Here is a 93,755-nt window from a genome sequence, read left to right as displayed (position 1 = left end):
GCCCCGCACCGCCCACGCCTCCGCGCGACACCGCCCACCCCTCCGCGCGCGCCCGCTTTGTGCCGTTGGCCCCGGATCGCCCCCACCCCACGGCCCGGAATCACAACTTCCGCACATCCGGGGACCGTTGGACGACTTGATGTGACGTGCCCATGTCGGCAACCTGTCACCTGGCGCCCACCCGTGCGACATCCGGCGCCGCAACCATGGCCGCGCCCCGCCGGGGTCGCACGGCCACCACCCCCCGCATCCAGGGAGCCCCTCATGGCCCTCATACCCTCCGTCTACGCGCGTCGAATTGGCGTGCTCGCGTCAGCCTCCGCGCTCGCCGCCCTGACCACCCTCGTCAGCGCCCCGACCGCCCAGGCTTCACCGCCCACCCCGATCAGCGCCGCGGCCGCCCGTTCGTACCTGGCCACGGTCACGCCCGCGGCGGAAGGTTCCCTCAGCGGCTACAGCCGTGACCTGTTCCCGCACTGGAGCACCGTCTCCGGTACCTGCAACACCCGCGAGACGGTCCTCAAGCGCGACGGGGTGAACGTCGTACAGGACTCCGCCTGCGCCGCCGTCAGCGGCAGTTGGTACTCCGAGTACGACGGCGCCACCTGGACAGCGGCGTCCGACATCGACATCGACCACATGGTCCCGCTCGCCGAGGCCTGGCGTTCGGGCGCCTCCTCCTGGACCACGGCCAAGCGCCAGCAGTTCGCCAACGACCTCACCCGCCCGCAGCTCATCGCGGTCACCGACAACGTCAACCAGGCCAAGGGCGACCAGGACCCCGGCAAGTGGCTGCCCTCGCGCACCGCCTACCGCTGTACGTACGCCCGGATGTGGGTCCAGGTGAAGCAGTACTGGGGCCTGAAGATGGACTCCGGCGAGAAGACCGCCCTGTCGAGCGTGCTCAACGGCTGCTGACGGCTACTACCGACGCCTGCCGACAGCAGCTGCCAACGCCTGCCGCCGACTGCCACTGACGCCCGCTCACTACTGCTGACGGTTGCTGACGGCAGCCCGGCCGGCCACCGACCCGACCCGCCCCGCCTCCCCCTGGCGTAGGCCGATCTTTCTCCCCCGCCAGGGGGAGGCCAGGCTCCCCCTCCACCCCTTACCGTGATCCAAGGGGACATGAAGGAGGGGGAGTCTCATGGCCGGACTGCGTCTGGGGCCGCTGCTGCGTTACGTCGACTGGGACACGGGCGGCGCCGCCACCATATGGGTCGAGGCGGACCGCCCGTGCATGGCCGAGGTGCGGTGCGCGGACGGGGCGGGCGGCCGTGCGCACACCTTCCAGATAGAGGGCCACCACTATGCGTTGGTCCCGGTCACAGGGCTGACCCCCGGCACCACCACCGAGTACGAGGTCCGGCTCGCCGGGGACCCGGTGTGGCCGCTGCCCGACAGCGGTTTCCCGCCCAGCACCATCACCGCGCCCGCCGTCGCGGGGCCCGGACGGCCGGCTCCCGGGCTTCGGGTGACGTTCGGATCGTGTCGGCAGGCCGCGCCGCCCGCCGACCGTCGCGGGCCGCACGGCGCGGACGCGCTGGACACCCTCGCGGCGCGGCTGGCGGCCGATCCGGAAGCGGTCAGACCGGACGTCCTGCTGTTGCTCGGCGACCAGGTGTACGCCGACCACCTGTCGCGGGCGACCAAGCGGTGGCTGGCGGCCCGCCGGGACCTGCGCGAGGCGCCGGGCGCGCAGGTCGCGAACTACGAGGAGTACACCCGGCTGTACTACGAATCCTGGCTGGACCCGGAGATCCGCTGGTTGCTGTCGACGGTGTCGAGCCTGCACGTCTTCGACGACCACGATGTCATCGACGACTGGAACACCAGCGCGGCCTGGCTGGCGGAGATGCGGGCGACGCCCTGGTGGTCGGAGCGGGTACTGAGCGGGTTGATGTCGTACTGGGTGCATCAACACCTCGGGAACCTCTCACCCGCCGAGTTGGAGGCCGACCCGCTGTACGAAGCGGTACGGGCAACCCCCGACGGGACGGACGCCCTGCGTGCCTTCGCCGCCGTGGCCGACGCCGATCCGGGCTCGGCCCGCTGGAGTTACCGGCGGGACTTCGGCCGCTCGCGGTTGCTGATGGTGGACACGCGGGCCGCGCGGGTGCTGGCCGAGGACCGGCGGGCGATGCTCGACCCCGCCGAGCAGGAGTGGCTTCGGGACAACGCCCTGGACGGGCACGGCGGCTATGACCATCTGCTGATCGGGTCCTCGCTGCCGTGGCTGATGCCGCCGTTGATCCATGACGCGGAAGTGTGGAACGCCGCCCTGTGCCGCGGGGAGCGGGGGCCCCGGTGGGCGCGGATCGGGGAGGATCTGCGGCGGCGCAGCGATCTGGAGCACTGGGCGGCTTTCCCCGAGTCCTTCGTGGCGTTGAGCGATCTGATCGAGGAGGTGGGGACGGGGCCGCGGGCGCCGGCGACGGTGTGCGTACTCTCCGGCGACGTCCATCACGCGTATGTGGCCGAGCCCCGAATACCGAGTACGGCGCGGGTGTTCCAGTTGACGTGCTCGCCCGTGCACAACTCCATCCACACGGCCGTGAAGTGGGGTTTCCGGCTGGGTTGGTCGCGGGTGGGGCGGTGGTTGGGGCGCGGTTTCTCCCGGCATGGGCGGACGGGTCGGCCGCCGCTGAGTTGGCGGCGTACGGGTGGTCCCTGGTTCGGGAATCAGCTGATGACGCTGGAGTTGGCGGGTCGCACGGCCCGGCTCCGCCTGGACCAGGCGCGGACGGGGTGGGGGCGCGGGTCGAAGGCCCGGCTGACGGCCGTGTTGGATCGCGAGCTCACCGAACCGCGATGAGCTGAGCGCTGACGTGGGCGTCCGAGCTGAACGCCGACGTGCGCGTCCGGATGAAGCGACAAGCCGTATCCACGTACCCCGGGAAGTCGTCGTATCGTCACCCCGGGGATCCGGGAGGTCACTCCCGGGCGTACGCTGTCTGGCTGTCAAGCCGCCCCTGCCGCTCCCCGCGACGACGCGGCGCTTCGGACTGGGGAGTACCACTTGCTTGAGACTCTGGGGTCGCTGACCACAAGCCCCTGGATTTACGCCGTGGTGGCGGTGTCCGTGGTGCTCGACGTGTTCCTGCCGGTGTTGCCGAGCGGAGTATTGGTGATCACCGCGGCGGCCGCCGCGGCCGCGGCAGGAGCCGCGGGTTCGTCGACGCCGGTTCCCGAGCAGGTGCCGGACATCATGGCACTGCTGGTGATCGCGACGTCGGCTTCGGTGCTGGGTGACATGGCCGCGTTCCGGTTGGCGCGGCGCGGGGGTGCCCGGTTGGACCGGGCCATCGCCCGTTCCCGTCGGCTGAGCCGGGCTCACGAGCGGCTGGGCGTGGCGTTGGCGCGTGGCGGCGGCGCCCTGGTGGTGATCGCCAGGTTCGCCCCGGCCGGCCGGTCGGTGGTCTCGTTGGGGGCGGGCAAGACCCAGCGCAAGGTCAAGGAGTTCCTGCCCTGGTCGGTCCTGGCGGGCATGACCTGGGCGGGGTACAGCGTGGCCTTGGGCTATTTCGGTACGCAGTGGCTCGGTACGGCGTGGCTGGGTACCGCGGTGTCCTTGATCGCGCTGTTCGCCGCGGGTTCGCTGGCGGCGTTGCTGCTGCGCCGCCCGGGACCGGGTCCCGCCGCGGCGACCTGAGCCCCGCCCGGCCAGGGCACCCGTGGCCCCGGGGGCATCCGTGGGCGCGGGGGGCATCCGTGGGTGCGGGTCGCCCGTACGGTGGCCCGCTAGCCCGGGTGGGGGTGGTGCGTCACCCGTTCACCCGACAGCGATAGCCGCCTCCGGTCGGGGCTTCTAGCGTCCACAGCACGGTGCGCGACCGAATCCGCGTCACACCCGTGCCCTGGCCGCGCCGTTTCGAGGAGCCCGAGGAGTTCTCTCCATGCCCGCCACCCGCATCCGGCACCACCTGATGAGAGGCGCGGCCGCGACGCTCGTCGTCGCCGCCGTCACACCCGTCACCCTGGCCTACGCCCGCCCCACCGCCACCCTGTCCCCGTACACGGTCGCTCCCGGCGGTCGGGTCAGCCTGAACGTCCAGGGCTGCGGCACCAAGACCGGCCGGGCCACCTCTCCCGCGTTCCCCGACGTCCAGCTGACACCGGGCAACCTGGAGGCCACCAACCTGTTCGGCAGCGCCACCGTCTACCGCAACGCCCGCATCGGATCGCACCCCGTCACCTACGAGTGCGGCGGCAGCGGCGGCGAGCGGGTCACCGTCACCCTGAACGTGGCCACGGGCGCCGCCCGCGGCGGCCTGGGAGGCAGCATCGACACGATGAGCCCGGGCCAGATCGCCCTCGGCGGGGTACTCGCCGCGGGCGCCCTCGGCGCCGGCGCGTGGGTGATCCGCCGCCGTACGGAGCGGACCGCCTGACCGGCGGGAGTGGCCGCAGGCCCCGCCCACCGCGGGACCCGCACCACTCCCGGCACAGGTCCGCCCCGCATCGGGCCCGCCCAGCTCAGGAAGCGGCGTGGGCTCCCCTGACCTGAAGTCCGTCCAGCAGGTCCCGGGTAGCGTCGGCGACCGCGTCGACGGCCGCGGCGAACACCTCCTGATTGTGTGCGGCGGGCGCCCGGAAGCCGGACACCTTGCGCACGTACTGGAGCGCTGCCGCGCGGATCTCCTCCTCGGTGGCCTTCTCGGGGAGAACGGGCGGGCGCAGGGTCTTAATGGAACGGCACATGTCTCCACTATCGCGCTACCGAGGCAGCTCGGCCCCGGAAAGCTTCATGATCAACCCGGCTTGCAGCCGCCCCCTCAGCTCGGGGTCGGCGACCTCCTCCAGCAGCCCGACGGCCCGGGCCATCGACTCCGCTGCCCGCCTGTCGTCCCGTAGCGAGGCGGTCTGGTCGGCCATGTGCCGGAGCGCGATGTCGGCCCGCCGGTGGAACAACTGCCCGACGAGGGTGACGACCAGCCCGACCGAACTGGTCACCACGCCGAGGTACAGATCCCCGCTGCTCTCCGCCTTCCACACGGCCAGCGCCACCCCCAGCAGCAGGATGGTCGCGCCCACGCCGGCAAACCGCTGGCTGGTCACGAAGCTGCTCCGCGCCTGCGTCAGCCCGTAGGCGTAGTACTCGACGAGAAGGGGGGTGAAGTCATCGTGCCGATCCCCCGACAGCGCGGGCCCGACCGTCCGCGGCGCGAGCCGGCCGGTGTCCCCGTACCCGGTGTCCCCGTACTTGGGATCGCGCGCCTCCGGCTCAACCGCCGCCTCCCCCCGCGTCTGCGCGAGCAACCGCGCCCGCTCCGCGTCCCGCCGCCGCTCGAACGCCGCACCCGCGGCCCGCTCCGCCACGACGTACACCGCGCCGGCGACCAACACCGCGACCCCCGCAACGACCCACTCCCCCATCCCCCGACCATCCCACGCCCCCAACCCCCCGCCAAGACGGCGAACCCGCCCTTCCCACAGCGCCGGCAATCAAGACCCGAACACGAAGACCCCAACCACAACCGAAGACGGCAGCACCCAAGACCAGCACCACCCAAGCCCCTTGGCCCGCTGCGGGAACTGATCGAAGCAACCACCAAGCGGCGCACATGGAGCCGCGCATACCCTCGGCGCCATGGATGCCTTGTGGACGGCGGTGATCGCGGCCGGCTCCGCCGTCGTGGCCAGCGCGACGACGGGCTGGTTCACCACGGTCGCCGCGCGGACACAGGCCCGCCTGAATCGCGAGATGCAGGTGGCCCAGCTTCGTCATACGCAAGTCGAGCACAGGTACCAGCAACGCCGTGAGGCGTACGCCGAGTACGCGAAGGCCGCCGGCATCCTGCACAGCCGGATCGGCGACATGGTCGCGGTCGCCGGAGACCCGGATGCGTTCTCGCTGCTGCTGGACGAGGCGCGGGCAGACCGGGCCGTGCTCTTGAGCACGATGCACATCGCCTTCCTGGAAGGCCCCCAGGCGGTCGGCGTCGCCGTGCGGGAGCTCTACGAAGCGGTGAACGGCTTCTGGAGCGCGGCCCGCCGACTGAACGACGCCGTACACGCCGGCATTCCCGCCCACGTCGCAGAGCACCGCGTGTTGACGGACCAGCGCCGATTACAGGCGCGGTCAAGCCGCGACGCCTTCATGGAGGCGGCCCGCCAAGCCCTGACCCCCTCACCCGACACACCCGCGTAGAGAACGCCCAGACTCCCCCGGATCCCGCGCCGCGCGAAGACGAGCTCAACACCCGGACCCACACTCAGAGCCGACTACCCCTGCGGACCGAGCTACCGCCAGCTCGGCCATGTGGTGACCTCGACGTGGCATGTGAAAAGACCCCCAACCGCGATCGGTTGAGGGCCTTCGCCCAGGTGGGCGCGGACGGTCTCGAACCGCCGACATCTGCTTTGTAAGCTCGCCCAGGCCCCCCGACCTGCCCGCTTGCCCCCGGCCTCGGTCCACGTGCAGAACTGCCCACAGCTGTGTGAGTCCATCCTCGTTGATGTCACCCGTGGATGTCAGATACCGGGCCATGCGCGGTCTGTGCTCCTGTGCCCTCTTGCGCGCCTGGCCTGCTGCCCACACCTTGGTGAGCGTGCAGCTCGGCGTTCTGACCACGCAGGGGGAGGGCGACACATAGTGAGTTCAGCGACACCTTGGGCCACCAAGACGTTCGGCGCCGTAGCCAGCCAGCTGGCCGAGACCATCCCTGCCTGCCTCATGGAAGCCCACGACAGGGCCCGTCACGGGCACGAAGGGGTCCACACCCAAACCCTCGAAGCCTACGGCCACGGGCTCCACGCAGCGCAGTACGAGGCACTCGCGGCCGGCCTGACACCGTTCGAAGGCACAACCTCGCGTCGACTACAGGGTCGCACCGTGATGCTCATCGGCAGCAACGCGATCTATCCGATCCGCTACGCGAAGAAGGACGTCCCGGTTACTGAGGCACGGCTCCGGAAGGCTGTCGGCTTCCGAGCCGACCTGATCCGCCGCCACGGCCCAGAACCGATGCAGCAAGCCTTCGACCTCGGTCTGGACGAGCTGAACGAAGAACACCTGCATCCGGACGTGGCCCTGCTGCCACCCGACCTCCGCCTGATCATCGTCGCGTATGCCTGCTCGATGGAGCGGGGCGTGATGCGGATCGAGTGGGGCGCCGCCGAGCTACGGCGCGAGGACCGCTATCTCATCTGGCACACCCATGAGTCCCTGCTGCCACCAGCCGCTCCTCGCGCCGCCTAGTCTCAGCGCCTAGATCAGTCACAACTGACACCTCACATTCCTGACCTGCGGTCGTCAAAGTGGGTCAACGAGCGTCCTCGCACGACCCCGATTCGGCCCCACATGATCGGTAGGTCCTCGCCCGATCTGACCACACCTGCCGCCCTTGCCTAGTCCGGGCACCCGTTTGTGACGACCGGTGCTACCGCGACCGCGCCGCTGATGTCAGGCAACATCCCGCACTGCCCACGATTCCGCATTTACCTCACGCGAGCACGGTCTCGACGATACGATGCGCCGCATGAGGGATATCGAAGGACAATTCTCGGGCACTCCATACTTGGTTTCCTCCGAAGCCGCTTCACTTGCGAGGTTCTCAACTGTCCAAGAGAAGGCCGAGCGATCTCGCGAAAAGTCAATATCCGTGCAAGGGCGGATCGCGACAGAAAGTCAGGAGCTATTCGAGCCCTACGTGCGGGCCATCAGGAGTCGACTGGTGGCAGAGAGCAACCGGATCGAAGGCTATGAATGGTCTTACTCGCAGGTCGCGGAAGTCTCGTTGACGTACAAGGAGCTCCTTGAGGCGCCCATCGGCTCGCTGATGCAGGCAGTGCGCCAAGACCCCAGAGTCTACGAAGCGCTCGGCCTCTACAAGGCTCACCAGATCGCCGACGATTGGGCCCGGGCGTCAAGCCGCCCTCACGAATACGAGATTCGTTCCCTGCACGCCTTGATCACCAGTGGCGAATCACACGCCGGAAGGTATAAGGCGCAGGGAAATGAAATCGGAGGAACCAGCCTGCGCACGGCCGACCCCTGGGACGTTTCCCTAAAGATGAGGGAGTTGTCGGACTGGTGGCAAGGGTGCTCGGTTAACCCTGCGCTAGAGGCAGCAGTTGTTCACGCCTGGTTGACGCACATTCACCCATTCGAAGATGGAAACGGTCGAATGGCCCGGATCCTCGCCAACATGGCCCTCGCGCGCAACGGCTTCCCGCCCCTCCTAATTCAGTCCGGGGTTGATCGAGGTCAGTACTACGACGCACTCGCGGAGAGTGACGAAGGGGATCTTCTCCCGCTATACGATCTGTTCGTTAAGATCCTGAACAGGACCGTACGGTTGATGGCTAAGCCTGACTACGTCCGCGACATCATCAAAGATAGACTCCTTACGACATCGCGCAATCGATTCAACCTCTGGAAGCCGATTCCCGAGATATTCTTTAATTCACTCTCCGGTGAACTAAAGCGGCAAGGTTGGTCCATCCTTCTTCAAGGGTATCCAGATCTGAATTCGTTCGCCCTACTGGAAGAAGGGGATGCGGCAGGGAATTCATGGTTTGCGAAGGTTCTTGATCGAGACAGGGCCCCAAAATGGCTGCTCTGGTATGGATTCACAAGCGACAGGATGCGGGACCTGATGGGTGACATGCCACGCTATCCATCGATCTTCACGTCCATTCGAGACGAAGATCCAAGTAGCGTTCACCCATACAGGCCATTTCAGCCGGGGGGAGACTTCCCCGACGAGATTGTGCTTCGACCAATGGAAAGGAAGCCCGTTCTCTTCAGATCCGGGTACGAGGTCGACGAGCTCGACATGGCAACGGCTGCACGGTACATGGCGGATGCGCTTGCTTCGTAGGCCGCGAGATTCCGACTTCTAGCGTAAACGTCACCGAATCCACTAGCCGCAGCACCTGCTGTCATCCCGTCTGCCGTCGTCCCGCACGTAGTGGTAGCGGGGCAGTCGTCAGGGGCCCAGGTGGAGCGCCCTGCTGGACGAACGACCTGGGCCCCTGGCGGCTGGTCTGCTACGGCTTGCCCTGGGACGACGGCAGGCGGGATGACAGCCCCCACCCCGAACCACAATGCAGCCGCAGTCGCACGACTGGCCCCCGCATCCCAGGGTCAGAGCGCCCCCGCCGGAGGCATCGTCTTGACAGGCTGCTTACCGATCAGGCCGGGCTCATCCAATCCATCAAGTCCTTAGCCATTGGCGCGCGGCCGGTGTCCCGGGCTGGAGCGGGGCGCAGACAGGAGCGCAGGCCCGGGGCGACGGGCGCGCGACGCCACCTTGGCGGCGGAAGCGCCCTTGATGAAGTAGGGAAACTCTTACCGCGCCATGGCCCCTGCGGCTGCGAGGGCAACTCGGTTGGCATCGATACACGCCGCCGGTTCGCTCAGTGGGCCTTCGATGAGAGCGCCAGCGATCGGGGGGAAGTCGGTTGCTTCAGCGCCCGTGAGGCGGTAGCCGGAAGGGGCAAAGCTGCATCCTTCGTTCAGGCGCCACCCACGGCTTCCGAAGGCCGGACCGCGAAGACCTCGGACATCTGCTTGAACACCTGCCCGGGGGTCAGCCAGGCATCCCGGTCGACTCCCCCAACGTGCGCTCGATCCCAGCGGAGGGCTTGCTCGGGAACCAGGGCGACCATGCCCCTGGTGTACTTGCATACCTGGGTCAACTCGTGCGCCATCACTACCACTACGACTCCTCCCAACGATGCCGGCGGGTGATTCGGCTGCACGACGCGCGTCATGGGACACGGCGTTGTTGACCGCCGCCGGCGCGCTGCTCCGGGTCGTGGTGGAGATCCTCGGGCACTCGCAGATCGCCCTCACCATGGACGTGTACGCCCACGTCGTGCAGGACACGCAGCGCGAGGCCATCGGGCACATGGACCGGCTGTTGAGGCAGCGCCCCGGCCGTCCCTGACCGCTCCCGTTGATGTCAGATGTGGATGCAAAAGGCCCCCCGCCGTGATCGGCGGGGGGTCTTTTCGCTGGTGGGCGCGGACGGTTTCGAACCGCCGACATCTGCTTTGTAAGAGCAGCGCTCTACCCCTGAGCTACGCACCCGTGGATGAGTGGACAGCCTACATGCCGGGCGCACCCCCCACGCAAACCCGTTCCCGTGGGGGAGAATGGAGCGGGGCATGGCGGACGCGGTACGGGAGAGGGATTGTGACGACGGCATCCCGGCGGTGGTTCGGCGGGCGGGACGAGAGCAGGCGGGCGGACGCGCAGGCGGCGAAGGATGCCGCCGCGGCGGCCTTCTACGACCTGGACACGGCGCAGCGGGATCTTCGAATCTCGATCGAGACGATCGCGGCGGCGGACGGTTCGCCGGACGCGTTGCGGGTGACGGAGGGGTTCGCCGCGCTCGGGCGGCGGATCGACGAGGTCAGCCATGTGTACATCGAGGCGGTGGACGCTCACGACCTGGACCGGGTCGAGCTGGAGGCCTCGGTCGCGGCGAGGGCGACGCAGGAGCTGACGCGGGCTCGGGACGAGTTGATCCGGGTCAAGGGTGAGCTGGAGCGGTTCGAGCAGGGGTTGCGGCCGCTGTTGGACAAGGCGGAGACGCAGTTGGCGCGGGTGGCGCCGGCGCGGGAGCGGGCGCGGGCCGCGCTGCTGGCGGCGAGCAACGCGTTGGACGAGGTGCGCGGCAAGGGGATGCGGGCGGACGATCTGGCGGCGCGGTTGGCGGCGCTGGGTCCGGAGCTGACCAAGTTGAACCAGGGCGCCGCCCTGCACGGGGTGCAGGAGACGGTGCGGCGGGCGGACCGGATCCTTCGGGACGCGGAGGGGATACGGGCCGAGGCGGCGCGGTTGCCGGAGCGGGCGGCCGAGATCGATCGGCGGCTGGTGAGTCTGCGGACCCGGGCGCAGGCGTTGCGCAATCGGGCGGACCGGGTGGATCCGGTGCTCAGCGAGTTGCGGCGGCGGTTTTCGGCGGCGTGTTGGCAGGACCTCCAGCATGTGCCCGACGAGGCGGTTCGGGAGGTCGCGCGGGCGGAGGAGCGGCTGGTCGAGGCGGGCCGGGCGCGCGATGAGCAGCGGTGGTCTGACGTGGCCGGGTTGATCGAGGCGGTGCGTGGTTCGTTGGACGTGACCGACGAGGCGGTGTCGGCGGCGCAGGACCGGCTGACGCGGCTGGAGGCGGTGGCTCGGGATCCGCAGGAGGAGGTGCGGCGGACTCGGTTCGCGATCCGGGACGCGCAGCGGCTGGCGATGGAGGGCCGCAGCGTGCCCGATCCGCGGCACGCGGGTCCGTTGGACGAGTCGGTGGCGCGGATGGATCGGGCACTCGCGGGGTTGGAGGGGCGTCATCCGGACTACTGGCATTTCCTTCAGGAGATGGAGGGGGTGCGTGCGTCCGTGAACCGGGTGGTCGCCGACATCCGGGAACAGCGCGGCCACGGATGAGCCGCCGCCCCTGAGTGTCCGCACCTGATCACCCGCCCCTGAGTGTCCGCCCTTGATCGTCCGCCCCTGATCACCGGCCCCTGATCACCCGCCCCTGACCCGTCTCGCCACGTGCGCCGCGCGCATGCGACACCGCCGAGGTTGTCCGGGGCGGCCGGGCGGCGGATGCTGGGGGTGGGGGGAGTACCTGCGGCTGCCGCCTCCGGGCGCGCGGACCGAGGCATCCGAGGCAGAGGAGGCCGGATCATGGCCACCACCCATACGGGGCCGCGCGTGCGTCGGCCGGTCCGTACCCGGCTGGACGAGCACCTTCCCGTGGATCACCGTTTGAGCAGGGTGTACCGGGTGGGCGCGGGTCTGACCGGGGTGTTGTTGATCGTCTTCGGGATCCTGGGGTTGATCGACCGGATCGGTTTCTTCGACACGGGCGGCGACACGGTTCTCACACTGAACACGAACGGGGCGTTGAGCGTCCTGTCGATCCTCGTCGGCCTGCTGCTGATCTGCGGGATGGTGGTGGGTGGGAACTTCGCCTCGACGCTGAACATCGTGTTGGGTGTGCTGTTCATCGCGAGCGGGTTCGTGAATCTCGCACTGCTGGACACCGGGATGAACTTCCTCGCCTTCCACATCCCGAACGTGCTGTTCAGCTTCGTGGTCGGCGTGATGCTGATGTGGTTCGGGATGTACGGGCGGGTGGGCAGCGCCCTGCCGCACGACAATCCGTACTGGCGTGCGCGCCACCCCGAGGAGGCGGCCCGCGAGCAGCGGGCGCGGTCCAGGAGCGGTTTCCGCGGATAGCCCCCCTGGTCGTAGATACCCCCCTTATCGCGGATGGCCCCTGGTCGCGGATGGCCCCCTGGTGCGGAAACCGGCGGCGCGTACGCCTGTGGTGGGATACCGGACGGCCTGCGCACTGCGTAGCCTGTCCGCATGCCTCGTTACGAATACCGCTGCCGGACCTGCGACGACACCTTCGAGGTGAGTCGTCCGATGGCCGAGTCGTCCGCTCCCGCCGACTGCCCCGCCGGGCACGCCGACACCGTGAAGCTGCTCTCCGCCGTCGCGGTCGGCGGGTCCTCGGGCGGCGCGCCCGCCTCCGCCCCCATGGGTGGGGGCGGAGGCGGCTGCTGCGGCGGGGGCGGCTGCGGCTGATACCGCCGCCCCGCGTCATTCAGGCCGGCCCCTGCGCGACAGCGTCAACGTCACCCAAGCGCCGTCACGCCTTGCCCGACAGCGTCAGGCCTCCGCCGGCGCCGTCACGCCTTGCGCGACAGCGTCAGTCCGTCCGAGATGGCCAGCAGCACGGATTCCATGCGGGTGTCCGCCCGTACGTGTTCGTTGAACGCGCGGACGCCCGCCGCCGAGCCCGTGGCGGATTCGTCGAGCACGGCCCCGTGGAACAGCGTGTTGTCGGTGACGATCAGCCCGCCGGGCCGCAGCCTCGGCACGAGTTCCTCCCAGTAGGCGATCTGGCTCTCCTTGTCGGCGTCCACGTAGGCCATGTCGATGTGCGGTTCCCTCGGCATGGCCGACAGGGTGTCCAGTGCCTTGCCGATCCGCAGTTCGACCCGGTCGGCGACGCCCGCGGCCTCCCAGGCCGCGCGCCCGTACGCCGTCCACTCCTCCGAGACGTCGCAGGCGATCAGCTTGCCGTCCGCCGGCAGCGCCTGTGCCATCGACAGGGAGGAGAAGCCGGTGAAGGTACCGACCTCGACGATGTGGCGGGCGCCGGTCAGTCGGACCAGGAAGGCCAGCAGTGGCCCCTGTTCCTCGGCCGACTGCATCCCCGCGCTGTCCGGGAACTTCTCGTAGGTGGTCGCGACGAGCCCCCGCTGGACGTCGTTCAGCGGGGGGTTGTGCGCGAGCACATAGCGGTACAGCTCATCGGTGATCTTGGTGCTGTTGCCCTTGGTCATGGGTACCAGTCTGCCGAGTCAGCGGCCCGCCGTACCGGTCGCTCGCCCGAAAGCCCGGACGATTTCCTCGCCGGCGAGGACGCCCGCCACGGTCAGGGCGGTGACCGACGGCGCGTTCCAGCCGGCGTCGGCGAGTTCGCCGTGTCCCGGTCGCCACCCGCGGTCGGCGGCCAGCAGCAGGTCGGCGTCCAGCAGCGAGTCGCCGGCGGCCAGGGTCGTGGTCGCGCCCGTGCGCCGGGCCACTTCCCGCATGGCAGCGCTCTTGGTCAGCGGGCGCGGAACCGCGTAGATCTTGCGGCCTTGGAGGGACACCGTCCAGCCGCGGGCCTCGGCCCACTCCGCCAGCGCCTTGAGCCACTCCGGCGGTACCAGGTCCCGCTCGACGACCAGGTACGCGAACAGGTCCTCCGCGATGCGTGCCTTGCGCAGCCACGCCGGGTCCGCGGTGGCCAGCAGGTGGGCGTGGACCTCCTCCAGGGGGGCGCATTCCTCGGCCAGTCGCGTCGCGACGTCCCGGCGCCAGTCCCGGTCCGGGATCCCGTCGACGAGCAGTTGTCCGCCGTTGGCGCAGATCGCGTACTTCGCCGGCCGGCCGGGGAAGCGGATGCGCTGGTACTGCTTGCGCGTGCGCGTCGTGGTCGGCACGAAGACGACGCCCGGGTCCGCGGACAGCTCCGTCAGCAGCCCCGCCGCCGTCTCCGTCATGTACGACAGCGGCTTGTGCTCGTGCACTTCCACGCACAGCAGCCGGGGGGCCACCGGGTCGGGCATGGTCAGCGCGAGGGCGGCCGTGGAGTAGATGAGCGTACGGTCGAGGTCACTGGCTACGAGGACGGTCACTTGGCGGACACAGCCTTTCCGTCGGCGCCGGTGGCGCCGCGCGTGAAACGAGGGTGGATGAGGCCCACGCACGTGTAGGGCAGCCCGTCCACTTCCTCGACCGGCACCCCCCGCTGCTCCGCGAGCAGGCGTACGTGGTCGAGGTCTGCCCCGGCGCCGCGCTGGGCCAGGATCTTCCACGGGACCCGGCGCAGGAGCACCCGCGTCGTCTCGCCCACGCCGGGCTTGACCAGGTTCACGTCGTGGATGCCGTACTCCTCGCTGATGCGTTCCACGGCCGCCCAGCCCACCCAGGTGGGGGTCCGGTCGGCGGCGAGCAGTTCCTTGACCTCGTCGGCGACGGAGTCGGCCACCGCGTCGAAGTGCGCGGCGACGGTGTCGACGAAGTCGACGGAGACGTCGGCTCCGGCGAGTTCGCGGTAGAACTTCGCGCCGTGGAAGTCGGTGGGGCCGACCAGGTCGGAACGGAGGACCGTGCGGGAGATGAGGCCGGAGACGGTGGAGTTGAGGCAGGCGGAGGGTATGAGGAAGTCCTCGCGGGTGCCGTACGTGGGCACGCAGGAGCCGGGGTCGGCGAGGACCACGATCTCCGGGTTGAAGCCGTCGAACTCCGCCAGGGCGGCGGCGAGCTCGCGGGTGATGGCGCCCTTGCCCGTCCAGCCGTCGACGAAGACGATGTCGGCGGGGTCGTGGTGGGCGGCCAGCCAGCGCAGCGCGTTGGCGTCGATGCCGCGGCCGCGGACGATGGACACGGCGTAGTGCGGCAGGTCGAGGCCGTGCCTGGCCTGCGCCCAGCGGCGCATCAGTACGCCGACGGGGGTGCCCGCGCGGGCCAGGGAGACCAGGACCGGGGACGGGGAGCGTTCCGCGAGGACGGTTTCGGTGACGGTGCCGACGGCGCGGGCGATGCGGGCCGCGGAGGCGGTCAGCGCGCTCTGGTACAGCTCCTGGTACGCGGGGGACGGCTGGTACTCCACGGGCAGGGACTCGGCGTAGTGCGCGCCGCCCGCCTGGATGGCCTCCTCGCGTTCCTCGGTCGGGGCCTCCAGTTCCACGTCGGAGAAGTCCTGGAGCAGCCAGCCGACGTCCTCGGCGGCGTAGGAGGAGAAGGCGGGCCCGCGCAGGGGCTCGGTCATGATCGGCTCCTGCCGCTCGGACGAGGTGGGGGTGTACGACGGTACGACGGCCAGCAGGACCCGCCCGGTGTGCGGGGCGAGCCGGGCCAGGAGCCCGTCGGGGGCGTGCAGGGCGGCGGTGTCGCCGTGGGAGTCGACGACGGCGACGACGGCGTCGAAGCCGCCCGCCGCGGTGTCCTGGACGTTGTAGGCGTAGCGGTCGCCGGGCCCGTCGGCCGGGGCGTCGTGCGCCGGGAAGACCAGGCGGCTGCGGATGGCGTAGCCGGGATCGTCGACGGCGAGCACGGGCGAGCGGGTGGTCGTGGAGAAGCGGACCTCGCGGGCCGCCCCGGAACCGGGCGCGGGTCGGGCGGCCCAGGACTCCTCCAGGGCCAGCGCGAGCCGCAGCGGCGCGTACATCAGCTCCTCGTTGCCGAGGACGAGGACCCGTACGGGTGCCGAGCGCGGCCCCGTCCCCGAGCCCGGGCCCGAGACCGCACCCGCGTCGTCCAGGGCTTCGTCCAGGGCTTCGTCCAGGGCCTCCGCGAGCCGCTCGGCGAGGCCGGGCAGGGCGGCCTCCAGCCGGGCCCGGTGCGCGGGGGTGAACCCGTGCCGGCCGCCGTCGGGCACCCCGGCGGGCCAGTCCAGTGCGACCCGCCGGACCGGGGCGGTGGAGGTGGACCCACTGACGCCCGAAGCCGCGGTGTCCTCGGCCGTCTCGTACTCCTCGACCAGCGCCTGCCCCTTGGCCAGCACCCCGTCGGGAAGTCGCACGGTCCCGGAGGCCAGGGCGACGAGGTCGACGCGGGCGCCCAGCTCGGCGGCGAACGCGTCGAGCCGGCCGCGGTCGGCCTCGGAGCGCATGTCCACCAGAGCGACCACGACGTAGTGCGCGCGCGGGTGGCGGGCGTGCAGGTCGCGGATGGTGTTCAGGACCGTGTTGCCGGTGGAGAACTCGTCGTCGACGAGGACCAGCGGACCGCTGCCGGCCAGCAGCCGCGGGTCCTCGGGCAGCAGCAGGTGCGAGGTGGCGTGCGAGTGGGCCTCCTCGAAGCCGCCGGCCTGCGCCACGCCCGCCACGGGGCGGCGGGTGGAGTGCAGGTACGGGGCGAGCCCGAGGCCGTCGGCGACGCTGTGGCCGAGCCCGGTGGCGGTCTCGGCGTACCCGAGGACGACCGCGTCGGCGGCGGCGTCACCGAGGAGCTCCCGCACCCGTTGCCCGAGGCCGAACCCGGCGCCGTGGACGACCGCCGGGGACCGCGGGACGTGCTTGCCCAGGACCCGGGAGACCAGCAGGTGGGCCCGCTTGGGGTTGCGCCGCAGCGCGAGCCCGAGCAGCTCCTCCAGCGGCGGCTCCCCGGACGCGCCCGCGGAGCCCGCCGCCGCGCCGTCCTCGCCCTGCTCCAGGCTGACGCCCAGCCGGTCCGCGACCCAGGTTCCCGACCACACCTCTTCGATCGTCTTTCCTCTCTCGTCTTGAACATCTTGGACGTCCTGAACATCCTGAACGTCCTGTTGAGCACCTTGAACGTCTTGAACGTCTTGAGAATTGTCGGCGGTCACGGGCGGTCTCACACCTGGAGCCCGGCCGTGAGCAGGTCGACGAAGCCGACCTCTTCGCGCGCCACACCGAAGACCTCCGCGCGCAGCATGGTGCGCTCGGCCCAGGCCCGGTGGGGCTTCACCTCGTTCATCTTGTTCGTGTAGGCGGAACGCATCACGCCGCCGCCGCCGCGCTCGGGGCGCAGGATGTCCTGGGCGTCGCTGAATTCCTCGTGGGAGACGACCGACAGGGCGTGGACGGGCGTGACGTGCGCGGGGTGGATGCAGGTCTTGCCCATCAGCCCGTTGGCCCGGTCGAGCTCGATCTCGCGCAGCAGACCGTCCAGGTCGTGTTCGATCAGGGCGGTGCGCAGTTCCTCGACGCCCTCCTCCAGGAAGGGGCTGCGCCGCAGCTGCGGCTTGAAGAGGCGCTGCTGGCTGCGGAAGTACTCCCAGACGGGTCCGGTGACGGTGAAGCCGGTGCCGTCGGCCCTGCTGAGCACGTTGACCACGTCGGCGATGACGCCCGCGACGATCTGCACGTCGTAGGCGGTCATGTCCGGGGTGCGGCGCAGTCCGTACGCGGAGCAGAAGTCGGTGACTCCCAGGCGCAGGGCCAGGACGTGCTCGCGGTGGCGGTTGACCGTGCGGGAGATGCCGGCGAGGGCCTCGACGCGGGTTTCCAGGTGCAGCAGGTCGGGGGTTTCGAGGACGGGCATGGCATACAGGCGGGACAGCCCGTGGCGGCTCTCGGCTTCGGCCACGGCGTCGAGGAAGGCGGTACCTCGGGATTCGGTGAACTTCGGGAGTACGAATCCGGCCAGGTGTCGGGCCGTACCGCCGAGCCGGCGCACCAGGTCGGGTATCTGCTCGGGCGTGCGGACGCGGATGAAGAGCAGGGGGAGCTCGTCGTCCTGCTCGTCGAGTGCCTCGAACTGACGGATCAGGTTCGTCTCGCCGGACCCGACCTCGGCGTCGCTGATGGAATCCTCCAGGCAGAGGACCATGGAGAGGACTCCGCGGGCGGCCTGTTTGCGGATGTCGGCGGCGAGGTGGGGCCGGGTGGCGGGACTGTAGAGGGTGGCGCCGAGTGCGGCCGCGAGCAGGCGGGAGGGGGAGGCGGCGGTGAACTCGACCGGCTCCTGGTGGAAGAGGTCCTTGCGGACCGTGGGCGATATGTGCCCGAAGTGACGCATGTGCTTCCCCCGTACTGCTTCGGCGGCCCAACTGACGTGGCCGGTAATAGTACGTACGAACTTGAGTCAAGAGTTCCTCAAGCACATGAAGTTCAGGTAACCCTCTTGCACCATGCCCAGCTCTTGCGTTCGGTACAAGGGCCAACGGGGGGCCGCATTGTCCAGGTCATGTCCGGGAGGGCAGGATGACGGGCATGACGCACGCGATGCAGAAGGGCTCGAACATCCCGGTGGCCGCCGTGGCGGTCCGGGCGGTGTTGCGGTGGACCACCGGGCCCGAGGTGCCCGACGTGGACGCCTCCGCGCTGCTCGTGGGGGCGGACGGGCGCGTGCGCTCGGACGAGGACTTCGTGTTCTACAACCAGCCCCGGCACCCCTCGGGGGCCGTGTGGCGACTGGGCAAGAAGCAGATCGGCGACGCGATCACGGACGCCGTGCAGGCCGATCTGCGCGCCGTGACCCCGGCCGTGGACCGGATCCTGGTGGTGGCCTCCGCCGAGGACGTTCCCTTCCAGCGGGTCCGGGACCTGCGGATCCTGCTGTACGACGCCACCCCGAGCGGCGGCGCCGAACCGCTGGCCTACTTCGAGGTGCACCCCGAGACGGGCGCCGAGACGGCCCTCATCTGCGGTGAGCTGTACCGCCGCGGGGACGGGTGGAAGTTCCGCGCCCTCGGCGAGGGCTACTCGGACGGCCTGGTCGGGCTGGCCACCGATCACGGGATCTCGGTCGACGAGAACGCCGAGGCCGCCGCGAGCCCCGCCGCCGGCCCGAGCGAGGACCGTACGGCCGCCATGCGGCCCCCGACCCCGCCGCCCGCTCCGCCGACCCAGGCCCCGCCCGCCGTCGAGCCCGCGTACGGGTACCCGCAGCCGGTGTCGCCGGCCCCGGTGCCGGGCCCGGGCGGCGATCCCACGTTCCGGCTGCCGGTGCAGGGCCCGCAGTTCATCCGCCGCTGATCCGGCTCGGGGCCGTCCCCGGGGCCGTCCCCGAGAACCATCCCGGGGACGGCCCGGGAGCGGCCCCGCGGGTCGCGGTCAGGCCTTGGTGCTCTTGTATCCCCGCCCCCACTGGAGTCCCCACCCGTACAGGCGGTCCAGTTCGGCCTGGAAGCCGTACACGAACTTCACCTCGCGGCGGACGATCAGTTCCCCCTTGACGTTCTCCAGCGAGACCACCGCGCAGGAGCGGGCCTGCGGGTGGCGCTCCTCCAAAGGGATCTCGATCCGCGGCCCGGTGATCGGGTAGAGGGTGACCAGGGCGTGCGTCCGGTCGAAGGCCGGGGTCTGGTCGTAGATGTAGACGAAGACGAGCAGCCGCTTGATCGCCTCGGCGTGGTCGAGGTTGACGAAGATGGTCTCGCCGGACGGCGCCCCGAACCGGTCGTCGCCGCTGAGCTTCACGAACGGCGGGCTGTTGATGTCGCCGTGCAGGTTCCCCAGCGGCTGGACCACGCCCCGGGTGCCGTCGGCGAGTTCGTAGAGGCAACCGATGTCGAGGTCGACGTTGACCATGCCCTGGGTGTGCGCCTGCACCATGTCCGGCTTGAACAGCTTGAAGGGGTGCCGGAAGAGCCGGCCGCTCTGCCCGGACCGGCCTCCGATGTCGGAGGTGCGCATCCGCCAGGACAGGTTCACCCGCAGATTGCCGTGCACCGCCTGCTGTTTGGTGAGCGACACCGTCGGATGTCGTTTGGTCAGCTCGATCGCGTTGGACGAGGCCTGCCCCGAGTCGAACCTCATGGCCCGTGCGCCCCTGATGCCGTCGAAGAACCCCTCGAAGAAACTCATCTTCCCCCCTTGCCCCTGTGTCCCCGGTATCCCCTGTACGTACGGAAGCGGGGCGGCCCGCCGGGTCCGTGGCCCCCCGGACGTCGTCCGGGAGGGACCCTTGGGCCGCCCCGCAAATGGAGCGTTCCGCATTAACGCCGCGGTCATGCCTCGGCGGGTGATTCCTCCAGCTCCAGGCGCTTGTTGCGGCGCACGGAAGACCAGAAGGACCAGGCGATCAGGACGACGCCGACGAGGCCGGTGATGACCTCGTGGATCTCGTACTGGATCGTGACGAGCAGGATCACGGCGAGCGCGCCGATCGCGTAGTGCGCGCCGTGCTCCAGGTACACGTAGTCGTCGAGGGTGCCCTGGCGGACCAGGTAGACCGTCAGCGACCGGACGTACATGGCACCGATGCCGAGGCCGAGGGCCATGAGCACGATGTCGTTGGTGATGGCGAAGGCGCCGATGACCCCGTCGAAGGAGAAGGAGGCGTCGAGGACTTCGAGGTAGAGGAACATGAAGAAGGCGGCCTTGCCGGACATGACGACCGCGGAGACGGGCTTGCCGGTCTTCTTGGCCTCCTCCTCGGCCTCGTGCTCGGCTTCCTCCTCCTCTTCGAGCTTGTTCTCGAAGTAGCCGGAGAGGCCGCCGACGACCATGTAGGTGATCAGACCGGCGATACCGGAGATCAGGACGGTCTGCGCCTTGTCGACGTGCGCCCCGCCGTGCTGGTGGGCGTTGGCGGCGAAGGTCATCGAGGTGATGAGCAGGACGATCAGCGCGATGCACGCGGACAGCATGTCGACCTTGCCGAGCTTGGCCAGCGGGCGCTCCAGCCACGCGAGCCACTTGATGTCCCGGTCCTCGAAAATGAAGTCAAGGAAGATCATCAGCAGGAACATGCCACCGAAGGCGGCGATGGACGGGTGAGCGTCCGTCACCAGCTGCTGGTACATGTCCTTGTCATTGAGGGCGAGATCGACGGCCTCGATAGGACCGATCTTGGCACTGATCGCGACGATCACGACGGGGAAGACCAGTCGCATGCCGAAGACCGCGATGAGCACGCCGATCGTGAGGAAGATCTTCTGCCAGAAGGCACTCATCTTCTTCAGGATTCCGGCGTTGACCACCGCGTTGTCGAAGGACAGCGAGATCTCGAGGATCGAAAGGATCGCCACGATTCCAAAAGCGGTCCACCCCCCGTAGAACACCGCTGCGACCAGACCGAGCGCAGTGACTGCGAACGACCAGCCGAAGGTTTTGAGAACCACTGGCACCCCATCGTGTTGTACGGCTTTACGAAACGTTGACCCCGAAGTCTAGAGCGATGCCCCGGAGCCCCGACGCGTACCCCTGCCCCACGGCCCTGAACTTCCATTCGCCGCCGTACCGGTAGACCTCGCCGAAGATCATCGCGGTTTCGCTGGAGGCGTCCTCGGTGAGGTCGTAGCGGGCCAGTTCCTGGCCGTCGGCCTGGTTGACCACGCGGATGAAAGCATTGCTGACCTGGCCGAAGCTCTGCCGGCGGGCCTCCGCCTCATGGATCGAGACCGGGAAGACGATCTTGTCGACCTGGGCGGGCACCTTGCTCAGGTCGATGATGATCGACTCGTCGTCACCATCACCCTCGCCGGTGAGATTGTCCCCCGTGTGTTCGACGGAGCCGTCGGGGCTCGTCAGGTTGTTGTAGAAGACGAAGTAATCGTCCCCGAGCACCCGGCCGCTGTTGCACAGGAGCGCGCTGGCATCGAGGTCGAAGTCCGCCCCGGTGGTCGAGCGCGCGTCCCAGCCGAGTCCGATCAGAACCCGGGTGAGGTTCGGTGCGGCCTTGGACAGGGAGACATTGCCCCCCTTGGCGAGTGTGACGCCCATGTTGTGGTCCTCCCCGGACGACGTGGTGATGGTGGTGCCGGTGGTACAAGCCGGTCCGGCGCCGTACACACAGTGCACGGCGCCGGACGGGGTGCGGCCGCGGGAGCGGCCGTGGAGCTTGAGGCTCAGACGTTGACGCCGAAGTCCTGCGCGATGCCGCGCAGGCCCGAGGCGTAGCCCTGGCCGATGGCGCGGAACTTCCACTCCGCCCCGTTGCGGTACAGCTCGCCGAAGACCATGGCGGTCTCGGTCGAGGCGTCCTCGGAGAGGTCGTAGCGGGCGAGCTCGGTGTTGTCGGCCTGGTTCACGACGCGGATGTACGCGTTGCGGACCTGTCCGAAGCTCTGCTGGCGGCTCTCGGCCTCGTAGATCGAGACGGGGAAGACGATCTTGGACACGTCGGCCGGGACACCGGCGAGGTTGACCTTGATCGCCTCGTCGTCGCCTTCGCCCTCACCGGTGGTGTTGTCGCCGGTGTGCTCGACCGAGCCGTCCGGGCTCTTCAGGTTGTTGAAGAACACGAAGTTCGAGTCGTTGGCGACCTTGCCCTGGTCGTTGGTCAGGATCGCGCTGGCGTCGAGGTCGAAGTCGACACCGGTGGTGGTGCGAGCGTCCCAGCCGAGACCGACGATGACCGCCGTCAGGTTAGGCGCGGCCTTGGTCAGCGAGACGTTGCCGCCCTTGCTGAGGCTGACTCCCACGGGTCCTCCATAAGGTTTTGTGTGGGGCGGGGCCCCGTCGTGCGGTTGCTACCGGGATCAACGTTCCGATCCTAGTGACGGGTTCCCGCCTGTAACTGAATTCTCGTGCGGAACAATGCCCGGAAACAATGCCCGCGAGCGCGTCTCGTGGGCCTTCCGGGTCCCTCAGAGGCTGTCGAGGGCCTTGATGTACTCGTTCAGGTCACGCGCGTCGGGCAGGCCGTTGACGACGGTCCAGCGCACGATGCCGTCCTTGTCGATGATGAAGGTGCCGCGGACCGCACAGCCCTTCTCCTCGTCGAGGACGCCGTAGGCGCGGGAGGTCTCGCCGTGCGGCCAGAAGTCCGACAGCAGCGGGTAGTCCAGGTTCTCCTGCTCGCCGAAGACCCGCAGGGTCGGCACGGAGTCGTTGGAGACCGCCAGCAGCTGCACGTCGTCGTTCTGGAACCGGGGCAGCCGGTCGCGCAGCTCGCACAGCTCGCCGGTGCAGACGCCGGTGAAGGCGAACGGGTAGAAGAGCAGCACCACGGCCTTCTCCCCCCGGAAGTCGGAGAGCCGCACGGTGGCACCGTGGTTGTCCTTGAGTTCGAAGTCCGGGGCCTTGTCGCCGACCTCGATCGCCATCTGTCGCATCCCTTCGTTCCCGCATGCGTGCGTTGAGCTGTTCGGGTGAGTGCAGCCTAGGCCCTGTGGTCACGGCGGCGTCGGGCGCCGCTTCGACGACGGGGCCGGGGAGCGCAACGAACGCACCCCGCCGACCGGGGTCGATTCCGGTCGGCGGGGTGCGTTGTCCGCTTGACTGCGGGGCGCGGCTCAGCGCTTGGACTTGGCTGCGGTCTTGGGGGTCACCAACTTGGTGGCGGCCCACTCCTTGCCGACGCTGACGCTCCTGGTCTGCGACAGGCCGGCCGTTTCGGCGGCCTCGCTGATGTCACTGGCCTCGACGTAGCCGGGACGACCGGTCTTGGGGGTCAGCAGCAGGATCAGTGCGCCGTCCTCCACCAAGTTGATGGAATCGACCAGCGTGTCCGTCAGGTCGCCGTCTTCGTCCCGGAACCAGAGCAGCACCGCATCGGCGACGTCGTCGTACTCCTCGTCGACGAGATCATTGCCGATGTGACTCTCGACGGCGTCACGGAATTCCTGATCGACGTCGTCGTCGTAGCCGATCTCCTGGACCACCTGTTCGGACTCGAAACCCAGCCTGGAAACCAGACTGGTCTCCGCGTGGTCCGCGGTCGCGCTCACGGGGTGCCTCCTGCTCATGTTCGGTGAATGTCTTTCGGCGGCGCGCGTACGCGCAGCATTGGGCGTAGTCCACACGGGCGCGGCGGATCGCGCAAGTACCCGGCCGCCGAGACCGTCGAAACGGTGACGATTGCGGCCGTCTCGCCGCAACTTTCAGCCTTCCCTCCCGTGCCCCGGGTGATTCATCCCACACCATTGCGGCTCATTCGACGCCGCCAGAGGACTTTCCCGCCTGTTTGAGGGGCGAACGGCCTTACGAACCGGCTGATCGTCTTGGGCGTAAGGTTGCGATTTGGCCGTACCCGCTCGCCAACCGCTTGCCGCCCCTCCTCCCCGCTCCACCCGCGATGCCCGGAGTTTCCAGGGGTTACCCAGTGGTAGAGGTGAAGATTTCGGCCGAGCGTAAGACCATGGGAGGCGGCGACCCCAAGGCACGACTCCCCCGACAGCGAAGGAACAGCGTGGCTTCCGCATCCGATCGCAATCCGATCATCATTGGCGGCCTGCCGAGTCAGGTCCCGGACTTCGATCCGGAGGAGACGCAGGAGTGGCTCGACTCTCTGGACGCCGCCGTCGACGAGCGGGGCCGTGAACGCGCCCGCTACCTGATGCTGCGGTTGATCGAGCGGGCCCGCGAGAAGCGCGTGGCCGTGCCCGAGATGCGCAGCACGGACTACGTCAACACGATCGCCACCAAGGACGAGCCCTTCTTCCCCGGCAACGAGGAGATCGAGCGCAAGGTCCTGAACGCGACCCGGTGGAACGCGGCCGTCATGGTCTCGCGCGCCCAGCGTCCCGGGATCGGCGTCGGCGGTCACATCGCGACCTTCGCCTCCTCCGCCTCCCTCTACGACGTGGGCTTCAACCACTTCTTCCGGGGCAAGGACGAGGGCGACGGCGGCGACCAGATCTTCTTCCAGGGTCACGCCTCCCCCGGCATCTACGCCCGCGCCTACCTCCTCGACCGGCTCTCCGAGCAGCAGCTCGACGCGTTCCGGCAGGAGAAGTCGAAGGCTCCGTACGGTCTGTCCAGCTATCCGCACCCGCGGCTGATGCCGGACTTCTGGGAGTTCCCGACCGTCTCGATGGGTCTCGGTCCGCTCGGCGCCATCTACCAGGCGCGGATGAACCGGTACATGGAGGCGCGTGGGATCGCGGACACCTCCAAGTCCCACGTCTGGGCGTACCTCGGCGACGGCGAGATGGACGAGCCGGAGTCGCTCGGGCAGTTGTCCATCGCCGCCCGCGAGGGCCTGGACAACCTGACGTTCGTCGTCAACTGCAACCTCCAGCGGCTCGACGGCCCGGTGCGCGGCAACGGCAAGATCATCCAGGAGTTGGAGTCGCAGTTCCGCGGCGCCGGCTGGAACGTCATCAAGCTGATCTGGGACCGTTCCTGGGACCCGCTGTTGGCCCAGGACCGTGACGGCATCCTGGTCAACAAGATGAACTCGACGCCGGACGGGCAGTTCCAGACGTACGCCACCGAGTCCGGCGCGTACATCCGCGAGCACTTCTTCGGCGGCGACCAGCGGCTGCGCGCGATGGTCGAGAACATGACCGACTACCAGATCCAGCACCTGGGTCGCGGCGGTCACGACCACAAGAAGGTCTACGCGGCGTACGCGGCGGCCAAGGCCCACAAGGGTCAGCCGACGGTGATCCTGGCGCAGACGGTCAAGGGCTGGACGCTGGGCCCGAACTTCGAGGGCCGCAACGCGACGCACCAGATGAAGAAGCTCACGGTCGACGACCTCAAGCGCTTCCGCGACCGCCTGCACATCCCGATCACGGACGCCCAGTTGGAGGGCGGCGCGCCGCCGTACTACCACCCGGGCCGCAACTCCCCCGAGATCCAGTACATGCACGACCAGCGCAGCGCCCACGGCGGTTACGTGCCGACCCGTGTGGTGCGCGCGAAGCCGCTCCAGCTGCCGGACGAGAAGACCTACGCGGCGGCCAAGAAGGGTTCGGGCCAGCAGTCGATCGCCACGACGATGGCTTTCGTCCGCATCCTGAAGGACCTCATGCGGGACAAGGAGATCGGCAGGCGGTTCGTGCTGATCGCGCCCGACGAGTACCGCACCTTCGGCATGGACGCGTTCTTCCCGAGCGCCAAGATCTACAACCCGCTGGGTCAGCAGTACGAGGCGGTCGACCGCGAGCTGCTGCTCGCGTACAAGGAGTCGCCGACGGGCCAGATGCTGCACGACGGCATCTCGGAGGCGGGTTGCACGGCTTCGCTGATCGCGGCGGGTTCCGCGTACGCGACGCACGGCGAGCCGCTGATCCCGGTCTACGTCTTCTACTCGATGTTCGGTTTCCAGCGCACCGGTGACCAGTTCTGGCAGATGGCCGACCAGTTGGCGCGCGGTTTCGTCCTCGGTGCGACGGCGGGTCGAACCACCCTCACGGGTGAGGGCCTCCAGCACGCCGACGGTCACTCCCAGTTGCTGGCGTCGACCAACCCGGGCTGTGTGGCGTACGACCCGGCGTACGGGTACGAGATCGCGCACATCGTCAAGGACGGTCTGCGGCGGATGTACGGGCCCGACGCGGAGGACGTCTTCTACTACCTGACGGTCTACAACGAGCCGATCCGGCACCCCGCCGAGCCGGCGGACGTGGACGTGGACGGCATCCTCCAGGGCATCCACCGGGTGTCGGCCGGTACGGCGGGCACCATCGGGGCGCAGATCATGGCCTCCGGCGTGGCCGTGCCGTGGGCGTTGGAGGCCCAGCGCGTCCTGGCCGAGGACTGGGACGTCAAGGCCGACGTCTGGTCGGCGACCTCCTGGAACGAGCTGCGCCGCGAGGCCGTCTCGGTGGAGGAGCACAACCTGCTCCACCCGGAGGAGGAGCAGCGCGTCCCGTACGTGACCCGGAAGCTGTCGGGTGCCGAGGGGCCGTTCGTGGCGGTCTCGGACTGGATGCGGTCGGTGCCGGACCAGATCTCGCGGTGGGTTCCGGGTGCGTACACCTCGCTGGGTGCGGACGGCTTCGGCTTCGCGGACACGCGGGGCGCGGCGCGCCGGTTCTTCCACATCGACGCGCAGTCGGTGGTGCTGGCGGTGCTGACCGAGCTGGCGAAGGCGGGGAAGGTCGACCGTTCGCTGCTGAAGCAGGCGATCGACCGGTACCAGCTGCTGGACGTCACCGCGGCCGACCCGGGCGCGGCGGGCGGCGACGCCTGACGCCCGTGACGGGCTGATCGTCGGGAGCGGGGTCGGGGCGGATGCCCCGGCCCCGCTCCCTTCTGCGTTCTCACGGGGTTTACGCAGTCCTTACGATGCTGGGCATGAAGGAAGCCTCCCGGCAGTCGCGGTGGGAGCGGCGGACGCAGACTCCGCTGCTCGTGCTCGCCCTGACGTTCGCCGTCGCCTATGCCGTGCCGATCGTCGCGCCCGACGCGGGCCCGGTCGTGCACCGGGCCTGCACCCATGCGGAGTGGGTGGTGTGGGGGGCCTTCGCCGCCGACTACCTGGTGCGGTTGTTCCTGTCGCCGGCCCGCGGGGCCTTCGTGCGAACCCACTGGCTGGACCTGGCGGCGGTGCTGCTGCCGATGATCCAGCCGTTGCGGCTGCTGCGGCTGGTGTCGACGCTGATGCTGGTCGGGCGGCGGGCCCGGATGGCGCCGCAGATCCGGTTGACGACGTACGTGGCGGGCTCGGTGGTCGGGCTGCTGATGTTCGGCTCGCTCGCGGTGCTGAGCGTGGAGCGGGACGCCCCCGACGGCAACATCAAGAACCTCGGGGACGCCCTGTGGTGGTCGGTGACCACCATGACGACGGTCGGGTACGGGGACCACTCCCCGACGACCGGGCTTGGCCGGCTGCTGGCGGTCGGGCTGATGCTGTCCGGGATCGCCCTGCTCGGTGTGGTGACGGCGAACATCGCCGCCTGGTTCATCTCCCGCTTCGAGCGCGACGACCAGGTGGAGCGGGCCCAGACCGCGGCGATCACCGAGCTGACCGCCGAGGTCCGGGCCCTGCGCGCCGAGGTCGCCCGGCTCGGTGGCGGCGCGGGGGCCGGCCCGCTCGGGGACCTCGGGGACCACGGGGCCGCCGGGCCCGTGGCCGCCGCCGCGGCCGGTCGGCCGGGGTCCCCGGCACCGCTCGGGGCTACCGCTCCCACACCTTGAAGGCCCTGACCTGGTAGGGCGAGGAGGGCAGCCAGACCCCGTCACCCGGGTAGGTCTGGAACTCCCCCGTCTCCGCGCATTCGGCCGACTGGTACGTGGTCACCGGACGGCCGACCCGGTTGGCGAGCGACTGGGCGCTGGTCCCGGGGGGCAGGGCGGTGCAGCTGTTGATGCTGACGGTGCTCAGCTCGTGGGTCTGCTTGGCGCCCTTGAAGTCCGGCTTCGCCCACAGGCACAGCTGACCGGGGGCGCAGGCCGGGAGGGGCGGTGGCCCGGCGGCGTGCGCTCCGGTGGCCGTGCCGGGGATCAGGGCGGTGGCGGCGAGGACGGCGGCGGCCAGGAAGGTGCTGGGGCGGGTGGGGAAACTCGTACGCATGACGGGTCAACTCCTTGTGGACACGGGGTCCCGGACCGTTTCCGGGTTTCCGATGGCACCACGCTGACCTGCGACGACCGTCGGGCGGAAGGGGACGCGGGCGGGTCCACCCGGATTGGCGACAGCCCCGCCGGAACCGTCCGGCGGGGCTGTCGGGCGTACGGGGTTGACGCCGTCGCGGGGGTTTCGGGCCGGCTCAGATGTGGGCCGCGCCCGCCCCCTCGGCGGCGTTGTCGCCGCGCTTGGTGAAGCAGGCCACGACCGCGGCGAGGACCGCGACGACGCCGGCGACGGTGAAGGCGGTGCTCATGCCGGACACGAACGTGTCGTGGGCGACCGTGGTGATCGCCTGGGCCACCTCGGCGGGGACGCCCTCGGGGACGGGCGCGATGCCGACCTGGACGCCCTTCTCGGCGAGGTCGAGCTGTTCGGGGGTGAGCGGCGGGAGCTGCGCCTTGATCCAGTTGTCCCCGAACGAGTCACTGACGGTGCCCGCCATGACCGCGCCGAGCACGGCGGTGCCGAGGCTGCCGCCGACCTGCATGGCGGCCTGCTGGAGCCCGCCGGCGACGCCGGACAGTTCCAGCGGGGCGTTGCCGACGATGACTTCGGTGGCGCCGACCATGACGGGTGCGAGGCCGAGGCCGAGGAGGGCGAACCAGATCGACATGGTGAGGGTGGCGGTGTCCGGGGTGAGCCGGGCCATCCCGAAGCAGGCGACGGCGGTGGCGACCATGCCGGCCACGAGCGGGACGCGCGGGCCGACCTTGGTGATGGCGGCGCCGGCCAGCGGCGATCCGATGATCATCATGCCGGTGAGCGGCAGCAGGTGCAGGCCGCTGTCGACCGGGCTCATGCCGTGCACGTTCTGCAGGTAGAAGGTGACGAAGAACAGGCCCCCCATGAAGGCGAAGGCCATCAGCACCATGAGGACGGTGCCGGCGGACAGGGGCACGGAGCGGAACATGCCGAGCGGGATCAGCGGCTCGGAGACCTTGGTCTCCCAGACGGCGAACAGCACGAACAGGATCACGGACGCGGCGAGGAAGAACAGGGTCTTCCAGTCCCCCCAGCCCCATTCGGCGGCCTTGATGAGGGCCCAGATCAACGAGAACATCGCGCCGGACAGGAGCAGGATGCCCGGGACGTCGAAGGAGCGCGGGGCGTTCTCGGCCCGGTGGTCGAGCAGGATGAACAGGCCGAAGGCGAGCGCGATGATGCCGACGGGCACGTTGATGAAGAAGACGGACTGCCAGTTGACGTGCTCGACGAGCAGGCCGCCGACGATGGGGCCGGCGGCGGTCGAGGCGCCGATGACCATGCCCCAGATGCCGATGGCCATGTTGAGCTTCTCGGCGGGGAAGGTGGCGCGCAGCAGGCCGAGCGCGGCGGGCATCAGCAGGGCGCCGAAGAGGCCTTGGGCCACGCGGAAGCCGATGACGAGTTCCACGCCGGTGGACAGGCCGATGGCGGCCGAGGAGACCGCGAAGCCGGCGATGCCGATGAGGAAGGTCTGCCGGTGTCCGAAGCGGTCGCCGAGCTTGCCGGCGGTGATCAGGGAGACCGCGAGGGCGAGCAGGTAGCCGTTGGTGATCCACTGCACGTCGGCGAGCGAGGCGCCGAGGTCCTTCTGGATCGCGGGGTTGGCGACGGCGACGATCGTGCCGTCGAGGGTGACCATCATGACGCCGATCGCCACGGCGAAGAGGGTCAACCAGGGGTGACCGCGCAGTCCGGTGCGGGCCGATGCCGGGCCTTGTCCACCGGCGGGTCCCCGGTCCTTGACGGTGATCTGACTAGTCATGCGAACAGGCTAGTGACAGCGACTGACACTTCACAAACGGCTTAACGAGACAGCAACTGTCAGGTCGGTCACAGGTACCCTGACCGCTCACTGAGCGTCAGAAAGGGAACCCACGGTGATGACCGACCTGCGGCCCGCCCCGGATTCCCCGGCGGCCGGACTGCGCGAACGCAAGAAGCGGCGCACCCGCGACGCGCTGCTGCGCGCCGCCCTCCTGCTCTTCATCGCGCAGGGCTACGAGCAGACGACCGTCGACGAGATCACCGACGCGGTGGACGTCTCCCAGCGCACCTTCTTCCGCTACTTCGCGAACAAGGAGGAGGTCGCCTTCACCGTCCAGGACATCGTCGAGTCCCACTTCCTCGCCGAACTCCGGTCCCGTCCGGCCTTCGAGGGTCCGATGGAGGCCATGCGCAACGCGGTGCTCGCCGGCTGGGACACCGTCGAGGAGGCCATCTCCGAGGTGGTCCCGGTCGACCTGTACATGCGCGGCTACCAGCTCATCGAGTCCACTCCGGCCCTGCTCGCCGTCCACCTGCGGCGCTCCACGGAGCTGGAGGAGGAGATCTCCCGGCTGATCGCCGCCCGCGAGGGCCTGGACCTGGACGTCGACCCGCGCCCCCGGGTGGTCGTCGCCGCGTTCTCCGGTGTGATGCGGGTCACCGGCCGCCTGTGGGGGCAGGGCCAGGACGCCAGCGTGGCCGCGATCCGGCGGATGACCGAGGCGTACCTCGACCAGATCGGTCCGGCGCTGGCCGCGCACTGGCGGCGGCCCGCGTAGGAGGCCGTGTACACGGCGAGGTGCGGGGCGAGCCGGCGGGCGGCGTACGACGCGCCGGCGCGCGGGATGGATCACGCGGGTGTGACACGGTCGGCGGTGACGCCCGTCACCTGGCGCGCCACTGGCTCGAACGGTCTCCTAGGCTGGCTCCAGTGAACCTGCCCGGCCCCGTCCACCACCTCGCCGGCGCCTCCGAGCGCCCCGCCGCCCTGCGCACCCTGTTCGTGCTGGCGGTCGTCCTCGTCATGATGGTGACGACGGGCTGGACCGCCGTCCACCGCCCCGAGTCGGGCGTCTCGCCGCGTGCCGTGGCGCTCTCGGCGTGGGCCGTGGCCCGCATCGACGGCCGCCCGCTGCCGCCGGCCGACGCGCCCGCCCGCACGGTGGCCCGTTTCTTCGGCAGCCTCGACGGCGCCCAGCGCGCCCGGCTCGCGGACGGCTACCCGCTCGTCGTCGGAAACCTCGACGGCGTCCCGGCCACCATCCGCTACCGGGCCAACCTGCGCGGCCTGGAGCAGGCGCGACGCGTCGAGGAGGCCCGCAGCCGGGACGTCGGCGTGACCCCGACCGACCGGGCCGAGGCCACCCGCCGCGTGCACCGCTTCGAGTCCCTCGCGGATCCCGACCGGCAGATCCTCACCTTCGATCCCACCGGCGACGGGCTCGTCGCCGAGGTCTTCGGCGACCTCGACCGGGCCCGCCGCGTGTCGGTGATCGTGCCCGGCGTCGACACCGACGTGGTCACCTTCGAGCGCAGCCGGCGCCGGCTCACCTCGCCCGTCGGCATGGCGCAGTCCCTGTACGAGGCCGAGCGCGCGGCCGCGCCCGACGGTCGGACCGCCGTCATCGCCTGGGCCGGGTACACCGCGCCGATAGGCGTGGGCGTGGACGCCGCGACGGGCCGGCTGGCGGCGGACGGAGCGGCCCGGCTGGAGTCGCTCGCCACGGCCCTGCCCGGGAACGCGAGCGTGGCCCTGTTCTGCCACAGCTACGGGTCGGTGGTGTGCGGGGTCGCCGCGCACCACCTGCCGGCGCGGGTGACCGACGTGGTGGTGGCGGGCAGCCCGGGCATGCGCGCGTCGAGCGCCGCCGACCTGCACACCCGCGCACGGGTGTGGGCGACGCGGGACCCCGGCGACTGGATCGCCGACGTGCCGCACCTGGAGGTCGGCGGGGTGGGCCACGGGGCGGATCCGGTCTCCCGGGCCTTCGGCGCGCGGCGGCTGTCCTCGGCCGGGGCCGGGAGCCACAACGGCTACTTCGAGCCAGGCACGGCCTCGTTGGACAACTTCGCCAAGATCGGAACCGGCACCTTCGCTTCCGTCGTGTGCGCGAGCGGCGCCGACGGCTGCGGCAACGGAATTTCGCCGCAGACCGGCTGACCAGGGCTGACGAGGGCAAACGGGCACTCCCGGGCATGGAGGGCGGGAAAACCGTTCCTGCGGCCAGGGGACGCGCGGGGGCCCGTCCCTCTACGATGAGCCGCATGGGGGATGTATTGGCCGGAAACCATGCCGTCTGGGAACTCGACTCGGACGCGGTGATCATCCGCTTCACGAGGGGGCTGCGCACACCGAGGCTCTGGCACGCCCTGGGGGAACGACACATCCCCCTGGAGGCGCTGTCCGAGGTGACCGTGACCGGGGGGAAACGGGACACGGCGGTGCTGCGCGCCGTCCCGCGCCCGGGAGCGGATCCGCTGATGGAGGTCGCCGCGGGGCAGCTGAAGGAAGCCTGCGACCCGTACCGCCTGGTCCTGCCCGGCGATCGGGCACCCCGGGCGGCTTCGCTGGTCGACGCCCTGCGGGGACGGCTGGGACCCGCCGCACCGGCCGAACGATTCCTGGTCCGCGCCCCGGAACCGCCGATCCACCTGAAGGCGTACGACGCACGGGTGGGCTTCGACGGTTCGGCGGTCACCTTCCAGTGGTCGCGCACGGGCGCCAGCGGCACGAAGTGGAAAGCGGGCGACCAGCGGTACCCGCTGGCCGAGATCGGCGGGGTCGAGTGGCGCTCCCCCGACGGCCCGGACGGCCATCTGCGGCTCCTGCCCCGCGACGGCGTCGCCGCCGGTGACGCGCGGCCCGACCACGACCTGGCGGCCGCGGTGTTCGGGATCGGATACGGGGCGGTGCACGAGTCGCTGCCGTTCGCCGCGTCCGTCCTCGCCGCCGTCGGCGGAAGGGCCGGTTCCGATCCGCACCCGCAGGTCGACGAGCGGCTCCGGCACCTGAGCGAGCTGCACGGCGCGGGCCTGCTCACCGACGCCGAGTACACGGCCCTGCGCGACCGCTTCGCGGCCGACGCCTGAGCGCGGCGGCGGGGGGACGGCCTCCCAACGGGGGACGGCCTCCCCCACCACCGCGCCGGATCCGAAGACGACGGCCTAGCCCTCCCGCGCCGCCGACGTGGAGCTCATGTCGGGGTAGCGGTCGCCCGCCACCCGGGAGGCGATCGGTTCGAGCAGCGCGAGTTCGGCGGCCGTCAGGGTGATGCGGGTGGCGGCCGCGTTCTCGGCGAGTCGGCCCGGCTTGCGGGTGCCCGGGATCGGGACCACCGGCAGGCCGTGCACCTTCGCCCGCTGCTGCACCCACGCCAGGGCGATCTGCGCCGGCGTCGCCCCGTGGGCGGCGGCGATCTCCCGGACGGGGGCCAGCAGCGCCGCGTTGGTCCTGGCGTTGTCGCCGGTGAACCGCGGCTGGTACCTGCGGAAGTCGTCCGTCGACAGGTCCGTGCCCGCGTCCGCGAACGCCCCGGTGAGGAAGCCGCGCCCGAGCGGGGAGTAGGGCACGAAGGCCACGCCCAGCTCCGCCGCCGCGCCGACCGCGCTGTGCTCCACGTCCCGGCTGAACAGCGACCACTCCGACTGGAGCGCCGTGATCGGGTGCACCGCGTGCGCCTCGCGCAGTTCGGCCCCGGTGACCTCGCTCAGCCCCAGGTAACGCACCTTCCCCTCCCGGACCAGCTCCGCCATGGCGCCCACCGACTCGGCGAACGGCACGGCCGGGTCGCGCCGGTGCATGTAGTAGAGGTCGATGACGTCGGTACCGAGCCGGCGCAGGCTGCCCTCGACGGCCTGCCGGACGTAGGCGGGGTCGTTGCGGATGCCCCGGTAGTGCGGGTCGTCGTTGCGTTCGATGGCGAACTTCGTGGCCAGGGTGATCTCGTCCCGGTGGGCGGCCACGAACGGCGCGATGAACTCCTCGTTGCGGCCGCGCCCGTAGACGTCCGCGGTGTCGATGAGGGTGACCCCCGCCGTCAGCGCCGCCTCCAGGGTCTCCCGCGCGACCGCCTCGTCGGTGTCCCCGTAGAACTCGCTCATGCCCATGCAGCCCAGGCCCTGGACGCCCACCAACGGGCCGCCCTTGCCCAGCTCGACCCGCTCGATGACCTTGTCGTGCTCCGTCATGGCCGTGCCTTCCCCGTCGTCGTGCCCATCGAGTACATCCCGATCTTGTAGTCCAGTACGGCGAGCGCGTCGGTCAGCTCCGTGATCCGCGACCGCACCTCGCGGCGCGTCCGCTCCAGCAGCTCGCGCCGCTGGTCGACGGTGTGCGCGCCCTCGCGGACCAGTTCCGCGTACCGGACCATGTCCGCCACCGACATCCCGGTGGCGCGCAGCTTGCCCACGAAGGCCAGCCAGTCGAGGTCCTTGTCGGTGAACCGCCGCTGTCCCGAGTGGGAGCGGTCCACGTGCGGCATCAGGCCGATCCGCTCGTACCAGCGCAGTGTGTGCTGGGTCAGACCGGTGCGGGCCTCGACCTCGCTGATCGTGTACCGCGTCTGCGTCAGGCTCATGACTCCACGCTAAAACCTTGGAGCGCACTCCAGGCAAGTAGGCTCGGCCGCATGGAGAACAGCCTGGAGAGTCTGCGGATCATCGAGAACTGGCCGGTGACGACGGCCGCCGCCGCCGTGGTCCGCGCCGACGGGAGCACGGCCGGTTCCCACGGCCCCGTCGACCACCCGTTCCGCCTGGCCTCGGTGACCAAGCCGCTCGCCGCGTACGCCGCCCTCGTCGCGTACGAGGAGGGGGCGATCGAACTGGACGAACCGGCCGGACCGGAGGGTTCCACGGTCCGTCACCTGCTCGCGCACACCAGCGGGCTGGCCTTCGACGAGCACCGTGTGACGGGGGCTCCCGGGCAGCGCCGGCTGTACTCCAACGCCGGTTTCGAGGTGCTAGGCGACCACATCGCGAAGGCCACCGGCATCCCCTTCGCCGAGTACCTGCACCAGGCCGTCTTCGAACCGCTGGGCATGGCGTCGAGCGTGCTGCACGGCTCCCCCGCGAAGGACGGCGTGTCCACCGTGTCCGACCTGACGCGGTTCGCCGCCGAGCTCCAGGCGCCCCGGCTGCTCGACGTCCGCACCGTCGCCGAGGCCACCGCCGTCGTGCACCCGGGCCTCAAGGGCGTCCTGCCGGGCTACGGGCACCAGTCCCCCAACGACTGGGGGCTCGGCCTGGAGATCCGCGACGGCAAGTCCCCGCACTGGACGGGTCACACGTCCTCGCCCCGGACCTTCGGGCACTTCGGCCAGTCGGGCACCTTCCTGTGGGTGGACCCGGAGGCGCGCGCCGCGTGCGTGGCGCTGACCGACCGCGCCTTCGGCCCGTGGGCCGTGGAGGCCTGGACCCCGTTCACGGACGCGGTCCTCGCCGAACTGCGTTCCTGATCCGCCGGATCCGCGGGGCAGCCGCTACGGCAGCTCCCAGATCAGCAGTTCCCCCGGGGAGCCCGCGGTGATCTCCAACCCGCTCTCGCGGGTGATCCGCGCCGAGTCGCCGGGGCCCAGTTCCTCCCCGTCGAGCCGCAGGTCCCCCCGGACGACGTGCAGGTAGATCCGCTCGGCGACCGGCACGGCGACCCGCTCGCCCGCGCCGGGCCGCCGCACGCGCAGTACGGCACCGGCCGCGGGGATCTCGTACGCGGCGCCGTCGGCGAGGTCCCGAACGAGCGTGTACGAGGGCTCGCCGCCCGCCACGAGCGGGGCGAGCCAGGTCTGTACGAACCGCAGCCGCTCCGGGCCGTCGTTGCGCTCGACGTGCCGCGCCCCGGATCCGGTGCCGAAGTGCTGCACGTCGCCGGGGCGCACCTGCCCGCTGTGCCCGCCGGCGCTGTCCTTGTGGGTGAGTTCGCCCTCGACCACCCAGGTGACGATCTCGGTGTGGCTGTGCGCGTGCTCCTCGAAGCCGGAGCCGGGCCGCAGGGTCTCCTCGTTGCAGGCCAGCACCGGGCCGAAACGGATGTTGTCCGGGTCGTAGAAGGACCCGAAGGAGAAGGCGTGCCGGGTCGTGATCCCGGCGGCCGGGTCCCCGCCCTCGTACCGGTCGGCGGCGCGGCGTACATCAATCATGAAGGCCACCGTAGACCCCGCCGGCCGCGGCGCGACTCGGGGCGCGGGCCCTGCGCCGCGAGACCGGAGTCCGCGCCGGGGCGCCGATAGGGCAGTCTTGTCCCGTGCCCCAACCCGAACGTGAGCCTTCTCCCGAGACCAGCCCCGCGCACCCGGCGCATGCCGCGCACCCCGCCCATCCGCACACCGCGACGCTGCGCAGGCTGGAGAAATCCTCCGGTCGGCTCGCCGCCAACGCCATCGCGCGCATGGACGAGACCCTGCCGTGGTACCGGGCGATGCCGCCGGAGAACCGGTCCTGGATCGGCCTGGTCGCCCAGGCGGGCATCGCCGCGTTCACGGAGTGGTTCCGGCACCCGGAGACCCCGCAGGCGATCTCGACCGACGTGTTCGGGACGGCTCCGCGCGAACTGACCCGGGCGATCACGCTGCGGCAGACCGTGGAGATGGTCCGCACGACGATCGAGGTGATGGAGACCGCGATCGACGAGGTCGCGGCCCCCGGCGACGAGTCGATCCTGCGGGAGGCGCTGCTGGTGTACGCCCGGGAGATCGCCTTCGCGACGGCCCAGGTGTACGCCCAGGCGGCCGAGGCGCGCGGGGCGTGGGACGCCCGGCTGGAGTCCCTGGTCGTCAACGCGGTGCTGTCGGGCGAGGCCGACGAGGGCGCCCTGTCCCGGGCCGCGGCGCTGGGCTGGAACTCGCCGGAGCACGTGTGCGTCATCCTGGGCACCGCCCCGGACGGGGACAGCGAACTGACGGTCGAGGCGATCCGGCGCGCGGCCCGGCACCACAAGCTCCAGGTCCTCACGGGTGTGCTGGGCGACCGGCTGGTGGTCATCGCGGGCGGCAGCGACAACCCGATGCAGGTGGCGAAGTCCCTGATCGGACCGTTCGCGGCGGGTCCCGTGGTGGCGGGTCCGGTGGTCCCGGACCTGCTGAACGCGACGAAGTCGGCGCAGGCCGCCGCGGCCGGACTGAAGGCCTGTACGGCGTGGCAGGACGCGCCGCGCCCCGTTCTGGCGGATGATCTCCTGCCCGAGCGCGCCATCGCCTCCGATCCCTCGGCGAGGGAGCAGTTGGTGGAGGAGATCTACAGACCACTGGAGGAGGCGGGGTCGGCACTCCTGGAGACGCTGAGCGTCTACCTGGAGCAGGCGAGCAGTCTGGAAGGGGCCGCGCGGATGCTGTTCGTCCACCCGAACACGGTGCGCTACCGGCTCCGACGTGTGACCGACGTCACCGGCTGGTCACCCTCCGATGTCCGTTCGGCGTTCACGTTGCGGATCGCCCTGATCCTGGGGCGCCTGGCCGACGGCGATCCCCAGTCCTAGACTTTTGTCGGACATCAACAATTACCCCGTCGGTTCTTCGTCCCTGTCCCCACGGGCGGCGCGGGCCACATACAAGAGAGAGTGTGAGGGTGCTCGTACTCGTCGCTCCAGGCCAAGGCGCTCAGACGCCCGGCTTCCTGACTCCCTGGCTCGAACTCCCCGGCGCCGCCGAGCGCGTCGCGGGGTGGTCCGACGCCATCGGGCTCGACCTTGCCCACTACGGCACGAAGGCCGACGCGGACGAGATCCGCGACACGGCGGTGGCCCAGCCGCTGCTGGTCGCCGCGGGTCTGCTGTCCGCCTCCGCGCTCGGCACCACGACCGCCTTCGGCGCGGTCGCCGGTCACAGCGTCGGTGAGATCACCGCGGCCGCGTACGCCGGTGTGCTGAGCGAGGACGACGCGCTGTCGTTCGTACGCACCCGGGGGCTCGGCATGGCCGAGGCCGCCGCCGTCACCGAGACCGGCATGGCCGCGGTGCTGGGCGGTGACCGTGACGTGGTCGTCGCGCACCTGGAGAAGCTGGGGCTGACCCCGGCGAACATCAACGGTGCGGGCCAGATCGTGGCCGCCGGCACCGCGGAGCAGATCGCCGCCCTCGTGGCCGACAAGCCCGAAGGCTCCATGAAGGTCGTCGCCCTCAAGGTCGCGGGCGCGTTCCACACCCACCACATGGCGCCCGCGGTCGCCACGCTGGAGAAGGCCGTCGAGGCCCTCGACCCGGCGGACCCGGCGCTGAAGTACGTGTCGAACAAGGACGGTCGGGTCGTGACCACGGGCGCCGATGTCGTCGCCCGGCTGGTCGGCCAGGTGGCCAACCCGGTCCGTTGGGACCTGTGCATGGAGACGTTCGCCGAACTGGGCGTCACCGGGATCGTCGAGCTCTGCCCGGGCGGCACCCTTCAGGGTCTGGCCAAGCGTGCGCTCAAGGGCGTACCGGCCGTCGCCCTGAAGACGCCGGACGATCTCGACAAGGCCGCCGCGCTCCTCGCCGAGCACGCGGTCTGAGAGAAGGAGCCCACACAGCATGTCGAAGATCAAGCCGGCCAAGGGCTCCCCGTACGCCCGCATCCTCGGGGTGGGCGGCTACCGCCCGGTCCGTGTGGTGCCCAACGAGGTCATCCTGGAGACGATCGACTCGTCCGACGAGTGGATCCGTTCGCGTTCCGGCATCGCGACCCGGCACTGGGCCTCGCCCGAGGAGACGGTCGCCGCGATGTCGGTGGAGGCCTCGGGCAAGGCGCTGGCCGACGCCGGGGTCGCCCCCGAGCAGATCGGCGCCGTGATCGTCTCCACGGTGTCGCACTTCAAGCAGACCCCGGCCGTCGCGACCGAGATCGCGCACCGGATCGGGGCGGTCAAGCCCGCCGCTTTCGACATCTCCGCGGGTTGTGCCGGGTTCGGCTACGGCCTGACCCTGGCCAAGGGCCTGGTGGTGGAGGGGTCGGCGCAGTACGTCCTCGTCATCGGTGTCGAGCGGCTGTCGGACCTCACCGACCTGGAGGACCGCGCGACGGCCTTCCTGTTCGGCGACGGCGCCGGCGCCGTGGTCGTCGGCCCTTCGGACGAGCCGGCCATCGGCCCCACGGTGTGGGGTTCGGAGGGCGACAAGTCCGAGACGATCAAGCAGACCGTGCCGTGGGACGAGTACCTCGGCAAGGGCGGCGGGGAGAAGTTCCCGGCCATCACCCAGGAGGGTCAGGCGGTCTTCCGCTGGGCCGTCTTCGAGATGGCCAAGGTGGCCCAGCAGGCGCTCGACGCGGCCGGGATCACCGCGGACGACCTGGACGTCTTCATTCCGCACCAGGCAAACATGCGGATCATCGACTCGATGGTGAAGACTCTGAAGCTGCCGGAGCACGTCACGGTCGCCCGTGACGTCGAGACCACCGGCAACACCTCGGCCGCCTCGATTCCGCTCGCTATGGAGCGGCTCCTGGCGACCGGTGCGGCGAAGAGCGGCGACACCGCGCTCGTCATCGGCTTCGGGGCGGGACTCGTCTACGCCGCGACGGTCGTTACCCTCCCCTAGGGTCGGGATCCCTTTCCCTCCCTGAACATCCAGTCAGCTAAAGAAGGAGCGCCACATGGCCGCCACGCAGGAAGAGATCCTCGAAGGTCTCGCGGAGATCGTCAACGAGATCGCCGGCATCCCGCAGGAGGACGTCCAGCTCGACAAGTCCTTCACCGACGACCTGGACGTCGACTCGCTGTCCATGGTCGAGGTCGTCGTCGCCGCCGAAGAGCGCTTCGAGGTCAAGATCCCGGACGAGGACGTCAAGAACCTCAAGACGGTCGGCGACGCCGCCGACTACATCCTGAAGAACCAGGCCTGAGCCTGACGAGCGTTTGTCGCCACCTGGCGGTGGCGCCGTGACAATTCAGCACCCCCTGAGACGTGGAGAAAGAATTCCTGTGAGCCCGACCAATCGCACCGTGGTCGTCACCGGTATCGGCGCAACCACTCCGCTGGGTGGCGACAGCGCTTCGACCTGGGAAGGTCTGCTTGCCGGCCGTTCCGGCGTATCGCCCCTGGAGGGCGAGCGTTTCGCCGAACTGCCGGTCCGTATCGCCGCGCAGGCCGCCGTGGACCCGAGCGAGGTACTGCCCCGTCCGCTGGCCCGCAAGTTGGACCGCTCGGCGCAGTTCGCCGTCATCGCGGCCCGCGAGGCCTGGGCCGACGCGGGGTACACCGCCCCGGCCGGCGAGGACGAGTCCATCGCGCCCGAGCGTCTGGGTACCGTGATCGCCTCCGGAATCGGTGGCGTGACGACCCTGCTCGACCAGTACGACGTACTGAAGGAGAAGGGTGTGCGCCGGGTCTCCCCGCACACCGTCCCCATGCTCATGCCGAACGGCCCCTCGGCCAACGTCGGCCTGGAGGTCAACGCCCGCGCGGGCGTTCACACCCCGGTCAGCGCGTGCGCCTCGGGTGCCGAGGCCATCGGCTACGCCGTGGAGATGATCCGTACCGGCCGTGCCGACGTGGTCGTCGCCGGCGGTACCGAGGCTGCGATCCACCCGCTGCCGATCGCCGCGTTCGCCAACATGATGGCGATGTCCAAGAACAACGATCACCCCGAGCAGGCCTCGCGCCCGTACGACAAGGCCCGTGACGGCTTCGTCCTCGGCGAGGGCGCCGGCGTGGTCATCCTGGAGTCCGCCGAGCACGCCGCCGCGCGCGGTGCGCGGGTGTACTGCGAGGTCCTGGGTCAGGGTCTGTCCGCGGACAGCCACCACATCGCGCAGCCGGAGCCCACGGGCCGCGGCGTCGCCGCCGCGCTGCGGAACCTGCTCGACAACACGGGTCTGGACCCGGCCGAGCTGGTGCACCTGAACGCGCACGCCACGTCCACCCCGCAGGGGGACACGGCCGAGCTGAAGGCGCTGCGCAAGGTGCTGGGCGACGACCTCGACCACATCGCGATCTCCGCGACCAAGTCGATGACCGGTCACCTGCTGGGTGGTGCCGGCGGCATCGAGACGGTGGCGACCGTGCTGGCGCTGTACAACCGGATCGCCCCGCCGACGATCAACATCGACGACCTGGACGACGACATCGACGCGGACATCGTTCGCGGCGAGCCGCGCAAGCTGCCCGTCGACGGTCCGATCTCCGCGATCAACAACTCCTTCGGTTTCGGCGGGCACAACGTCTCGCTGGCGTTCCGCTCCGTCTGAGTCGCGCGCACCGAGTGAGAGGGGCCCCACCCGGCGGTTGCCGGGTGGGGCCCCTCTCGCGTGTCGTCCGTGTGTCGCGGGGTCAGACCACCTGGTGGAGCCAGCGCACGGGGGCGCCTTCGCCGGCGTGGCGGAACGGCTCCAACTCGTCGTCCCAGGGCTTGCCGAGCAGTTTGGCGATCTCGGCTTCCAGGTCGGTCTCGCCGTGCGCGGATCGGACGAGGGCGGCGCGCAGTCGGTCCTCGGGGACGAGGATGTCTCCGTGCATTCCGGTGACGGCGTGGAAGATGCCGAGTTCCGGGGTGGAGCTGTATCGCTCGCCCTCGGAGGTCGAGCAGGGTTCGGCCGTCACCTCGAAGCGCAACAGGTGCCAGCCGCGCAGGGCGGATGCGAGTTTCGACGCGGTGCCCGCTTCGGCCTGCCAGGAGAATTCGGCTCTCCAGGTGCCGGGGGAGGCGGGCTGTCTGATCCAGTCGAGGTTCACCCGCACCCCGAGTACGCCCGCAACAGCCCATTCCACGTGCGGGCAGAGCGCACGCGGCGCGGAATGCACGTACAGAACTCCACGTGTCGTCACCGGGACCTCCAGTGTGGGACGAGGTCGGGAATAAACTCCAGAAAACGGACAGTATGTGACGTGATGTAATTTACCGGAAATGATCTGACATTGCGTCGTGGGACGTGCGGCCGAAACGCCACGGGAAAAAGCTACCGTGCGCGGGGGGTCCCGGTGTGACGTACGGTCGCTCCAAACCCCGTGAACGCAGAGCATTCACTCAGCAGGACGCCCCGGAAGGACGGGGCGACGAGGGAGGGACCACCCGATGGGCACCACCGCTCCACGCCGTCGCGCGCGCAGGAGGCTGACGGGCGCGCTCGCGGCGGTCGCCGTGCTGGCCGGGGTGGTCACGGGGTGTGACGGTGGCGAGCCGGCGTCCGAGGGCGAGCGGGGGGCGCAGGCGGGTCCCCGTTGGAACACCGCGCCGACCTCGATCGCCGCCGTCGGCGACTCCATCACGCGCGGCTTCGACGCCTGTTCGGTGTTGGCGGACTGCCCGGAGGTCTCCTGGGCGACCGGCGACGACCCCGCGGTCGACTCCCTCGCCACCCGCCTCATCGGGGCCGCCCAGGCGCCCGCGCGCAGTTGGAACCACGCGGTGACCGGCTCGCGCATGGCGGACCTGCCGGGGCAGCTGGCTTCGGCCGCCGCGCACAAGCCCGACCTGGTCACGGTCATGGTGGGCTCCAACGACGCCTGCCGGCCGCTGGCTTCGTCGATGACCTCGGTGGCCGACTTCCGGGCCGGTTTCGAGAAGGCGCTGGCCGGCCTGCGGGCGGCGTCCCCGACCTCGCAGGTGTACGTCTCCTCGGTGCCGGACCTCCAGCGGCTGTGGGAACAGGGCAAGGACCTGCCGATGGTGCGCCAGATCTGGAAGCTGGGGATCTGCCAGTCGATGCTGGCCGATCCGCTCTCCCTGGCGACGGGCGCGACCTCGCGACGGGAGGAGGTGCGGGCGCGGGTGGTCGAGTACAACGAGGTACTGCGCGAGGTCTGCGCGAAGGACCCGCTCTGCCGTTACGACGGGGGTGCGGTGTTCCAGTACCCCTTCTCGGCCGAGCAGTTGAGCCGCTGGGACTTCTTCCATCCGGGGAAGGACGGACAGGCCCGGCTGGCGGAACTCGCGCACCGACAGGTGACGGCGGCGAAGCCGCCGCGTTGACGGTTGGTACGGACCGGGGGCGGGGGTCAGGACCCGTCCCCGGTCCGTTTCATGGGTGGTTTCCGGCCATGCGGCAGGTCAGTGGACGTCGAGGGTGGCCCTGAGGCGGGTGTCGCCGTGCGCGTGGCTCGCGCGGACCTCGTACCGGCCGTCGATCCGCCGCCGGCCGCGCGTGTCCTCGTCCCAGATCTCGAAGGCCCGGGCGGGCAGCTCGATCTCCGTCTCGACGCTCTCGCCGGGGCCCGCCTCGACGGAGGCGAAGGCCGCCAGCCGGCTCGCGGGGCGCTCGACCGTGTCGGCGATCGGGGCGAGGTAGACCTGGACGACCTCGCGGCCGGTCCGGACGCCGGTGTTGGTGAGGCGGACGCGGGCGGTGGTGCCGGTGACCTCCAGGGAGTCGTAGCTCCAGTCCGTGTAGCCGAGGCCGTGGCCGAACGGGTAGGCGGGGACCACGCCCCGGTCCTCGTACGCCTGGTAGCCGACGAGGAGCCCCTCGCGGTACTCCAGTCTGCCGTCGGTCGGCGTGACCTCGGTGACGGGCGCGTCGGCGAGCGCGGCGGGCCAGGTGGTGGGCAGTCGTCCGCCGGGCTCCGCGTCCCCGAGGAGCACGTCGGCCAAGGCGGCGCCGCCCTCCTGCCCGGGGAACCAGGTCAGGAGCACGGCGGCCACGTCCGCGCGCCAGGGCAGTTCCACGGGGGAACCGGCGTTGACCACGACCACGGTGTTCGGGTTGGCGGCGGCGACGGCCGCGACCAGGTCGTTCTGCCGGCCGGGCAGGGTCAGGTCCGTGCGGTCGAAGCCCTCGGACTCCACGCGTTCGGTGGTGGCGACGACCACCACGGCGGTGTCGGCGGCCCGCGCCGCGGCCACGGCCTCGGCGATGAGCGCGTCCGGGTCGCGCCGGGGGCCGAGGTGGAGCAGGGAGAACATGATCGCCTTGAGGGGCAGCCCGGTGACGTCGGGGACCTGGAAGGTCAGCGAGACCTCGACGGGTTCGCCCTCGGTCAACGCGATCCGGGCGCGCTCGCTGGGCGCCCCGAAGAAGGCCTCGAAGGGGTCTGCCTCGTCACCCATCTCCTGGACGCCCTCCCAGAGGGTGTGACCGTCGACGACCAGGGCGAAGGCGCCGAGGCCGCGGGTGCCGAAAGCGTGCTCGCCGCTCTCGCGCGGCAGGAACGTGCCGGTGACCTCGATGCTCGCCATCGTCTCGTACGTGGCGCCCTCGGGCAGGTCGTCGCCGATCCACTGGACCTGACCGGTGGGCAGACCGCCCTCTCCCAGGACGGCTCCGGAGGCGTCGCGGCAGACGGCGCGCAGCGCGAAGCCCTTGTCGGCGGGGACGGGTTCCTCGCTGGGGTCGGCGCCGACGCGGAAGGTGAGCGCCCCGTCGGGGAGGGCGGCGGTGAGGCCGTCGAGCGGGGAGACGATCCGCTCGGGGAAGACGGTGGCGGAGCCCCCGCCGAGGACGCGGGCGTCGCGGGCGGCGGCGCCGAGGAGGGCCACCGTGCGGCCGGGGCGGGTGTCGAGGGGCAGCGCGCGCCGCTCGCCGGAGACGGGCTCGTTGCGTACGAGGACGGTGCCGCGGACGGCGATCTCGCGGGCCAGGGCCTGCCCGTCGATCGCGGCCGGGTGGTCGGTGACGACGGCGGGGGCGCCTTCAAGGAGGCCGACGCGGGCGGCGAGCCGCAGGACGTTGCGCACGGCGTCGTCGACGGCTGACTCGGGGACCTCGCCGGCGCGGACGGCCTCGGCGAGGGCGGGTCCGTAGACGGTCTGCGGGCCGGGCATGGCCACGTCGAGGCCGCCGAGGATGTCGCCGGTGGTGGAGCGGGCGGCCATCCAGTCGGAGACGTTGACGCCGTCGAAGCCCCACTCGGCGCGCAGGACCTCGTTGACCAGGTACGCGTTCTCGGTCATCGACGTGCCGTTGACCCGGTTGTAGGCGGTCATGATGCCCCAGGGGCGGGCGTTGGTGACGATGGCCTCGAAGGGCGCCAGGTACAGCTCGCGCAGCGGGCGGGGCGCGATGACGCAGTCGACGGTGAAGCGCTCGGTCTCGGCGTCGTTGCCGACGAAGTGCTTGACGGTGGTGCCGACGCCGCCGTCCTGGACTCCGTTGACGTAGCCGGTGCCGATGGCGCCGGTGAGGTACGGGTCCTCGGAGTAGCACTCGAAGTGCCGGCCGCCGAGCGGGGAACGGTGCAGGTTGACGGTGGGGGCGAGCAGGACGTGGACGCCCTTGCGGCGGGCCTCCTGGGCCAGGAGGCGGCCGGCGCGGCGGGCGAGGGCGGGGTCCCAGGCGGCGGCGAGCGCCGTCGGGGACGGCAGGGCGATGGAGGGGTCGTCGGCGGTCCAGCGCACGCCGCGCACCCCGATGGGGCCGTCGGACATGACCAGGGAGCCCAGGCCGATCTCCGGGAGGGCGGGCAGCGACCACATGTCCTGGCCGGCCAGGAGCCGGGTCTTGGTGTCGAGGTCGAGCTTGTCGAGTGCGGCTTCCGCGGTGTCGTGGCGGACCTGTTCGGCATCGGTCACGGCCGAGCCTCCTCATCGGATGCGGTGTGCGGCGTGGTGCGGTGCGGGTGCGGCGTGCGGCGTGGTGCGGTGGCCCCATCGTGGACCTGCCACCTGGTGAACGGTAAGGTTCGTTATGTTCTTGTGATCTCGGCTTGTCGGGCGCGGATCGCGTACGGTCCTGCGGGCAGGGGTGTGACGCGGAGGGAGTGCCGGCGATGGTCAGGGCGAGGAGCGAGGAACGACGCGGCGACATCGTTCGCGCGGCGGTCGAGGTGATCGCCGAACGCGGCTACCGGGGAGCGTCCCTGGGCGCCGTCGCGGAACGGGTGGGCCTGACCCAACAGGGCCTGCTGCACTACTTCCCGACCAAGGAGGCGCTGCTGGTCGCGGTGCTGGAGGAGCGCGACCGCTGGGACACCGGCGGCGGCTCCCGCGCCTCCGCGGACACCTGGCGGCTGGACCTGCTGGCCTCGCTGGTGGACTACAACGCGATGCGCCCGGGCATCGTGCAGACCTTCTCGGCGCTGCTGGGCGAGAGCGTCACCGTCGGGCACCCCGCCCGGGAGTTCTTCACCGAGCGGTACGCGCAGGTCCGGGGCGAGATGGCAGCGGTGCTGCGGGCCGAGTTCGGGGACCGGCTGCCCTCGGGCCTCACCCCCGAGCAGGCGGCGCCCCTGCTCACGGCGGTGATGGACGGGCTCCAGTACCAGTGGCTGCTCTCCCCCGAGTCGGTGGACATGCCGGGCGCGTTCCGCTCGTTCCTGACACTGCTCCGGGGCGCACCCGAGTCTCCGTAGCGCCCCGCACGGCCCTGCCGGACGGGGCGAGGACCGGGCCGGCATGCTGGGCGCATGAGGATAGCCGCAGCCCAGATGACCTGCGTCCCGGCCGATGTCGACGCCAACTCCGCGCGGGCCGCCGCCCTCGCGGTCGCGGCCCGCGACCAGGGCGCCGAACTCGTCGTCCTGCCCGAACTGGCCCTGACCGGCTACGAGATCGAAGCCCTGACCGCCGACCCCGGGCTGTGGTTGACGGGCCCCGACGATCCGCGACTGGACCCCTTGCGCTCCGCCGGGATCGCCACCGCGGTCAACGCCGCGCTGCGCACCGACGGCCCGCTGCCGGCCATCGCGACCCTGGTCCACGACGCGGAGGGCGCGCACGTGACGACGTACGCCAAGCAGCACCTCTTCGAGCACGAGGGGGACGCCTTCGCGCCGGGCGCCGTCGACGGCCGCTTCGAACTCGGCGGGATCCGCTTCTGCCTGGGCATCTGCTTCGACAACCACTTCCCCGATCTGCCCGGCCGGGGCGCGGCCGACGGATGCGCGGTCCATCTGGCGAGCTCCCTCTACGGAACGGGCGCCGGGGTCGCGGAGCGGACCACCGTGTATCCCGGGATCGCCAAGGAGCACGGCCTGTACGTGGTCCTCGCCAACCACGTCGGACCCGCCGGCCCCTGGACCGGCTGCGGCGGGGCGGCCGTCTGGGCCCCGGACGGTTCGACGGTGGTCGAGGCCGACGACCACACGCAGGGCGTGGTGACGGCGGAGGTGCCGGCATGAGCCCCGTCCCGCCCGACCCGTCGGTGCCGCATCCCGTGGCGGGGCAGCCGCGGGTGGTGCTGCTCCGGCCGCTGGTGACGTCCCCGCTGATCGAGGTGGGCGACTACTCGTACTACGACGACCCGGACGACGCGACGGCTTTCGAGACGCGCAACGTGCTCTACCACTACGGGCCGGAGCGGCTCGTCATCGGAAGGTTCTGTGCGCTGGGCACCGGTGTGCGCTTCATCATGAACGGCGCCAACCACCGGATGGACGGGCCCTCGACGTTCCCGTTCCCGATCATGGGAGGCGACTGGGCCGACCACTTCGACCTGCTCACCGACCTGCCGGGGCGCGGGGACACCGTGGTGGGCAACGACGTCTGGTTCGGGCACGGCGCCATGGTGATGCCGGGGGTGCGGATCGGCCACGGAGCGGTGATCGCGTCCGGCGCCGTCGTGGTGGACGACGTCCCGGACTACGGCATCGTCGGCGGCAATCCGGCCCGCTTGATCCGCACCCGGTACGAGCCGGCGGACATCGCCCGGCTCCTCGCCGTCGCCTGGTGGGACTGGCCGGTCGAGCACCTCACCCGGCACGTGCGGACCGTCATGTCGGGCAGTGTGGACGCACTGGAGGAGGCCGCCCCACCCACCCGCTAGTTAGGTTACCCTTACCTTCTTTCGGGGGGTCGGTGTCGTGGCGCACCGCCCACAATGGGGGGCCACGGCACAGTGGCGGCGGACCGGTTGGAGGAGCTGACGGTGGACGAGGACTTCATCGCGGCGGGCGGACACCCGCCCCACGTCCACGCGTTCCACCAGTTCCTGTACGTGCCGATCGGGCGGATCGTCGTGACCGCGCGCGAGCGGGAGCACGAGCTGACCCCGTCCGTGGCCCTGTGGATACCGGCCGGGGTGTGGCACAGTGCCCGCTTCGACAGCGACTCCCTCATCGCGGTCGAGGACTTCGACGCCGGCCTGCACGCGTTGCCGTACACCGAGGCGACCACCGTCAACGCGACCGCCGAGCAGCGCCGGTTGCTACTGGCCCGGATGCGCAGTTCCGAGGTGTCCGAGGACGACCCGGCGGTCTTCGCGGCCCTCTGCGCGGCCCACCGCGACTGTCTCCCGCTGCCCCAGCCGACCAGCCGGGCCGCCTCGACCGTCGCCCGGGAGCTGGCCCGCACCCCCGCCGACCCGCGCACCGCGACCGAGTGGGCCGAGGACCTGTACACCAGCTCGACCAGCCTGCGGCGGGCCTTCCGCACGGAGACGGGCCTGGCCTTCTCGGAGTGGCGGACCCGGCTGCGGCTGAACCACTCGCTGGAACTGCTGGGGCAGGGCCACCTGGTGGGCGTGGTCGCCGCCCGGGTCGGATTCGTCAGCACCAACGGCTACATCCTGGCCTTCCGCCGCCACTTCGGGCAGACGCCCGGCGCCTACACCAAGCGCTCGGTCGACTCGTACGCCGCGGTGGGCTGACCGGCCGGTCACGCCGGCGCGGGGGCGGGGAGCAGGTGTCTGCCGCCCCATGCGCCCAGCGGGGCCAGGGCCGCGTTCAGTTCCCTGCCGAGCGGGGTCAGCGAGTACTCCACCCGGGGCGGCACCTCCTCGTAGACCTCGCGGTGCACGATCCCGTCCGTCTCCAACTCCCGCAGTTGCGCGGAGAGCACCTTCTCCGAGACCCCCGGGACCAGCCGGCGCAGTTCACCGAAACGGCGCGGGCGCTGCTCCAACTCCCACAGCAGGGAGACCTTCCACTTGCCGTCGATCACGGACATCGCCGCGGCGATCCCGCAGTGATCCGCCCCGGGCCTTCGTGTCAACGCCATCGCGCACCCCTCCCACCTGTTCGCTCACCTCGGGGTAACCACCCACTCCGAAGTGCGTACTTGAGCGTCTCACGGCCTGCGACCAGGCTGAACGTCATGACCGACAACCTCGTGAAGACACCGCTCACCCTCCTCGGACTCGGCGACATGGGAACCGCCCTCGCCCGTACCTGGCTGGCCGCCGGGCATCCCCTGACCGTCTGGAACCGCACCGCCGCCAAGGCTGAGGCCCTGGCCGCCGAAGGTGCTCGCGTCGCCGCGACCCCCGCCGAGGCGGTCGCCGCGAACGAACTGGTCGTCCTGTGTCTGTTGGACGACGCCTCCGTCGGCTCGGCCCTCGACGGGGTCGACCTCACGGGCCGGGACCTGGTCGACCTCACCACCGGGACCCCCGCCCAGGGTCGCTCCCGCGCCGCCCGGGCCGAGGGGCGCGGGGCCCGGTTCGTCGACGGCGGCATCATGGCCACCCCGTCGATGATCGGCGTCCCGGAGGCCGGCGGTTACGTCTTCTACAGCGGCTCCCGGCCCCTCTTCGACCGCCATCGGGCGACGCTGGAGGTACCGGGCGGGGCCCGCTTCGTCGGCGAGGACCCGGGGCACGCGGCCCTGCACGACGTGGCGCTGCTCAGCGCGATGTACGGGTTGTTCGCGGGGATCTCGCACGCCTACGCCCTGATCGAAGGCGAGGACATCGCCCCCGAGGACCTGGCGCCGCTGCTGTCGGAGTGGCTGGGCGCGATGGGCTTCTTCGTGGGCAACGCCGCCGACCGGTTGACCTCGGGGGACTTCACGACCGGGGTGGTGTCGAACCTGTCCATGCAGGTCGCCGCGAGCGGGACCCTGCTGCGCACGGCCGCGGAGCAGGGCGTCGACGCCGGGCTGATCACCCCGTACCTGGACCTGATGCGGGAGCGGTTGGAGGCCGACCCGGCGGCGCACGCGCGCGAGGACACGAGCGGGGCGATCACCCTGCTGCGCCGCCGGCCCTGACGCGGGGCCCGGGCGGAAGGGGCTCTCTAGGAGTAGGCGGGCGGCGGCGGGCCGAAGCCGGTGGCCTGCGGCGCCGGGGGGCCCGGGACGGGTTCGTCGGGGTCGGCTCCCCCGTCGGGGCCCTCGGGGTCGGTGTCCGCGCCCACGAGGTCGCGGGCCATCAGGGTCGCCCCGGCCACGGCGCCCGGCATCAGGAACACGGCGACCAGCGGGACGAGGAACGCCAGCACCAGCGGGACGCCGAAGCCGAGCGCCATCGCGCGCCGGGCCCGCAGCAGGACCAGTTGCTCGTCGAGGTCGACGCGGCGGCGCTGGAGGGCGACCGAGGTCAGCTCCTGGGTGAGGAAGTAGCCGGAGACGCAGAACCCGATCGCCGGGACCACGGTCTGCCCGAGCACCGGGATGAACCCGAGGGCGAACAGCAGGATCCCGTACAGCACCACCCGGCCCAGCAGGCGGACGCTGTCGCGGGCGGAGATCCACAGGTCCATCCACAGGCTCCGGCCGGACTCGGGGACCTCGCCGCCCTCGGTCCGGTCGACCTGCTCGGACAGGGACTCGTAGAAGGGCTGGCCGACCAGCAGGGTCACGGCGGTGAAGGTGATCACCGCGAGGAAGAGTCCGAGACTGAAGACCAGCGCGGTCAGGAAGCCGCGGAACAGGCTGAGCCAGGGCGAGCCCCAGTCGTCGGCGAAGGGCGTCAGCCAACCGACGAGGTCGTCGGCGCCGTATCCCAGTCCGATGAGGGCGCCCGCGTACAGCACGAGCGCGACCAGTCCCGGCAGCAGGCCGACGCCGAACCACCGTCCGTGGCCGAAGACCCACCGCTGTCCGGCGAGCAAGTACCGGAATCCCCCCGCGAAAGCACTCATGCGCGCAGTTTACGGCGAAGGCCGCGCCCCCCGAGGGGCGCGGCCTTCGCGATGAGCGGGGTGCGGGATCAGACGGCCAGCTCGACCGTGATGTTGCCGCGGGTCGCCTTGGAGTACGGGCAGACCTGGTGGGCCTTCTCGATGAGGTCCTTGGCGGTGGCGGCGTCCACGTTCGGGATCGACGCCGAGATCTTGACGATCAGGCCGAAGCCGTCGTCGTTCTTGCCGATGCCGACCTCTGCGGTGACGGTCGAGCCGGAGATGTCGGCGTTCTCGTTCTTGGCGACGACACCCAGGGCGCCCTGGAAGCAGGCGCTGTAGCCGGCGGCGAACAGCTGCTCCGGGTTGGTGCCGGCGCCGCTGCCACCGAGTTCCTTCGGCGGGTTCACCACGACGTCGAGCTTGCCGTCGTTGGTGGCGACGCGGCCGTCACGGCCGTTCTCGGCGGTGGCGACAGCGGTGTACGCGACATCGGACTGCTGGATGGACATGTAAGAAGATCCTCCTGGTAATCGCCGTGACTCGCGCCCACGATCACGACGGTGTGCAGTGAGCCTAACCGGTGAAAGAAACGATCATCTTTCCGGTGTTCTCGCCGCGCAGCATCCCGAGGAAGGCCTCGGTCGCGTTCTCCACGCCCTCGTGGACGGTCTCGTCGTAGCGCAGCTCGCCGGAGCGCAGCCAGCCGGCGACGTCCTGGACGAACTGCTGCTGGATGTCGGCGTGGTCGCCGACCAGCACGCCCTGCAGGCGCAGGCGCTTGCCGATGACCTGCACGAGGTTGCGCGGGCCGGGGGCGGGCTCGGTGTCGTTGTACTGGGCGATGGCCCCGCAGAGGGTGGCGCGGCCGTGCACCTTGAGGGAGGAGATCGCGGCTTCCAGGTGGTCGCCGCCGACGTTGTCGAAGTAGACGTCGATGCCCTCGGGGGCGGCTTCCTTCAGCTGCTCGCCGACGGGGCCGTTCTTGTAGTTGAAGGCGGCGTCGAAGCCGTACTTCTCCGTGAGCAGGGTCACCTTCTCGTCCGAGCCGGCCGAGCCGATCACCCGGGACGCGCCCTTGATCTTGGCGAACTGGCCCACCAGGCTGCCGACCGCGCCGGCCGCGCCGGAGACGAACACGGCGTCGCCCTCCTTGAAGGAGGCGACCTCGAAGAGGCCCGCGTAGGCGGTCAGGCCCGGCATGCCGAGCACGCCGAGGTAGGTGGAGAGCGGGGCGAGCGAGCCGTCGACCTTGGTGGCGTGCTTGGCGTCCAGCTCGGCGTACTCGCGCCAGCCCAGGCCGTGCAGGACGTGGTCGCCGACCGCGAAGCGCTCGTCGGCGGAGGCGACGACCTCGCCGACCGCGCCGCCGTCCATCGGCTTGTCGAGCTGGAAGGGCGGTACGTAGGACTTCACGTCGTTCATCCGGCCGCGCATGTACGGGTCGACGGACATGTGGAGGTTGCGCACCAGGATCCGGCCGGGCGCGGGCTCCGCGTTCACGGGGACCTCGCGCAGGGCGAAGTCCTCGGCGACGGGCCAGCCCTGCGGGCGGCGGACGAGGTGCCACTCACGGCTCACGGCGGGGATCTGGGACATGGTGCGCTCCTGACGCTGGGGGGTGAAGGGCGGAAGAAAATGCTTCACAACGTGAAACAACCATGCTCCTGGATATTTCATGTTGTCAAGTAAATGGGTACGCTGGATCCATGCCCAGTCGTCGCGCAGACCCACTGACCCTTGAGGTCGTCGAGCTCATCGGCGACGTCGTGGCCCGCTACCACCAGGAGTACGAGCACGCGGCAGCCAGTCACCAGCTCACCGGAGCCCAGGCCAGGGTGCTGAACCTGCTCTCCCTGGAACCGACGGCCATGCGCAAGATCGCGCAGAAGCTGAAGTGCGAGCCGTCGAACGTCACCGGCATCGTGGACCGGCTGGAGAGCCGCGGCCTGGTCGAACGGCGCCCGGACCCGGCCGACCGCCGCGTGAAGCTGGCCGCCGCCACCGAGGAGGGGCTCCAGACCGCGGACCGACTGCGCGAGTCGCTGGACTTCGCGCGCGAACCGCTGGCCGGCCTGTCCACGGCCGAGCGGACGGCGCTGAGGGACCTGCTCAGGCGGATGCTGGGCTGATCGCCCCGCCCCTCAGCAGAGGAACCAGATCCAGCACTCGCTCTTGGTCGGCGTCGGTGTGGGGGTGGCCGTCGGGGTCGCCGTGGGCTTCGGCTTCGCGGTCCCGGACGAAGCGCTCGGCGACGGCCGGCCCGAGGTCGAGGGCTTCGCGGACGGACCCGGTCCCGGGCCGGCGGTCCGGGAGGACGACGGCGACGACGACTCCTCTTCCGGCGTGGAGGCGCTCCCCTCGGGCCCCGGCTCCGCGGAACCGCTCGGCGCCCCGGTGGGCCCGGTCGTCCGCGTGGCGATCACGGAGGCCTTCGCACTCCCACCGCCCTTCGACGGCGCCGAGGGTGCGGCCGTACTCGGGAGGGCGGGCGCGGGGACCGGCTGCTGCGGCCCCGCGTCGTCGGTCAGCACGACCTCGGTCGCCCGGTCCGTGCGCTCCTCGTCGGTCACCATCCGGGCCAGCGCCACGGACCCGCCCGTGGCCAGCGCCAGCCCGAGCCCGACGGCGAGTACGGTCCGGCTCCTGCGGTTCGCGGTGCGGCGCCGTGCGCCGGACCGGCCTTCGGCCGGGCCCGACAGCGTGACGAGCGACTCGACGTACGCGTCGGACGCCTCGGGCCGCTCCCGGTCGGGCTCGGGATACCCGGGCTCGACGTACCCGGGTGCCGCGTGGTCGACGTACCCGGGCGCCGCGTACTCGGAGGCGACGTACCCGGGCGCCGCGTACTCGGACGCGACGTACCCGGACCCCGGATGGCCGGGCTCGGCGTACCCCGGCTCCGCGTACTGCGGCTCCGCGTACTGCGGCTCCGCGTACTGGGGCCCCGCCTGTTCCGGTCGCGCGTACGGCGAGGCGTGTCCCGGCTCCGGGTACCCGGGCTCGGTGTACCCGGCCGGGGCGGCGGGGGCGGTCGGCGCCGCGGGGGTCAGGTATTCGGCCGGGGTTCCGCACCCGGCGCACGCCAGTGCGCCATTGAGGTGTCTCCGGCAGGCGTGGCAGAAGTTCATGGCGCCCGCAGGCTATGCGGCGACGGAGCACATCCGGGTCCCGGGAACGTAAGGATTCTGTGTGGAATCGTGGACTCCATGACGCTGAACCACGGCCCGACCACCCCGGGCCCCTTCGGCCCGGCCGGTTTCCAACTGGTGCTGTTGCGCAGAATGGCCGACTTCCGGCCGGACCTCGCCGAGGCGGCCCGGCTGCGCCTCGGCGCCTCGCTCGCGGAGCAGCGGGAGGCGAACAAGCGGTGGCAGGCCATGGTCCGGTCGCCGCGCTCGCGCGGGGCGTTGGCCCGCTACCGGTCGGTGCTGGGTCCGGCGGAGTCCACCGCGCGACGCAGGATCGGCGACCTGGAGTGCGAGGCCCTGCTGTGGCCGGTGCCGCTCTGGCCCGACCTGCGCTTCGAGGTGCTGGCCGCGCCCGACGGGGCGGTGTGGAACGAGTGGCTGGTACGGGCCCCGGGCGCGCCCGCGCCCGTCCTGGAGACGGTCGCGGACCTGGTGCCCTGGTCCGCGACGGTGGACGAGGTGGCGGGGGCCTTCGCCCCGGTTCGGCCGATGGAGGGAACCGCCCCGACCCGGTGGCGGCTGGCGTTCGCCGTGTCGGGGGCGCCGTACGTCGCGGATTTCACCTACGGGCTGCTCCAGGAGGTCCGGCCCGGCGTCGGCTGACCGGGCCGGGTGCGGGCGCGCGGGTCAGGAGCGCAGGAAGGCCCGGACGCCCGCCGAGGTGGCGTCGTCGCCGAGCAGGTCGTTGTGTCCCAGGCAGCCGACGGGGGTGTTGGTCGCCCCGGTCAGCGGGACGCTGTCGTCGGGGTTGACGACCTCGTCGCAGTTCGACCAGAAGGTGGCGTACCCGACCGCGCCCGGCGTCTCGTCGCCGGCGGCCAGGTTCTTGACGACGTACGAACCGGGCGTCATGTCCCGGCAGGCCTGGTCCCACAGGGCGCAGCCCCAGGCGATGGAGGTGCCGTGGTTGGGGCCGGCCAGCGAGACCAGGTGGTCCACCGTCGCGCCGCCGCCCCCGTAGGTGACGTACCAACGGCTGACGAGGGATCCGAAGGAGTGCGCCACGATGTCCACACGGGCGGCGCCGGTCTCCCGACGGACCTGCTCGACGTACGCGCCGAGCCTGCCGGCGAGGACCTCGTTGACGGACCGGTGGGTGTCGTACCCCCAGGAGTACAGCTCCGCGTCGGCGTACCCGTCGGCGCGCAGATCCTCCCGCAGCGCCCCCCAGACGCCGGGGTCGGCGTTGTAACCGTGCACCAGGACCACCGGATTTCGGGCGGGGGCCTGCCGGGGAGCGGTCCGGTCGGCGGCCTGGGCCGGGAAGGACGCGAGCAGGGCCAGGCAGAGCGTCAGGAGCGCCAGGAATCTCTGGCGGGGCGTCAGCATCGTGTCCCCTTTACCTTGTTACGCGCGAGTAGCGCGGACGGTGCGCGCATCGTGTTGCCTGTCGGTACAGAAATCCACCCCCGTGCAGCACCTCTCGGCCCATCAGGCACACCCCACCCGGAGCATTCCAACGGGCGCCATACCCCATTTACCCGAGAAGATATGAATTGCGACCGGCAGCCGTCGGTCTCCTTGCGTCAGCGCACTCGGGAGGATCCGCCGTGACCGTCAGCCTTGACCAGTTGCGCCGCTGCCACGTCGCCGTCGACCTGGGGGCGGCCAGGACCCGCGTGTACGTGAAGGGCGCCGGCCTCGTCGTCGACGAACCCAGCGTCGCCGCGGTGAACACCCGGACCGGGGCACTCATCGCCGTGGGCACCTTCGCCGAACGGATGACCGGCCGCACACCCGACTACATCCGGGTCGTGCGCCCCGTCTCCGGCGGCACCGTCGTCGACATCGAGATGGCCCAGCGGATGCTGCGTCACCTCCTCGGCGAGAAGCTGCGGCGCGCCCTGCGCCGCAAGCCCCGGCTGCGGGCCGCGGCCTGCACCCCGCACGACGCCGACCCCCTGGCCCAGCGGGCCACCGTGGAGACGCTGGTCGGACTCGGCGCCCGGCGCGTCGAACTCGTCGACACCCTGATCGCGGCGGCCGTCGGCTGCGGCCTGCCCGTGGAGCAGCCGACCGCGACCATGATCATGGTGTGCGGGGCGGCTGCCACGCAGGTGGCGGTCCTCTCCCTCGGTTCGATCGTCACGGCCGAGCGGATCCCCGTCGGCGGCGAGGCCATCGACCACGCGATCGTCCAGCACCTGCGGCACGCGCACGAACTGATGCTGCCCAGCCAGGCCGTCCGGCCGCTCCAGCTGGCCCTGCACGGCAACGGCATCACCCCCGACGGGCCGGCCTCCACCCTCATCCACGGCCGCGACGTGGCCACCGGGCTCGCCCGCTCGGTACAGGTGGACACCGCCGCGGTCCGCGACGCGATCTTCACCCCGCTGACCGCCGTCCTCGACGGGATCGGCAAGGTGCTGCGGGACTGCCCGCCGGACCTGGTCGCGGACCTGACGGACCGAGGGATCATGATGGTGGGAGGCAGCGCCCTGCTGCCGGGCCTGGACCAGATGCTGCGGGACGCCACCGGGATGCCCGTCGCCATCGCGGAACGTCCCGACGTGTGCGCCGTACTGGGTCTCGGCGCGATGCTCGAAGGAAAGATCACCCCCATGGTTCTCAACCCGCTGGCCGGATGACGCTGGACCCGAAGGAGACCGCGGCCGAACGGTCCGCCCTGCCCGCCCTGCTGGAGGCGGTCCTCTCGGTCGGCTCCGAACTGGAGCTGCGCACCACCCTCCAGCACATCGTGGAGTCGGCCGCCGCACTGTGCGGCGCCCGCTACGGCGCGCTCGGGGTCGTCGACCCCGAGCGCGCCCGGCTGACCGAGCTGTTCACCGCCGGACTGACCGAGGCCGAACGGGCCGCGATCCCCCGGCTCCCCGACGGCCGGTCCGGGGTGCTCGGAGCGCTGATCGCGGACGCCCGGCCGCTGATGCTGGACGACCTCGCGCGGGACCCCCGCTCGGTGGGCTTCCCGCCCGGCCACCCACCCATGCGCACCTTCCTCGGAGTGCCGATCCGGGTGCACACGGAGGTCTTCGGCAACCTGTACCTCACCGAGAAGCAGGGCGGCGGCGCGTTCACCGACGAGGACCTCGCGCTGCTGCGCGTCCTGGCCTCGCAGGCGGGCATAGCGATCGGCAACGCCCGGCTGTACGAGACCGCGCGCCGCCGGGAGCGCTGGATCGAGGGCGCCGCCGCCGTGACCACGGCCCTGCTGGCGGGCCGCCCGGCCGCGGACGCGCTGAAGTGCGTGGCCGAACGGGCCCGGCTGCTCGCGGACGCGGCGGCCGGCGTGGTGCTCCAGCCGACACCCGAGGGCGGCATGGAGATCGTCGCGGCCTCCACGCACGGCGACCCCGGCGACATGGTCGGCACCGCCATCGCCCCCGGCTCGGCGGTCCTGGAGCAACTGCTCGGCGGCGAGCCGGTCTTCATAGAGGACTCGGCGACGGATCCGCGGATGACCACGCACGTGCGGGTGCGGTTCGGCCCCAGCATGATGCTCCCCTTGCAGAGCGGCGGTCAGCTCATCGGCACACTGGCCCTGCCCCGCGAGCGCGGCGGTCGGCCGTACGACGCGGTGGACCGGCTGCTGGCCTCGCAGTTCGCCTCCCAGGCGGCGCTGGCGCTCGTCCTCGCGGACGCGCAGCACGACCGGGAGCAGTTGGCCGTGTACGAGGACCGCGACCGGATCGCGCGGGACCTGCACGACCTCGTGGTCCAGCGACTGTTCGCGACGGAGATGATGCTGGAGAGCACCAAGAAGCGCTCGGCGGCCGCCCCCGCCGGGGACACCGTCGGCGACGAACTCGGCCGGGCGGTCGACGAACTGGACTCCACGATCCAGGAGGTCCGCACGGCCATCTTCGCTCTCCAGCAGCCGCCCACCGACGCCCCGACCACCTTCCGCGGCCGGGTGCTGCGCGAGACGGGCGGCGCGGCGGTGCTGCTGGGCTTCCAACCGTCCGTGCACTTCGAGGGCGCCGTGGACACCCTGCTCACGGAACCGGTCGCCGGCGACCTGCTGTCCACCCTGCGCGGGGCGCTGGCCGCGGCCCACCGCCGGGCCGAGGTCACCTCCATCCGGGTCGGGGTGAACGCCACTCCGACCCGGGTCAGGCTGACGGTCTCCGACGACGGCCGCACCGAGACGGGCGCCCGGGGCACGACGCTGACCTGGGAGTCGCCGCTCCAGGGCAACGGCCTGACCTAGGAAGTGTTCGCGGCGCGCAGGGCGAGGCGGGTGCTGGACTGGGCGACCCCGGTCTCCCGCTTGAGGCGGCGCAACAGCGCGTCGAGGGCCGTCGCGTCGGCGACCCGGGCCCGTACGAGGTAGTCGTACTCCCCGGTGACGTGCACGACCTCGGTGATCCCGGGCAGCCTGGCGACCCGCTGCTCGAACTCCTCGTTGGTGACGTCCTGGCGCAGCGTGAGGTCGATGAAGACGACGAGGCCGCCCCGGGTGTCGGCGGCCGGGTCGACCACGACGGTGAATCCGAGGATCACCCCGTCCCGGCGCATCCGGCGCACGCGGTCGGCGGTGGCGTTGGCACTGAGGCCGACGCGGACGCCGAGGTCACGGTACGAGATCCGCGCATCCTGCTGCAGGATGCCGAGGATCTCCCTGTCGAGACGGTCCATGCCGCGATTGTCGCAGCGGGGGCCGATATCCGCCGCCATGCGCCGGGGCGCACGACGCATCCTCACGGGCATGAGCGAACTGACGGGTCCGGCGGTGTCGGGGGCGGTGGCGGGCCTGGGCGTGGCAATGCCGATGGGTGCCATGAGCGTGCTGTTGCTCCAGGAGGCGATGCGGCACCGCGGGGCGGCCGTGGCCGCGGCGACGGGCATCGCGGCGGTGGACCTCGGCTACGCGGCGCTCGCGACGATGGCGGGGCCCTGGGTCGCTTCCCACGTCGCGCCCGTCGAGGCCTGGGTCCGACTGGCATCCGCCCTGGTCCTGCTGGTCATCGCGGCGCGGGGACTGCGCTCCGCGACGGCCGTGCCCGCGCGGTGCGCGGCGCCCGCGACAACGGCCGCATCCGGCCCCCCGGCGGTCGGTACGGAGGCCTCCCGGCCGGGCAGGGCCTTCGGCCGCTTTGTCGCCCTCACCGCCGTGAACCCCACCACCGCGCTGTACTTCGTCGCGCTCACCACCGCCCAGGGCGGCGGTCTGGGCAGCGGCCCGACCGGAGCCGCCTTCCTCGCGGGCGTCGCCGTCGCCTCCCTGCTGTGGCAGCAGTTCCTCGTCGTCCTCGGCTCCTTCGCGGGGGCGAGGGTCTCCCCCGCCGTCCGCGTCCGGACGTTCCGCCTCGGTCACGGTCTCGTCGCCGGCTACGCCCTGAAGATCGCCTTCCCCCTCCCCTGGACCTGACCCGGGCCGTGCGCGGGCGTGTGAGTCGGACGGACGGGCCGGGCGGACGGGCAGACCGGGACGGGCACAGGATGTCGGGTGGGGCGGGACGCGCCCGTCCTAGCGTGGGACCTCGAAAAGGGAAGGATTCCGGGAATGCTGGAGCGCCTGAACCAGGCCATGGAACACATCGAGTCGCACCTCGACCAGCCGATCGACGCGGCCGAACTGGCGCGCGTGGCGCTGACGTCGGAGTACCACTTCCGGCGCATGTTCTCCGCGCTGGCCGGCATGCCGCTCTCGGAGTACGTCCGTCGCCGGCGGCTGACCCTGGCGGGCGCCGAGGTACTGGCCGGCGAACGGACCCTGCTGGACGTGGCGACGCGCCACGGCTACGGGTCGGGCGAGGCCTTCGCGCGGGCGTTCCGCGCCGTGCACGGCGTGGGCCCGGGCGAAGCCCGCCGGACGGGCGCGACGCTGAGTTCCCAGCCCCGGATGTCCTTCCGCCTCATCGTCGAAGGGAGCAGCAGCATGCGGTACAGGATCACGGAGAAGGCGGAGTTCCGGGTGGCCGGCCTGAGGGCACGCGTCCCCCTCGTCCACGAGGGGGCGAACCCGGCCATCGCCGCGTTCATCCGCGGCATCGACCCGCAGGTCCTGCGACGGGTCGCGGAACTGTCCGACCAGGAGCCTGCGGGGATCGTCGCGGTGAGCGACCAGCTCGATCCGAGCCGGGCCGAGGGCACCGAACTCGACTACTACCACGGGGTCGTGACCGGCGGCGAGGTGCCGCCGGACCTGGACTCCCTGGTCGTGGCGGCGGGCACGTGGGCCGTCTTCGAGAACTCGGGCCCGTTCCCGCAGTCGCTCCAGCACCTGTGGCGGGACGTGTTCACGCAGTGGTTCCCCTCGAACCCGTACCTGAGCAGGTCGGGGCCGGAGATCCTGCGCGTGCGGCTGTCGCCGGACGGGGAGCGGGCGGACGCGGAACTGTGGATCCCGGTGGAACGCTCGACCCCCTGACCGGACCACCGGGGCCGGACCACCGGACCGCGGTCCCCGCCGGACCGCGGGGACCACCGACCCGGCGGGGATCTTCCTCACCCTCTAGGGTGAGCCCGTGACCCGCCTCTCGGCCCGCGCGGCCATCGCCTCCCTCGCCGACCCCGGCAGTTTCGTCGAACTCCCCGTACCACCACGGGAGTCGCCGGCCGACGGCCCCCTCGCGTGGAGCGGGTACGACGAGTCCCGGGCCCGCGCCGAGCTGCGGACCGGCGAGCGGGAGTCCGTCGTCACCGGGACCGTTCGCATCGGCGGTCACGAGGCGACCCTGATCTCCTTCGAGTTCGGCTTCCTCGGGGGTTCCCTGGGCGAGCGCACCGGAGACCGGCTCGAAGCCGCGTACAGCCACGCTCGCGCGCACCGGCTCCCCCTGGTGTCGCTGATCGCCACCGGTGGTTCCCGGATGCAGGAGGGGATGCTCGCCCTCACCCAACTCCAGCGGGTGGCCCGGCAGTCCGTGCTGACCCGCGCCGCCGGGCTCCCGCAGATCGCGGTCCTGCGGGACCCGACCACGGGCGGCGGTTGGGCGACCCTCGGGGCGGGCGCGGACGTGGTGCTCGCGCTCCCCGGGGCGCAGGTCGGCTTCGCCGGGTCACGGGTGCGGCCGGCCGACGCGGACCCCGCGGCCTACACCGCCGAGGGGCAGTACGCGTCCGGGCACGTGGACGCCGTGGTGCCCGCCGCGTCGCTGCCGGGCACCGTGACGGACTGGCTGCGCCTGCTGGCCGCGCCCCGGTCGACGGAGCCGGTCGAACCCCCGGCCGCGCTGGTGGACGCGACGCCGCCCGCGACGGGTTGGGAAGCCGTCGGTCAGGCCCGGCACCCCGACCGGCCGCGCGCCCGGGCCTACCTGGACGCGTACTTCACGCTGCGCCTGCCCCTGTCGGGGGACCGGGCGGGCGGCACGGATCCCGGGATGCTGTGCGGGTTCGGGCTGCGGGAGGGGCGGGCCGTCGCGTACGCCGCCCAGTGCGGCACCGCCACCCGCCCGGCGGGCTACCGGACGGCCGCCCGTGTCATCCGCCTCGCGGACCGGCTCGGGATCCCCGTGCTGACCCTGGTGGACACCCCGGGCGCGGCCAACGACGCCGCAGCCGAACACGCGGGCGCGGGCGCGGCCATCGCGGACACGTTCGCGGCGGTGGCCGGGGCCTCGGTGCCGGTGACCACCCTGCTGATCGGCGAGGGCGGTTCGGGCGGAGCCCTGGCCCTGGCCGCGCCGGGGAACACCTGGGTCACCCCGGACAGCTACTTCTCGGTGATCGCGCCGGAGTTGGCGGCGGCCATCCTCAAGCGCCCCGCCGACCAGGCCCCGGCCACCGCGGACCAGCTCCGCGTCCGCCCGCAGGACCTGGTGGCCCTGGGGGTGGCGCGCGGGGTGGTCGCGGCGAGACGCTGAGGACCGTCGTCGCCGACCAGCGGCGGGCGCAGCCGCCCGACCCCGCCACCGGGCCCGCGTTCAGGCCCGCTTTCAGGCCTGCGGCGACCTGGCGTCGTACCGCGCGAACCCGCGCCACCACGCGGCCAGCAGCCCCACCACCAGGACGCAGGCCAGCCCCCCGCCCGTGATCGCCACGGCGGGGGAGGTCAGGTCGGCCACGGTTCCGGCGAGGAAGTCCCCGAGCCGGGGTCCACCCGCGACGACCACGATGAAGACGCCCTGGAGCCGGCCCCGCATCTCGTCGGGGCTGGCGGCCTGCATCATCGTGGAGCGGAACACCATGGAGATGGTGTCGGAGCAGCCGGCGAGGGCGAGGAAGAACAGTCCGAGCCACAGGTTCCGGGTCAGTCCGAAGACGGCGATGGCCAGCCCCCAGGCGGCGACGGACAGGAGGATGGCCAGGCCGTGCCGCCGGATCCGCCCCAGCCAGCCGGAGAACACCCCGCCCAGCAGCGCCCCGACGGCCGGAGCCGCCACCAGCAGGCCGACCGTCTTGGCGTCGCCGCCGTACCAGAGCCCGGCGATGGCCGGGAACAGCGCGCGGGGGTGCGCCAGCACCATGGCCGCCATGTCCGAGAAGAAGGTCATCCGAATGTTGGGCCTGGTCCCGAGGAACCGCAGCCCGTCCAGCACGGAGGCCCGGCCCCGGACCCCTTCGGCCCGGTCGGGCTTCATCGAGGGCAACCGCCACATCGCGTAGAGGGCGGCGCAGAAGGTGACGGCGTCGACCAGGTAGGCGGCCTGGTACCCCCACCAGCCGACGATGAGCCCGCCCAGGACGGGGCCGATCATCGTGCCGGAGGTCATCGTGACGGAGCCCAGCGCGTTGGCCGCCGGGAGCTGCTCGGGCGGCAGCAGCCTCGGGATCATCGCCGACCGGGCCGGCCCGTTGAGCGCCCCGCAGACCGCCTGGAGCGCGACGATCGTGTAGAGCAGCCAGACCCGGTGGTAGTCGAGGAGCGCGGCGGCGGCCAGCGCGACGGACAGGACCGCCAGCCCCGTGGAGCTGTGGAGGCCGAGCTTGCGCCGGTCCACGGTGTCCGCGATGGCGCCGCCGTAGAGACCGAAGACCACGAGCGGCACGAGGGAGAAGAGGCCGACGAGCCCGACGGAGAAGCTGGACCCGGTGATCTCGTAGACCTGGAGGGAGATGGCCAGGGCGGTCATCGCCTGGCCCATCCAGGAGATGGTCCCGCCGACCCACAGCCGCCGGTAGTCCGGGGAGGTGCGCAGCGGGGTCAGGTCGGCGAATATGCGCCGCCGGGGTCGGGGAGGGGACGTCGTACCGGTCACATCGGATGATAACCAGCGGCCCGCGCGCGGCTCTCGTCCTTTTCCCGCCCGTTCACGCCCGCGCAACAGCCGCCCCACCGGAACCGGGCACCCCACCCCGAGTCTGCCCTTGCCGCTAACTCGCCATTATCACCGGACATTTGACCGAATCGGCGTACCCTCCCCGCCTCCCGCTCGGCTCATGATGAAAAGACTCGTATGTCCAGGGAGGCGTAGTGATCGAACCTGGCAACAGCACGACGAGCACCAGTCACACCGGCATCCGCGCCGCGGGCAACGGCGGGCCGCACCTCATCGGCGGCGACACGGCCCCCCTCACGCTCGGGGTCGAGGAGGAGTTCCTCCTCGTGGACGCCCGCACCCTGCGCGTGGTCCCGGCCGCCCCCCTCGTCCTCGCCACCGCCGCGGGGCTGCCGCACGAACTGCACCCCGAGGGAACCCGCTACCAAGTGGAGATCGCCACCCCGATCGCGGACTCGGCGGCCACCCTGCGGGCGGAGCTCGCCGCCCTGCGGCGCTCCCTCGGCGCGGCGGCCCGCGCCCACGGCTGCCGGCTGTTGGCGGCGCCCTCGCCGATCCTGGCCATGGAGGGGCCGCTGCACCTGACCGACGACGAACCCCGCCAGCGCGAACAGCACCGCCGGTTCGGCGCCCTGACCGACACCCTGGTCAGCTGCGGACGCCACATCCACATCGGCACCCTCGACGTGGACACCGCGGTGGCGGTGTCCAACCGGGTCAGACCCTGGCTGCCCACGCTGATCGCGCTGGCGGCCAACTCGCCCTTCTGGGGAGGCCGTGACACCGGCCACTCCAGCTGGCGCGCGATGGCCTGGGCGGGCTGGCCCTCGGCGGGCCTGCCCCCGCACTACACGTCCACGGCCCACTTCCGACGCTCGGTACAGACCCTGCTCGGCTCCGGGGCGGCCCTGGACACCAAGATGGTCTACTGGGACCTTCGCCCGTCCGGGCACTGGCCGACGCTCGAGATCCGGGCGCCCGACATGTCCTCGGACATCGACTCGGCCATCCTCCAGGCGGAACTGGCCCGCGCCCTGGTGGCCACGGCCCTGCGCGAGATCGCGGAACACGTCCCCGACCCACCGGTGCGGGACGACGTACTGCGCCTGGCCCGCTGGCGGGCGGCCCACGACGGTCTGGAGGGCTTCGGCCTGGATCCGTACTCCGGCACCGAACTCCCCGCGGCCGACCTGGCGGAAGCCCTGTTCGACCGGGTCGCCCCGGAACTGGCGGCGGCCGGCGACCTCGACCACGCGGCCAAGACCCTGGCGGGCCTGCTGCGCGACGGCTCGGGCGCCCACCGCCAACGTGTGGCGTACGCGCGCCGCCAGGACCTGATGGACGTACTGCGCCTCGTGGCGGACGACACGGAGGACGTCTAGGAACGGCCCGACCCGCCGACCCGACCCGCCGACCCGGGCGCCGGGTCGGCGGCCGGCGGGCCTCGCCCGCACCTCGCGCGCGGCGAAGGTCCGCACGGGGAAGCCCGCACGGGGAAGGCCGCCTCCGTCCGGTTGACCGCCTGGCGCGCCATCCCTCCCGGCCCCCGGGCGGCTGGAACCATGCGGAAATGGCTTCCCCCAGCACGGCCGAGGGTTCGGCGAAGGCGCGACTCGTCCTGCTGACGCTCGCGTCCGGTCAATTCCTGATGGCGCTCGACAGTTCCGTCATGAACGTCTCCATCGCCACGGTGGCCGAGGACGTGGGCACGACCGTGACGGGCATCCAGGGCGCGATCACCGCCTACACCCTCGTGATGGCCATGTTCATGATCCCCGGCGGCAAGGTCGGGGCGCTGATCGGCCGCAGACGCGCGTTCATGATCGGCTGCTGTATCTACGGGGTGGGGTCCTTCATCACGGCGATTGCGCCGAACCTTCCCGTGCTGCTGCTGGGCTGGGCGTTCCTGGAGGGGATCGGGGCATCGCTGATCCTGCCGGCGATCGTGGCGCTGGTGGCCGGCAACTTCGCCGTCGAACGCCGTCCCGCCGCCTACGGGCTCGTCGTCGCGGCGGGGGCCGTGGCCATCGCGGTCGGACCGCTCATCGGCGGCGTCGCGACGACGTACTTCTCCTGGCGGTGGGTCTTCGCCGGCGAGGTCGTGGTGGTGCTCGCCATCCTCGTCCTCGCGCGCCGCATCGCGGACGCCCCGCCCGGTGAACGCCGGAGCGTCGACTACGTGGGCGCCGTCCTCTCCGCGCTCGGGCTGGGGATCTTCGTCTACGGCGTGCTCCGGTCGGACGAATGGGGCTGGTTCCAGCCGAAGCCCGACGCGCCGTCGTGGATCGGGGTGTCCCTGACGACGTGGCTGATGCTGGCGGGTCTGCTGCTGGTCCGGCTGTTCCTGCATTGGGAGGGGAGGGTCGTCGAGAAGGGCGGGGATCCCCTCGTCGATCCCGGCATGCTGCGGAACAAGCAGCTCACCGGCGGCCTGACGATGTTCTTCTTCCAGTACCTCGTACAGATGGGCGTCTTCTTCGTCGTCCCGCTCTACCTGTCCGTCGCCCTGGGCCTGTCCGCGCTGGAGACCGGCGCCCGTCTCCTGCCGCTCTCGGTGAGCCTGCTGGCGGCCGCGACCCTGATCCCGCGCTTCCTCCCGGACATCTCGCCGCGGCGAGTGGTGCGGCTCGGAACCCTCGCGCTGCTCGCGGGAGCGGTGGTGCTGATGGCCGCGCTCGACGCGGGCGCCGGGGCCGAGATCGTCACGCTCCCGCTCCTGCTGATCGGGCTGGGCATGGGCGCGCTGGCGTCCCAGCTCGGGTCGGTCACCGTGTCCGCGGTACCGCAGGCGCAGAGCGCGGAAGTCGGCGGCGTACAGAACGCCATCACCAACCTCGGCGCCTCGATCGGCACGGCACTCGCCGGATCGATCATGATCGGCGCGCTGACGGCCTCCTTCCTGACCAACGTCGAGGCGAATCCGGCGGTCCCGGACAGCGTCAAGAACCAGGCGACCGTCCAGCTCCAGAGCGGTGCGCCGTTCCTGTCCGACGTCCAGCTGAAAACCGCCCTGGACGAAGCCGGCACGAGCCCGGAGGTGGCCGAGGCGGCCATGTCCGCCAATGCCGACGCCAGGCTCGACGGCTTGCGCGCGGCCCTCGCCATCCTGGCCTTCGCCGCGCTCATCGCCCTGTTCTTCACCCAACGGATCCCCTCGACCCAGCCCCGCTCGACGGAGCCGTAGCCGCCGCCCGCGGGAGGCCGGGCGGGACGTACGAGCGTGCCGCCCGCCCCGCGCGTGCGGAGCCCGGGGTGGGCGCGCAGCATGGAGGGGCAGGGCGGACCCTCCCCGGGGCACGCCCTCGGACGCCTGGAGCCCCCGCATGTCCCCTTTTCCGCGCCCCGGCCGAGCCCGGCCCGCCTCCGCGGTCGCCGCGGCGTTCTTGGCGGCCGCCCTGGCCGCCGTGCCGAGCGGGCCCGCCCACGCCTTCACCGGAGACAACCACGAGGACATCACCCGGGCCGCCCTGCCCTGGGAGCCGGTGACCCTGACCGCGATGGCCGACGCGCGGAGCGGGGCGATCAACGCCAACGACCACCTCCCCTACTTCGACGTCGGCCCCCTGCACTGCGACAACGCCGACTACCTCGAACCCCGCCACGCCCGGGACTACCCCCGTACCCGGGACGAGGCCACCACCGAGCTCCTCGCCTGCGTCCGTACCTCCGTCGCCCGCTTCCGCACCGCGGTCCGGGCCGCGGACGGCCTCGTCGACTCCGACGGGAAGGTGCGCGCGGACCAGGGCGACCTGTCCTCCCCCTGCGTGTGGGACGGGAAGCCCGGGCGGGCCAAGTGCGCCGTCCTCGAACAGCTCGGCCGCGGCTGGCACCAGATCGAGGACTTCTACTCGCACTCCAACTGGGTCGACCGGCCGGCCCCCGGCCCGGTCGGCCTGGACAACCCGCCCGGACTGGGGCGCACGGACGTCGCCCCGTTCCTCGACATCCGCCGCTACAGCGCCATGACGGACGCCGAGTGGACCCGGGAGGCGCGCGAGCGGATCCCCCGGGACCTCACCACCGGCTGCTACCCCGACATGGACTCCACCGGGGTCAAGCCCCCCGACTGCGCCGGCCGCGTCGCCCACAACCGCGCCCTGAACAAGGACACCGCCGCGTCCGCCCGTTCGAGGACGGGAGACAACTTCCGGCATGCCACGACCGGGGCCACCGCCGAGATCACCCGCCAGTGGAACGATTTCAAGGCCGAACTGCTCACGGCCTACCCCGACCACCGACGCGGCGCACAGATGGTCTGCGCCCTCACCCACGACGACCCGGCCGCGGCCTGCCCGGCCGGTTGAGAACCGGTCACCACCCCACGGAGCGGCGGACGCACTCCGTCCGCGGGTTCGCGATCACGGTGTGAGCCTCGTCGACAGCGGAGCGAGCGGGGTCACGTTCTTCGGGTGGGTCGGGTTGAGGAACCACTTGCGCGCGGAGACCAGCCACCAGATGCCGGCGAACGCCAGTACCACGCCGACGGCCAGGGGCGCGTAGTTGAAGGTCTCAAGGGTGACCGGGGCGGCTTGAGGCAGCATGAACAGCACGGTGATCAACGCGACCCAGGCGACCGCGAGCACGCCGACGGGCTTGGACCAGCGGCCCAGGTGCCACGGGCCCCGGTGGAAGGCGGCGCCCTGGCGCAGCCGCAGCAGCGTCGGGATGACATAGGCGATGTACAGGCCGATCGTCGCGATCGACGTGACAGCCGCGTACGCGGTCGTGTTGAACAGGTAGGGCAGACCGAGGACGAAGGCGCCGCCGGCGGACAACCAGACCGCGTTGGTCGGCGTACGGGTGCCCGGATGCAGCTTGTGCCACGTCTTGGAGAAGGGCAGGGCTCCGTCACGGGAGAAGGCGTAGATCATGCGGGAGTTGGCGGTCACGCTGGCCATGCCGCAGAAGAGTTGGGCACCGATGACGATGAGCAGCATCATCTTGCCGGTGCTCTCGCCGAGGGCGTCCAGGAAGATCTGCGCGGGCGGAACCCCGGTCTCGGAGGCGAGGGAGCCGCTGTAGGACTGGATGGCGAAGGTGAGTCCGAAGAGGAGGACGAACCCGGCGGCCCAGGAGACCAGGATGGAGCGGATGATTCCGCGGGGCCCCTCGACGGACGCGTTCTTGGTTTCCTCGGTCATGTGGGCGGAGGCGTCGTAACCGGTGAAGGTGTACTGCGCCATCAGCAGACCGATGAGCGCGACGTACACGGCGGAGCCCCAGCCGGTGTTGTTGACGAACTCGCCGAAGACGAACGAAGGCGACTGGTGCCTGTCCGGGACGACCAACAGGGCACCGACGATCACCACGACGCCGATCAGGTGCCACCACACCGACACGGTGTTGAAGAAACCGACGATGCGCACCCTGAAGGTGTTCACCAGGCCGTGCAGCAGCAGGATGATCCCGAACAAGGTGATGGTGTGGCCCGGGGTGGCGGCGTAGCCGAACTCCAGGTTCAGGTAGGCGTTGAGGAAACTGGCGGCCCCGAAGTCGATGCCGGCGGTCACGGCCACCTGCCCGAGCGTGTTGAACCAACCGGTGAACCACGCCCAGGCGGGCGCGGACTCGCGCGGGGCCAGCTTGTGCGCCCAGAAGTAGAGGCCGGCCGACGTCGGATAGGAGGAGCAGACCTCGGCCATGGCCAGGCCGACGAACAGGGTCATCAGGCCGACGAGCACCCAGCCCCACATGATGACCGCGGGGCCGCCCGTGTTCATGCCGAACGCGTACATGGTCAAGCAGCCGCTCAGCACGCTGATGATCGTGAAGCTGACCGCGAAGTTCTGCCGGCCGCTCATGCTGCGGTCGAGCGTCTGGGTGATGCCCAGCTCGGCGAGGCGCTCCTCTTCCGACTGCATGGTGCTGGGGATCTCTAATGGCATGGAGGTGCTTCCTTCATCGTGAGTGCGTCCATCGTGAGTGCGTCTGACACGGGGGGCGGTTCGGTGAGTCAGGGCCGGGGACCTCGGCCCTGCCCCGAGGGCTCGGCCACCTTCATCGCCCAGCCGCGGTGGCGGCGGAACAGCTTCGCGGCGTCGCCGCAGTAGCCCCACGGCACATCGGTCGCGTACGGGCCGATGGCGTCGAAGGCATCTGCGGCTTCCAGGTGTCGGCCCCCGAACGACAAGGCGTGCGCGAGGTAGTTGGCGTCCTCGTGGAAGGCGGCGTGCGGCCGCCTGGGCGCACGGCAGTCCCACCAGTTCTCCCACGCCTGCCAGGTCGACGGGTTGTCCACCCACGGGTGAATCGTCAGTCCGTAGCGGTCTCCGTCCACCTCCATGCGCATGCGGTGGGATTCGGCGAGGGCGACCAGCGGCAGCACGTGGAGCGGGAGTCCGCGCGGCGCGTGGACGCACTGCTCCTGCGCCCAGTGGAAGACCTCGCCCCCCGTGCCGTGCCAGGAGGGGAAGAGATAGGTGAGCAGTTCGTGGTGCGCTTCCCGATTCCATGGATCGCACTCGATCAGCCGTTTCCACACCTGCTCCACCGTCGCGCGCCATTCGCGGTCTCGGGGAGGCGAATGAAAACGCGTCAACGCGAGCATGACCAGGTACGGGGAGGGGTCGCTCGGCAAGGCCTCGGCGGCGGCATCGCAGGTGCTCCACGCCTCTTGCATCGCCTCGTTGAGCCCACGCCCCCGGCCGCCGGCCATCGACCGCAAGGCCAACACATTGGCCAGCAGGGCCAAGGCGTGCGGAGAGCGCGGCTCCGCCTGCGCCCACGTGTCGGCGAACGTCAACCGGACTCCGCCACGGGCGAGGACCTGGAGGCGGAAGATCCGCCTGTCCCAGTCGGCACCCGTCGAGGACAGCAGCTCGCGAGCGCCTTCCCAGCGCCCCATCGCGGCGTCCTCGATCACCGTACGAAGGGCCGCGTCGTCCCGGGCCGGATGCCGGTCGAGGTCGAATGCCCGGCTAGCCATGCCCCTGCGGCCTTCCGCGCTCCGCGGATGCGGCGAGCCGCCGACTCCCGCCCCGCGAGACTTCCCGTCGTACCCGAAGGCCGCTCCGGCCGTTCGCCGCGGCCGGCGGAAGGCGTCGGGACAGCAGCGACACGGCAGTGGTGGCCGGGCTCATCGTCAGGCGCTCAGGCACCTCTGGTATCGGCATGCTCGAAAGTCCTCGGGTCACGTCCGGCAGTGGAAAGACCGCCGGGGCACGGGGGCGGTGGGAGAGGAGCCAATGTCCTCATCCGCGCCCCGACGGTCGGCTTGGAAGTCGATCTTCGCGATCGGTTCGATCGCACCCCGCACTCTCCTTGGACTCCGGCGCCGAGATCAGGGGCGGCACCCCGCAGCGCGAGGAGCGGACACACGCTCGAAGGACCCGTTCCCGGGCGGTTCGTCGGCGCCGTGCCCTGCGGGCGACCTCAGAGTGGTGGGAGCGCGCGCGGTGCGCACATCACCCGGGTGATATCGCCGGAGTGCCTCCGCCTTCGCCCGAGACGGTCGGGGCAGTGCGCCGCGCCGGAGGCCACTCGCGGAGACGGGACGGCTCGCACGGCCGCCACGACGAGTCGACGGCGAGGTGGCGGAGGCGGGTCCGTGGACGGGCTCGCGTGCCATGGGTGCTCCCTTCGGGCCGCGCGCCGTGGCTTGGCGGCCCGAAGGGAGCGGCGGATCAGGTGGTGCTCGTGGTGTCGTCGTCGAGTTCGCGGGCGAGCTTGCGCAGGATGGGCCCGTACTCGGGGTGGGCCAGGGCGGTGGCCATCTGGGCGACGAGGTAGTCGGCGGGGTTGCCGGTGTCGTACCAGCGCCCGGAGATGACCTGTCCGTACACCGCCCGGTTCCGCGCGTACGCGTTGATGGCGTCGGTCAGGTAGACCTCGCCCTGGCGGTGCTCGTACCAGCGGCGGGTCTGCTCGCGGAGTTCGTCGATGACGGCGGGGGTGACGACATAGCCGCCGATCGCCGCGTACGAGGACGGGGCGTCGGCCGGCCTGGGCTTTTCGACCAGGCCGGTGATGCGCATCAGGCCGTCGCCGAGGTCTTCGTTGACGACGGGCACGCCGTAGCGGTGGGAGTCGGCCGGCTCCATCGGCATCAGGGCCAGGACCGGGCAGTTGGTGCTCTCGTAGGCGTGGATGAGCTGCTGGGCGCGGGGCACCTGGGCGACGAAGACGTCATCGGGCCAGAGCACGAGGACGGGTTCGTCCCCGAAGGCGCGGGCGGCGTTGAGTACGGGGGTGCCGTTGCCGTAGGGGCCGTACTGGTCGAGGTAGGTGATGTGGCCCTGGCGGGCCAGCTCGCCGACCTCTTCCACAGCGTCGGCGTACGCGTCCTTGCCGTCGGCGCGCAGCTGCTCGACCAGGGAGGGGTTGGGGCGAAAGTGATCCTGGATAAGGGACTTGCCGCCGGAGACGACGATGGTGATGTCCGTGATACCGGACGCCACGAGCTCGCGGACGGTGTGCTCGATGACCGGCTTGTCGCCGACCGGCAGCATCTCCTTCGGCGTGGCCTTGGTCAGCGGCAGCAGACGGGAACCGAGTCCGGCGGCGGGGATCACAGCCCTGCGGATCGTCGGGGTCGGGGGCATCAGGGACGCTCTTTCGGTCGGGGCGCGTGCCGCACCGGCCGGCGGGGCACGCGCCGACGCTACCAATGCCCCCGTCCTCCCCGGTGGCTGTCTGCCGGGCGGCGCACCGGGACGTTCACGGGCAGAGGAACGAGCCCGTGTACTTCGTCACGGCGAAGTGGCCGTGGGCGTCGATCACCTGGAATGACGGCCAAGAAGGAGTCTGATCGACCGCACATCGGCAAGTGGCCGCGACGAGCCGGTGAGCGGCTTCCTGGCAGGCATCCGAAGGGCTTCCGTCGGCACCGGGTGACGACTCTCCCCGCGTCCGCGCCCCCGCTGCGTCCCCGCCGCGCCCATGGAACGCGAAAAGCGGCCCCGGAGGGCCGCCAGGATCACCGAAGTGACTCACGCTGCCAGCCGAGATGCTGGTCAGATCGTTTCTGCACATCCAGCGCGTGGTGGGGCGGGTGGGACTCGAACCCACGGCCGACGGATTATGAGTCCGCTGCTCTAACCGGCTGAGCTACCGCCCCTTTACGGCGTGGCGCGTACATGTGTGCGCGCCGTCTGCCGCAGCATAGCCGCTCATACGATCTCCTGCCTCGGATGCCTCGCATGATCGGCTTCGCTGTCCAGAGAGACCGCGCCGAGCGCTGCCCGGTTCCGGAATCAGGGCAAAAAAAGGAGGACCCTTGCGGGCCCTCCTCTTCTTTGCTCCCCCGACTGGACTCGAACCAGTAACCTGCCGATTAACAGTCGGCTGCTCTGCCAATTGAGCTACAGGGGACCGCGCTCCCCCGACTGGACTCGAACCAGTAACCTGCCGATTAACAGTCGGCTGCTCTGCCAATTGAGCTACAGGGGATTGCTGCGTTGCACCGAACAGCCCACCTCCGGCGTTTGCCGGGGGGCGAGCGCCCGTTGCGAGTCATAGATTAGCGCAAGCAGGGGGGTGCTCCGCCAATCGGTATCGGCAGCAGGCCGGACACCACACGACGAAGGGTGACAGGCATGCGGTACAAGGTCACGTTCGCGGTCGGACTGGCCGTCGGGTACGTGCTCGGGACCCGGGCCGGGCGCGAGCGGTACGAGCAGCTGAAGAAGTCGGCCCGCGAGATCGCGCAGAACCCGGCGGTCCGCAATGCCGCGGAGACGGCTGGTCACAGCGGTCGCCAGTACGCGGGCAAGGCATTCGCCGCGGTGAGCGACAAGGTCGGCGACGCGGTGCCGGAGGCGTTCGCCGAGCGGGTCCGGAACCTGCGCGGTCGGGGCACCGGCGCCGGTGGCGAGGACGACTGGGGCACCAGCAACACCTGAGGCCGGCCGGAGGCCTCCGCGGCCCGTGGCCGGGAGGCCTCCTCGACGGCGGAGTCCGCCGGTCCGTGCGGCAGAATTCTCCGCATGGGGATAGTCGCCGGGCTGGACAGCTCTTCCACCTTCACTCGCATCGTCGTCTGTGACGCCGACACGGGTGCCGTGTTGCGCCAGGGCTACGCGCCCCACCCGCAGCCGACGGGCGAACCGGGGGGCACGAACCCCCACGAGACGGACCCCCAGGCGTGGCTGCTCTCGCTCGGCGAGGCGGCCGGCGGCGGTCTCCTCGAAGGGGTCCAGGCCATAGGGGTCTCCGCGCAGCAGCACGGCCTGCTCCCCCTGGACACGCAGGGCGCCCTCGTGCGTCCGGCACTGATCGGAAACGACAAGCGCGGGCAGGTCGCCGCGGCCGACCTGATCGAGGTGCTCGGCGGTCGTCGGGGCTGGGCCGAGGCCGTGGGCTGCGTCCCGCACTCCGCGCAGCCGATCTCGAAGCTGGCCTGGCTGGCACGTACCGAGCCCGAGGCGGCGCGCCGGGTGGCCGTGTTGATGTCCCCGCACGACTGGCTCGTGTGGCAGTTGCTGGGCCGGCCCGCCCGCCGCACCACCGACCGGGGCGGCGCGTCCGGCACCGGCTACTGGTCGACGGCCACCGGCACCTACCGCCCCGACCTGGTCGAACTGGCCCTGGGGCATCAGGCACTGCTGCCCGAGGTGCTGGGCCCGGCCGACGCCGCCGGCACCACTCCCGAGGGGCTGCTGATATCCGCCGGGACCGGCGAGACCATGGCCGCCGCCCTCGGGCTGGGCCTCGGTCTGGGCGACGCGGTCGTGTCGCTGGGCGCCTCCGGCTCGGTGATGGCCGTGCACCACCAGGCGCTGCCCGACCCGGGCGGCCTGATCACCTCGCTCGCCGACGCGGGCGGCATGCACCTGCCGGTGGTGAACGTCTCCAACGCCGTACGGACCCTGCGCGGCACCGCCGAGATGCTCGGCACCGACCTGGAGGGGTTGAGCGCGCTGGCGCTGAAGTCGACTCCGGGTGCGCACGGCCTCGTGCTGCTGCCGTACCTGGAGGGCGAGCGGACGCCGAACCTGCCGCAGGCCGCCGGCACCCTGTCCGGGCTTCGGCGGGACTCCATGAAGCCGGAGCACCTGGCGCGGGCCGCCTTCGAGGGCATGCTGTGCGGTCTGGCCGACGCCCTCGACATCCTGCGGCACCGCGGGGTGGAGATCCGTCGGGTGTTCCTGCTGGGCGCGGCGGCCGAGCTGCCCGCCGTGCAGGCGGCGGCGCCGGGCCTGTTCGGGACGCAGATCGTGGTCCCGGCGCCGGCCGACTACGCGGCACTGGGCGCCGCCCGCCAGGCGGCGTGGGCCCTCGGTGTGGCGCGGGGCACCCTCGCGCCGCACACCCCGCCGCTCTGGCCGGGTCCGGCGGCGCAGGTCTTCGAGCCGGGCGAGGACTACCCGGCCTGGCAGGCGGTGCGCCGCCAGTACGTCGCGACGCGCGAGCAGATCCACCCCGGGGCGTTCTAGGCCTCGGCCCGGGGCGGGCGGGCGCCCGGTCGGCGGTCGCGAGGGGGCCGAGACGGTCTGGTCCTTTTGACCTGCCTTTGCGAAAACGGGTGGGGATCGGGCACCCGATTGGCCGAAGATGGAGCGAACCCCCTCGATCTTGCCGACCGGAGCCTGCGCGTGCTCATACGACTTCTGCGGACCCACCTGGGTCCGTACCGGAAACCCATCGCCCTGCTGGTGCTGCTGCAACTGCTGCAGACCAGTGCGAGCCTCTACCTGCCCACGCTCAACGCCGACATCATCGACAACGGTGTCGTCAACGGTGACACCGGCTACATCCTGCGCTTCGGCGCTCTGATGCTCGGTGTCTCGCTCGTCCAGCTCGCCTGCAACATCGGGGCCGTCTACTACGGCGCCCGCACCGCCGCGGCGCTCGGCCGGGACGTCCGGGCCGCCGTCTTCGACCGCGTGCAGAGCTTCTCCGCGCGTGAGCTCGGCCAGTTCGGCGCCCCGTCTCTGATCACCCGTACGACGAACGACGTCCAGCAGGTCCAGATGCTGGCGTTGATGACCTTCACGCTGATGGTCTCGGCGCCGATCATGTGCGTCGGCGGCATCGCGATGGCGCTGTCGCTCGACGTGAAGCTGTCCGGGGTCCTGCTCGCCGTCGTCCCGATCCTCGGCCTGTCGGTCGGCGCGATCGTCTTCAGGACGCGTCCGCTGTTCCGGAAGATGCAGACCCGCCTGGACATCGTGAACCGGGTGCTGCGCGAGCAGATCACCGGCAACCGCGTGATCCGCGCCTTCGTTCGCGACGCGTACGAGAAGGAGCGCTTCCGGGAGGCGAACGCCGAGCTCACCGGAGTCTCGCTGGCCTCGGGGAAGCTGCTCGCGCTGATGTTCCCCGTCGTCATCGTCGTGGTGAACATCTCCAGCGTCGCCGTCATCTGGTTCGGCGCGATGCGCGTGGACAGCGGCGGCATGGAGATCGGCCAGTTGACGGCCTTCCTCGCCTACCTGATGCAGATCGTCATGTCCGTGATGATGGCCACCTTCATGTTCATGATGGTGCCGCGCGCCGAGGTCTGCGCCGAGCGCATCCAGGAGGTCCTGGACACCGAGTCCAGCGTGGTCCCGCCCACCGACCCGGTGCGCGAGCTGCGGCGGCACGGGCAGTTGGAGCTGCGCGGCGCCGACTTCCGCTACCCCGGCGCCGAGGCCTCGGTGTTGCGCGGCGTCGACCTGGTGGCCCGTCCCGGCGAGACGACGGCGGTGATCGGCTCCACGGGCAGCGGCAAGTCCACGCTGCTGGGGCTGGTCCCCCGGCTGTTCGACGCGACCGGCGGCGAGGTGCTGGTCGACGGGGAGGACGTGCGCCGGCTGGATCCGGAGCTGCTGGCCAGGACGGTCGGCATGGTGCCCCAGAAGCCGTACCTGTTCTCCGGCACCGTGGCCTCCAACCTGCGCTACGGGCGCCCGGACGCCACGGACGAGGAGCTGTGGCAGGCGCTGGAGGTGGCCCAGGCCAAGGACTTCGTGTCCGCGCTGGAGGGGGGCCTCGAAGCGCCCGTCTCCCAGGGCGGCACCAATGTCTCCGGCGGTCAGCGGCAGCGGTTGGCGATTGCCCGCACGCTCGTGCAGCGTCCGGAGATCTACCTGTTCGACGACTCCTTCTCGGCGCTGGACTACGCGACGGACGCGGCGCTGCGCGCGGCCCTGTCCCGTGAGACGGAGAACGCGACCGTGGTCATCGTCGCCCAGCGGGTGTCCACGATCCGTGACGCCGATCGGATCATCGTCCTCGACGAGGGCCGGGTGGTGGGCGAGGGACGCCATCACGAGTTGATGGCCGGCAATGAGACCTACCGGGAGATCGTGCTCTCCCAGCTGACGGAGGCGGAGGCGGCGTGAGCGGGCCCGGAGGACGAATGATGATGGGGCCGACCCAGCGGTCCATGGACTTCAAGGGGTCGGGCAAGCGGCTGCTGGGGCAGCTCGCGCAGGACCGGGTCAAGCTGTGGGGCATGGTCGTCGCCGTCATAGGCAGCGTCGCGTTCACGGTGGTCGGCCCGAAGATCCTGGGTCATGCCACCGACCTGGTGTTCGCGGGGATCGTCGGCCGGCAGATGCCCGCCGGGATCACGAAGCAGCAGGCGCTGGACGACCTGCGCGCCAAGGGCCAGGACGGCATGGCGGACATGCTGTCCGGGACCGCCTTCACGCCGGGGCAGGGCATCGACTTCGGTGCCGTCGGGGTCGTGGCGATCTGGGCGCTGGTGGTGTTCACCCTCGCGGGTCTGCTGATGCTGGTGGCGACGCGGCTGTCGAACCACGTCATGAACGGCACCGTGTACCGGATGCGCGAGGAGCTCCAGGCGAAGCTGTCGCGGCTGCCGCTGTCGTACTTCGACCAGCAGAAGCGCGGCGAGGTGCTCAGCCGGGCGACGAACGACATCGACAACATCGGGCAGACCCTCCAGCAGACGATGGGGCAGTTGCTGAACTCGCTGCTGACGATCGTCGGCGTGCTGGCGATGATGTTCTGGATCTCGCCGCTGCTGGCGCTGGTCGCGCTGGTGACGGTGCCGATCTCGATCTTCGTCGCGGCGAAGATCGGCAAGAAGTCGCAGCCGCAGTTCGTGGCGCAGTGGAAGACCACGGGCACGCTCAACGCGCACATCGAGGAGATGTACTCGGGGCACAACCTGGTCAAGGTCTTCGGGCGGCAGAAGGAGTCCGCGGCGGTCTTCGCCGCGGAGAACGAGGAGCTGTACAAGGCCTCGTTCAAGGCGCAGTTGGTCAGCGGCATCATGCAGCCGGTGATGTTCTTCATCTCGAACGTCAACTACGTGCTGATCGCGGTCGTCGGCGGTCTGCGGGTGGCCTCGGGCACCCTGTCGATCGGTGACGTGCAGGCCTTCATCCAGTACTCGCGCCAGTTCTCGATGCCGCTGACGCAGGTCGCCTCCATGGCGAACCTGGTGCAGTCCGGCGTGGCCTCGGCGGAGCGGGTGTACGAGCTGCTCGACGCCGAGGAGCAGGAGCCGGACGCGGAGGTCCCGGAGCGTCCGGAGTCGCTGCGCGGCCAGGTCACCCTGGACAAGGTCGCCTTCCGCTACGAGCCGGACAAGCCGCTGATCGAGAACCTCTCGCTGACGGTCGAGCCGGGGCACACGGTCGCGATCGTCGGCCCGACGGGCGCCGGGAAGACCACGCTGGTCAACCTGCTGATGCGGTTCTACGAGGTCACGGGCGGCGAGATCGCCCTGGACGGGGTGGACATCGCGAAGATGACCCGCGAGGAGCTGCGGAGCGGGATCGGCATGGTGCTCCAGGACACCTGGTTGTTCGGCGGCACCATCGCGGAGAACATCGCCTACGGTGCTTCGCGCGAGGTGACCCGCGAGGAGATCGAGGAGGCCGCGCGGGCGGCGCACGCGGACCGGTTCATCCGCACCCTGCCGGACGGCTACGACACGGTGCTGGACGACGAGGGCGCGGGGGTCAGCGCGGGCGAGAAGCAGCTGATCACCATCGCGCGGGCGTTCCTGTCGGATCCGGTGATCCTGGTGCTCGACGAGGCGACCAGTTCGGTGGACACCCGTACCGAGGTGCTGATCCAGAAGGCCATGGCGCGTCTCGCGCACGGCCGTACGTCCTTCGTCATCGCGCACCGGCTGTCCACGATCCGCGACGCGGACGTGATCCTGGTGATGGAGAGCGGGTCGATCGTGGAGCAGGGCACCCACGAGGAGCTGTTGGCTGCGGACGGCGCCTACGCGCGGCTGTACGCGGCGCAGTTCGCGCAGGCGGTGGCCGAGGTCGACTGACCGGGCGGGCTCGTCGCGGTGGCGTCAGGGGTGCCCTCGTCGAGGGGGCACCCCTTCGGCGTGTCCGGGCTCGTCCGTCCGGGTCGCGTGCGGTCCGGACGGACGGGCGCGTCAGTCCAGGTAGCCGCGGAGCTGGTCGGCGAAGGCGTGGTCGCGCAGCTTGTTGAGGGTCTTGGACTCGATCTGGCGGATCCGTTCGCGGGTCACGCCGAAGATCCGGCCGATCTCCTCAAGGGTGCGCGGCCGGCCGTCGGCCAGGCCGTAGCGCAGTTGGACGACCTTGCGTTCGCGCTCGCCGAGGGTCGAGAGCACGGCTTCCAGGTGCTCGCGGAGCAGGAAGAAGGCGGCCGACTCCATGGGCGAGGTGGCGTCCCCGTCCTCGATGAGGTCCCCGAGGGCCACGTCGTCCTCCTCGCCCACCGGGGCGTGCAGGGAGACCGGCTCCTGCGCGAGACGGAGTACCTCCAGGACCCGCTCGGGGGTCAGTTCGAGGTGGACGGCGACCTCTTCGGCGGTGGGCTCGTATCCGCGTTCCTGGAGCATGCGGCGCTGGACGCGTACGACGCGGTTGATCAGTTCCACGACGTGGACGGGGACGCGGATGGTCCGGGCCTGGTCGGCGAGGGCCCGGGACATCGCCTGCCGGATCCACCAGGTGGCGTAGGTGGAGAACTTGTAGCCGCGGGCGTAGTCGAACTTCTCGACGGCCCGGATCAGGCCGAGGTTCCCCTCCTGGACCAGGTCGAGCATGGTGAGCCCGCGGCCCACGTAGCGTTTGGCCACGGAGACGACGAGGCGCAGGTTGGACTCGATGAGGCGGCGTTTGGCCATCCGTCCCATGACGACGAGCTTGTCCAGGTCGAGGGTGAGTTGGAGGTCGAGGCCGGGGGTGTTGCCCAGCTTCTCCTCGGCGAACAGTCCGGCCTCGACGCGTCGCGCCAGGTCCACTTCCTCCGCCGCGGTGAGCAGCGGGATCCTGCCTATCTCGCGCAGGTACTGTCGGAAGAGGTCGGCGGAGGGTCCCGCCCCGCTCCCGCTGTCCGCGCTGCGCCTGCGCTGCTCGGGCACCGGTTCGATCAGCTCCAAGACCTCGGGCTCGTCGTCGACGGCTTCGGCTTGCGCCTCGACGGGTTCGTCGGCCCGAGCGGGGTGACTCACGTTCACGGTCAGGGTCCGGGTCTGCACGGGGGCGACCTCCAGGGCTCCGAGGACGGGGGCACCGCACCTCAGTGTGGGGTACGACACATCGCCGCCACGAGGGGCGTGCGAGCACTTTCTGAGTCCGGTGCGTGACCGATGGTTACCCCCTGGCGGGAACCCCGATGCGGATCGGACGGATGTCCGAGACGGGTGGTCGGCGGCTGCGGCGCCGACCTGCGCGGAGCGCGGCGCGTGACGTGGCGGGAGGCCGGCCGGCGGGGTGGGGCGTTCCGCCCGGTGCCCCGCCGGGCGGGGGTCACCGGCCCGTCAGGTACTTCACGGTGAGGCCGGCCGTCCAGCCGCCGTCCACGGCGAGTTCGGCGCCCGTCATGTATCCGGCGGAGTCGGAGAGCAGGAAGGCGACGGCGGCGGCGATCTCCTCGGGGGCGCCGACGCGGCCCATCGGGGTGCCGGGGTAGTTGCCGTCGCCGGCCTCGATGCCGACCGGGGCGGTCATCGGGGTGAGCGTCATGCCGGGGTGCACGGAGTTGACGCGGATCCGTGCCTCGGCGAGTTCGACCGCGCCGATCTTCGACAGGCCGCGCACGCCCCACTTGGAGGCCCCGTAGCCGGCGGTCAGGGCCAGGCCGGTGAGGCCGGCGGCGGAGGAGATGTTGACGATGGAGCCGCCGCCGTTCGCGCGCAGCAGCGGGATCGCGGTCTTGATGCCGATGAAGGTGCCGACCAGGTTGATGTCGACGACCCGGCGGAAGTGCTCGACGCTCTCGTGTTCCAGGAGCCGGCCGGTGGCCACGCCGGCGTTGTTGACCAGTCCGTCGACGCGGCCGAACTCGGCGAGCGCGTGGTCGAGCGCCGCCGTCCAGTCGGCCTCGCTGGTCACGTCGTGCCTCCGGAAGCGGGCCGCGTCGCCCAGTTGGGCGGCGGTCTCGGCGCCCTCCGTCTCCAGCACGTCGGTGATCAGCACCTTGCCGCCGCCGTCGACGACGGCCCGCGCGGTGGCCGCGCCCAACCCTCGGGCTCCGCCGGTGACGACGACGACCTTGCCGGTCAGATCCACAACAGCCACGGTTCCTCACCCCTGACGCACACGACGGATCGGCATATGACTAATCGGCATACCCCGACGGTCGCGTCAGTCTGCCAGAGCGGCCAGGGCCCGCGACACCCCCTCCTCCTTCGGTCCCAGGAAGCGCGGTTCGGGCCGCAGGGTCGCGTCCAGCGCCGCCTTGCCGGCCGCGAAGACCTCGCGGGTGCTGCCGTAGTACCAGGTGGAATCGTGTACGTCGGCGACCCCGACCCCGTACGAGTCCACGCCCGCGGCCTGACACAGGGCGACGGCCCGCCGGATGTGGAAGCCCTGGCTGATCAGCACCGCCCGGTGCACCCCGAAGATCTCCTTGGCGCGGACACAGGAGTCCCAGGTGTCGAAGCCGGCGTAATCGCTGACGACCCGGTCGTCCGGCACCCCGTGCCCGGTGAGGTAGGTGCGCATCGCGTCGGGCTCGTCGTACTCCTCGCGACTGTTGTCGCCCGTGACCAGGACGACCTTGACCTTGCCGGCGCGGTACAACTCGGCGGCCGCGTCGAGCCGGTCGGCCAGGTAGGGGGTCGGTCTGCCGTTCCACAGTCCGGCCCCGAACACCACGGCCACGTCGGCCGCCGGCGCGTCGGCCGTGGTCCGCAGTCGCGGCGCGGCGGCGGCGTGCGTCCAGGCCGAGGGGAGCAACGCGAGCACGCAGCCGACCATGACGGCCTGCACGGCCCGCCGCCGCGCCGTGACGGTGCGCAGCGGCAGCCTCGGCCTCTTCCCGATCCCACGCATGACTGTCCCCCCGGTGGTGCCCTCGGATGTGTCCCTGATCAGGACGCCGGGAGGGGGCGCGCGGTTTCGGCGACCGCCCCGGGCGCGCGCCACCCACCCGGGTGTGCGCCACCCACCGGCGCGCGTCTCCCACCGGCGCCGCGCGGAAAGCACAGCGCCCGACCGGTACCGGTGAGCAGCCGGTAAAGACCCGTCACCCCGGCGCAACGCCCCGGCAACCTCGGCCCCGCAGGATCGGTTCATGACGGAGTCGGCGCACCCTCCCGAGTACCAGTCCCTCCCCCTCCCTCCCGCCACCGCCGCGGAGCTGCTGACGCGGATCACCGCGCAGCTCGGCACGCAGCTCAGCGGATTGCGCCCCCGGCACGGCCCGGGGGCCCGGCACCACGGAGTCCACGCATGCAGCCCACCCTCGTCGCCGTGGCTCACGGCAGCCGCGACCCTCGTGCCCTGCCCACCGTCGAGGCCCTGCTCGAACGGGTCCGTGAGCTCCGCCCCCGGCTCGATGTCCGGCTGGGGCACGTCGAGCTGAACCGGCCCCTGCTCGACGACACCCTCGACCGCGCCACCGGCGAGGCCGTCCTGGTGCCGCTGCTGCTCAGCCGGGGGCACCACGTCAAGCGGGACCTGCCCGCGGCCGCCGCCCGGGCCGGCCACCTGCGGACCCGGGTCGCCGAGCCGCTCGGCCCGCATCCCCTGCTGGTCGAGGCCCTGTACGAGCGGCTGCTGGAGGCGGGCTGGAGCCCCGGCACGCCCGTCGTGCTGGCCTCGGCCGGTTCTCGCGACCCCGACGCCGCCGCCGACGTCAGCCTCGGCGCGGCCCTGCTCTCCGAGCGCCTCGGCGGGGTCGCCGTGGTCCCGGGCCACGCCTCGGCCGCCGCGCCGAGCGTGCCCGAAGCCGTGCGGGCGCTGTCGCTCCGGACCGGGCGCCGGGTCGCCGTCGCCTCGTACTTCACCGCTCCCGGCCGGTTCGCCACCGCGAGCGCGGCCGCCGCGAGCGGGCCGGCCGCCGCGCCGCTGGGCGCGCACCCGGCGCTGGCCCGCCTGGTGGTGCGACGGTACGAGGAGGCCCTGGCCCGCCGGGAACGACCCCTGGAGCGGGCCGTCGCGTAGAGGGGATGTCCGCAAAGTCCCGCCGTGACGGTGGTTCCGGTTACCGTCTGAACCATGGAAGGCTTGGAAGGCACCACCGCACCCGCCCGTCCCGTCGACGCGTACGACCCGGCCGACACCGAGCGCTGGGCCGGCGAGCCCGACAAACGGCCCGGCCGGACCGCCTTCCAGCGGGACCGCGCCCGTGTGCTGCACTCCGCCGCGCTGCGCCGGCTCGCCGGCAAGACGCAGGTCGTCACCCCGGGCACGCGTTCGTACGACTGGGACGCGAGTCCTCGTACACGGCTGACGCACTCGCTGGAGTGCGCCCAGATCGGCCGGGAGCTCGGGCTGGCCCTCGGCTGCGATCCCGATCTGGTCGAGGCGTCCTGCCTCTCGCACGACATGGGCCACCCGCCGTTCGGCCACAACGGCGAGGAGGCGCTGAACGAGTTCGCGAAGGACTGCGGCGGCTTCGAGGGCAACGCCCAGTCGCTGCGGCTGCTGACCCGCCTGGAACCCAAGCGGTTCGTGCCCGATCCCGTGTCGGGCGAACTCGTCAGCGTCGGCCTGAACCTGACCCGGGCCTGCCTGGACGCCGCCACCAAGTACCCCTGGGCCCGCGGTGACCACCCCACCGACCCGGGCTCGGTGAAGTTCGGCGCGTACGAGGACGACCTGCCCGTCTTCGAGTGGCTGCGCCGGGGCGCGCCCGCCGACCGCAAGTGCTTCGAGGCCCAGGTCATGGACTGGGCGGACGACGTGGCGTACTCCGTCCACGACTTCGAGGACGGTCTGCACGCCGGCCACCTCGACCCGAACCTGCTCTTCGCGGAGCCCGAGCGCGCCACGATCTGGCAGGTCGCCATCGGTCGGTACGTGCCGGCCGACACCGCGCCCGAGGAGCTGCGCGAGGCCCTGGACCGGCTGATGGAGCAGGAGTGGTGGCCGCACGGCTACGACGGTTCCGCCATCGCGCAGGCCCGGTTGAAGGACGCCACCAGCCAACTGATCGGCCGTTTCTGCACGGCCGCCGAGACCGCGACCCGGGAGGCCCACGGACCGGGCCGGTTGACCCGCTACTCCGCCGGACTGGTGGTGCCGCGCGAGGCCCGCAACGAATGCGCCGTCCTCAAGGCGGTCGCGGACCTGTACGTGATGCAGCGCGACGAACAGGAGCGGGTCCGCGCCGACCAACGCGTCGTCCTGGCCGAACTCGCGGAGGCGCTCAGCGCCCGCGCGCCCGAGGGCCTGGAACCGCAGTTCAGGGCGATCTTCGACGCGGCGACGGACGACAAGGCCCGCAAGCGCGCGGTCGTCGACCAGATCGCCTGCCTCACCGACGCGTCCGCGCGCTCCCTTCACGCCCGTCTCACCAGAAGGCCCTGACGCTCCGAAGGGTGAGCCGATCGGGCCATTCCCCCTTCACGGGGCAGGCTCAGTGCGGGACGCTCGCATGTGGTCGCATGTGGCGGAGAGGTTATGAGGAGGCATCAGGTGGTCGACGCACACCGAACATTCGTCATCGTCGGCGCGGGACTGGCCGGGGCAAAGGCGGCCGAGACGCTGCGGACCGAGGGGTTCACCGGCAGGGTGATCCTCATCGGCGACGAACGTGAGCATCCCTACGAACGGCCTCCGCTGTCCAAGGGCTACCTGGCGGGCAAGGAGGAGCGCGAGAGCGTCTTCGTCCACGAGCCGTCCTGGTACGCGCGCTCGGACATCGAGCTGCATCTGGGGCAGCCCGCGGTGCAGCTCGACCGGGACGCGAAGAAGGTGGTGCTGGGCGACGGCACCGCGCTGCACTACGACAAGTTGTTGCTGGCGACCGGTGCGGAGCCGCGCCGCCTCGACATCCCGGGCACCGGCCTCGCCGGCGTGCACCACCTGCGGCGGCTCGCGCACGCCGAGCGGTTGCGCAACGTCCTGGCCGGCCTGGGCCGGGACAACGGCCACCTGTTGATCGCGGGCGCGGGCTGGATCGGCCTGGAGGTCGCGGCGGCGGCCCGCGGGTACGGCGCCGAGGTGACCGTGGTCGAGCCGGAGGCGACTCCGCTGCACGCGGTGCTCGGCCCGGAGATCGGCCGGCTCTTCGCGGACCTGCACGCCGAGCACGGGGTCCGCTTCCACTTCGGCTCCCGGCTCACCGAGATCGTCGGGCACGACGGGATGGTGCTGGCCGCCCGGACCGACGACGGCGAGGAGCACCCGGCGCACGCGGTGCTCTCGGCGATCGGCGCGGCGCCGCGCACCGCGCTGGCCGAGACCTCGGGTCTGGCCCTGATCGACCGGGAACACGGCGGCGGGATCGCGGTGGACGCGTCGCTGCGGACCTCCGACCCGGACGTGTTCGCCGTCGGGGACGTGGCGGCGGCGCACCACCCGGTGCTCGGGACCCGGCTGCGGGTGGAGCACTGGGCGAACGCCCTCAACGGCGGTCCGGCCGCGGCGCGGGCGATGCTGGGGCAGCAGGTCTCCTACGACCGGGTGCCGTACTTCTTCTCCGACCAGTACGACGTGGGCCTGGAGTACTCGGGGTACGCGCCGCCCGGCGGGTACGACCAGGTGCTGATCCGCGGCGACGTGGGGAAGCGGGAGTTCATCGCGTTCTGGCTGTCCGACGGCCGGGTGCTGGCCGGGATGAACGTGAACGTGTGGGACGTCACCGAGCACATCCAGGCGCTGATCAGGTCGAAGGCCCCGGTGGACCCGGGCAGGCTTTCGGACCCGTCGATTCCGCTTTCCTCGCTGGTGGTGGCGGAGGGGGCCTGACGGGATTGCCTCCGCCCGGCCGTAGACTTCACGGGTGGCAGGACGGATCAACGACGACGACGTGAAGGCGGTACGGGACGCGGTCCCGATCGACGCCGTGGTCTCCGACTACCTCCAGCTCCGCAACGCGGGCGGCGGCAACCTCAAGGGCCTCTGCCCCTTCCATGACGAGAAGTCCCCGTCCTTCCAGGTCAGCCCCGGCAAGGGGCTGTACCACTGCTTCGGCTGCCAGGCGGGCGGGGACACCCTCGACTTCATCATGAAGATCGACCACCTCTCCTTCTCGGAGGCGGTCGAACGGCTCGCGGGCCAGGCCGGCATCACCCTGCGGTACGAGGAGGGCGGCTACACCGCCGGCACCAGCGGCCGGGGCGAGCGCATCCGCCTGGTCGAGGCGCACAAGGCCGCCGCACAGTTCTACGTGGAGCAGCTCGACAGCGCCGAGGCCGAGATCGGCCGCAAGTTCCTGGCGGAGCGCGGCTTCGACCAGGCGGCCGCCACCCACTTCAGCGTGGGCTACAGCCCGGCCGGCTGGGACCACCTGACCCGGTTCCTGCGCGGCAAGGGCTTCACCGACAAGGAACTGATCACCTCCGGGCTGGCCCAGGACAGCCGCAGCGGCAAGCCCATCGACCGCTTCCGCGGCCGGCTGATGTGGCCGATCCGCGACATCAGCGGCGAGGTCGTCGGCTTCGGCGCGCGCAAGCTGCGCGACGACGACAACGGCCCCAAGTACCTGAACACCCCCGAGACCGCGATCTACAAGAAGTCCCAGGTCCTCTACGGCATCGACCTGGCCAAGAAGGAGATCGCCAAGACCTCCCGGGCCGTGGTCGTCGAGGGCTACACCGACGTCATGGCCTGCCACATGGCCGGGGTCACCACGGCCATCGCGACCTGTGGCACCGCCTTCGGCGGGGACCACATCAAGATCCTCCGACGCCTGCTGATGGACAACGCCACGGCCGAGGTGATCTTCACGTTCGACGGCGACGCCGCCGGCCAGAAGGCGGCGCTGCGCGCCTTCGAGGACGACCAGAAGTTCGCGGCCGAGACCTCGATCACCATCGCCCCCGGCGGCATGGACCCCTGTGACCTGCGTCTGGCGCAGGGCGACGCCGCCGTGTCGGGGCTGGTGGAGGCCCGGACCCCGCTGTTCGAGTTCGCCCTGCGGCACATCGTGTCCCGGCACAACCTGGAGAACCCGGCGGGGCGCGCGGCCGCGCTGGCCGAGGCGGCGCCGGTCGTCGCCAGCATCAAGGACCTCTCGATCCAGCACGAGTCCGCGGTCCAACTGGCCGGCATGCTCGGCATCCTCGACGAGCAGTTCGTCGTCAAGCGGGTCGCCCAGTTGGCGCGGTGGGCGCGCGAGCGCGGCAACCAGCCGCAGCAGCAGGGCCGGGGCCGCCCCCGGGAGGCGGCCGCCCCCACCGCGCCGGCGCCGCCCGGCGGCGGGCCCGCGCTGAACCTGCGCAGCCCCGCCCACCGCACCGAGCGGGAACTGCTCAAGCTGGCGCTCCAGCGACCGGCCCTGGTCTCCCCCGCGTTCGACGCGTACGGGATCGACGAGTTCACCGCCCCGCCCTACGCGGCGGTCCGCCAGGCCATCCAGGACGCGGGCGGTGCCTCCCAGGACACCGACGACTACCTGGCCCGGGTCCGCGAGGCCGCGCCGAACGACACCGTCCGCGCGATGGTCACGGAGCTGGCGGTGGAGGCCATCCACGCCAAGACGGTCGACGAGATCTACGCCGGGGTCCAGCTGGTGCAGGTCCGCCTGCGCGCCGTCGACCGCCGGGTCCTGGAGATCCAGGGCACGCTGACCCGCCTGAGCCCACAGGCCCCGCCGGAGCAGCACGCGGCGGTCCAGGAGGAGCTGTGGGTGCTCCAGCAGTACGGTCGGCGGCTGCGCAACCGGGGTGCCGAGGGGCTGTAGTCCCGCGGCGCCCCTCCCCTCGGTCGGGTGGGGCCGGTCAGCGGCCGAGCCAGTCGCCGCCGGGGATCTCGGTGCCGGAGGCGGCCAGGTCCCGGGCGAGCAGCGGGGAGGCCAGGTACACCCACGCGGGCACCGGGGTGCCGTCCGCGAGCAGGGCCTCGCGGACGACCCGGTCGTACAGGTTGCCCGGCCGGTCCGGTCCCTCGTACTCCTCCAGCAGGTCGAGCGCGACCAGCAGTTCCGCGTACCGGCCGGGGGCCGGGGTGATCAGCTCGCCGCGTATCGCGGAGCCGGGGCGCGCGACGGCGTACGGATATCCGGGGCCTTCGTAGAGAGCGGCGTCCGGCAGCGTGGCGGGCTCCTCGGCGGCGACCCGGCCCCGCAGGAACAGGTCGTGGTTGACCTCGCCGGGGCGCAGGGTGCCGTACACGAAGAACGGCAGGGGTGATCCGGCCGATTCCGGCCGATCGACCGATGTCACGGGGTGCTCCTTCGGGTTCCACTGGACGTTCGGCGGGGTCGGACCCGGGCCGAAAGACCCGACTTCCCCCGCTCGATCCCACCGTACGCACCGCTGTTACACAATCTCCCGGTCCCCGTGACGGGCCCCGTCCATCATCGGATTCCGCCCGTCCCCCACCCCACGGCTGCCCTCCTCCATGACGCGATCGACCCACCGCTCCCTCGCCGCCCTGCTGCTGTGCGCCCTCGCCGCGGTGGCGGGCGGCTGCGCCTCGCCCGACGGACTCGCCGCGGGCGAGCCGGCTCCCCCGGTTTCCACCCAGCCCCGACCCGAACCGCTCTGGCGGGCCTGGGTCGACGACTCCCCCCGTTCCCCGGGCGCGGAGGCCGCCGCCGGGGGCACGCCCCCGGCACCGCTGCCGCACGCCCCCGCCCTGGGCCCGGACGGGCTGGCGGGGGTGGACGTCGCGGCCGTCGTGCGGGCCGACCGGAACATGGCGCACTACGCGACCCGGGGGTGGATCGACGCCCCCGGCGAGCCCGGCCTGCGACCGCCGGTGTACCTGGATCTGACCGGCGACGGGAAGCCCGAACTGATCGTCGCGGCCGACACGGAGTCGGGGCGCACCGCGCTGACCGTGTACACGGCGCGGGACGGGAGGGTCGTTCCCGTCCTCTTCGCGACGGGCCGGCGGATGGCGGTCGAGTCCCTCGGTCGGGACCTGCTGATCCGCACGGCGGCGGACGCGGGCGCCCAGCAGGCCGTCCGCTACCAGTGGGACGGGCAGCGGATGACGGTCGTCAGCGAGGAACGCCGCTACGGCGGGTGCGGCCTCGGCGGTGCGTCCGGGGCGCCGTTCGCCCCCGGGGCCTCCCCGGGGGCGAACGGCCGGGTGGGCCGGTGAGACGCCTCGGGGCGCGGGTGCGACGCGTGCCGGGGGCGCTCGGTCTGCGCTGGAAGATCGCCGTCCTGTTGGCCGTGGGGTGCTCGCTGGTCGCGGTCACCATCGGCCTGTTGATCCACGACGCCCGGGTCCGTCAGGTCGGGGAGGCCGCGCGGGCGGGCGCCGTGGCCCAGTTGGTCCGGGTACGGCAGGTGTACGAGCTGACGGGCGGGCTCGACTTCGGCAGGGTCGGGGAGGTCGACGCGCGGATCGACTGCCCGGACCTGCCGCCGGGGCTCCGGGAGGCGGCCCTCGCGGGTCGGCGCACGACCTGGCTCGACCTGGGCGGGGAGCACCCGACGGTGTGGGCGGCCCGGCCGGTGGGCGGGGAGCACGTGCTGTCCGTACGGCGTTCACTGTCCCACGAGCAGGCCGAACTGGACGATCTGGAGGCGCAGTTGGTGGCGTACGGGGTGGGTGTCGTGGCCCTGGCGGCCATCGGGGGTGCGTTGCTCGCCAGCCGGATGAGCCGGGACCTGCGGGCGGCGGCGGAGACGGCCCGGCGGATCAGCGAAGGGGACCTGGACGCGCGGATCGGCCCGACGGGGACGCCGGGCACGCGCGACGAGGTGGCCGAACTGTCGGCGGCCGTCGACACCATGGCCGCGAGTCTCCAGCAACGACTGGAAGGGGAACGCCGGTTCACGGCGGACGTGGCTCACGAGCTGCGGACTCCGCTGACGGGCCTGCACACGGCCGCGGAACTGCTGCCGCCCGGGCGGCCCACGGAACTGGTGCGCGACCGGGTCGCGGCGCTGCGGACCCTGACGGAGGACCTGTTGGAGGTGGCCCGGCTGGACGCGGACCGGGAGGAGGCCCGCCTGGAGGCGCATCCGCTGGGGCCGCTGGCCCTCTCGATCACCCGGCGCTCCGGGGTGGAGGCCGAGGTCATCGGGGGCGACACGACCGGCCCCGTCCGCACGGACGCCCGCCGGTTGGAGCGGATCCTGACGAACCTGCTGGTCAATGCCCGGCGCCACGGCGCGGGCCCGATCTCGGTCACGGTGTCCGGGAACACGGTGACGGTCCGGGACCAGGGGCCCGGCTTCCCGGAGGAAGTGCTGCGGGAGGGGCCCCGGCGGTTCCTGACGGGCACACCGGAGCGGGGCCAGGGCACGGGGCTCGGCCTGACCATCGCGCTCGGTCAGGCGGCGGTGATCGGCGCCTCGGTCACCCTGTCGAACCCTCCCCCGGCCGGTGCCTCGGCGGTGGTCACCCTCCCCGATGCCTGAACGTCCGGCGGCGGGGCGGTCCGCAGGTGCGGGCAGGGGGCGGGCGGGGCGCGGTTCACCCGTCCGGCCGGGGGCCACAGATGCCCCCTTCACCGCCCTTGACCTGCGAGAACGATCGCACGACCGACATACCTGACGTCTCATCGACAGGCACGAAGGCTCCGCCCCGGGTTTCCTCGGAATCACGACCCCGCGTCCCGAGGAGTCCCCATGCGCCGACGCACCGCACACGTGCTCACCGCCACCGCGCTGACCGCCGTCGCCTTCACCGGCCCGGTCGCCGGAGCGGTCGCCGCCGCGGACCTCGGCATGCCCGGCTTCGTCGCGGGGGACTTCGCCCCGTTGGAGGTGTGGCCCAAGTCCGCCGTCGCCGGGGCCACCGTCACCGTGAACACGAACGCGTGCGGCCCCGGCAGCAGCGCCGACGGTGACGCCACCACCGTGGGGGGCGGCCGATTCAAACTGGTCCCGGGCACCCACAAGGAGGTCGTCGTGGGGCAGTTCCAGGTCTCCCGCCACCACGGACCCGGCACCTACGACATCGGGGTGACCTGCGCGAACGGCAAGTTCGCCACCGGCAACCTGGTCGTCACCGAACGCGGCCCGCAGGGCCACGTCCACACCGGGGTGGGTGGCGGGACGACCGCCACGGCCAACCCCGCCAAGATCACGGCGGGAGCGGCCGTCCTGGCCGCGGTCGCCGTGTGCGGTACCTGGCTCATGCGTCGCCGGGCGAGCGGCACGCAGAGCTGACGGAGGCCCGCCGCGGCTTCGGCCGCGGTCCGACCGGTACCGCACCCCGTCGCCCGCCCCGCGAGGTCCCCCCGTTCGCGGGGTCGGGCGACGGCTCAGCCACAGGATCGGCACGCCGAGCGCAAGGGGGCAGACATGGACACCTCCCGCGCCGCCGGCCGCGGCGGGCTCCTCGCCCTGGCCGCGTGCGTCGGCGTCTGGCTCGTCTCCAGCGGCTCCGCCGAGACCGTGGGGCCCCCGCTGCCCTCCCCCGCCGAGGCCCTGAACACGTTGAGCGCCCAGGCCTCGTACCCCGGCAGCATCGATCCGCTGCCCGGCTCCCCGCCCACCCGGATCCGGATCCCCGTCATCCGCGTGGACGCCCCGCTGACGGGTCTGGGCCTGGAGCGCGACGGCAGCCTCCAGGTGCCGCCGCCCGCCCGGCGCGACCTCGCGGGCTGGTACCGGGAGGGCGTCACGCCGGGCGCCGTCGGCACGGCCGTCGTCGCCGGTCACGTCGACCACGCCACCGGTCCGGCGGTCTTCTACCACCTGGGCGCGCTGCACCGCGGGGCGGCGATCGAGGTGGCGCGCGCGGACGGGCGTACGGCGGTGTTCACCGTCCACGCCGTCGAGGTGTACGACGCCGAGGACTTCCCCGACGACCGCGTGTACGGGCCTTCGCCGCGCGCCGAACTCCGGGTGATCACCTGCGGCGGCGGCTTCTCGCCGCGTACGGGCTACCGGGGCAACGTGGTCGTCTTCGCGCACCTGACGGGAACCCATTAGGGCGCGCATCGGGTCGGGTCCGACGAGCACCGCGGCGTCCGGGGCGGGTGCCCGGTCGGGGTGCGGGGCCCGCCGATCCGCCGCCGCGCGGGCGGCGGATGACCGGGAGCGAGGCCGCGGGCGGGCAGCCGGGCCCGAGGAGCCCTGCCGCTCGCCCGTACGACACCTCAGAGCACGGCGAGCCGGTCCACCAGCAGTTCCGCCCTCCGCTCGGCGTCCCCCGGGGGCAGCCGGCCCGCCCGGGTCAGGGTCGCCAGCCCGTGCAGGGCCGCCCAGAACACCTCGGTGAACAGTCCCGGGTGGACGCCCTTCCCGGAGACCTCGCCGAGCGTCTCCAGCAGGGCGGCGAACGCGTCCTTCAACGGCTCCGGGGTCTCCTCGGCCGCGAACGCCAGGCCGCCGTCGAGCCGGAACATGGCGTCGTAGACCGCCGGATTGCGCTCGGCGAAGTCGAGGTAACCGCGGGCGAGGGCGGCGACCCGGGCGCGCGGGCCGTCCGCCGCCCGGGCCGAGGCCCGCAGCGCCGCGGCCATCTCGGCGGCGCCCTCCAGGGCGACGGCGCCGATGATCTCGCGCTTGCCGCGAAAGTGGCTGTAGAGGACGGGCTGGCTGTACTCGATGCGCTCGGCGAGCCGGCGGGTGGTGACCGCGTCCCAGCCCTGTTGCTCGGCGAGTTCGCGGGCCGTCGCCACGATGAGCTGCTCGCGGACCGCCCGTTCGCGCTCCTTGCGTTCCTGTACCGACATGAGTCGACCCTAGCACCGCTAGACAAACAAGCGACAGTAGGACTAGCGTTGCCCCATCATCTAGCGACGCTAGATCCCAGGAGGGGTAGCCATGCTCAACGCACTTGAGATCGTCACCACCGTGCTCGTCGGCCTGATGGTGGGAGTGGAGTTCTCCGTCGCCTTCGTCATCAACCGGATCCTCAACGCCCTCCCCGACGACAGCAACCAGCGCGGCCGGAGCCACGGTGGCCGGATGCTCGGCGCCGTCATGCCGGTCTGGTACATCGGCTCGCTCGCCCTCGTCGCGATCTGGGCCGTCGCCGGATGGCAGCACGACGGCGCCGGACTCGTCGTCACCGCGGGCGCGCTGCTGATCCTCAGCGTGGTCATGTCGCTCCTGCTGCTCGTCCCGATCAACAACCAGAGCAAGACGTGGACCACCGAGAACCGACCCGCCGACTGGAAGGAACAGATGAACCGCTGGGACCGCTTCCACTACGTCCGCGTCGCCGTCATCGTTGCCGCCTTCGCCCTGCTGGTCACCGCCCTCGCCTGAGCCCGCGGGACGACACCACGCCGGCGGCGCACGCGTCGGGGACCACGCCCGGGCCCGTCACGGCTTCACGGTCGGGGCGCCGTTCAGCCCCACTGCTCGATGCCGAGCTTCACCACCAGCGCCCCGACCACCGTCAGCAGCACGGCGCGGACGAATCCGCTGCCCTTGCTGAGGGCCATCCGGGCCCCGATCATGGCGCCGGCCAGGTTGAAGGCCGCCATCAGGGCGGCGAGTTGCCACAGCACCATGCCCTGGTACGCGAACATCGCCAGCGCCCCGGCATTCGTGCAGCAGTTGACGATCTTGGCGGTGGCCGAGGCGGTGACCAGGTCGAGGTGGAGCAGCGCGGTGAGGGCCAGCACGAGGAAGGTGCCGGTGCCGGGGCCGATGAGCCCGTCGTAGAAGCCGATGCCGAGACCCGCGAGACCGATGGCCAGCAGTACCCGGTGTCGGCTCACGGGCGCGGTGGACGGGGCGGCGCCGAAGCCCGGCTTGAAGATGACCACGCCCGCGACCACGACGAGCACGCCCATGATCAGGGGCCGCAGCGCGTCCTTGCTGATACCGCCGGCCAGCGCGGCGCCACCCATCGACCCGACGAGCGCGGCGAGGCCGATCCGGACGGCGACCTTCACGTCCACCGGCGCCTTGCGCGCGTACGTCACCGCGGCGCCCGCGGTGCCGACGATGGCCACGGCCTTGTTCGTACCGAGCACGGTGGCGGGATGGGCGTTCGGCAGGCCGAGCAGCAGGGCGGGCAGGAGCAGCAGGCCGCCGCCGCCCACCACCGCGTCGATCCAACCGGCTGCGGCGGCGGCCACGCAGAGGACGACGATCATGGTCGTGGATATGTCAGGCACGGCCTTGACCCTAGGCAACGGATGGGTGCAGGAACCATCAATCGTCGGAAACTTGCGCAAAGGTTGAGCTTTGCCGGGCCGGCGCCCGATCGGGGGCCACCGGCGACGCCGGGTCCACGGCCGCCGTCAGCGCGCTCGCGGCCAACTCGCTCCCCAACCCCGGCCCGGCGGCGAGGCGCCGCGCCGGCGGTACGGACGCGAGCGCGGCCACCCCGGCCCGCAGGACACAGGGGCGGCGCGGCTTGCGGTGCCGGGCCGCGAAGGCGCGTACGGGTGCGGCGGGCACGGACACGGGCAGGGCGACGTGCAGCGGGTGCCGCAGGGCGCGTTGGCCTCTCGGGAACGACGGGCTCAGGAGCCGCGGGACGGGACGGGCGGGCAGGGCGGTCCGGAGGAACAGGGGCGGACGGGAGCGGTCCGGGAGGAAGGGAGCGCGCGGGCGGCCGACGTGATCCTTGAGCCGGCCTTGAGGGACGCCTCACCGACCCCTGACTCCGGTGCTGAGGTGCGCGTTCCGTCCGGGTAACAACGGCGATGCGGCGGGGAAACAGCGGCCGCGCACGCTCGTGCCATGACGGCGGAGCGGCAGCGCACGGCGGTGATCCGCAGCGGCCCGCCCTCCCTGCCCACCGACC

At 71.6% G+C, this 93,755-nt stretch carries 86 protein-coding genes, 4 tRNA genes and 2 pseudogenes; 52 read left to right on the top strand and 40 right to left on the bottom strand.

The window, feature by feature from the left end:
• The first annotated feature begins 273 nt into the window (after positions 1-273).
• The 4 genes from ADK55_RS12100 (at position 274) to ADK55_RS12085 (ending at position 4,391) form a co-directional block, all read left to right on the top strand.
• Complete coding sequence (locus ADK55_RS12100; RefSeq protein ID WP_107089166.1) at positions 274-918, top strand: HNH endonuclease family protein; 645 nt, start codon at positions 274-276, stop codon at positions 916-918.
• Positions 919-1,147: 229 nt separating this feature from the next.
• Positions 1,148-2,815, top strand: coding sequence for an alkaline phosphatase D family protein (locus ADK55_RS12095; RefSeq protein WP_053677903.1), 1,668 nt, complete (start codon positions 1,148-1,150; stop codon positions 2,813-2,815).
• A 204-nt stretch (positions 2,816-3,019) separates the two neighbouring features.
• Positions 3,020-3,652 carry a DedA family protein gene (locus ADK55_RS12090; RefSeq protein WP_078998814.1) on the top strand — a complete coding sequence of 211 codons (633 nt, stop codon included), beginning with the start codon at positions 3,020-3,022 and terminating at the stop codon, positions 3,650-3,652.
• A gap of 244 nt (positions 3,653-3,896) precedes the next feature.
• Positions 3,897-4,391, top strand: a complete 495-nt coding sequence (locus tag ADK55_RS12085) for a hypothetical protein (RefSeq protein WP_053677901.1) — start codon at positions 3,897-3,899, stop codon at positions 4,389-4,391.
• An 85-nt stretch (positions 4,392-4,476) separates the two neighbouring features.
• On the opposite strand, the gene ADK55_RS12080 is transcribed toward ADK55_RS12085, so the two are convergent.
• Both ADK55_RS12080 and ADK55_RS12075 read right to left on the bottom strand, forming a co-directional pair.
• Positions 4,477-4,701, bottom strand: a complete 225-nt coding sequence (locus ADK55_RS12080) for a DUF2277 domain-containing protein (protein ID WP_053677899.1) — start codon at positions 4,699-4,701, stop codon at positions 4,477-4,479.
• Positions 4,702-4,716: 15 nt separating this feature from the next.
• Positions 4,717-5,376 (bottom strand): TRADD-N-associated membrane domain-containing protein, encoded by a 660-nt coding sequence (locus ADK55_RS12075; protein ID WP_234350009.1) that lies wholly within the window; start codon positions 5,374-5,376, stop codon positions 4,717-4,719.
• 214 nt (positions 5,377-5,590) lie between these two features.
• Between ADK55_RS12075 and ADK55_RS12070 the strand changes: the two genes are divergently transcribed.
• The 4 genes and pseudogenes from ADK55_RS12070 to ADK55_RS12055 all read left to right on the top strand — a co-directional run.
• Positions 5,591-6,151: a hypothetical protein gene (locus ADK55_RS12070; protein WP_053677897.1), complete on the top strand. Its 561-nt coding sequence runs from the start codon at positions 5,591-5,593 to the stop codon at positions 6,149-6,151.
• A 444-nt stretch (positions 6,152-6,595) separates the two neighbouring features.
• Entirely contained in the window at positions 6,596-7,201 is a 606-nt protein-coding gene (locus ADK55_RS12065) for a hypothetical protein (RefSeq protein WP_053677895.1), read from the top strand.
• Between the two features lie 280 nt (positions 7,202-7,481).
• Complete coding sequence (locus ADK55_RS36270; protein WP_159041358.1) at positions 7,482-8,825, top strand: Fic family protein; 1,344 nt, start codon at positions 7,482-7,484, stop codon at positions 8,823-8,825.
• An 865-nt stretch (positions 8,826-9,690) separates the two neighbouring features.
• Positions 9,691-9,896 (top strand): annotated as a pseudogene (locus tag ADK55_RS12055) (site-specific integrase); the annotation flags it as partial.
• Between the two features lie 68 nt (positions 9,897-9,964).
• Here the strand turns inward: ADK55_RS12055 and ADK55_RS12050 are convergent.
• Positions 9,965-10,039, bottom strand: a tRNA-Val gene (locus tag ADK55_RS12050).
• A 21-nt stretch (positions 10,040-10,060) separates the two neighbouring features.
• Between ADK55_RS12050 and ADK55_RS12045 the strand changes: the two genes are divergently transcribed.
• The 3 genes from ADK55_RS12045 (at position 10,061) to ADK55_RS12035 (ending at position 12,544) form a co-directional block, all read left to right on the top strand.
• Positions 10,061-11,389: a hypothetical protein gene (locus ADK55_RS12045; protein WP_078998819.1), complete on the top strand. Its 1,329-nt coding sequence runs from the start codon at positions 10,061-10,063 to the stop codon at positions 11,387-11,389.
• Between the two features lie 246 nt (positions 11,390-11,635).
• A complete protein-coding gene (locus tag ADK55_RS12040) occupies positions 11,636-12,190 on the top strand; it encodes a DUF4383 domain-containing protein (RefSeq protein ID WP_053677891.1) in 555 nt (184 codons plus the stop codon).
• Between the two features lie 132 nt (positions 12,191-12,322).
• Positions 12,323-12,544 carry an FmdB family zinc ribbon protein gene (locus tag ADK55_RS12035; protein WP_053677889.1) on the top strand — a complete coding sequence of 74 codons (222 nt, stop codon included), beginning with the start codon at positions 12,323-12,325 and terminating at the stop codon, positions 12,542-12,544.
• A 104-nt stretch (positions 12,545-12,648) separates the two neighbouring features.
• On the opposite strand, the gene ADK55_RS12030 is transcribed toward ADK55_RS12035, so the two are convergent.
• The 4 genes from ADK55_RS12030 to ADK55_RS12015 all read right to left on the bottom strand — a co-directional run bounded on the left by ADK55_RS12030 (position 12,649) and on the right by ADK55_RS12015 (position 18,001).
• Complete coding sequence (locus tag ADK55_RS12030) at positions 12,649-13,308, bottom strand: O-methyltransferase (protein ID WP_053677887.1); 660 nt, start codon at positions 13,306-13,308, stop codon at positions 12,649-12,651.
• Positions 13,309-13,326: 18 nt separating this feature from the next.
• Positions 13,327-14,148, bottom strand: coding sequence for a hypothetical protein (locus tag ADK55_RS12025; protein WP_053677884.1), 822 nt, complete (start codon positions 14,146-14,148; stop codon positions 13,327-13,329).
• On the bottom strand, positions 14,145-16,721 hold the full coding sequence (locus ADK55_RS12020) for a phosphoribosyltransferase (protein ID WP_053677922.1): 2,577 nt from the start codon (positions 16,719-16,721) through the stop codon (positions 14,145-14,147). The genes ADK55_RS12025 and ADK55_RS12020 overlap by 4 nt, the downstream gene beginning before the upstream one ends.
• Before the next feature lie 113 nt (positions 16,722-16,834).
• Positions 16,835-18,001, bottom strand: a complete 1,167-nt coding sequence (locus ADK55_RS12015) for an HpcH/HpaI aldolase/citrate lyase family protein (protein ID WP_053677882.1) — start codon at positions 17,999-18,001, stop codon at positions 16,835-16,837.
• Positions 18,002-18,195: 194 nt separating this feature from the next.
• Here ADK55_RS12015 and ADK55_RS12010 point away from each other — a divergent pair, with 194 nt between their 5' ends.
• Positions 18,196-18,960 carry a TerD family protein gene (locus ADK55_RS12010; RefSeq protein WP_053677880.1) on the top strand — a complete coding sequence of 255 codons (765 nt, stop codon included), beginning with the start codon at positions 18,196-18,198 and terminating at the stop codon, positions 18,958-18,960.
• A 78-nt stretch (positions 18,961-19,038) separates the two neighbouring features.
• Here the strand turns inward: ADK55_RS12010 and ADK55_RS12005 are convergent, their stop codons facing one another.
• The 6 genes from ADK55_RS12005 to ADK55_RS11980 all read right to left on the bottom strand — a co-directional run bounded on the left by ADK55_RS12005 (position 19,039) and on the right by ADK55_RS11980 (position 23,600).
• Positions 19,039-19,791 (bottom strand): TerD family protein, encoded by a 753-nt coding sequence (locus ADK55_RS12005; RefSeq protein ID WP_053677878.1) that lies wholly within the window; start codon positions 19,789-19,791, stop codon positions 19,039-19,041.
• A gap of 143 nt (positions 19,792-19,934) precedes the next feature.
• Entirely contained in the window at positions 19,935-21,050 is a 1,116-nt protein-coding gene (locus ADK55_RS12000; protein WP_053677876.1) for a DUF475 domain-containing protein, read from the bottom strand.
• 25 nt (positions 21,051-21,075) lie between these two features.
• Entirely contained in the window at positions 21,076-21,651 is a 576-nt protein-coding gene (locus ADK55_RS11995) for a TerD family protein (protein WP_053677921.1), read from the bottom strand.
• Positions 21,652-21,776: 125 nt separating this feature from the next.
• Positions 21,777-22,352, bottom strand: coding sequence for a TerD family protein (locus tag ADK55_RS11990; RefSeq protein WP_053677874.1), 576 nt, complete (start codon positions 22,350-22,352; stop codon positions 21,777-21,779).
• 165 nt (positions 22,353-22,517) lie between these two features.
• Positions 22,518-22,976, bottom strand: a complete 459-nt coding sequence (locus ADK55_RS11985; protein ID WP_053677873.1) for a peroxiredoxin — start codon at positions 22,974-22,976, stop codon at positions 22,518-22,520.
• Positions 22,977-23,165: 189 nt separating this feature from the next.
• The gene (locus ADK55_RS11980; RefSeq protein ID WP_053677871.1) at positions 23,166-23,600 is read right to left on the bottom strand and encodes a DUF3052 domain-containing protein; all 435 of its coding nucleotides are present in this window, start codon (positions 23,598-23,600) and stop codon (positions 23,166-23,168) included.
• A gap of 461 nt (positions 23,601-24,061) precedes the next feature.
• Here ADK55_RS11980 and aceE point away from each other — a divergent pair, with 461 nt between their 5' ends.
• A complete protein-coding gene (gene aceE, locus ADK55_RS11975; RefSeq protein ID WP_053677869.1) occupies positions 24,062-26,794 on the top strand; it encodes a pyruvate dehydrogenase (acetyl-transferring), homodimeric type in 2,733 nt (910 codons plus the stop codon).
• A 104-nt stretch (positions 26,795-26,898) separates the two neighbouring features.
• Positions 26,899-27,741, top strand: a complete 843-nt coding sequence (locus ADK55_RS11970) for a potassium channel family protein (RefSeq protein WP_078998808.1) — start codon at positions 26,899-26,901, stop codon at positions 27,739-27,741.
• On the opposite strand, the gene ADK55_RS11965 is transcribed toward ADK55_RS11970, so the two are convergent.
• Together ADK55_RS11965 and ADK55_RS11960 are read right to left on the bottom strand one after the other, a co-directional pair.
• The gene (locus ADK55_RS11965) at positions 27,722-28,117 is read right to left on the bottom strand and encodes a peptidase inhibitor family I36 protein (protein ID WP_053677867.1); all 396 of its coding nucleotides are present in this window, start codon (positions 28,115-28,117) and stop codon (positions 27,722-27,724) included. The two genes, ADK55_RS11970 and ADK55_RS11965, sit on opposite strands and share 20 nt — an antisense overlap.
• Before the next feature lie 196 nt (positions 28,118-28,313).
• Positions 28,314-29,801 (bottom strand): MFS transporter, encoded by a 1,488-nt coding sequence (locus ADK55_RS11960; RefSeq protein ID WP_420713621.1) that lies wholly within the window; start codon positions 29,799-29,801, stop codon positions 28,314-28,316.
• Between the two features lie 238 nt (positions 29,802-30,039).
• Here ADK55_RS11960 and ADK55_RS11955 point away from each other — a divergent pair, with 238 nt between their 5' ends.
• The 3 genes from ADK55_RS11955 (at position 30,040) to ADK55_RS11945 (ending at position 33,013) form a co-directional block, all read left to right on the top strand.
• Positions 30,040-30,702, top strand: coding sequence for a TetR/AcrR family transcriptional regulator (locus ADK55_RS11955; RefSeq protein ID WP_053677863.1), 663 nt, complete (start codon positions 30,040-30,042; stop codon positions 30,700-30,702).
• Between the two features lie 245 nt (positions 30,703-30,947).
• Positions 30,948-32,084: an alpha/beta hydrolase gene (locus ADK55_RS11950; RefSeq protein ID WP_053677919.1), complete on the top strand. Its 1,137-nt coding sequence runs from the start codon at positions 30,948-30,950 to the stop codon at positions 32,082-32,084.
• Between the two features lie 104 nt (positions 32,085-32,188).
• Positions 32,189-33,013 carry a DUF4429 domain-containing protein gene (locus tag ADK55_RS11945; RefSeq protein ID WP_053677862.1) on the top strand — a complete coding sequence of 275 codons (825 nt, stop codon included), beginning with the start codon at positions 32,189-32,191 and terminating at the stop codon, positions 33,011-33,013.
• Positions 33,014-33,088: 75 nt separating this feature from the next.
• On the opposite strand, the gene ADK55_RS11940 is transcribed toward ADK55_RS11945, so the two are convergent.
• Together ADK55_RS11940 and ADK55_RS11935 are read right to left on the bottom strand one after the other, a co-directional pair.
• Complete coding sequence (locus ADK55_RS11940; RefSeq protein ID WP_053677859.1) at positions 33,089-34,111, bottom strand: aldo/keto reductase; 1,023 nt, start codon at positions 34,109-34,111, stop codon at positions 33,089-33,091.
• Positions 34,108-34,500 (bottom strand): MerR family transcriptional regulator, encoded by a 393-nt coding sequence (locus tag ADK55_RS11935; RefSeq protein ID WP_053677857.1) that lies wholly within the window; start codon positions 34,498-34,500, stop codon positions 34,108-34,110. Before ADK55_RS11935 ends, ADK55_RS11940 begins: the two co-directional genes overlap by 4 nt.
• A gap of 63 nt (positions 34,501-34,563) precedes the next feature.
• On the opposite strand from ADK55_RS11935, the gene ADK55_RS11930 reads away from it, so the two are divergent.
• Positions 34,564-35,379 (top strand): serine hydrolase domain-containing protein, encoded by an 816-nt coding sequence (locus ADK55_RS11930; RefSeq protein WP_199826497.1) that lies wholly within the window; start codon positions 34,564-34,566, stop codon positions 35,377-35,379.
• A 24-nt stretch (positions 35,380-35,403) separates the two neighbouring features.
• On the opposite strand, the gene ADK55_RS11925 is transcribed toward ADK55_RS11930, so the two are convergent.
• Positions 35,404-36,060, bottom strand: a complete 657-nt coding sequence (locus ADK55_RS11925) for a pirin family protein (RefSeq protein ID WP_053677917.1) — start codon at positions 36,058-36,060, stop codon at positions 35,404-35,406.
• A 104-nt stretch (positions 36,061-36,164) separates the two neighbouring features.
• Between ADK55_RS11925 and ADK55_RS11920 the strand changes: the two genes are divergently transcribed.
• The 5 genes from ADK55_RS11920 to fabF all read left to right on the top strand — a co-directional run bounded on the left by ADK55_RS11920 (position 36,165) and on the right by fabF (position 41,074).
• Positions 36,165-37,394: a PucR family transcriptional regulator gene (locus ADK55_RS11920; RefSeq protein ID WP_053677854.1), complete on the top strand. Its 1,230-nt coding sequence runs from the start codon at positions 36,165-36,167 to the stop codon at positions 37,392-37,394.
• Between the two features lie 89 nt (positions 37,395-37,483).
• Positions 37,484-38,401: an ACP S-malonyltransferase gene (locus ADK55_RS11915; RefSeq protein ID WP_053677852.1), complete on the top strand. Its 918-nt coding sequence runs from the start codon at positions 37,484-37,486 to the stop codon at positions 38,399-38,401.
• Between the two features lie 19 nt (positions 38,402-38,420).
• Positions 38,421-39,425: a ketoacyl-ACP synthase III gene (locus tag ADK55_RS11910; protein ID WP_053677850.1), complete on the top strand. Its 1,005-nt coding sequence runs from the start codon at positions 38,421-38,423 to the stop codon at positions 39,423-39,425.
• Between the two features lie 55 nt (positions 39,426-39,480).
• Positions 39,481-39,729: an acyl carrier protein gene (locus ADK55_RS11905; RefSeq protein WP_053677848.1), complete on the top strand. Its 249-nt coding sequence runs from the start codon at positions 39,481-39,483 to the stop codon at positions 39,727-39,729.
• 79 nt (positions 39,730-39,808) lie between these two features.
• Entirely contained in the window at positions 39,809-41,074 is a 1,266-nt protein-coding gene (gene fabF, locus ADK55_RS11900) for a beta-ketoacyl-ACP synthase II (RefSeq protein WP_053677846.1), read from the top strand.
• An 82-nt stretch (positions 41,075-41,156) separates the two neighbouring features.
• Here fabF and ADK55_RS11895 read toward each other — a convergent pair whose 3' ends face one another.
• On the bottom strand, positions 41,157-41,651 hold the full coding sequence (locus tag ADK55_RS11895; protein ID WP_053677844.1) for a DUF3145 domain-containing protein: 495 nt from the start codon (positions 41,649-41,651) through the stop codon (positions 41,157-41,159).
• A 247-nt stretch (positions 41,652-41,898) separates the two neighbouring features.
• Here ADK55_RS11895 and ADK55_RS11890 point away from each other — a divergent pair, with 247 nt between their 5' ends.
• A complete protein-coding gene (locus ADK55_RS11890; protein ID WP_053677842.1) occupies positions 41,899-42,795 on the top strand; it encodes an SGNH/GDSL hydrolase family protein in 897 nt (298 codons plus the stop codon).
• Positions 42,796-42,873: 78 nt separating this feature from the next.
• On the opposite strand, the gene ADK55_RS11885 is transcribed toward ADK55_RS11890, so the two are convergent.
• Positions 42,874-45,330, bottom strand: a complete 2,457-nt coding sequence (locus ADK55_RS11885; RefSeq protein ID WP_053677840.1) for a beta-glucosidase family protein — start codon at positions 45,328-45,330, stop codon at positions 42,874-42,876.
• Between the two features lie 197 nt (positions 45,331-45,527).
• On the opposite strand from ADK55_RS11885, the gene ADK55_RS11880 reads away from it, so the two are divergent.
• The 4 genes from ADK55_RS11880 (at position 45,528) to ADK55_RS11865 (ending at position 48,343) form a co-directional block, all read left to right on the top strand.
• Positions 45,528-46,109: a TetR/AcrR family transcriptional regulator gene (locus ADK55_RS11880; RefSeq protein WP_053677838.1), complete on the top strand. Its 582-nt coding sequence runs from the start codon at positions 45,528-45,530 to the stop codon at positions 46,107-46,109.
• A 54-nt stretch (positions 46,110-46,163) separates the two neighbouring features.
• Entirely contained in the window at positions 46,164-46,877 is a 714-nt protein-coding gene (locus tag ADK55_RS11875; protein WP_053677836.1) for a carbon-nitrogen hydrolase family protein, read from the top strand.
• A complete protein-coding gene (locus ADK55_RS11870) occupies positions 46,874-47,521 on the top strand; it encodes a CatB-related O-acetyltransferase (RefSeq protein WP_053677834.1) in 648 nt (215 codons plus the stop codon). The genes ADK55_RS11875 and ADK55_RS11870 overlap by 4 nt, the downstream gene beginning before the upstream one ends.
• A gap of 102 nt (positions 47,522-47,623) precedes the next feature.
• Positions 47,624-48,343 carry a helix-turn-helix transcriptional regulator gene (locus ADK55_RS11865; RefSeq protein ID WP_234350007.1) on the top strand — a complete coding sequence of 240 codons (720 nt, stop codon included), beginning with the start codon at positions 47,624-47,626 and terminating at the stop codon, positions 48,341-48,343.
• 8 nt (positions 48,344-48,351) lie between these two features.
• Here the strand turns inward: ADK55_RS11865 and ADK55_RS11860 are convergent, their stop codons facing one another.
• Positions 48,352-48,693: a winged helix-turn-helix transcriptional regulator gene (locus ADK55_RS11860; RefSeq protein WP_053677830.1), complete on the bottom strand. Its 342-nt coding sequence runs from the start codon at positions 48,691-48,693 to the stop codon at positions 48,352-48,354.
• A gap of 96 nt (positions 48,694-48,789) precedes the next feature.
• Here ADK55_RS11860 and ADK55_RS11855 point away from each other — a divergent pair, with 96 nt between their 5' ends.
• The gene (locus ADK55_RS11855; protein WP_053677828.1) at positions 48,790-49,683 is read left to right on the top strand and encodes an NAD(P)-dependent oxidoreductase; all 894 of its coding nucleotides are present in this window, start codon (positions 48,790-48,792) and stop codon (positions 49,681-49,683) included.
• A 26-nt stretch (positions 49,684-49,709) separates the two neighbouring features.
• Here the strand turns inward: ADK55_RS11855 and ADK55_RS11850 are convergent, their stop codons facing one another.
• The 3 genes from ADK55_RS11850 to ADK55_RS11840 form a co-directional block, all read right to left on the bottom strand.
• Positions 49,710-50,555, bottom strand: a complete 846-nt coding sequence (locus ADK55_RS11850; RefSeq protein WP_053677826.1) for an EI24 domain-containing protein — start codon at positions 50,553-50,555, stop codon at positions 49,710-49,712.
• 68 nt (positions 50,556-50,623) lie between these two features.
• Complete coding sequence (locus ADK55_RS11845) at positions 50,624-51,046, bottom strand: organic hydroperoxide resistance protein (protein WP_053677825.1); 423 nt, start codon at positions 51,044-51,046, stop codon at positions 50,624-50,626.
• A 64-nt stretch (positions 51,047-51,110) separates the two neighbouring features.
• Complete coding sequence (locus ADK55_RS11840) at positions 51,111-52,133, bottom strand: NADP-dependent oxidoreductase (RefSeq protein WP_053677823.1); 1,023 nt, start codon at positions 52,131-52,133, stop codon at positions 51,111-51,113.
• 110 nt (positions 52,134-52,243) lie between these two features.
• On the opposite strand from ADK55_RS11840, the gene ADK55_RS11835 reads away from it, so the two are divergent.
• On the top strand, positions 52,244-52,666 hold the full coding sequence (locus ADK55_RS11835; protein WP_053677821.1) for a MarR family winged helix-turn-helix transcriptional regulator: 423 nt from the start codon (positions 52,244-52,246) through the stop codon (positions 52,664-52,666).
• Between the two features lie 12 nt (positions 52,667-52,678).
• Here the strand turns inward: ADK55_RS11835 and ADK55_RS11830 are convergent, their stop codons facing one another.
• The gene (locus tag ADK55_RS11830) at positions 52,679-53,665 is read right to left on the bottom strand and encodes an SCO2400 family protein (protein ID WP_053677819.1); all 987 of its coding nucleotides are present in this window, start codon (positions 53,663-53,665) and stop codon (positions 52,679-52,681) included.
• 78 nt (positions 53,666-53,743) lie between these two features.
• Between ADK55_RS11830 and ADK55_RS11825 the strand changes: the two genes are divergently transcribed.
• Positions 53,744-54,328: a hypothetical protein gene (locus tag ADK55_RS11825; protein WP_053677915.1), complete on the top strand. Its 585-nt coding sequence runs from the start codon at positions 53,744-53,746 to the stop codon at positions 54,326-54,328.
• A gap of 24 nt (positions 54,329-54,352) precedes the next feature.
• Here ADK55_RS11825 and ADK55_RS11820 read toward each other — a convergent pair whose 3' ends face one another.
• Positions 54,353-55,054, bottom strand: coding sequence for an esterase/lipase family protein (locus tag ADK55_RS11820; RefSeq protein WP_053677817.1), 702 nt, complete (start codon positions 55,052-55,054; stop codon positions 54,353-54,355).
• A gap of 221 nt (positions 55,055-55,275) precedes the next feature.
• Here ADK55_RS11820 and ADK55_RS11815 point away from each other — a divergent pair, with 221 nt between their 5' ends.
• Both ADK55_RS11815 and ADK55_RS11810 read left to right on the top strand, forming a co-directional pair.
• Entirely contained in the window at positions 55,276-56,313 is a 1,038-nt protein-coding gene (locus ADK55_RS11815) for a rod shape-determining protein (RefSeq protein WP_053677815.1), read from the top strand.
• Positions 56,310-57,893, top strand: coding sequence for a GAF domain-containing protein (locus ADK55_RS11810; protein ID WP_053677813.1), 1,584 nt, complete (start codon positions 56,310-56,312; stop codon positions 57,891-57,893). Before ADK55_RS11815 ends, ADK55_RS11810 begins: the two co-directional genes overlap by 4 nt.
• Here the strand turns inward: ADK55_RS11810 and ADK55_RS11805 are convergent.
• Positions 57,890-58,321: an Lrp/AsnC family transcriptional regulator gene (locus tag ADK55_RS11805; RefSeq protein ID WP_053677811.1), complete on the bottom strand. Its 432-nt coding sequence runs from the start codon at positions 58,319-58,321 to the stop codon at positions 57,890-57,892. The genes ADK55_RS11810 and ADK55_RS11805 overlap by 4 nt on opposite strands.
• Before the next feature lie 70 nt (positions 58,322-58,391).
• Between ADK55_RS11805 and ADK55_RS11800 the strand changes: the two genes are divergently transcribed.
• The 3 genes from ADK55_RS11800 (at position 58,392) to ADK55_RS11790 (ending at position 61,494) form a co-directional block, all read left to right on the top strand.
• A complete protein-coding gene (locus tag ADK55_RS11800; RefSeq protein ID WP_159041357.1) occupies positions 58,392-59,054 on the top strand; it encodes a LysE family transporter in 663 nt (220 codons plus the stop codon).
• Positions 59,055-59,189: 135 nt separating this feature from the next.
• Positions 59,190-60,056, top strand: a complete 867-nt coding sequence (locus ADK55_RS11795) for an AraC family transcriptional regulator (RefSeq protein WP_053677807.1) — start codon at positions 59,190-59,192, stop codon at positions 60,054-60,056.
• Between the two features lie 97 nt (positions 60,057-60,153).
• Positions 60,154-61,494 (top strand): carboxyl transferase domain-containing protein, encoded by a 1,341-nt coding sequence (locus ADK55_RS11790; RefSeq protein ID WP_234350006.1) that lies wholly within the window; start codon positions 60,154-60,156, stop codon positions 61,492-61,494.
• Positions 61,495-61,566: 72 nt separating this feature from the next.
• Here the strand turns inward: ADK55_RS11790 and ADK55_RS11785 are convergent, their stop codons facing one another.
• Entirely contained in the window at positions 61,567-62,829 is a 1,263-nt protein-coding gene (locus ADK55_RS11785; protein WP_053677805.1) for an MFS transporter, read from the bottom strand.
• A gap of 215 nt (positions 62,830-63,044) precedes the next feature.
• Between ADK55_RS11785 and ADK55_RS11780 the strand changes: the two genes are divergently transcribed.
• The 3 genes from ADK55_RS11780 (at position 63,045) to ADK55_RS11770 (ending at position 67,154) form a co-directional block, all read left to right on the top strand.
• Positions 63,045-64,232 (top strand): carboxylate-amine ligase, encoded by a 1,188-nt coding sequence (locus ADK55_RS11780; protein ID WP_053677802.1) that lies wholly within the window; start codon positions 63,045-63,047, stop codon positions 64,230-64,232.
• Between the two features lie 188 nt (positions 64,233-64,420).
• Complete coding sequence (locus tag ADK55_RS11775; RefSeq protein ID WP_053677800.1) at positions 64,421-66,034, top strand: MFS transporter; 1,614 nt, start codon at positions 64,421-64,423, stop codon at positions 66,032-66,034.
• A 139-nt stretch (positions 66,035-66,173) separates the two neighbouring features.
• Complete coding sequence (locus ADK55_RS11770) at positions 66,174-67,154, top strand: hypothetical protein (protein WP_053677798.1); 981 nt, start codon at positions 66,174-66,176, stop codon at positions 67,152-67,154.
• A gap of 54 nt (positions 67,155-67,208) precedes the next feature.
• Here ADK55_RS11770 and ADK55_RS11765 read toward each other — a convergent pair whose 3' ends face one another.
• From ADK55_RS11765 to ADK55_RS11740, 6 genes are all read right to left on the bottom strand, one after another.
• On the bottom strand, positions 67,209-68,735 hold the full coding sequence (locus ADK55_RS11765; protein WP_053677796.1) for an amino acid permease: 1,527 nt from the start codon (positions 68,733-68,735) through the stop codon (positions 67,209-67,211).
• A gap of 68 nt (positions 68,736-68,803) precedes the next feature.
• The gene (locus tag ADK55_RS11760; protein ID WP_234350005.1) at positions 68,804-69,775 is read right to left on the bottom strand and encodes a hypothetical protein; all 972 of its coding nucleotides are present in this window, start codon (positions 69,773-69,775) and stop codon (positions 68,804-68,806) included.
• A 697-nt stretch (positions 69,776-70,472) separates the two neighbouring features.
• Positions 70,473-71,390, bottom strand: coding sequence for a UTP--glucose-1-phosphate uridylyltransferase (locus tag ADK55_RS11755; RefSeq protein ID WP_053677794.1), 918 nt, complete (start codon positions 71,388-71,390; stop codon positions 70,473-70,475).
• Positions 71,391-71,828: 438 nt separating this feature from the next.
• Positions 71,829-71,905, bottom strand: a tRNA-Ile gene (locus tag ADK55_RS11750).
• 181 nt (positions 71,906-72,086) lie between these two features.
• A tRNA-Asn gene (locus ADK55_RS11745) sits at positions 72,087-72,159 on the bottom strand.
• A gap of 5 nt (positions 72,160-72,164) precedes the next feature.
• Positions 72,165-72,237 (bottom strand) — tRNA-Asn (locus ADK55_RS11740).
• Between the two features lie 146 nt (positions 72,238-72,383).
• Here ADK55_RS11740 and ADK55_RS11735 point away from each other — a divergent pair.
• The 4 genes from ADK55_RS11735 to ADK55_RS11720 all read left to right on the top strand — a co-directional run bounded on the left by ADK55_RS11735 (position 72,384) and on the right by ADK55_RS11720 (position 78,034).
• On the top strand, positions 72,384-72,689 hold the full coding sequence (locus tag ADK55_RS11735) for a hypothetical protein (RefSeq protein ID WP_053677791.1): 306 nt from the start codon (positions 72,384-72,386) through the stop codon (positions 72,687-72,689).
• A gap of 84 nt (positions 72,690-72,773) precedes the next feature.
• Positions 72,774-74,222 carry an FGGY family carbohydrate kinase gene (locus ADK55_RS11730; RefSeq protein ID WP_053677789.1) on the top strand — a complete coding sequence of 483 codons (1,449 nt, stop codon included), beginning with the start codon at positions 72,774-72,776 and terminating at the stop codon, positions 74,220-74,222.
• Between the two features lie 159 nt (positions 74,223-74,381).
• Positions 74,382-76,115 carry an ABC transporter ATP-binding protein gene (locus ADK55_RS11725; protein WP_053677787.1) on the top strand — a complete coding sequence of 578 codons (1,734 nt, stop codon included), beginning with the start codon at positions 74,382-74,384 and terminating at the stop codon, positions 76,113-76,115.
• A complete protein-coding gene (locus ADK55_RS11720; protein WP_053677784.1) occupies positions 76,112-78,034 on the top strand; it encodes an ABC transporter ATP-binding protein in 1,923 nt (640 codons plus the stop codon). Before ADK55_RS11725 ends, ADK55_RS11720 begins: the two co-directional genes overlap by 4 nt.
• Before the next feature lie 111 nt (positions 78,035-78,145).
• Here ADK55_RS11720 and ADK55_RS11715 read toward each other — a convergent pair whose 3' ends face one another.
• From ADK55_RS11715 to ADK55_RS11705, 3 genes are all read right to left on the bottom strand, one after another.
• The gene (locus ADK55_RS11715; RefSeq protein WP_371591370.1) at positions 78,146-79,279 is read right to left on the bottom strand and encodes an RNA polymerase sigma factor; all 1,134 of its coding nucleotides are present in this window, start codon (positions 79,277-79,279) and stop codon (positions 78,146-78,148) included.
• A 211-nt stretch (positions 79,280-79,490) separates the two neighbouring features.
• A complete protein-coding gene (locus tag ADK55_RS11710) occupies positions 79,491-80,261 on the bottom strand; it encodes a glucose 1-dehydrogenase (protein WP_053677781.1) in 771 nt (256 codons plus the stop codon).
• A gap of 66 nt (positions 80,262-80,327) precedes the next feature.
• A complete protein-coding gene (locus ADK55_RS11705) occupies positions 80,328-81,017 on the bottom strand; it encodes a SanA/YdcF family protein (RefSeq protein WP_053677779.1) in 690 nt (229 codons plus the stop codon).
• Positions 81,018-81,258: 241 nt separating this feature from the next.
• Here ADK55_RS11705 and ADK55_RS11700 point away from each other — a divergent pair.
• The 4 genes and pseudogenes from ADK55_RS11700 to dnaG all read left to right on the top strand — a co-directional run bounded on the left by ADK55_RS11700 (position 81,259) and on the right by dnaG (position 86,817).
• Positions 81,259-82,130, top strand: a pseudogene (locus ADK55_RS11700) (sirohydrochlorin chelatase).
• Positions 82,131-82,184: 54 nt separating this feature from the next.
• Complete coding sequence (locus ADK55_RS11695; RefSeq protein WP_053677775.1) at positions 82,185-83,498, top strand: deoxyguanosinetriphosphate triphosphohydrolase; 1,314 nt, start codon at positions 82,185-82,187, stop codon at positions 83,496-83,498.
• A gap of 108 nt (positions 83,499-83,606) precedes the next feature.
• A complete protein-coding gene (locus ADK55_RS11690) occupies positions 83,607-84,881 on the top strand; it encodes an NAD(P)/FAD-dependent oxidoreductase (RefSeq protein ID WP_053677773.1) in 1,275 nt (424 codons plus the stop codon).
• 34 nt (positions 84,882-84,915) lie between these two features.
• Complete coding sequence (gene dnaG / locus ADK55_RS11685; protein ID WP_053677771.1) at positions 84,916-86,817, top strand: DNA primase; 1,902 nt, start codon at positions 84,916-84,918, stop codon at positions 86,815-86,817.
• 37 nt (positions 86,818-86,854) lie between these two features.
• Here dnaG and ADK55_RS11680 read toward each other — a convergent pair whose 3' ends face one another.
• Positions 86,855-87,298 carry a gamma-glutamylcyclotransferase family protein gene (locus ADK55_RS11680; RefSeq protein ID WP_053677769.1) on the bottom strand — a complete coding sequence of 148 codons (444 nt, stop codon included), beginning with the start codon at positions 87,296-87,298 and terminating at the stop codon, positions 86,855-86,857.
• 178 nt (positions 87,299-87,476) lie between these two features.
• Between ADK55_RS11680 and ADK55_RS11675 the strand changes: the two genes are divergently transcribed.
• From ADK55_RS11675 to ADK55_RS11660, 4 genes are all read left to right on the top strand, one after another.
• Positions 87,477-88,184 (top strand): hypothetical protein, encoded by a 708-nt coding sequence (locus tag ADK55_RS11675; protein ID WP_063839509.1) that lies wholly within the window; start codon positions 87,477-87,479, stop codon positions 88,182-88,184.
• Positions 88,181-89,455 carry a sensor histidine kinase gene (locus tag ADK55_RS11670; RefSeq protein WP_078998815.1) on the top strand — a complete coding sequence of 425 codons (1,275 nt, stop codon included), beginning with the start codon at positions 88,181-88,183 and terminating at the stop codon, positions 89,453-89,455. Before ADK55_RS11675 ends, ADK55_RS11670 begins: the two co-directional genes overlap by 4 nt.
• A 210-nt stretch (positions 89,456-89,665) precedes the next feature.
• Positions 89,666-90,208, top strand: a complete 543-nt coding sequence (locus tag ADK55_RS11665; RefSeq protein ID WP_063839507.1) for a hypothetical protein — start codon at positions 89,666-89,668, stop codon at positions 90,206-90,208.
• A 135-nt stretch (positions 90,209-90,343) separates the two neighbouring features.
• Positions 90,344-90,976 carry a class F sortase gene (locus tag ADK55_RS11660; RefSeq protein WP_053677768.1) on the top strand — a complete coding sequence of 211 codons (633 nt, stop codon included), beginning with the start codon at positions 90,344-90,346 and terminating at the stop codon, positions 90,974-90,976.
• A 167-nt stretch (positions 90,977-91,143) separates the two neighbouring features.
• Here ADK55_RS11660 and ADK55_RS11655 read toward each other — a convergent pair whose 3' ends face one another.
• On the bottom strand, positions 91,144-91,722 hold the full coding sequence (locus tag ADK55_RS11655) for a TetR/AcrR family transcriptional regulator (protein WP_053677766.1): 579 nt from the start codon (positions 91,720-91,722) through the stop codon (positions 91,144-91,146).
• Between the two features lie 91 nt (positions 91,723-91,813).
• On the opposite strand from ADK55_RS11655, the gene ADK55_RS11650 reads away from it, so the two are divergent.
• Positions 91,814-92,260, top strand: a complete 447-nt coding sequence (locus tag ADK55_RS11650) for a DUF1772 domain-containing protein (RefSeq protein WP_053677763.1) — start codon at positions 91,814-91,816, stop codon at positions 92,258-92,260.
• An 83-nt stretch (positions 92,261-92,343) separates the two neighbouring features.
• Here the strand turns inward: ADK55_RS11650 and ADK55_RS11645 are convergent, their stop codons facing one another.
• A complete protein-coding gene (locus ADK55_RS11645; RefSeq protein WP_053677759.1) occupies positions 92,344-93,120 on the bottom strand; it encodes a sulfite exporter TauE/SafE family protein in 777 nt (258 codons plus the stop codon).
• Positions 93,121-93,755 lie beyond the last annotated feature (635 nt).

The sequence above is a fragment of the Streptomyces sp. WM4235 genome, assembly GCF_001279725.1.
Lineage (GTDB): Bacteria > Actinomycetota > Actinomycetes > Streptomycetales > Streptomycetaceae > Streptomyces.
Note: the sequence above shows the minus strand (reverse complement) of the source record. Positions and strands in the feature narration are given on the sequence as shown.

Bases quoted from the DNA above. Each gene is read 5' to 3' on its own strand.
- ADK55_RS12080 (WP_053677899.1), bottom strand. From the start codon at position 4,701: ATGTGCCGTTCCATTAAGACCCTGCGCCCGCCCGTTCTCCCCGAGAAG.
- ADK55_RS11730 (WP_053677789.1), top strand. From the start codon at position 72,774: ATGGGGATAGTCGCCGGGCTGGACAGCTCTTCCACCTTCACTCGCATC.
- ADK55_RS11845 (WP_053677825.1), bottom strand. From the start codon at position 51,046: ATGTCCATCCAGCAGTCCGATGTCGCGTACACCGCTGTCGCCACCGCC.
- ADK55_RS11880 (WP_053677838.1), top strand. From the start codon at position 45,528: ATGGTCAGGGCGAGGAGCGAGGAACGACGCGGCGACATCGTTCGCGCG.
- ADK55_RS11735 (WP_053677791.1), top strand. From the start codon at position 72,384: ATGCGGTACAAGGTCACGTTCGCGGTCGGACTGGCCGTCGGGTACGTG.
- ADK55_RS11970 (WP_078998808.1), top strand. From the start codon at position 26,899: ATGAAGGAAGCCTCCCGGCAGTCGCGGTGGGAGCGGCGGACGCAGACT.
- ADK55_RS11985 (WP_053677873.1), bottom strand. From the start codon at position 22,976: ATGGCGATCGAGGTCGGCGACAAGGCCCCGGACTTCGAACTCAAGGAC.
- ADK55_RS11950 (WP_053677919.1), top strand. From the start codon at position 30,948: ATGATGGTGACGACGGGCTGGACCGCCGTCCACCGCCCCGAGTCGGGC.
- ADK55_RS11875 (WP_053677836.1), top strand. From the start codon at position 46,164: ATGAGGATAGCCGCAGCCCAGATGACCTGCGTCCCGGCCGATGTCGAC.
- ADK55_RS11870 (WP_053677834.1), top strand. From the start codon at position 46,874: ATGAGCCCCGTCCCGCCCGACCCGTCGGTGCCGCATCCCGTGGCGGGG.
- ADK55_RS11665 (WP_063839507.1), top strand. From the start codon at position 89,666: ATGCGCCGACGCACCGCACACGTGCTCACCGCCACCGCGCTGACCGCC.
- ADK55_RS11955 (WP_053677863.1), top strand. From the start codon at position 30,040: ATGACCGACCTGCGGCCCGCCCCGGATTCCCCGGCGGCCGGACTGCGC.
- ADK55_RS12085 (WP_053677901.1), top strand. From the start codon at position 3,897: ATGCCCGCCACCCGCATCCGGCACCACCTGATGAGAGGCGCGGCCGCG.
- ADK55_RS11660 (WP_053677768.1), top strand. From the start codon at position 90,344: ATGGACACCTCCCGCGCCGCCGGCCGCGGCGGGCTCCTCGCCCTGGCC.
- ADK55_RS11650 (WP_053677763.1), top strand. From the start codon at position 91,814: ATGCTCAACGCACTTGAGATCGTCACCACCGTGCTCGTCGGCCTGATG.
- ADK55_RS11905 (WP_053677848.1), top strand. From the start codon at position 39,481: ATGGCCGCCACGCAGGAAGAGATCCTCGAAGGTCTCGCGGAGATCGTC.
- ADK55_RS11965 (WP_053677867.1), bottom strand. From the start codon at position 28,117: ATGCGTACGAGTTTCCCCACCCGCCCCAGCACCTTCCTGGCCGCCGCC.
- ADK55_RS11925 (WP_053677917.1), bottom strand. From the start codon at position 36,060: ATGATTGATGTACGCCGCGCCGCCGACCGGTACGAGGGCGGGGACCCG.
- ADK55_RS12015 (WP_053677882.1), bottom strand. From the start codon at position 18,001: ATGCGTCACTTCGGGCACATATCGCCCACGGTCCGCAAGGACCTCTTC.
- ADK55_RS11945 (WP_053677862.1), top strand. From the start codon at position 32,189: ATGGGGGATGTATTGGCCGGAAACCATGCCGTCTGGGAACTCGACTCG.
- ADK55_RS11755 (WP_053677794.1), bottom strand. From the start codon at position 71,390: ATGCCCCCGACCCCGACGATCCGCAGGGCTGTGATCCCCGCCGCCGGA.
- ADK55_RS11825 (WP_053677915.1), top strand. From the start codon at position 53,744: ATGACGCTGAACCACGGCCCGACCACCCCGGGCCCCTTCGGCCCGGCC.
- ADK55_RS36270 (WP_159041358.1), top strand. From the start codon at position 7,482: ATGAGGGATATCGAAGGACAATTCTCGGGCACTCCATACTTGGTTTCC.
- ADK55_RS12040 (WP_053677891.1), top strand. From the start codon at position 11,636: ATGGCCACCACCCATACGGGGCCGCGCGTGCGTCGGCCGGTCCGTACC.
- ADK55_RS11805 (WP_053677811.1), bottom strand. From the start codon at position 58,321: ATGGACCGTCTCGACAGGGAGATCCTCGGCATCCTGCAGCAGGATGCG.
- ADK55_RS11655 (WP_053677766.1), bottom strand. From the start codon at position 91,722: ATGTCGGTACAGGAACGCAAGGAGCGCGAACGGGCGGTCCGCGAGCAG.
- ADK55_RS12035 (WP_053677889.1), top strand. From the start codon at position 12,323: ATGCCTCGTTACGAATACCGCTGCCGGACCTGCGACGACACCTTCGAG.
- ADK55_RS12010 (WP_053677880.1), top strand. From the start codon at position 18,196: ATGACGCACGCGATGCAGAAGGGCTCGAACATCCCGGTGGCCGCCGTG.
- ADK55_RS11840 (WP_053677823.1), bottom strand. From the start codon at position 52,133: ATGTCCCAGATCCCCGCCGTGAGCCGTGAGTGGCACCTCGTCCGCCGC.
- ADK55_RS11705 (WP_053677779.1), bottom strand. From the start codon at position 81,017: ATGCGTGGGATCGGGAAGAGGCCGAGGCTGCCGCTGCGCACCGTCACG.
- ADK55_RS12095 (WP_053677903.1), top strand. From the start codon at position 1,148: ATGGCCGGACTGCGTCTGGGGCCGCTGCTGCGTTACGTCGACTGGGAC.
- ADK55_RS11860 (WP_053677830.1), bottom strand. From the start codon at position 48,693: ATGGCGTTGACACGAAGGCCCGGGGCGGATCACTGCGGGATCGCCGCG.
- ADK55_RS11695 (WP_053677775.1), top strand. From the start codon at position 82,185: ATGGAAGGCTTGGAAGGCACCACCGCACCCGCCCGTCCCGTCGACGCG.
- ADK55_RS11800 (WP_159041357.1), top strand. From the start codon at position 58,392: ATGAGCGAACTGACGGGTCCGGCGGTGTCGGGGGCGGTGGCGGGCCTG.
- ADK55_RS12070 (WP_053677897.1), top strand. From the start codon at position 5,591: ATGGATGCCTTGTGGACGGCGGTGATCGCGGCCGGCTCCGCCGTCGTG.
- ADK55_RS12075 (WP_234350009.1), bottom strand. From the start codon at position 5,376: ATGGGGGAGTGGGTCGTTGCGGGGGTCGCGGTGTTGGTCGCCGGCGCG.
- ADK55_RS12005 (WP_053677878.1), bottom strand. From the start codon at position 19,791: ATGAGTTTCTTCGAGGGGTTCTTCGACGGCATCAGGGGCGCACGGGCC.
- ADK55_RS11960 (WP_420713621.1), bottom strand. From the start codon at position 29,801: ATGATGGTCACCCTCGACGGCACGATCGTCGCCGTCGCCAACCCCGCG.
- ADK55_RS11935 (WP_053677857.1), bottom strand. From the start codon at position 34,500: ATGAGCCTGACGCAGACGCGGTACACGATCAGCGAGGTCGAGGCCCGC.
- ADK55_RS11940 (WP_053677859.1), bottom strand. From the start codon at position 34,111: ATGACGGAGCACGACAAGGTCATCGAGCGGGTCGAGCTGGGCAAGGGC.
- ADK55_RS11820 (WP_053677817.1), bottom strand. From the start codon at position 55,054: ATGCTGACGCCCCGCCAGAGATTCCTGGCGCTCCTGACGCTCTGCCTG.
- ADK55_RS11850 (WP_053677826.1), bottom strand. From the start codon at position 50,555: ATGAGTGCTTTCGCGGGGGGATTCCGGTACTTGCTCGCCGGACAGCGG.
- ADK55_RS11855 (WP_053677828.1), top strand. From the start codon at position 48,790: ATGACCGACAACCTCGTGAAGACACCGCTCACCCTCCTCGGACTCGGC.
- ADK55_RS11890 (WP_053677842.1), top strand. From the start codon at position 41,899: ATGGGCACCACCGCTCCACGCCGTCGCGCGCGCAGGAGGCTGACGGGC.
- ADK55_RS11835 (WP_053677821.1), top strand. From the start codon at position 52,244: ATGCCCAGTCGTCGCGCAGACCCACTGACCCTTGAGGTCGTCGAGCTC.
- ADK55_RS11795 (WP_053677807.1), top strand. From the start codon at position 59,190: ATGCTGGAGCGCCTGAACCAGGCCATGGAACACATCGAGTCGCACCTC.
- ADK55_RS11675 (WP_063839509.1), top strand. From the start codon at position 87,477: ATGACGCGATCGACCCACCGCTCCCTCGCCGCCCTGCTGCTGTGCGCC.
- ADK55_RS11775 (WP_053677800.1), top strand. From the start codon at position 64,421: ATGGCTTCCCCCAGCACGGCCGAGGGTTCGGCGAAGGCGCGACTCGTC.
- ADK55_RS11910 (WP_053677850.1), top strand. From the start codon at position 38,421: ATGTCGAAGATCAAGCCGGCCAAGGGCTCCCCGTACGCCCGCATCCTC.
- ADK55_RS12045 (WP_078998819.1), top strand. From the start codon at position 10,061: ATGCCGGGCGCACCCCCCACGCAAACCCGTTCCCGTGGGGGAGAATGG.
- ADK55_RS11810 (WP_053677813.1), top strand. From the start codon at position 56,310: ATGACGCTGGACCCGAAGGAGACCGCGGCCGAACGGTCCGCCCTGCCC.
- ADK55_RS11830 (WP_053677819.1), bottom strand. From the start codon at position 53,665: ATGAACTTCTGCCACGCCTGCCGGAGACACCTCAATGGCGCACTGGCG.
- ADK55_RS12030 (WP_053677887.1), bottom strand. From the start codon at position 13,308: ATGACCAAGGGCAACAGCACCAAGATCACCGATGAGCTGTACCGCTAT.
- ADK55_RS11765 (WP_053677796.1), bottom strand. From the start codon at position 68,735: ATGCCATTAGAGATCCCCAGCACCATGCAGTCGGAAGAGGAGCGCCTC.
- ADK55_RS11770 (WP_053677798.1), top strand. From the start codon at position 66,174: ATGTCCCCTTTTCCGCGCCCCGGCCGAGCCCGGCCCGCCTCCGCGGTC.
- ADK55_RS11995 (WP_053677921.1), bottom strand. From the start codon at position 21,651: ATGGGCGTCACACTCGCCAAGGGGGGCAATGTCTCCCTGTCCAAGGCC.
- ADK55_RS11760 (WP_234350005.1), bottom strand. From the start codon at position 69,775: ATGGCTAGCCGGGCATTCGACCTCGACCGGCATCCGGCCCGGGACGAC.